We start from the raw sequence: 115,343 nt of genomic DNA, 5'->3' as shown, positions 1-115,343 counted from the left end.
ATGGTGCTTTACTATTTCTCTCTATCACTTGAATACCAACACCCTTTGCACCATTAGTTCCAGCTTCTTCATTTCTTAGTACACCATTAACATCACTAGCCGAAGCGTTTCCACGAAAATCAATATTAAATGTAGTTAAGCCTGAAGAGGTAATTCCACCGTTACACTCCATGGTAATATCAAAATCAATCTCTCCCACAGGTGCTTGATAAGCGGTCAATTGATTACGTTTTATCGGCGCGAGTGTCACATTCTGTTCTCGTCCACCATTGATTAAGCAAGATGGCGATACAATGGTGATTGCATTTCCTTGTAGATACGTCCGAATTAGCGGATCCGTATTATGCTTGTAACCATATTCAGTGTACTGCCCATTGGCAATTGTGCCAGAACCTGTTTTTCGTGCAGTTTTTATCAACGTTAATGTGAACGTTGAGTTTTCAAGGTATACGCTTACACCATTTCGCCCGCCGTAAATCGTATGAGTACCGGGATAGAGAATATTGACTTGGTTTCCACCTCGTTCAAATTTCATTCCTATCCCTGGGATACTGGATTGATAAACGCCATCACCTAAATGACGCAGGCCGCCCATCACCACTTCAGCTTGAAGCGCATTCGTTCCATAGCATGTTAAATACGATTGATAGCCATTAGTACGCATAGGCCATTGTTTTCTCATAATAACCCCTCCAACAGGAAGGTTTGGATCAACAACAACATTGCCTAAAGTCATATTGAGATCTATTGGTCTTACATTCTTGCGATAACAAACATCTGCATATCCGAAAGCTAATGCATACTGAGTAGTAAGGAGAACACCAGCACCAATTAGCCAGCGCCATTTTTTGATCATTGACATAGACTCTCCTGACTGTTTTCCGCCGTTAATGGGAACGAGCACTCGCCGCCTTCCCACTTTACTGTCGCAAGTTTAGATTCATTATTACTGATAAAAACGGTACCACCTTGCCCTACAACACCAATGTAATTCCCTTGTGGGTCCAAAACATTGGCACCAAATGGCAGCGCTTTATTGTTTGGTCGAACGACGCTATACACCGCATTTTTCTCAACTTTCGTATCAAAAACAACTTTTACAACACTACCCTCATACGGTACAACTTGCGCTGTGGTGCTGTTAAACACGATGTCTTCTGGGCTACCTTTCGGGTCAATGTCGACATTATTAATACGATAAGGACGAACATAAGGAGCCAACGCATACCCATGGCTATCAATTTTGGTATTCTGTGACCCCATGATAGAAGCCCCTTCCGCGCCTTTCGCTTCTATTAATGCAATCGTTGAAGAGGTATTTGGCGAGAATGTGACTCCACCAGCATGCACCACCATTGATCCATTAGCTGAAGCACCATATTGGCGATAACCATTACCTTGGCTGTAGTTCGCATTCGTATTCACGACTGAAGTTTGGTATCCCGTGTTCAGTGCAAAGTTACTATTACCGTGTTCTTCAATCGACGTATTTAAACCATAAGTCCAATTATTTTCTGTATCAAATGATCCATTAACACCCACTTGTGAAGAACCAAATTTATCATTATTAAAGATGGTGTTTGAGGTAATGGCAGCGTAATTACGATCCCCGAAATAGAGCGGGAAATTCACATTTAAACTCACACGGTCATCTTGCGTTCTTTGCGTATTATCTGAATAAACTCGCATAAATGAGATGCCATACGAAAAGCGTTCAAATTGATTGTTGTAATTTAATTGATACTGTTTTTCGATACCGCTACGGTTCCAATAACTTGAAATACGCCCAGTGAAATAGAAGCTTCCTAAGTCGTACGGTAAATTTTGGTTAATTGTGTAGCTAAAACCGTTTTTCTCGCGCCCTAATGAGCTATCTATTCCTTTCTTATCTGCATCAATCGTGTAAAGCGCATTAGAAAGACTATAATAATCTTCTGTTGAATAACGGTATGCCGCTAGCACAAGGTTTGTGTCAGTATCAGAAAATAACTTGTTGAAAGTAAACCGGTAGCTTTGCCCCATATCCGTTTTTTGATTGAATACAGTTCTTGATTGAGTAACATCCACGGCAACCGCACCAATGACTGTATTCACTCCCGCACCTAACAAATAAGCCTGATAATCATCAAATGCAGTGACACCACCATACAGTGTAAAAGTGTTATTTAAACCGTGCTGCAAAGTACCTTGCATAATGAACGGCTGGTTACTGATACCTTTAGCATCTGATTTACCGCCGGACAGTTGATAACGGGTATAACCGGGACGTAGTAACTGCGCCATCGACGTATAAGGCACACTAAATGAAGACTCACTTCCATCGGCCTCTTTGATAGTTACGACAAGGTCATTGCCATAACCAGATGGGTATACATCATTGAGGTTAAATGGCCCTGGGGAAACTGAGGTTTGATAAATAACGACATCGTTTTGTTTGACGGTAACAAGGGCATTGCTTTGTGCAACACCACGAATTTCAGGTACAAAAGAACTCATGCTATCAGGATACATCGTATCGTCAGTGGCAATTTTAGCCCCTAATAAACTGATACTGTCAAACATATCCCCATCAGTATAAAACTGACCAGCGGTTGCTTTAGACTTCAATCCAACAATAGGACGTTGTAAATAGGTTTGGTTACTGTGCCAATTAGCACCCTCTTTACGTTGCCAATTTAAATTTCCAATATGCTTTAATAACCAACCGTCATAACTTAACCCTGCATTTAATCCGAGATAAGCACTCGCATTATTGTTACCGTTTGAGTGACTATCATAATAGTTACTCATATAGCCCAAATTCAATGCAGGGATCCCTGTCTCCCAGAATTGTTCAGAGACATAGCCACGAGATGATTTCTGCTCATAAATTTGAGGAACAGAAATATCAACTCGTAACGTTGATGAATGAAATGTGTCGCTAACATCAGGGTCACTATTCCACTGAGTTAAAAAAAGGCACTCTTGACTATCGGGTTTTGCCGTCGGTGCAAATTTTTCGATATTAATACCCAAGTCAGATAACAGAGCTGGGGTATAGCAAGTTCCTAACTGTCCATTTTCTTTTGCGACGAAATCAAGGTCGTATCGCCCTTTCCAACTCCCATTGGTATACACATCAACGGAATATTTTCCTGGGCCGATCCCTGTCGTATTAAATCTGTCAAAATCAACGTTTTCTTGACTACCTATAATGAAACCGCTGTTAAATTCATACGTGGTATCTTCTTCACTCCAAGCATAAAACGAAGGTAAAGCACAGACTGTGACTAAACCTGTCACTGAGAGTAAGTTTGTATATTTATTTTTTAACTCTCTCTGCTTCATTCTAAATCCTATTTAACGGTAGTTTTTACCGCTACATCTGAGCCGTAATCATTGATATTGTTAATAATAATCTTAGTTCCTGACGTCAGTGCACGCTTGAGCGTCACCGTCGACTGGCTTTTAGGCTCTAAAAAAATTGTTTCATTATTCAATCCGTTAGAACCATCAGTAGAAATTTTTGTAATAGTAATAAAGTATGGTGACGGGTTGCCGATATTAAGTTTGCTGCCATCTGCTTTAACAACGAGTTGTTCAGGAGCAAGCTCGCGACTACCTAGGCCTGATGGGCGATAGAAAAATTTAAAACGAGAACGAATAGCCAATTGCAGCACATTTTGATTTTCTTCTGCTTTATTTTTGACCATTGGTGGAATATCTAATAGATTCAGCCACCATAAGGATTCTCTGTCTTGCGGTAAGGCGGATTTATCCATCAGCTTAATGCGGATGGTTTGCCCACCTTTTGCTTCAATTCGGGAAATCGGCGGCGTGAGTTGAAATGGCGTTTTAATGGTATCAGGTGTTTCAGATGCATCACCTGTATCAAGCCATGTTTGAGCCATAGCAGGACGGTCAGCCGTATTATTTAATTGGATAGTGATTTCTTTTTCATCGCTAGGATAAACAAAACGAGTACCGTTAACGATGATGTTATTTGCAAATGCTGTCACACTAGACAGTAAGCAAAGACTAAATAGAATGGCTTTCATGTGGGCCTCAAAACAAAAAGCGGCAGTTAACCCACCGCTTACTAACTCATGCTTTTATCGAAAATGCCGATAAAAACTGACTGAAAAATTAGTTATAAGTAATTTCGTAAGTCGCGTAGCTTTGGATTTCCCCCGCGCTTACAGTGTCAGGAGTTGCTGTAGAGTAACCAACATAGTAAGTGAAACGGGTATTGCTACCGTTTTTCTCACCAATTGCTTTTGGTTGGCTTGCTTGACCTGGGAAAATTTTAGTGGTTTTTTCGCCATCAGTAGACAGTGCTAATTGGATGTTTTTAGCGCCGTTAACAACGGTGTTAGCTAGGCTACCGTTAGTATTAGCGGCTAAGTTACCACCAGTCCAACGCACACCTAAACCTGCAGTATCAGTAACAGGTTTGCCGCTTTGTGCACAATCACTGATTTCGATAGCAAAAGTTTTTGGTTTTAAAATAGTGTTAGCGCCGCCGTTTTTAACTTCTTGTAAAGAAACAGGTGCTAAATACACAGTTGCATCGCTGCCTTGACCATCAACGGAAACGTTACAAGAAACATCCATTACTTTACCGTTAAAGTTAACTTGGCCACCGCCAACGGAAGTTGCTGCATTTGCTGTTGTGAAACCAAGAACTGTTGCTGCGATAGCAGTCAGTAAAACTTTTTTCATTTTCAATTCCTAAGATGAGTTTTTTATTTATTGCTTATACAAATTATTAAGAGGTCTTTTATTCATTCTTGGGTAACAGCAAAAACAGAGTCCGACCGTATTAAAATACAGCCAGAAGTCAGCATATTTAGAGCTTCAACGGATCACCGTAATGCGCACATAAGCAATAGCTCAGTGATATCTGTTTTTGACCAACAAGTTGTATGACCACTAATTCGAAGCAAAGAATACATAAAAACTTATGTGTCATTAAATCGTTTTTACCTTAGCTTCTTAACAATTTGATAGGTGTGACCTATTGCAAATGATCTATCAATCGAAATAGTCAATATATTAATCACACTTAATAAGTCATATTTAGAGGGTGAATTAGATAATTACAAGCCACATACTTAAATGTATAACATTTAAATTTGTTTTTATAAGATATATGAGATTTTTGTGGATATTTTAAATTTGCGATATAAGTTAAATTTTGTATTTTTATTTACATTTAGACACTTTTTCTATTCTTTTAATTACAAAATGAATTCACCCTATACGTGTTAAAAACACGTAATTGATAAATTATTCTTATGTAATTACTCGGTGTTCATATTGAAACATTTGCCAATAAATAAAATTAAATATCGAATTATTATTCTAATACCCAATTAATTCCAAATGAGAGTAAAAGAATTATCTATAACTTTATTGCGCCTTAGGTTGAAGTAAAAATTTATATAACAACAATTTCTTAGTGACTAACACTATCATAGAGGGAATAGAAAAAACGCGGTAAAGAGGCAAGGAAAATATTTATGATAAAAAATCATAAATACCGCAAGATAATGCTCCTGTCATATAATAAGGCTTTGACAATTTAATCTTATTAAGAGTATCAAGGTATGAGGCTATGTAAGCGGAAATAATCATTTCTGATCTAACAATACTAAATAAGTGGTACTTTTTAGCCAAAAACTTAATCTGCATCAAAATTTGACACATTTGCGTAATTCAATGATATATAAGGTTATTTTTCAAAAATAACAATTCGACCAAATTTATAAAAATTACCTAAAAAATGCATATTAGGAATATTCCTAAAAATGCATTTTATGCGTTATTGATTTACCTTATGTCTTCATTTTGAATAAAAAAGCATTTAAAGCTAAGTGCTGATCGATTTTAGTACTACCTATTCTACTCATCTTTTCAGTGAACTAACGTGATAATAACGTTAATCATAATTCTATTTAGATAACATTGACTCATTAGATTAGTTCTTCAATGACAATAAGATATTTGAGCACAATAAGACAGAAAAAGTATATTATTTCAACATCCTACTGAATATTACTTAAAATCATCACGTGTGTTAATTAGGCTGACCAAATATTATTTAAATATCACTCTACTTTTTTATTAAAAAATATTTAACATTTGAACATTGCTAAATATAAGCCAAATTTGTTCTCGTTTTTGAGTAATTTATTTTAATAAGCTCCTCAAAATACAAATTTCTTATTTATAACAAAAGATTTTGACAGGCGGGCAAAACTGATGGTTCTTTATTCGATTTGTCGTTTTTCATCGAATTGAGGGCTTTGAATCTAGTTAAAGGCGCAGGATAAAAAAAACGCTCCATATAAATGAAGCGGTTTTTTAGAAAAGTCCATTAATGATGCATTATCTGGCGTTTGGTCGGTTCATAATATGATCTTCCCACTCTACCACATCAATTTCTCGTACTGCGATATGGCGAACTGAGATACCTTCATTATGCATTGCAGCTTTTGAACCGGTTTTCAATGGATGCCATGCAGGAAGCGGTTTTCCTTCCATTAACAAGCGGTATGCGCAGGTACTTGGTAACCAAGCAAATGTTTCCAGATTATCCCGAGTCAGTTTTATGCAATCCGCTTCATATTTGAAACGATCTGCATAATGTCTGCACTGACAGGTTTTAATATTTAACTGGTTGCAAGCCACATTAGTGAAATAGATCTCATCGGTGTCCTCATCCATTAATTTATGCAAGCAGCATTGCCCACATCCATCACAGAGAGACTCCCACTCTTCATCGGTCATTTCATCTAAGGTTTTAACCTGCCAGAAAAACTGAGACATAATACTGCAAAATCCTATACTTAAATGACTCTAGTGGTCAGTGAATTATCATTAATCGTTAGCTTTAACATATCCCCAGAAGCCAATGGCCCCACACCTTCCGGTGTTCCAGTTAAAATAACGTCCCCAGGACGCAGGGTAAAGAAACGGGACATATAGCTAATTAGCGGTAAAACTGGAGTGATCATATCACGGGTTGAGCCAGACTGACGAACCTCGCCGTTGATTTCTAAACTCAGTGACATATTTTGCAGGTCACTGGTACCACCGACGGGAATAAATCCAGAAATCGGGCATGAACCATCAAAAGCTTTGCTTTTTTCCCATGGCTGCCCTACTTTCTTAAACTTTGCCTGTAAGTCTCTTAAGGTCAAATCAAGTGCTACCGCATAACCGGCAATTGCACGAGCAACCCTATCTTCATCCGCATTTTTAAGAGGCATACCGATCAAAATCGCCATCTCAACTTCGTGGTGAACCGAGCCTAATTCTTTAGGAATAACAATTGGCTGGTTGACATCACACAGGGCAGTTTCCGGTTTAATAAATAAGACAGGCTCCTCAGGTAATGCTGAACCCATTTCTTTAATATGTTTGGCATAGTTACTGCCCACACAAACTACTTTATTGGCAGGGAAGTCTAATAAAGCGCCTTGCCAGTCGCGATGTTGATACATGTCGGTAACTCCTATTATCGTTATTGTATTTTTGCAGCGATGCCATCCGCCATCATACAAACACTTAATGCGAAATAATATGAACGATTCCAATGCATAATCGTGCGGAAGTTTTGGGTCACTAAGAATGTTCGACCTTCAGGGTCATCAGGAATAACCACCCATGTTTTCACATCGGGCGAAAGTTGAGAAAATGCAGGTAATTTCACCCCTAATTTTTCCCACTCCTGAACGGTTTTCCCTTGTTCCGTTTTAACCCCTTCTAAACTACGGTTAAAATCAGCAGGTAGTGAAACTTGATAGCCCCATGGTAATGCAGATTGCCACCCTTCGGTGGATAAATAATTGGCAACTGAAGCAAAGACATCGGCTTTGTTATTCCAAATGTCCATTTTACCGTCACCATCACCATCTGCGGCATAGGATAAATAAGAAGTTGGCATAAATTGGCTCTGCCCCATCGCTCCAGCCCATGAACCTTTCAGTTGCTGATCTTCTGGGATATAGCCTTTATCCATGATTTCCAGTGCGGCTAATAATTGCTTACTAAACAGTGCTTCACGACGCCCTTCAAAAGAGAGTGTGGCAAGTGCTGAAATCACATCTTCTTTACCTTGTGAACGACCAAAACCACTTTCGAGTCCCCATAAAGAGACAATGTATTGCGGCGGCACGCCATATTTTTGGCTAATTGCGTTTAATACAGCTTGGTTTTCATAGTACTTTTCAACACCCGCATTAATACGAGATTGTGGTAAGACATTTTTTAAATAGCTGGCTAATGTCACTGTTGCGCGTTTTTCAGGTTGCCCTTTATCCGCTTTTACGACACGTTCAAGGAAATAAATGTTAGCAAAGCCACGATCAATCGTAGATTGTTTGATACCTTGAGCCACAGCATGTTGTTTCAGCAATTCCACATAAGCGGGGAATTGTGAAGGTTCACGTTGCTCAATTGGAAAAGCTTTATCTAGCGCGATAACTTCTTTCTCAATCGCAGCTTCTTGTGCCGTTGTCAGAATTCGAGTTTCGTTTGCTTGAGTTGCAGCTTTTTGAGTCTGTGGAGCACTACAACTTGCTAAAAGCACACCAGCGACTAATGTATATAATAACGTTGGCTTCATTTTTATCCTCCTGACGATAATGGCTTTTTAAGGATCATCCTAAATTATCTTAGTCGTTTAATTCGCGATACTCAGAAAGTAAATTTTCAACCGGAGGTGGGAATTGCAAGTAGTAACCAATGTCTTGGAGGTCAGCTCGAACTCGCTCAATGTCCGCATTTGCTAGCTTTTCACGTTTATCCAATGAAATTAACATTGAAAACTGTGGTTTGCCAAATTGCTTGAGGAGTTCTTCTGGAACGCGTGAAAAGTCATCTTTCTTTTCGACATATAAATAAGTTTGATCACGGTTCGGGCTTCTATAAATTGCACAAATCATTATATTTAACTCTTTTTCTTGGTTCGTAAGCTTGCTTGAAGTATGCAGTAACTATAACATGCTATTGTTTTACTGAGTATCTTCACCCGAGGATTGTTTCGGAAATTTTAATTTGCTGAGTCTAGATAGATGCCACAATCGCCAATAGAACTTAAAGGCAGCAGTTTTACTCTTTCAGTCATTCACTTACACAGTGAAGAGCCTAAACTCATCAAAAAAGCGCTGCAAGACAAGGTCAATCAGGCTCCTGATTTTCTTAAAAATGCCCCAGTTGTTATTAATGTTGCAGAATTAACTCACCACGCGGATATGTACAGTATTCACAAAGCGATTGTCTCTGCTGGTCTTCGAATTGTGGGCGTCAGTGGTTGTACTGATCCACTGTTAAGACAAAAGATCAATGAAGCGGGCTTGCCAGTGCTTATTGAAGGTAAAAGCAAAAAAGCGCCAGAACCTTCAACAGATGACGTCTCTTTTGCGAAATCTGATATTGCCCCGCAACCTGCTCCTATCGAATCTGCTTATCGCAAAACCCGTATTATCAATACTCCTGTTCGTTCAGGTCAGCGTATTTATGCGCCAAATAGTGATCTCATCGTCACAAGTAATGTTAGTGCAGGTGCAGAATTATTAGCAGATGGTAATATTCATATCTATGGCGTTATGAGAGGTCGTGCCCTTGCTGGTGCCTCTGGTGATATGGAAAGCCAGATTTATTGTACTCATTTGCAAGCAGAGCTAGTGTCCATTGCAGGCGAGTATTGGTTGAGTGATCAGATACCTACTGAATTTCTAGCCAAAGCAGCTAAACTTTGTTTAGTTGATAACAAACTTAATATTGAATACTTAAATTAGACCTTATTTACAAGGAATTATTCATGGCACGCATAATTGTTGTTACTTCTGGTAAAGGTGGCGTTGGTAAAACCACTTCAAGCGCGGCCATAGCTACCGGCCTAGCTCAAAAAGGGAAGAAAACCGTAGTTATCGATTTCGATATCGGTCTGCGTAACCTTGACCTAATCATGGGGTGTGAACGTCGAGTAGTCTATGACTTCGTTAACGTTATCCAAGGTGATGCAACTCTTAATCAGGCGTTAATCAAAGATAAACGCACTGAAAACCTTTATATTCTTCCTGCATCACAAACTCGTGATAAAGATGCGCTGACTCGTGAAGGTGTTGAAAAAATTCTGGATGAACTCAGCAACGAAATGGCGTTTGACTTTATTATCTGTGACTCTCCTGCCGGTATTGAGAGTGGCGCATTAATGGCGCTGTATTTTGCTGATGAAGCCATTATCACAACTAACCCAGAAGTCTCTTCTGTTCGTGACTCAGACCGTATTTTAGGGATTTTATCCTCTAAATCACGCCGCGCAGAACAAGGTCAAGACCCAATTAAAGAGCGTTTATTGTTAACTCGCTACAACCCAGGTCGTGTGACTCGTGGTGATATGCTAAGTATGGAAGACGTTTTAGAAATTCTGTGCATTCCATTAGTGGGTGTGATCCCAGAAGATCAGTCTGTTTTACGTTCATCAAACCAAGGTGAACCTGTCATTCTGGACTCTGACTCTGAAGCAGGACAAGCATATAGCGACTGTGTAGAACGTATTTTAGGTGAAGATCGCCCTATGCGTTTCATTGAAGAAGAGAAAAAAGGCTTCTTAAAGCGTCTATTTGGGGGATAAATAATGGCTTTATTGGATTTCTTTCTGTCGAGAAAAAAGACGACAGCAAATATCGCAAAAGAGCGACTGCAGATCATCGTTGCTGAACGTCGCCGCGGTGATAGTGAGCCAGCTTATCTTGCTGATATGAAGCGAGATATTTTGCAAGTTATTTGCAAGTATGTTCAAGTTGACCCAGAAATGTTATCCGTACAATTTGAACAAAAAGATGATGATATTTCTGTTCTCGAATTAAACGTCACCCTTCCTGAAGCGGAAGAAGGTAAAGACGTTAAAGAAGCAAAACCAGCAGAACAGTAATATTGTACAATGCCGCTATATCGCTATATTTATATAACGCCATAGCGGCTTGATTTTGTTATCGATTTCAGTATCAGTCTAATTTGAAATTGATTTTTAATATCATTTTACTGTTCATATTTTCAGGTGGCTTACCGAGTGGCTTGCAACGCTTAATCGCATCCAATATCGCCTGTTCGAAAAATTGGCTTTTTTCTGAATCCACCACTTTCACATTGACCAACTCGCCTTTCTCTGTGACATCAAACTGAACTTGAATATCCCCTTGCATACGCATTTTGCGTGCTCGTCGCGGGTACTGTTTATGGCTATCAATTTCCCGTTTGATTTGGTCTAAATAACGCTGTTTGGCATTAGTGTTATTTTCACCATCAGAAAAATGTGATAGATCACCTTGCTGCCCTGCTGCTAAAGAATTTGCTGTGTTTTCGCCTTCTTTTGCTTTTTGGGTTTGCAAATCATCCCGAGAACTTTCTTTCTTGGTTTTTTCTTCCGGTTTAGCCTTATTTTTTACAAGATTACGTTTTTCAGATTTCACCTCTTTGGGTATTTTATCAGCGGCGGTATTTGAGGCATTATCTTGATGGCTACGCTGCTTGCTGACCTTGATATTCGCGTGCTCAAACTCCTCAATGGCATTGAGTTCACCGCCAGTTACCGATTGGCTTTCTTGGGGGATACTCACTTGTTGCTCAACTAAAAACTGGGTTAACGCGACGGTCACCACTGGAGAAATCAACGGCGCAGTCATTTTGAATGACAATGAATTGAATGCAAAAAAACAGAAATAAATAATGGTGCCGTGTAATAAGCCAGAAAGCGGTAATCCATAATAAATTCGAAAATAATTCATGGCGATATTCCTAATCAGCCCCCAGCAAATATGCTTTGCTGGGGGCTGAGCCTTAGAAGTGACTGGTCACACTTAAACGAAGGGATCTCCCCGGCGCAGGCATCATGCTACGCGTCAATGGGTCAATGTAATATTCGTTTAATACGTTAGAAGCTAACAACTCCACTAACAGGTTCTTATTCACTTGGTAGGTAACATAAGCATCCGTGACAAATACCGCATTCCAACTCATCGGGTTATTGTTTAAAGGAGCATAGAAAGGTCCAAATCGATGAATCATGCTAGCTTCATCTTTATTTTCTGTTTTCGCGTGATACCGCACACGCCCACCCACCTCTAAACTTTCATTAAAGAAGCGCATCCCCAAATTAGTGTGAATACTGTATTTAGGTTGCAACTGAGTGCGAAGGTAACCTAATGGAAAGCCACCTTCCGTGCATAATGAAGCGTTAAATTTATTAAGTGGATCTAGTTGAGCCATAGAGGCGTTATCGCAAACTTCATTTTTTAATCGGTAATCAATTCCTAAATCCCCAAAGAAACGCCCATTATCATAGCGAGCTAGCACTTCTAATCCTGCAGTTCGATGCTGGTCCATTTGTGCAAAAACCAAATTACCATCACGGTCAAACGCGTTGTCGATAATATTATGGTAATAGTTGATTCTAAAATCAGCGGCATTTTCTGCTTTTACCCAACTTTGCAAGTTACGTACATAACCGATTTCAAAAGTATGGCTGCGTTCTGGCTTAAATGGACGTGCTCTTATGACGCCATCACCAGCCCCTGAAAACCCAATCGTATCTTCAAAAATACTCGGCATTCTGACAGTTTCAGCGTAGCGCGCAAACACGCGGTCATTATCAGAGAGGTAGGCAGATCCCCCTATTGATGGGCTCCATGCAGAATTAATGCGCTTACCCGGTTTTTTATACTTTTCGTTCTCGTTGACTGAAATAGACTCCCATTTCTTATGTGGAGCATGGTAAGCAATGATTGCTTTTACCTTTTTCTGGCTAATTGGGTCAATCACTTCTTCTGAGAGGTCAATTTCCCCGTTATAAAATGGGTTATTTTCCGTAGTGAGTTTCCCGTCTTCATCCACTCGCCATTTAATATATTCGGAAGCTATGATTCGAAATCCCTCATATTCCTCTTGGATCGTATAATAGTGTTCCGCCCTTTTTAGTGAATGTTTGGGAAGTGATAGCGCTTCGGCAATAAACCACTCAATTCTAGAAACGCCAATGCTACTATCGGGCCAAATACCAACCTTATCGTAACCATCAAAAGTACGCCCTTTGCTGTCCACATACTCTCTAACTTTACGCGCTTCCTCTTCAGTAAATGGTCGAGAATATTCAAAATTCATCGCTTGCGGAATTTGATGAACGGCGAAGTTATGGTCTTTTGCTTTTAGTCGGCGTTCTCTTAATAAGTCTCGTGACCAATAGTTTTGGTACTGTAGACCAGCATTTACATTTAGCCAGTTTGTTGGTCGCCAATCTAATTTTATTGCTCCACTAAATTCTTGGCGTTTACCTTCTCGTGGAATAGCTCTAAATGTATTTTGTTTAGATACTGTTGCATCTAGTGCATATATATCGTCATTACTGTTAATCTCTTCTCTAATAAAATTCCCTATTAGAGTCATATCAAAGTTCGCAGTAAACTGTGATTTGTTAGATAAAATTAACCCTTGCCTATTATTAATTTGATTCAATTTGATTCCATCCACTAGCGTACCATCTATATTGGGATTTCTTCTACTTAAACTATTAACTGACCAATCTAACTCAATAGCTTCCCTAGGTAATCCACCAGCAGTATTTGAATTTAAATCCGTTTTTGTTAACCAGTACCCCAGCTGAAGATCAACCAACGACTGCTTTTCAGATTTAAAACCATAGTTAGCATAAAATGATCCTAAACTTATATTAGCTAAGGGCCATTGGGGAATTTCACCCGCTAAATCATGAAAACGAATTTGTGAAGGCATAATTTCCCCGTAATGGCTTTTTGTATGCACATAGCCAAGGGATATTTTTTGTGATTCAGAAAGTTGCAAATTCATTTTTTGCAGAAAAGTTTCGCTATTACTGGAGGTATTTCCCACTTCTTTGGTTGGTAAGTACACATTCGCAACAAATGGAATATTGGGATCCACCATTTTTTTGGAGTTATCAATATCGGTAGTAATAATAGGTTCTCGGAAATAGTCTGCACCATGACGACCAGCAAAGTAATTGCCTTGATTTCGGTGACTATAGGCAAACAGCAGATCAAATTTTTCTTGGCGTAATCCTAGTGCCACTCGTACTGCACTGTCTTTTAAATTAAAAAAATTTGAACTTCCCGGTTGATCTGGCTCGACTGAAGCTTTTGAATCTCTATAATAAATCCGAGTTCGATAATTTTCTTTGCTTCCTAAGCTATCCATGATCGCTGAATCATCACGATAATCTGTACCAAGGGTAAATTCGTTAATTCTTGGTTTGGTTGAGTTAGTCCGTGTTTCTAATTTAAGGTCTATTGCGAAGCGTTCATCAAATGGCACAACATCATCAATATTGAGAGTTTTAACCGCAACACCTCCACCAACTGAAGTGCGAATATCACGGTCTAACATCGGGCTTTTTACTACGGTAATACTGCTAATCATATTAGGGTCTACATAATTTCGGTTATTGGCTCCGTTGTAGCCGCGCCACACTGTGATGGCTTGCTCCGTACCATCCACCGTAACAGGGACGCGTCCTTGACCTTGAATGCCTCGCACATTTGGGTCTAACGCCCCACTATTACGTGCATCTCCGCTATAAACACCGACACCGTGGTTCAATATATCGGCGGGGTTAGTGCCTTTATAACGCTCGGCTGCTTCTTTGCTGATATAGATATTTGATTCATCTTTATCATATTGGTCATCCGCACCCTTTTGATCCCGCATTTTAATCGTATCAGTCTGGTCTTTTACCTGTATATTGCCCACTTGTTCCCTTGAGCCGGCATAAGACGAAAGTGAAATGACACCCATTGTTAACCCTGTGGCAATTTGCATTGCCACCACTGCTGTTACTTTCATATTAAATCTCAATACGAACTAAAACGTTTTACTTAAATTTAAACCCACTTCGCTTTTATTATAGGAATAGCTTATTTTTGCACTGCTATCATTAAATTTATAATTAACATACAGTGTTGGTGTTAATGATAAAAATGTGTGACCTAATAGCGTTATTTGGCTATTTAGCTCCCAAGATTCATCGCTACGTTTTGTATTAAGCGCACTGTCGAAATCAAAAAAATCATGGTTACTGCTTGTTAGTTTATTAATTAACTTATTCGTACCAAATATATTAATTGACCCTACTGTTAGTCCTGATACTTGATAGCTATCACTTTTATATTTTTCAATATTTTTACCACCATATAAATTTGAGAATACACTCCATTGTGGATTAACCGAATAAATGGCTGTCATACTGTAATTAATATCATAGCCTGAACGTGATGTTCGTTTACCAAAGAAAGTTTGATTTTTATACATTATGTTAGACAGTAAATAAAGCTTATTGCTGGGAGAATATGCCCCAGTAAGGCTCGCCCCTACACTGTAATGATCAAACAAATGCCCTCGCCAATTGATATCTATAATCGGTGAAAACGTGATCTTTTTATTCCCATAAAGATACTGATAGCTTACTGATGAATAACTTGAAAAACGCCTTTTTACTGAGCGATGAGGGTATTCCCAGACATTTCCACCGATACCCGTTAACAGCGAGTGCCCTCGATATTGCCAAAGGATTTTATTGGCATTTCCTGAAAATCCGTACACCAAACCGGATTTGATTTCGCTACCTTGCATGCACCACACTGTGCCACATTGCTGTTCCTTGTTACCGTGAGCCTCAGTATAGTTTGTGTCATACTTTAAATCCGCATTGAAACTCCCCTGCCAATTAGCGCGATTTTCTAATGCTATAATTTCACTGTCTATCTGTTTTATTCGCTCTTCAGGTAAACCTACTCGATATTTGTTTTTTATTTTCTTGTATAACGTTAATGCTTCACGATGATAACTGTTTTTTATATACACATGCGCTAATTTCATTTCAGCAAACACTGAATTAGGGCTTCCATTAACTATTTTTAAATAAAATTTTAGTGCTAATGGGTAATCGCCATTAAAATAAGCTCTCTCCGCTGAAATATAATCCACCATACCTTTATCGTGATTTTTATCATTTAGATAATCAGGTAATAACTCATCGATTTGCTCAAATTGCTGACGATTGGTTAAATCATAAAGAATAAAACCAAGGTCGTCGACAGTTTTATTTATTTTAAGTGGGATTATAATGGGTGATTTATTTCTTATGTTATTTATTTCAGTTAAAATTTCAATTATCTGTTCATATTGTTGATACCCATAGTTCTGTTCAGAAAATGAATTTACAGAAAACAATAATAGAGTTAATACTTCAATCTTGTTAATTATTTTTTTCATCTCTATTTCCTTTTCTTTTCCCATAAAAATACAGGTAGGCAAAATAATTTTTGCCTACCTGATAACCACGATATTGCTAAACAAGGATGTTAAATAAAGAGATTACTCTTCGGTTTGGCTACCAGCAAATGCGGTGTCATATTGATGGTCACTATTAAACACTGTGATACCACCAACATGTTCCGCATTCTCGCCAAAGAAGCGCCCATAACTTAGACCTGATACTGTGTCATTAGCAATTGCTGAACCTGAGAATGAGCCGGCATCATGTATTTTCCCCTCAAGAGCAATTTTTAGATCTTCGCCTTGTAATGAACCTGTGTAATCTTTATCACCAAAGTCAGCTTCAAATACACCGGAAAGCTTTTTCTCGCCATCATATTGGTTGATGCCAGCAATGGTGTAAGTGGCTTTACCTTCGGTAGGGACTACCGTTGTGGCGTCTTTACCAGAGAAGAAGGCTGTATGTTTAGCATCGTCTGAATCACCTGTTTGTGACCAATCCCCATAATAAACCTCGGCATCTGCTACCTTAGAAAACTGAAATTTTCCCATCCCTGAGTGATTTGATGGTCCGCCACTATTGACTATTGTTACACCTTCGTCTGTTTTTTCTCCCATATTAGTCAGACCTAATAATGAGATTGTTTTTCCTCCTGCAATACTACGATGACCAATGCCAGGATCACCCAGTTGACCGCCATGTGGGCCTCTCACGACTTCCGTTCCAGCAACACGAATATTCGATCTTTCTGTCTCATACGTTTGGCTCTGTGCAGATTCTGTTACCGCACTCGCACAAGTAGAAACCCCCACCAACATAGCAATTAATGTAACTTTAGTGCTTTTATTCATATTCAATTTCCTTATTTTGAAAATAACAAATTAAAAGGAGATGATGCTTTTTGCTCTGTACTCTTGGACGTATTTGCGGGCCCACAAACTGGAAATGATTTTATGAGAATGAGTTTTATTTACAAATAGAGGAATTATAATTCAATTAAGAATCATTGTGTTGGAATGATATTTTTTCTTTTTATTTTTCAATGAACTATAAAACAACCCTCCCCCTACAAATGTTAATCATCGCTGTAATGGGTTATTTTAAGTTCTATTTTTATTTATATTGGCTATTTTTTAAGAGTGATTACAGAATTGAAATGCATTAAATAGTGTCATTAAGATTAATTAGCGGTGTTATTTTTAGATTGGTGCTAAATAATAATCTTCATTATTTGAAGAAGAATAAATATTGAGTATTGACGGGATGAGAATAAAACTTATTGAAATGAGTGACAAAATGCCCAAGAAAAAAAGTACTTTTAAAATGACATAAAGGCGCAAATTTATCGCTATTTTGCGCCTTTATTATGATTACGCTTGGCTAAGTAATTGGGTTAATGGCGCTTCCAGTAACCGGCCTCGCCAACCAGCAAGCAGTTCAGGCTGACAGGATTTCTCTTTTAGCCCCCAATGCACCGCTAATAACTGGTTAATTTGTCTCCGAGAGGCTAATAACTCTGGGTTGAATTTTTCATTCTCGGCGATCTCTTTCACCACCCCTTTGATCTCTTTAAAAATGCTTTTGTATTGGCTCTGCTCAGTAATATTAGCAACGGGTGCTGGATACTGGCTGGCGTCCAGTTTCTTCGCTTCTTCGACAATACTTAACAAGCGGCGACCATGGCAGCGAATTTCTTGTCCCGATAAGCCGAGTGCATCCAATTCACCTAAAGAGCTCGGTAAATAACGCGCGACTTTCCACAAATTTTCTTCTTTAATCACGAAATTGATCGCCATATCCCGCGCTTTTGCTTGATCCAAACGCCATGCCGCCAGCAGCTGTAAGCAAGCAAGTTGTTCATCGCGTAATTGCCACGCATTCGTAATATTTAAGTAGGCTTTTTCAGGCTTGACTGTTTTTTGGCGACGAGCAACCACACGCTGGCACTCATCTTGGGCATCAGCTAAATAGCCTGCTTCCGTCACTTTTTCCATCAAGATTTTAGCCAGTGGCAGTAAATAAAGCACATCCGCCATCGCATAATCACACTGCTTCGAACTTAATGGGCGGGCAAGCCAGTCTGTTCGAGATTCGCTTTTATCTAACTCGACACCCAGATGTTCCGCCACCAGCGTAGCAAAGCCACAGGAAATGGGATAACCCAAAAATGCCGCGACGATTTGGGTATCTATCATCGGTTCTGGCACACAACCAAAATCATGCATAAACACTTCTAAGTCTTCGCTGCCTGCATGTAAGAATTTCAATTGGTTTGGATTGATTAACAGCGCCTTAAATGGGCTAAAATCCGTCATTAATAGCGGATCAATCAGTGAAACCTGTTTTCCATCATACAACTGCAATAAACCCAGCTGTGGGTAATAGGTTCGGGTGCGAACAAACTCAGTATCTAATGCTAACCATGGCGCATCACTGGCCTCTTGGCAGACTTGGGCTAATTCGCTATCTGTGGTGACTAAACGGTAATTCAAAACAAGTTTCTCTTTATTATAATTTGGTTAAGTGTATCTGACTGACACAGTAACGCCGGTAAAAACCGGCGTTACACACATTGCTTTTGTTAATTCATCGCCTAATTAGCTATTCATCGCTTACTCGCTATGACGGTGATTTTTCTCGTGCTTGCTGCTCTTCGGCTCGTAGTTCTTTTCGTAGAATTTTTCCTACGTTAGATTTCGGCAGCTCATCACGAAACTCAAAAATTTTCGGGACTTTATAAGCCGTTAGTGAACGACGGCAAAATGTTTTTAGATCTGCAGCGGTCAGAGCTGAATTTTTGGTGACCACAAAAACCTTCACCGCTTCCCCAGTACTTTCGCTTGGCACCCCAATTGCTGCACATTCGATAACATCAGGATGCATGGAAATAACATCTTCGATTTCATTCGGGTAGACATTAAATCCAGAGACAATAATCATATCTTTTTTGCGGTCAACAATACGAATATAGCCTTCGTCATCTATTTCGGCGATATCACCAGTGGCTAACCAACCATCAACGATAGCTTCACTGGTCGCATCAGGGCGATTCCAATACCCTTTCATCACCTGCGGGCCTTTTACCCACATTTCCCCGGCAGTACCGTGAGGAACTTCATTCCCATCATCATCTAAAAACTTCACATCCGTTGATGGAACAGGTAACCCGATACTACCACTATAAGCTGTTAAATTATATGGGTTACCAGAAACTAATGGGGAACATTCCGTTAAGCCATAACCTTCAAGTAAATGCCGTCCTGTCAGCTCTTGCCACTTCTGAGCAACCGCTTTATGGACCGGCATTCCGCCTCCAACTGACAATCTTAAACGAGAAAAATCAAGCTTTTGGAAGTCTGGGTTTTGCAACCATGCATTAAAGAGCGTGTTAACACCCGTGATTGCTGTAAATGGATAACGGGATAATTGTTTCACCGTATCTGGCACATCTCGCGGGTTAGTGATAAGCAAATTCACCCCCCCCACACTGATAAACAATAAACAGTTTACGGTAAGCGCAAAGACGTGATAAAGCGGCAGTGCCGTTACCACATATTCATGACCAAAATGTAATACAGGGCCATAAGCGGCTTTGGCTTGGGCTATATTCGCTAACATATTGCGATGTGTTAACATTGCACCTTTAGCTACCCCTGTCGTGCCACCGGTATATTGTAAGAATGCTAAATCTTCGCCAATAATATTCGGCTTGATATATTGCATTCGATAACCTTGATGCATGGCGCGACGAAATGAAATGGCATCCGGCAAATTGTATTTTGGAACTAACCGTTTTACATATTTCACCACAAAATCCACAATTGTGGCTTTCGGACGCGGTAGCTGATCCCCTAAGCGGGTTAAAATAACGTGTTTAACTTTGGTATTAAAAACGATTTTTTCTAACGTATGCGCAAAGTTAGAAACGATAACGATCGCTGTCGCCCCGCTATCATTTAACTGATGCTCTAACTCTCGTGGAGTATACAGCGGGTTAACATTAACCGCTACCATACCTGCACGTAAAATCCCAAACAGCGCAATAGGATACTGCAGCAAGTTTGGCATCATTAAAGCAACTCGGTCGCCCTTTTTAAGACCCAATCCATTTTGTAGGTATGCGGCAAATGCGCGGCTTCTCTCTTCAAGTTTACGATAGGTCATTACGGCGCCCATATTAATGAACGCCGGCTGATCCGCATATTGAGAAACGGCATTTTCAAGTAACTCTGCTAATGACGCGAAGTCATCAGGACTTATTTCTTCAGGTACATCAGCAGGATAGTTTTTTAGCCAGATTTTTTCCAAAATGTTACTCCTGAATTTAGTGAGTTATTATTTTACACAACCCTTTAACAAATTATTAACTCATTGTACCAGTTTGAAAATTAGACAATGTTAAGGTTGAGAGCTATATCACTAAATAAATTTCATTCCTTCGAGATAAAAATAAGGCGGTCAATGCCGCCCTATTCAACTTATGATTAATTCACCAGAATTTTAGTCTGCTTATAACTCGTAATTATACACCGTTGTCAGGAATTTTGGGAGAATTAAGCAGTTAATAGTCCACTCCCGCTCAGTTTCTTTATAAAAAAAATCCTAGCTTAACTAGGATTTTTAGCAGAATAATACTATTGCTTAATCTTCCGTTAAATACGTCTGCACTTGGGCAGGCCCCACAGGGTATCCATAGCCCCATCCCCAAGGATGATTATAGTAATATGGGGAACCATAATACCCGTAACCCCATGGACCTGCCGGCGGTGGCATCATTACACTTTGTGCAATACTCCAACGCTGGAAGCCAGTGACATTCATTGTCACATACTGATAAGGTACCTCTCCGATTTTCCCTGCTTGTTCTCCAGTTATGTTACCCACAACAGTGACATAGCGGTTTTTAAAATCGTTTGGCTCAACAAACCCATTGATATACGCGTAAATACGACCAAGCGACGGAGAGTTTAATTCAGGTGCAGCGTCATATTTATTTAATGTCATCACGGCTAGCTCAATCCGCGTTCTTTTCGGCTCATTAAAGACAGACAGTACTTTACCACCGAAACGTGCTTCTTGACCGATATACATCTCCGGTGCATTTTGTACCGACTTAAGATTATCTGCAGGATTAGGTACCGACCCCTTAATAGACTGAGGGATTGATACACAACCTGCTAGCGCTAATATGCCCGCAAGTAATAGCGTTTTCATTGCTGAGCGGTAGCTAAATTGAATTTTCATTTACCACCTCCAATTAGCCGTCATTATAAAGTGAGAGAGTTCGTATTAAAACTGCTGGTATTCCTTATCACATTATATGTGCAATCCAATTTTTATTAACGCTTATTTATTCAATAATAGCTCAATTAAACACCGATTCTATATCTTAGATTAAAAAAATAGCTATCGGTTTTACCCTGATAGCTATTTTTTTCATTTTATTTCATTCGACAAAAATCATGCTGCTTCTATTTATTCGCGACCCGGTAATTTTTTCCAAGTCACTTCATTACGCAAGTAAGTCGGTTCGACATTCTCGACCGCAGTCACTTTTCCTGCCTGCCACAGCTGCTCTGCAATTGGCAGCATATCTTGCGCTGCGGGTAATGTGATTAGGCTGTCGGTCAACAATGGGCCTTCTAATAATTCAGGATAAGCCGCCCAGCCCGTTCCTGCATGACTCCATTGCCCTTCTAATTCCGTAAATTTTAATTTGAAATCAGCGGGTAGCATCACAGCTTCCGTTTCTTCACCTAACCAGAAACCGCGTTCATCGCGTTGATATTGCGCACAATAGATTTCAGACATTCGCGCATCAATCGCCACCAGCACACGGGAACTATTCGTTGTGCGGTATACCCCTTGTGCCAGCGCCATCAACGAGGAAACACCGATCATGGGTAAATCGGCACCCAGCGCTAGTCCTTGAGCAATGCCCACTCCAATTCGAACCCCAGTAAAGCTACCCGGGCCACGCCCAAATGCTAGTGCATCTAATTGATTTAGTTTAATGCCAGCTTGCGCCAGTACTTCTTCTACCATCGGCAATACTTTTTGAGTATGTTCGCGAGGAGAGATAGCAAAACGCGAAATAATTTCACCGTCGCACAGTAATGCGACAGAACAAGCTTCAGTGGCTGTATCAACAGCTAGAATACGACTCGACATGCCTAAACTCCGGCAAATATTAGGTTTTTTGTTGTCGCCTTATGACGGCAACCTGAAAGATGGGCAGTATCTTAGCATAAACCGCCCACGGGATTGCATAAAATTAGTGTTTCTCAGTCGCTTCCGCGCGCTTTGTTGCCAAAAATTCAATCGCTTTATTCAGATCCCGCGTACGTGGCGAAGGGGGTAAGCTTCGCAAAAACACCTCTCCGTAAGGGCGTGTCACGAGCCGATTGTCACAAATCACAATAACACCGTAATCTTTTGTGTCGCGGATCAACCGCCCAACCCCTTGCTTTAATGTGATGACGGCATCGGGTAATTGAACGTCGGCAAATGGGTCTCCGCCTCGGAGTTCACAATCTTCAATCCTAGCACGTAATAGCGGGTCATCCGGTGCAGTAAACGGGAGTTTATCGATGATCACGCAGGTCAATTCATCCCCTCGGACATCCACCCCTTCCCAAAAACTACTCGTCGCCACTAAAACCGCATTCCCCGCGGCAATAAATTGAGCTAACAGTTTATTTTTGCTGCTTTCGCCTTGCATAAGGACAGGCAGCGTAAGCGATGCTTTAAATTCTTCTGCAAGTTCTCGCATCATCAAATGTGAAGTGCATAAGAAGAAACAACGACCTTGGTTTTTTTCGATCAGTGGACGCAGCATATTCGCCAATTTCTGTGCACTTCCCCGTTGATTAGGTTCAGGTAAAAATCGCGGGACACACAGTAAGGTTTGGCTTTCATAATCAAAGGGGCTAGCAAGCAACAATGTTTTCGCGTCACTAAGACCGAGTCTGTCTGTAAAATGGCTTAACTTTTCGTTTACGGAAAGCGTCGCCGAGGTGAACACCCAACTAGCCGGCGTACTCGCGATCATTTCACTGAATTTATCAGCGACAGTGAGTGGTGTTAAGGCTAATAAAAAGTGACGTCCGTAGCTCTCAAACCAGTAACTATAACCCGGAATGGTGACATCCTTTAAGCGGTTAAGACGGTTGCGATAAATCGTCACGCGCTCGAAAATAGAATCCAAACTTTGGGAGCGTCCTAATGACGTTTTGATAACTTCATAACAGAGCTCAAGCGCATCATCGAGTAGCGTTAACGCCCGCTGAACTTCCGACAATTTCAGTAATTCCCGTAAATTACCTCGGAAGCTGTTTTCCCCTAAATTAAGGCGAAAATCCAGTGTGCTTTGCGTCAGTCGATCAGCACTTTTTTGCAATTGGGCTTGGTCTTTTAGCTCTGTACGATACGTCATGATCATATCGCGAGCTAAATCTAACAATTGCCGGCTACTGAGTTGCTGACCAAAATATTGGCTTGCAATATCAGGGATTTGATGGGCTTCATCGAAGATCATCACATCTGCTTGGGGGATCAACTCCCCAAAACCGGTATCTTTCACCACTCTGTCTGCCATAAAAAGATGGTGGTTAACGACCACAACATCAGCATCAAGAGCTTTACGACGTGCTTTGAGTACAAAACACTCTTGGTAGCGGGGGCAATCGCTGCCTAAGCAGTTATCGTTGGTGCTAGTGACTAAAGGCCAAACGGGGCTATCTTCAGCAATATCATGGCAGGTACTGGTATCCCCCAGTTCTGATTCAATGGACCAACTGCGTAATCTCACAACCGCAGCGAGGATCTCCGGTTCGAGGCTACCTCCACCTAGGGATTGCTGGTCTAACCGTTCAAGACACAGATAATTTGAGCGCCCTTTTAATAGCGCCGTTTTACCTGTGTAGCTCATCGCATCGATAATCGTAGGGAGGTCGCGGTGATAGAGCTGGTCTTGTAGTGCTTTCGACCCCGTAGAGACAATCACTTTTTTGCCGCTACGTAATGCAGGGACGAGGTACGCATAGGTTTTTCCTGTTCCTGTCCCCGCTTCAGCCACCAGCACATGCTGCTGCTCAATAGATTGAGTAACCGCGTCAGACATGGTGACCTGCGCAGCTCGAGGTTGGAAACCGGGAATTGTTTTTGCTAGAAAGCCATCTGCTGAAAAGTCGTTAGACACTACGAACCTATATTGCTTACCGTTGATGGACACACTTTACCATGAGTTCAAGATGGCTGCTGAGCTAATTATCGTTTCATCAATGAACTGATTTTCATCATAGTAGCAAACTGATATCCTTGTTCAGCATTGATAATAAGGAACAATTATGACTATTGAACGCATTGACCCAGATACCCGTTGGTCTGAAGCTGTTATCCACAACAACGTGGTCTACTACACTAGCGTCCCAGAAAAACTGGATGGCGACATTATTATTCAAACCGCAGATACCTTAGCCGCTATTGATGTCATGTTAAGCCGTGTGGGTTCCGATAAAAGCAAAATTTTAGATGCGACTATCTTCCTTGCAGATAAAGCAGATTTTGCTGGCATGAACCAAGCGTGGGATGCATGGGTTGTTGCGGGCAGTGCACCTGTTCGTTGCACTGTTCAAGCGGCACTGATGAAGCCAGAATATAAAGTTGAGATCAAAATCGTTGCGGCAATTGATTAGTCTTAATTGATACTTGAAAAAGAATCATCAGCCAAATGGCGCTCACCTTAAGTGAGCGCCATTATTTTTTTAACGGGATAACTTGACCTTTCATTTTCTCACTTCACTTATTTTTTCAGTTTCATTGCGTATCGCCATATGACGGCAGTAACGAGCTTTGGCCTTTATTTTACCTATCCATTTGATTTATTATTAAAAGTAAAAATGTATTATTTAGAGTCTTTACTGTTTCTCATATTCTTTTTTCATCTCAAATGAAATGTGTATTTCTCTACACAGTAGGAAGTAATAAATCTTTACATGACAATAGAAATGAATATTATTATCACCATCATGTGAAGTAGGAATTCTAAAATGTCTTTCAAGATCAATTCAAGCTTAGTTTTTATTATTACCATTTTGCTGGGGGCTATTCCTCTTTCTGCTATATGGTTACACATGATACCCAACATAGTAATAATAAACATTAGTAATTGGATAGGTGAGATACCTGTAATTTACTCAGATTATTATCGAAATGAAAGCTATCTATCCGCTTTATACTGTAAAATGGCACCTTTTTTTTCCATTCCATACTATTTGATTGTATGGAATTCTATAGAAATAAAAAAAGAACATTTTAAATTATATAATAAAGGGATAGTTACAACCATATTTGGTTATTTTAGTATAATTTCAATCACTTTTATTATTACATATATTAATTACTTCTTAAACTATAATATGTCAAATGGAAATGTAAATTTACGCTCAATTTCTGCTTTTGAATTTACTTCATTCCTTTATTATTACGCTATCTTTATATCAGTCTTCACCATTACTTGCGCTACAGTAAATGCATTTCTATTTCTACCTATTAAATATAAAAAATTAAATACAGAATAATTCATAATTATGACTTTAAAAATACCTTTATGGAATAATTTCTTTATTTATTGCAGCAGCAAAATCAGCATCAATATAAGATGTAATCACAGCGGTTAATATGATGGCAGATACAGATAAAAGTGTTACTGAAATAGTAACCGGTAATAATAAGCTTAGGCTTGCTGATGTAAATGCTAATACAATAGGTGATGCAACTCCTGCTAATGCCATAGCTTCAATTTCCAAAACTAGAGGTCTCCAGTTTCCCGTTTCAACCCCCTCTTCAACCTTAGTTTTTATTTTTTCAAATTTCAAAAATTTATCCGCAAGCTTAAAAGAGCCACCTAGTTTATATAAATTCTCCGATAACTTCTTTCCATCTATAAATTTTATAGCCTGAGAAATGGCGGGAAGATCTTTCTTATGAACTTTAAGATATGGATTATTTATTGTTTTTTCTAAGATTTTTAGCGCATCACTTGAATTTTTAATTTTTTTACCTTTAAAATCATTTAATTCATTAATTATTTTATCAGATGCAACCTTGTATTTATCCCCAACGAATGAATAACCATATATTATTCTATGGACATTAGATCAATATTTTAAAATTTTCATTTCACTAAAATTATTAACTTTAGATGTAATTATATATTGAAAAGCTATTAATACTATATTGTAGAATAAGCACTAATAGCTTTAAGAATTGTATTATCCGTTACGACATTTTAATCAATACCATACCGATAAGTAGGAATACTAACCCACCCCAGCCTTTATAGTTTAGGCGTTGATTAAACAGGATCCAGCCGGCAGCAACTGTGGCGATTAAACCGAATGCTCCCCATAAGGCATAAGCGACTGACAGTTCGATTCCCTTCACTGCCTGCGCCAGTGCACTAAATGCCCCTAATACGGCAATGAGAGACAAAATTCCTAACCAATAACGTCTAAAACCATCCGACATTTTTAAAAATACGTTGGCAAGAATTTCCAGTACCACTGCGAGGATCAAAAATGCCGCATGCCACCACTCAAATTGACTGACCATATTACACCTCCGATTTAGCGGTCTTTGTCACTAAAGCTCGGGCTTTGGCGGAATCAACCGCATTTTTAGCAGCTTGTTTTACCTTCTGAGCTGACTGGCTAACAGTCGCTTTTTTGGTGCCTGATTTGATCAATGCAATACCCGTGATCAGGAAAACTAATCCACCGACTTTCATCGGTGACAGTGATTCTCCAAACCACAGCACACTGAAGGTAGTGATCAACAGAACGCCAACCCCTTCCCACATCGCATAAGCGACACCCAGTGCCACTTTTTTTACCGCAACCGCCAGTAAAATATAGGAAGTCGCAATCATCACATACATCACTGCCATACCAGTGAAATCACCGCTTACACTGGCATGTTTCATTGATAACGTACCAATGACCTCAGTCACGATAGCTAATGCTAAAAATATCCAATAAATCATTATAGTACCCCTCTAGATACAGCTTCGCCATAGCCTGTTTTTTGAACAAGATAGAAAGGCAATGAGCTTGATGCTTAAGCTTTAAGCTGTTTAAAATTCAAATAAAAACAAAAGAATGCTGATTTTATTCAGCGAATTGAATAATCTAGAAGGACGCTATAATGCGCCACACCAGTGATGCTCACTGGAAAGAATAGCGGAAAGGAAAAGCTTGTGTGTTGATCTTCTTTGGGACTTACTGATCTTTATGCTAGTCACGCTAAGCATGATATCTCATTCATTTCATCGGATGGACATCCATCCAAGTTACTCCGAACCCTCATATAATTGTTAATTTCAAGCTATTTCTACCACGCCAAAATTATTAAGTCAATGAATGTAAACGCTTTTTTAATTCTTCATGTTTATGCATAAATATTCATTAATATGCTAAGCAATACAGTGGCAGCGTCTATTTTGCGAATAATTCCGTTATTTTTCTCGCATTTATTTTTAGAGGATCTAAGCAAAAAAATTTTTTATCACCCTTTTTTATGCTGTAACCATCCCATTCAATATGAATTTTTTCGGTTACCATTGACAATCAACGCCAACACGCTTCTTATCGTGTTATCCGTTAGAAAATAGCAATAATGAACACCAATAAGAGAGAGTCATGGATACCTTTACGCTAACGTCAAATAGCTTTCAAAACGCCGCCGATGCCACCCCACTTCCTTATGATGTCGTCTCCATTCAATCACAAGTTGTGTATGGCAGTGTCGGTAATAGCATCGCTGTCCCTGCATTGACCAAACAGGGATTACGCGTTGCTGCGGTTCCCACCGTTATTCTAAGCAACACCCCCCACTATGCTACTTGTTATGGTGGAGAATTACCCGGTGAATGGTTTCGCGGTTATTTACAAGGCTTCGTTGAACGCGGCAGCTTAAACAGCGTTAAAGCCATTTTAACGGGTTATTTAGGTTCACCAGATAAAGCTCACGACCTTGCAAATTGGCTCGCCTCTGTGCGTGAGCAACACCCTAAAATGCCCGTCATTGTCGACCCTGTCATGGGAGATGAAGATAGTGGCTTTTATATTCCTCCAGCGATTGCCGATGTTTATCGTCATGAAGTCATCCCACTCGCGACGGGAATTATCCCGAACAAATTTGAGCTTTCCACACTCAGTGGGCAAGAGATCAATAATCTAGACGATGCCACCCGTGCGGCTCGCTCGTTGCTTAAAGGTCACACTCAGTGGGTCATTATTACAAGCGCTTTCCAACCTGATGATGAAAGTATTGAAGTGGTTTGCGTAACTAAACAGGATGTCGCCGTTATTCGCCATAAACGTTACCCTGTCACTCCAAAAGGCACTGGCGACCTATTCGGCGCTGAGCTTACGGCTCAATTATTAGCCGGTTTATCGGTTCCTGATGCGGCTAAAATGGCGTGTTTACGTATCGAGCAAGGCATCATTCATATGGCTGCGACAGGTCGAAGTGAATTAGTACTGTAATCACGTAATTTTAGGGTTATCTGGATAAATAATATCGGGATAACCCTCTTATTATGAAAGATAAGTTGAATCACAAACGGCATACTTCTATTCCGATTCATGAGTGACTATAAAGGATTAGAAAATGCTATTGAAGTCTATTACCCATCGCCCCATTCCTAAGAATCAGCAAGCTAAAATTTCTCATTTAAAAACAACTTTAGAATTAGATAAATACTGTATGGTTGACATGAAAAACACAACAAACTCATTTACTTTGAATACTGGTGAGAAGCAGTTAAATCTTCGACGAAGTGAAGTTCAATGGCTAGCGATGATTGCTAACATGGAAGGCAAAATATAAACCATGTAGTGATAAAATAATGGCGGGAATTATTCCGCCATTTCTTCAAGATACTTTATATGAGCAAAATATTACTCAAACTCATTCCACGAACGACCATCACGAGCAATCATTGCTACTGAAGCAATTGGCCCCCAAGTTCCCGCTTGGTACGGCTTAGGCGCGTCGTTATCCATTGCCCACGCTTCCATAATGGAATCGACCCACTTCCATGCTTCTTCCACTTCATCACGGCGAACGAACAATGCTTGAATACCGCGCATAGCTTCTAATAATAAACGCTCGTAAGCATCCGCAAGATGCGTTTGGTTGAAGGTTTCAGAGAAGCTCAAGTCCAGTTTAGTGGTCTGTAAACGGTGTTTATGATCCAAGCCTGGCGCCTTGTTCATAATTTCAATATCAATCCCTTCATCTGGCTGTAGACGAATGGTCAATTTGTTTTGTGGTAAATCTTGGTAGCTTTCAGAGAAAATATTCAGTGCCGGCTTTTTAAAATAGACCACAACTTCTGAACATTTTGCAGGTAAGCGCTTACCCGTACGCAGGTAGAATGGGACGCCTGCCCAGCGCCAGTCATCAATATCCACACGTAAAGCCACAAAGGACTCTGTCTGGCTTTGCGTGTTGGCGCCTTCTTCTTCTAAGTAGCCTGGTACTTTCTTACCTTGCACAAAGCCCGCAGTATATTGACCGCGTACCGCTTTCTCACGTACGTTTGTGTGGTCAATGCGACGTAAAGAACGCAGCACTTTCACTTTTTCATCACGAATACGGTCAGTGGTTAAGTCTGCAGGCGGTGACATGGCAATCATCGTTAAAATCTGCAGCAAATGGTTTTGCACCATATCGCGCATCTGACCAGCTTGGTCAAAGTAACCCCAACGACCTTCGATACCGACTTCTTCCGCAACAGTGATCTGCACATGGTCAATGGTGCGATTATCCCAGTTATTAATAAACAGTGAGTTCGCAAAACGCAGTGCCAGTAAGTTTAAAACCGTTTCTTTACCTAGATAGTGGTCAATTCGGTAAACTTGGCTTTCATCGAAATATTTAGCCACTTCGTTGTTAATCTGCTGAGATGAAGCTAAGTCTGTTCCTAATGGTTTTTCCATTACCACGCGATTCGGTTGCTTGTTCAGCCCTGCATGACCCAGTCCCTGACACATTTCACCAAATGTACTTGGTGGCATCGCGAAGTAGTGGATGGCAGGTTGTTCGTCTTGTTTGAGCATATCCGCTAAACGAACGAAGTTATCGGTTTCACTGACATCTAAATTGCAGAAATCTAAGCGGGCGCTTAAACGCTCCCACAGAGCAGGGTCTAGCTCTTCTTTCAAAAAGTCATTTAAGGCTTTTTGCACAAATTCTACATAATCGTTTCGTTCCCATTGGGCACGACCAACGCCGATAATACGAGTATCTGGATGGATATAACCTGCTTTTTCCAGTTGATACAGTGATGGAAGTAACTTGCGACGCGCTAGGTCACCTTTAGTGCCGAAAATAATCAGGTCACAAGCTTGAGCAGCATTATGTACCGCCATGTTGGTTCTCCTCAATCTGCGGAATTTAGAAACTATCTGATTAGAGCCCAGAGAAAACAAGGGAGTAATTCACTCTAATGAGATAGGTTCTGAGTATCGTTTTTATAAAAATACAATCGGTTGCCTGTTAATGTACCCGTTTGCTCCTGCTCAGTAAATATTGATGACGCTGGTCACAGTTTTTATGCTGAAAAATACAGCATACCCAGACATCAATAAAATTTTTTATCACTGAATGCTTCCAGCTTTGTTGGAAAATCACGGTTTATGTAGTGAGTTTACTCAGTTGAAAATTAGATACGGGTCATATTTTCGTAAAAAAGCCTTTAGTTACGCTCAGTGCATAGATAGCTTACAGCCAACACGTAGTATATTTTCAGTCATATCCGGATGTTAATGCCACCATACGCTGATGGCAGAAATATTTCTCCTTTTGCTGAAATAGGCACTTTTGCTATATGAATATTTTAGAACAAATGAAAACTAGCCTCGATTTTTTGAGTAAATCAGAAAAAAAAGTGGCGGAAGTCATTTTAAGTATGCCCCAAAGTGCTATTCATTTAAGTATCGCTGCATTGGCCCAATTGGCGGATGTCAGCGAGCCTACCGTCAACCGATTTTGCCGCAAAATGGAAACCAAAGGGTTTCCTGACTTTAAATTAAAATTAGCGCAAAATCTCGCCAATGGCACGCCTTACGTTAATCGCCATATCGAAGAGACAGACACCGTCAATACCTATACTCACAAGATTTTCGAATCCGCAATGGCCGGGTTAGACAATGTCAAACATACCCTCGATACTCATGCCATTAATCGCGCCGTTGATTTACTGACTCAAGCGCGAAAAATCAGCTTTTTTGGGTTTGGGGCTTCTGCGGCGGTTGCCCACGATGCGATGAATAAATTTTTCCGTTTTAATATTCCAGTCATATACTTTGATGATATTGTCATGCAACGCATGAGCTGCATCAATAGTAGTGAGGGGGATGTGATTGTGTTGATTTCTCACACTGGACGCACAAAAGCCTTAGTCGATATGGCGCAACTCGCGCGCCAGAATGATGCGACGGTCATCGCAATTACCTCTGAAGGTTCTCCTCTCGCCAAAGAAGCCAACTTATCGATTATTATTGATGTCCCTGAAGATACGGATATGTACATGCCAATGGTCTCTAGAATGGCACAGCTTGCCGTCATTGATGTATTAACCACTGGATTTACTTTGCGTAGAGGCGAAAAATTTAGAGATAACTTGAAACGGGTCAAAGAAGCGTTACGCGATTCGCGGTTTGATAATGTCTGAAAGATGGAAATGACAATGTTAAAAGCGGTTTCTTAATTCTACCGGGCTCAAAGAGTTTTTATTCTCCCGATGGCTTTAAGAAATTTGCTGTATATAATAGCTGTGCTCGTGTCAGCACCCCTATTTGCAGTAAATAGGTTTCGAAATGGAGTGAAATGGTTTCACTTATATTTGTACCATTACAGGTCACGGAGTAATACATGTCTAGACGGCTTAGAAGAACTAAAATTGTTACAACCCTTGGTCCAGCAACCGATCGTGATAATAATCTAGAAAAAATTATCAATGCTGGGGCTAACGTTGTTCGCCTTAACTTCTCTCACGGAACTCCTGAAGACCACATGGCGCGCGCAAATAAAGTGCGTGAGATAGCGGCTCGATTAGGGCGTCACGTCGCTATTCTTGGGGATCTACAAGGTCCGAAAATTCGTGTTTCTACTTTTAAAGACGGTAAAGTTTTCCTCAATGTTGGTGATAAATTCACACTGGATGCCTCATTAGGTAAAGGTGAAGGCGACCAGCATAAAGTGGGTATCGACTATAAAGGTCTGCCTGCTGACGTTGTACCTGGCGATATTCTCCTACTGGATGATGGCCGCGTGCAGTTAAAAGTTCGCGAAGTTCAAGGTTTACAAGTTTTCACCGAAGTCACTGTTGGTGGACAACTTTCCAATAACAAAGGCATCAATAAACTCGGTGGTGGCTTATCCGCAGAAGCGCTGACAGAGAAAGACAAAGCCGACATTATTACCGCCGCTAAAATCAATGTGGATTTTTTAGCTGTCTCTTTCCCACGCTCAGGTGAAGATCTGGATTATGCTCGCCGTTTAGCGCGTGATGCAGGCTGCGAATGCCAAATTGTCGCCAAAGTTGAACGTGCTGAAGCAGTTGCGACTGACGACATTATGGACGAAGTGATCCTTGCATCTGACGTTGTGATGGTTGCCCGTGGTGACTTAGGGGTTGAGATTGGTGACCCTGAACTGGTTGCCGTACAGAAGAAATTAATTCGTCGTTCCCGTCAGTTGAACCGCGTGGTGATCACTGCAACTCAAATGATGGAATCGATGATCACCAACCCAATGCCAACTCGTGCAGAAGTGATGGACGTGGCAAACGCCGTCTTAGACGGGACCGATGCAGTGATGCTATCTGCGGAAACTGCCGCAGGACAATACCCAGCGGAAACAGTCGCCGCCATGGCGCAAGTCTGTTTTGGCGCGGAAAAAATGCCAGGTCTAAATATTTCAAAACACCGTTTAGACGCTGAATTCGAAAGTTCAGAAGATGCGATAGCAATGTCAACCATGTACGCCGCCAATCACCTAAAAGGTGTTAAAGCGATCATTGCGATGACTGAATCAGGTCGTACCGCACGTATTATGTCGCGTATTAGCTCTGGCTTGCCAATTTTTGCGATGTCTCGCCATGAAAAAACATTGAACCAATGTTCACTGTATCGTGGTGTCACCCCTGTATTTTGCAGCACGCATACTGATGGTATTGCGGCAGCAAGTGAAGCCATCGCACGCTTACGTGATAATGGCTACTTGATGGTTGGTGATACGGTTATCGTAACTCAAGGTGACCAAATGGGCACCATCGGCAGTACCAATACCTGCCGTATTTTAGTGGTTGAATGATAATCTAGTCGTTCAATTTATCGTTATAGAGGGAGCTTAGGCTCCCTTTTATTTTGTCATCTCAATGATATTGCAGATTGAATTGTAACGTCCCATCTGCCTTTCCCCCACGTGTTTTCTCTGCAGTTTGAATATAGGCCGCTTCTAACGGAATAACGTAGTGTTGCGCTTGATTTAAGCGGGAAACTTGCACCATTTGATTCAGTTTAATGGGTTTTCCTTTGTGTTTAATTTGAATGCCAAAGCCTTTCGCCGTTTCTTGATGATTCGGATTATTGAGTGCAATCGTTCCACCTAGCCCACTCGCGTCAGCCATTCCCATAAAACGGATCTTTATTGGTGAAGATTCATCGCACTCAAGCTCAATTTTAAATCGTTTACGGCTATTCGAAACTGTCATACCCACCCCATTGGCGCCTGACTTTTCCACTTGACCAAAGGCGACATTGATCACTCGATTTTTAACTTCACAGCCATTAGCAATCACATTAATCGGTGACAACCAAATTTTTGGTTCAACATTTCCAAACGTATCTTGAGTAATAAACTTATCATTAAATACAATCAACATCGCGGCACTGGTGGACTGTAATAATTGAGAATTCACTTGAGGGCGGATTTTATAGAATGCGGCCTTCAAAGTAACACTGTAATTGCCCCTTGATTCGCTACTTGGGCACAGTAAACGATTCGCCGGATTTCCATCGCGATTATTTTTACCATTCACATATCCCCTCGCTGAACACGGGCTATTAACTGAACCGTGCAATGCAAAGCCGATACCTGATAGACCAATTTCCTTAATGGCACCGACCCCAGCTATCTGATAATGATCATCAAATATACCCGGTAAATTAATCCCCACTCGCGTTGTCCCTGATTCATTCCACCACACCCATGGCGTATAGGTTCCCAGCTCTATCGTTGCAATATGCGTGTTGACGGGCGCACTTTTAGGGACATACAGCGTTTGAGATATCGGTACCGTGTAAGATGAAAATTCTGCTCGGTAGTCTGCGAGAAGTCTTGGTGAGAACAGCAACATAATGGCGTAGATAGCGCTGGAGATAGCAAACTGTTTCATAAGCCCCCTTATTGGCAAACTCCATCAATAAATTGAATATTTTGATTGCTCAAATCAATCTGAAGAGGCAATTGACACTGCTGTGTATGCGCATCTCCCCATTTAACTTGAACAACACTCTGTGCAGGAACACCACTCAAATAGACTTCTCCGTCATTCGCTACAATGCCCGTTGAAACAATATGCTGCTGTTCGAGAATATTAACTTGAGTACCAAATCCGAGTAACTGGCTATTTTTCTTCAGTTTTAATACCACTCGCCCACCACGCTTCGCTTTGAGATCCACCAAAACAATTGCACCGCTTGTGGGAACAACAGTTGCTGAATTCAATTCCACATCATCATTACCCTTTAACGTCGAGGTATCTACGCTCACTTTATTGCGCTCATAGCGCGTTAACATCGGGATCACCGCATACCCTTGCCCATTGGTATGCAGTGAAGGCACGTTATTCACTTTCAAATTATCAATATCTTGCGCTTTAACCAGTCCAATGGCATCGGAAAACGCCCGTGAAGCAGTCACTCCATCTTGATGAAATAACAGCGATCCAGTCGCCGCAGCATGAATAGTTTGATATTCGGGGGCATAATCCCAACCAGCGCCAAATTCACCGTGAGAGGTTAAATAATTACCACGAATACCATGGCTGAATTGTCGATTTTTATGATGATATTGTTGAGTGATATCGTATTGTAATTGATTGGCATTGAAGGCTGAGCCATTCAAGCTAACTGTACTTATTCCGCCGGCATTGCGGCTCGTGTTGTGGCTATAAACACCCCAGTACGCATTTTCTTTCCAACGAAATGGCATACTGCAATTAAAGGAAAACAACCTATCCACCCTATGGGGATTATTTTGTTCAGAATGGGAATAGGAAAAACTGTAATTAATAGATTTATACTGAGAGCTAAAACTGACTGTAAGGTTATTATCTGAGCCTGACTGCCCCCAGTACTTTTGCTGATATCCATTAATGTTTAAAGATCCCCATTTCCCTAACGCTTGGCTCAAAGCAATCTGTAACCGTTGTTTTTTTGATATTCGGTCAATGCTTATGGCTTGAAAAAAGGCATGGTTTATATCTGGCTCTAAAGCGTATTGAGCTGATAAATTCAGTCCCGTCGCTGTATTTTGAATATATTTGGTATATTGAAAACGGTAGGTTTGATCCGTCATTTTTGCATATTGCTGCCATTGTGCTTGCGAGTATTTCATATCCAGTGAAATCCCCCCGAAATAACCTAAACTCACTCCAGTTCCTAAAACATAAACTTGTTCATCTTCTGAGATAAGCGCACCACCTAATAACGACACATTGCCATAATTTGCTAAATTGATTGGCAGACCATAGATCCCAGAGAATTGAATAAAATAAGGTTTTTGCGTCCCTTTATCTTCTCGATATTTTCCAAGTTCAATGCTGTATTTTAATGAACCTTCCCTTTGCATGATGGGAGCATTAGAAAAAGGTTGGGTAAATGTTCTTATTGAACCATTTGCTTCGGCGACCATAACCTGTAAATCGCCACTGAACGACGTTGGATAAAGGTCATTCAATATAAATTCCCCAGCAGGTACCGACGTTTGATAAATAATCTGGCTATTTTGGCGAACAGTGACCACCGCATTAGTATTTGCAACACCATTAACGACAGGAGCAAATCCACGGCGACTTTGCGGTAACATGCTTTCTTCCGACATTAGCTTGATACCGCGATATTGAAAAGCATCCATGATCCCGTTATCAGACGCTGTTTCTCCAATAATTAAATGACTTTTAAAATCACGAATATCCCGCTCTAAGAAGGTTTGCAAACTATGCAAAATAATCTTTTCATTCGTGTCATTGTAATAACTATGATTACGTAGCCGCCAAGCTCCCCAATTGATTCCATTTCGTAAACCTACATAAATATTTTGTTGATTGTTCGAGCTTCCCCAAGCTCGGTTAAACCGCGCTGAATAGTTAATAAACATCCCGTTGATCCCATCGTCCCATTCGGCAGCATCAATATAGCCTCGGCTCGTCATTTCCATTGCAATTTGAGGAATACTAATATCCAATCGGCTTGAAAAAAAATCATGATGAATGTCACTACCATCAATTGAGTGTTTAATATCTAAAATTTCATCGGCTGAGGAAATTTTGTTTTCTGGTAATAACATTGAAGGTTTGACACCCCAACTTATTAACTGTTCTTTATTTATCTTGGGTTTTAGTTTTTTTTCTTCATCATCATAAATAAACTCAATCAACTCATCCGCAACTTTACTTCCATTAACATAAATATTGACCTGATAACGACCAGGAAGTTGCCCTTCCATTTTAGATAGGTAATTTAATAATGAAGGGTCAGATAACTGATTTCCAATCCCTGTATTAACTGCATTGATATCAAATAGTTCACTTGCGCAGAGGATTGATGGAAACCCAATTGATGAAAGAAATGTAATCTTAATAAAAATGATTTTCTTACTGTACAACCAGTTTTTGATTAAATGGTGTGTTTCCATACACTAGCTCTTGGTTATTTTCTTTTCCACAATAGCACCATAGTCATTGATAAATTCGACAGTAACTACATGCCCCTTATCCATTCTTCTTTTTAAAATATAATTATCTACCCATGGGTAGACCATTTTCGTTCCTTTGATACTCTCACCATTAATTAAAATATTTTTAATTGATAAATGATATGGTGTTTTATTATTAATTTTTATTCCATCATTCTCTTTTGTTAAAATTATATTTTCAAAATTCAATGGTTCAATATCGTTTGAACGTAGAAAAAGCTTAAACTGAGAATTAATAATAATCTGCAGCTCATTTTCAATACTCTCATCCTTAGGAGGGATTGATTTTATATTTAATAAAAATATTTTCTCTTGATTAGATGAAAGTGACTGACCTAAATACGCAATTCTTGCTGCTCCATAACTGTTTGGCTCAACACGAAATAAAGCTGGTGTTGCAATAAATGGCGCTTTAATATCTTCATTAAATCCTGTTACCCAACTTTGGATTAGAAAAGGCTTTTTTTCATTACTATTAAAGATTGGAATTGAAATTTCTCGTTTATTATCCATATAAACAAAACGAGTTCCTCCTACGCTGATCCCAGAAGCAGATGCTAAAGAAATAAAACAGAAAAAAAATAAAACAGCTGAATAAATTATTTTCATATGAGAGCCAACATAAAATAAGTATGGGTGACAAACGTCACCCAGCATATTATTGATATTGAATACTATAAATTGCGCTGCTATTCGCTTGCCCCGCCGTTGCTGCACCTGTAGCTTTAAATGCTGCAACATACTCCAACTCTGCCGAATTTCCTGCTAAAGCAACCTCTTTGCTATCTTCGTACAATTTAATCTGAGAAGTTGCATTTTTTTCATACAGGGCGATACCCACGTTTTTTGCTGTTCCAGCACCATGATGTAACGCCAGAATATCTTGGTCAACCGCATCACGGTTTCCAGCGAAATTAACCGTGACTTTGGTATCTTCAGGGCAATCCACAAGTTTAATTGTGAAATTCGTTAACCCAGCCATTTCTCCAGCGGAAGATAAACTTTTGGTGGATACTCGACCAAGATCAACATTTAAGTTACGTGATTGGCTATCTACGGTACAAGCTTGCTCCGTTATTTCTCCCGTAAAATTAATCACACCAGAAGCAAGCACTGTCGGTGCCATCGTGATAGCCAAACTCACTCCCAATAAATTTAGAGCTTTATTTAGAATATGCATAATATTTCCTATAAATAGAATGTATGTTTTTAAATTTATCTTTCGAAAACGAAATATAATCTATATTTTTTGTTCGACAGAAATATAGCATCACCATTCAATTAAGTTAATGAATGGTTATATTGAATTTTTTTAATCTAAATCAAAAATACTTATATGCTTTATAGAATAAATTTAAAACTAAAATCAATTAGTTTCATAACCATTAAATAGGTAATTTATGATTATATCATTTATTATGGGGCTCTTATTTCTATACATATAGAATTGGTATCTAAAATTAAAAATATCATTCTCAACTTCTTTTAGGATATTCTCCTCTATCAATTCATGAATAATATCCCTTGGAAAACAAGAGTAACCGACTGAATTCCTAGTTAATTTAATCGCTGTTTCAGTATTTGTGACCTTAACGGTTTGGTGACTTCGTATCTTATCTTGAAAAGTAGTAGACAACACAATATGCGGTGTTTTTTCCAGTTTATGTCTGATCTTATCTTTGGTACATCGCTGCAAATAATGATTAGGTTCTGTAACAAGAACCGCATCAACTTCTCCCAAAAAGATGGGATTTAATGAACTTACATAATGATGAGATATCAATAAATCAAAATCTTTAGATGACAAGATATCTTCCCGATTGAGTAGTGTTTTAGTTAATTCAACATCATAATCTTTTCTACTTTTTATTAGACTTCCAATTTTATTTAATAGGTCATCACTGTTATATAAAGAATCTATTATTATCTTTATTTTATTGTTTATTTTTTTATTTATTAATTTCGCGGCTATTTCTAATGCAATCGCTTTATTGGTCACTTCCCGCGATAATGCTAACAGCGATTCACCTTGTTCTGTTAATACTGCTCGACGTTTTTCCACTACAAAAATTTCAATATCTAATATTTGTTCTAGTTTACTAATGGTATAACTAATCGAAGATTGTGTTTTATGTAATACTTCAGCCGCTTGCGCGAACCCACCATAATCGACCACAGCTTGCAAAGTTATCCACTGGTCTAATGTTGTTTTCGTTTTATCCATAATGTCTCCAGCCCATTATCTTCCCTTACTTTTATCTCGAGAAAAATATAACAATGTATTTAGAATATCACTCCTCAGCCTTGGACTTTTAGCATTATTTTAAAGTCACCTTTTAAATTAAATTTATTCTCGAATGATATATATCATAAATATTTAGCCCCTAAAAAAACAAAAGCCACGGAGATTATTACCGTGGCTTTTATGATACTGGAAAAGATATCTAGCGATATAAATCCTTTCGTTGATAGGGTTCTATTTCGCCTTCCTTGCGCGTTTTCAAGAGCTTAAGGATCCACGTATATTGCTCTGGATTAGGTTCAACTAAAAACTCTAACTCCTCATTCATTCGACGCGCAATATAGTTATCATCTTGCCCATCAATATCATCCATTGGTTCACGAATATAGATATGTAATTGATGATTAACGTGATCGTACACCGGAAATAAAGGAACAATTTTCGCTTTACACACTTTCATCAATCGACCGATAGCGGGTAAGGTCGCTTTATATGTGCCAAAGAAATCAACAAACTCACTGTGCTCTTCCCCATGATCTTGATCTGGTAGATAAAAGCCCCAGTAACCTTGTCTGACCGATGCAATAAAAGGTTTAATTCCTGCTTCACGAGAATGAAGTCGCCCACCAAAATGGTAACGCGCCTTGTTCCACAAATAATCTGCGACGGGATTTTTCTGGTGATGGAACATAGCAGCCATATTCTGCCCCATCGCAGCTAATAGCATGGCTGGCGCATCTACTGCCCAGCCGTGAGGAACCATAAAAATCACATTGCTTTGCTGTTCCTGCAGTTGCTCAATAATCTGTTTGTTATGCCACTGCGTACGCGCTAATGTACGCTCTGCGCCACGAACACACAACTCCGCCAACATAACAAAAGATTGCGGCGCGGTTTCAAACATGCGATCAACCAATACCTCTCTTTGCTGTTCAGTCATGTCAGGAAAACAATAGAGCAAGTTAATTTTTGCACGACGACGAGCGCTTTTTGCCAAACGACCAACCCACTTTCCTATTTTAGCTAACATGGGATCACGGACTTTGACAGGAATGTACGCAAGCGCAACAAACACAGCCGCTCCCATCCAAACGCCCCAATATTTAGGTAATAAATAGGATTTATGAAACGTTGGCACATAGCCCTTTTTGCTGTCGGTATCTTGTTCTTTATTCATGTTATACCCAAGAAATCACGGCTATTTTGATAACCAAAAATGAATGTGTAAGAGCATTACAAAAATAACTGGCAGACACAAGTATCTGCCAGTTATTGGATGAATAAACTGAAATGGTTATTTCAATTTAAGCTGAGGTTTAGTCTCTTTGACCAGCTCTAAGTACTCTTTACGTTCTTTACCTGTTAAACCACCTGAGCTTGGTAATTTCGCAGTCAGTGGGTTAACGGCTTGCTGGTTAACCCACATTTCGAAATGGAGATGTGGTCCTGTAGAACGTCCAGTATTACCTGATAATGCAATGCGGTCACCACGCTTCACTTTCTGCCCTGGTTTCACCAGCAATTGACGTAAATGCATATAACGCGTGGTGTATTGGCGACCATGGCGAATAGCAATAAAGTTTCCTGCTGCGCCGCTGTATTTCGCTACAATCACTTCGCCATCACCAACCGCTAATACTGGCGTGCCCACTGGCATTGAGAAGTCGACCCCTTTATGTGGTGCTACACGGCCAGTTACAGGATTAACGCGACGTGGGTTGAAGTGCGATGAAACTCTGAACTGCTTAACCGTTGGGAAACGCAAGAAACCGCGTTCTAAACCATTACCTTCACTGTCATAATAGCGACCATCTTCAGCACGGAAAGCGTAGTAATTTTTACCGCCAGACTGTAAACGCACACCAACTAGTTGACTCTGTTCATGAGTCCCATTGAGCATCTCGCGGCCCATTAAAACGGTAAACTTATCGCCTTTTTTCAGCTTGCTAAAGTCCACCTGCCACTGTAATGCTTTGGTAACTTCACGGCCTTCTGTACGAGTCAAACCCGCTTTCTTTGTGCTTTGAGCAAACGTTCCGTCGATAGAACCGCTCATCACGCTGTTTGTCCAATCGCCTTTACGGATCTCTTTCACTTCTTCAAATTTGTTGGTTGCCCCAACACGTTTGAAGATACGCGTTTCACGGCGAGAAACATCCCATGTTAAGGACTCTAATTCGCCGTCCGTATTCAATGTCCAGCTAAGGGTTTGACCGATTTTTAAATTACGTAATGATTTATGTTGGTTTGAAAGTGTCGCAACATCACCAGCTTCAATACCAAACTGGGTCAAAATAGACGATAAATTATCGCCACTTGAGACAACATATTCATGTGCGAGCGGTGTACCATCCGCATCTGACGCATCGGTGTCGCTATCTGCAACACCTTCATCGGGTAACTGTTCGCTACTATCTTGAATTAAATCATCACCTTCTGCCTCAATCGCAGATTGAGAAAAAGGAATGACGGTATCAGGAGAACTGTCACTTTCATACGTGGTAGGGATATGTACAGGCCGCCAAATCGCGACGGCCATGGTAGCGACAGTGAGCGTGCTCAACACAATTTTATGGGTCTTGGACAAGCCGTTAAATGCTTGCACAATACCACTTGCCATTTGCTGCACTTTAAACTATTCCTCTATGCTTAATTCAGGCAGCTTGCGTATTGTTCTGATAATTGAGTCAGAAACTTCATGTAGCTATCTGGTCCAATTGCCAGCCCACTACCGAGTGGGTCGAGAGTACCCATCTTGACTCCCGTATTTTTCGCTACGCTTTCAATAACCGCAGGTCTGAATTGTGGCTCAGCAAAAACGCATTGCGCTTTATGCTCAACCAGTTGTGTTCGTATTTGATGCAATTTTTGGGCACCGGGCTGAATCTCAGGGTTTATCGTAAAATGCCCTAATGGAGCGAGCTGATAGTGTTTTTCAAAGTAGCCATAAGCATCGTGAAAAACAAAATACCCTTTATTTTGAGCCGGCTTTAAAATACTAGCAATTTTCTTATTGTTTTGCGCCATGTTTTCTTTGAATTTACGAAGGTTTACGTCTAGCTTATCTTTCTGAGCAGGATAAAGCTCTACTAAACGCGCGTAAATATCATCGGCTGCCAAATTTGCAATATCTGGAGACAACCAGATATGCATATTATACTCACCATGGTGATGATGTTCGTGATCCGCATCATGATTAGGTTCATCGGCATGTTGATGGCTATCTTCCTCCTCGTGGTTTTCGGCCATTAATAAGTTATGAATATTTTTCTGTTCTGCCAATGCCAGACGTTTATTCTGGTCTAACACGTTGATTGGCTTCTCTAAAAACATTTCTAATTCAGGTCCAACCCAAACAAATAAATCAGCCTGTTTTATCTTTTTTAAATCCGATGGTTTCAGTGCATAATCATGTGGCGAAGCACCATCTGGAAGTAAAACTTGTGTATCAGTGACACCATCAGCGATCCCCGCAGCAATGAAGGCTAAAGGTCTAATCGATGTAACGACATCGGCGTTGGCTATTGGCAACATCGATGCGGTTAAAACTGAGGTTAACGTAGCTTTGCAGATGAATTTACGGGTAATAAGTTTCGATTTGTGTATCATGAACATTTTCCGTGATCTTAAAATTGAAATGTTATAATATAACACAACTTGATTTCTGCAAGATGTTTTCATATGCAACCACTACTATCTTTAAATAAAATCTCGGTCTCATTTGGCGATAAACCCGTATTAAAGGATGTCACTTTTGCACTTAACAAAGGTGATATCGTGACGTTATTGGGACCTAATGGTGCTGGTAAATCTACGATTGTTCGCGTGGTATTAGGGCTATTAGCGCCCACATCAGGCACTATCAGCAGAGCCTCGTCACTCTCTATTGGCTATGTTCCACAAAAACTGCATTTAGATACCACCCTACCTCTAACCGTGAAGCGGTTTATGATGTTAAAGCAAGGTGTCCGCACGGAACATTTATTACCCGCTCTCGAACGGGTTAAAGCCACGCATCTTATTGATCTGCCAATGCAGAAACTCTCGGGCGGTGAAACCCAGCGCGTTCTGCTTGCGCGTGCTTTGCTCAATAAACCTGACTTGTTGGTTCTTGATGAACCCGCCCAAGGCGTCGATATTAATGGTCAAGTTGCGTTGTATGACTTAATCAATCAATTGAGAACTGAACTCGGTTGCGCGGTTCTCATGGTCTCTCACGACCTGCATTTAGTGATGGCAAAAACGGACCAAGTTTTATGTATCAACGGGCACATTTGTTGCTCAGGTACCCCGGATGTCGTCTCTAACCACCCAGAGTTCGTCGCTATGTTTGGCTATCGAGGCGCACAGCAACTGGGTGTTTACCGTCATCAACACAATCACCAACATGACTTAGAAGGTAATGTGATCTCATCCCACCAACATAGCAAGGATTGCCACCATGATTGAGTTACTGCTACCTGGGTGGATTGCAGGTATGTTACTCGCGATTGCTGCCGGCCCTTTAGGTTCCTTTGTGGTTTGGCGCCGTATGTCCTATTTTGGGGACACCCTCGCCCACGCATCTTTGCTAGGTGTTGCCTTCGGTTTGCTACTAAACATTAATCCCTTTTACGCCGTGATCGCAGTGACTTTATTATTGGCCCTGATCCTCGTATGGCTGGAAAAACGTCCTCAACTCGCCGTGGATACGTTACTCGGCATTATGGCTCACAGCTCCCTCTCTTTAGGGCTGGTTGTTGTCAGCCTAATGGCAAATGTCCGCGTTGACCTAATGGCTTACTTATTTGGCGATTTGTTATCAGTAACATACGAAGATATTATAACGATTTTAATTGGCGTGGTTGTCGTTTGTGGGTTGCTTTTTTATCGATGGCGGGCGCTTTTATCAATGACAGTTAGCTCAGAGCTGGCTTTTGTGGATGGAATTAATCTCCAGCGTTCTCGCTTATTATTGATGATGGTGACTGCATTAACTATCGGGATTGCGATGAAATTCGTGGGTGCACTGATTATTACCTCTTTGCTGATCATTCCCGCTGCCACCGCCCGACGTTTTGCCAAAACGCCTGAGCAAATGGCACTCACTGCGATTGGTATTGGCATGATTTCCGTTACTGGCGGATTAACCCTATCAGCATTTTACGATACTCCCGCAGGGCCATCTGTTGTACTCACCTCCGCTATTTTGTTTATCTTAAGTTTGTGCGTAAAAACGAAAAACTAATCTCGACTGCAAATAACAGAGTCACCAATACAAGTTAGCCTCAAATAAAAAGCCCTTGAGTCATTTTTCATGCTCAAGGGCTTTTTCGTGATACCACATTTAATTATCTTTGTATTAAAGACGCTTTTTTGGGTTAAACCTCTTTCGGCGTTAATCCAAAATGAGAATAAGCGTGGGCTGTTGCCATACGCCCTCTTGGCGTTCGCTGGATAAAACCTTGCTGAATAAGATAAGGTTCAAGCACATCTTCGATGGTCTCACGCTCCTCGCCAATCGCAGCGGCAAGGTTATCAACACCCACTGGCCCCCCCATAAACTTATCAATGATGGCCACCAGCAGTTTACGGTCAAGATAATCAAAGCCTGCCGCATCCACATTCAACATATCCAGCGCTTGGCTCGCAATCAACTCATCAATACTGCCATTGCCTTTCACTTGAGCAAAATCACGCACACGACGTAATAAACGATTGGTGATCCGTGGTGTACCTCGAGAACGCATCGCGACCTGCAATGCCCCTTCTTCGGTGATATCCAGCCCCATATACTGAGCGCTACGTTTTACAATGTGCTGCAAATCATCAACTTGGTAAAACTCTAATCGTTGTACAATTCCAAAGCGATCACGTAGTGGCGAAGTTAATGAGCCAGCCCGCGTAGTAGCGCCAATTAACGTGAATGGCGGTAAATCGATTTTAATGGAACGTGCCGCAGGGCCTTCACCAATCATAATATCCAATTGGTAATCTTCCATGGCAGGATACAAAATTTCTTCAACTACTGGCGAAAGGCGATGAATTTCATCAATAAACAGAACATCGTGAGGTTCAAGGTTAGTCAGCATGGCTGCCAAATCCCCTGCTTTTTCTAATACAGGCCCTGACGTTGTTCGCAAATTAACGCCAAGCTCATTGGCGACAATACCCGCTAATGTGGTTTTTCCTAACCCTGGAGGCCCAAAAATTAATAGATGATCAAGCGCATCACCCCGCATTTTGGCTGCCTGAATAAATATTTCCATTTGATGCTTAACTTGCGGTTGCCCAATATACTCATCCAGTAATTTAGGGCGGATCGCGCGATCAATGGCTTCTTCTTCAGAATGCAGCACTTCAGCAGTAATTAGGCGATCAGCTTCAATCATCGTATTAATCTCTCAATTAAAGTGCTGCGCGTAAGGCATCACGGATCAGGGTTTCAGAATCGCTATCAGGTTTCGCGACTTTACTCACCATACGGCTAGCTTCTTGCGGTTTATATCCCAGCGCAATCAAGGCAGCAGCCGCTTCGGCTTCAATATCTGCTTGGCTTGGCCCTTGGCTCTTCACGCTTGGTAAATCAATATCGCTCACTGAGTTGAAAAGATCCCCATTCAAGCCTTTGAAGCGGTCTTTCATTTCGACCACTAAACGCTCGGCAGTTTTCTTGCCAATACCTGGTAGTTTCACCAGAGAGGAAATCGCTTCTTGCTCAATGGCAGACACAAATTGCTGAGCGGACATACCCGATAAAATCGCGAGTGCCAGTTTAGGGCCTACACCATTAACTTTAATCAGCTCTTTAAATAGTGCGCGTTCTTGCTTGTCATTGAAGCCATACAGCAATTGTGCGTCTTCTCGCACGACAAAGTGGGTAAAAACTATGGCTTCTTGGCCAATTTCAGGTAATTCATAGAAACAGGTCATTGGCATATGAACTTCATAGCCAACACCTTGTAGCTCAAGTAACACAATGGGTGGTTGCTTTTCTAACACGATGCCACGTAAACGACCTATCACACTGAACCCCTTTAATTTGATTAGCGTCTTAAATTTTGACTCTGGTGTTTATACCACAAAAAATGCTGGATGCATATCCAGTCTTCATCTTAATCTTCCGCGAGTTAGCACTAAACGCGGATCCCCCACTTTCAGTAGGTTTTGATTAAAATGACAATGCGTGATAGCAATTGCCAGCGCATCTGCGGCATCCGCTTGGGGGCTAGCCGATAATTTTAGAATTGATTTGACCATATGTTGAACTTGGCTTTTTTCTGCCGCGCCCGTTCCCACAACGGTTTGTTTGACTTGGCGAGCCGCATATTCAAAAACGGGAATATTTTGGTTTGCTGCCGCGACAATCGCCACACCACGTGCCTGCCCCAACTTTAGTGCTGAGTCCGCATTCTTCGCCATAAAGACTTGTTCAATGGATAAAACATCAGGTTGGTACTGGGTGATAATTTCCGAGACTCCCGCATAAATACGCTGCAGACGGCTTGGCAAATCATCAACTTGAGTACGAATACACCCACTTCCGAGATAGAGTAATTGCCTACCTTGTTGGCGAATAACACCGTATCCTGTGATCCGTGAACCAGGGTCGATACCCAGAATAATCGCCATATAAAACCTATAGTTGCCCTTTATTAATTTTCATATCATCTTATCCCCATCTAATGGCTGCCACAATGGCAACGAGGGAATATCACCATTTCCACCGAGATTTCAGTGTAAATAGCATTCCTGCCATCATAAATATAGCAAATAAAAGAGAAGGTGAAGATGGGTGAGGCGTTAGAGAAAGCAGGCTGGACACAGCCCGCTTTCTCTACGCAGACATCGTCTTAATTACAGTTGCTCAGCAACCTCATCAGAGATATCACCGTTATGATAAACTTCCTGTACGTCGTCTGAATCTTCTAGCATGTCGATCAGGCGCATTAATTTTGGTGCTGTTTCAACATCAAGTTCTGCCTTAATCGATGGGATCATAGAAACTTCAGCGGCTTCGCTAGTGAAACCAGCAGCATCTAGTGCGTCTTTAACAGCACCAAACGTTTCAAAGGTGGTGTAAACATCTATTGCACCATCATCGTAAGTTTCAACGTCGTCAGCACCCGCTTCCAGTGCTGCTTCCATCAGTGCATCTTCGTCCACGCCCGGTGCGTAAGTGATCACGCCACGTTTGGTGAACAGGTAAGATACAGAACCATCAGTCCCTAAGTTACCGCCCGTTTTAGTAAACGCGTGACGAACTTCGGATACGGTACGGTTACGGTTGTCACTTAAACATTCAACCATAACCGCTGTGCCGCCAGGACCGTAACCTTCATAAATGATGGTTTCCATATTATCGTTTTCATCATTACCCACACCACGCGCAATCGCACGGTTTAATGTGTCGCGGGTCATGTTGTTTGATAATGCTTTGTCCACAGCAGCACGCAAACGTGGGTTAGTTGCGACATCGCCGCCGCCTAAACGCGCTGCAGTGACCAGCTCACGAATAATTTTAGTGAAAATCTTACCGCGTTTTGCGTCTTGCGCCGCTTTACGGTGTTTGGTGTTGGCCCATTTACTATGACCTGCCATGAAATATCTCCAAAAACGTCAATAAAATAATTAAACAGCAAATTCTAAAATAGCCTGGCTGTTGCTCCACGATTTTGTCAGCTTTGCCGCCTTTTGCGGTTCAAGCCAACAAAACTCTGTGTGTTCAGTCAGTAATGGCGTTTGTTCATCACTCAGCACCAATTTAAACCAATGTTCTTTACAGTGGGTTACATCCGGTGCGTAACGATGCCTGAAATGCGAGAAAATTTCAAAGATGATACTTTTCGACAAATCATGTAACTGACTTGGTTGCGGGTTAAACCCCGTCTCTTCTTTGATTTCGCGAAGCGCTGCATCCGCAGCACTGTTTTCATGAAGTTCCAAACTTCCGGTCACTGATTGCCAGAAGTCTGGATCATCTTTACGCCGCATCATAAGCACCCGCCCCGTGTTTTCAGCCACCATAATGACTAATACCGACTCTGGGCGCTTATAACTTTTCATTACTCTTCTTCTTTCGCTACAATTGCAATCGCTAACTCAGTCAACGAATCTGGGTTTGCATAGCTTGGCGCATTGGTCATTAAACATGCCGCTGCAGTCGTTTTCGGGAAGGCAATAACATCACGGATGTTATCAGTTCCAGTTAACAGCATTACTAAGCGGTCTAAACCAAATGCCAAACCTGCATGTGGTGGCGTACCATATTTCAGTGCATCTAACAGGAAGCCGAACTTCTCACGCTGTTCTTCTTCATTGATACCTAAAATACCGAATACAGTTTGTTGCATTTCACTACGGTGAATACGGACAGAACCGCCACCCACTTCGTAACCATTGATAACCATATCGTAGGCATTCGCAACAGCATCTTCAGGATTCTTCGCCAGATCTTCCGGTGTGAAATCTTTCGGTGAAGTAAATGGGTGGTGCATTGCGGTTAAGCCGCCTTCACCATTTTCTTCAAACATTGGGAAGTCGATAACCCACAGTGGTTGCCAGCTATTTAGGTTGGTCAATTCGAAGTCACGACCTACTTTTAGGCGTAATGCGCCCATGGAGTCAGTCACCACATTTTTCGCACCCGCACCAAACAGGATGATATCGCCATCCGCTGCGCCAGTACGTTCGATAATTTGCTCGATAATTTCTAAGCTTAGGAACTTCGCAACTGGGCTCTGAACGCCTTCTAAGCCTTTCGCGCGTTCATTGATTTTCATCCACGCTAAGCCTTTTGCACCATAAATGCCCACGAAATTGCCGTATTCGTCAATTTGTTTACGGGTCATTGCTGCGCCACCTGGCACTTTCAGGGCTGCAACACGACCTTTAGGATCATTTGCTGGACCTGCAAATACGGCAAATTCAACATCTTTAACGATATCCGCAACATCAACCAGTTCCATTGGGTTACGCAGGTCTGGTTTATCTGAACCGTAACGACGCATCGCTTCTGCGAAAGTCATGATCGGGAAATCGCCTAAATCAATGCCTTTCACGTCAAGCCACAGATTGCGGATCATACGCTCCATCACTTCGCGAACTTGTTCCGCGCTCATGAATGAGGTTTCCACATCGATTTGGGTAAATTCAGGTTGACGATCAGCACGTAAATCTTCGTCACGGAAGCATTTTACGATTTGATAGTAACGGTCAAAACCAGACATCATCAGCAACTGTTTGAACAGCTGAGGGGATTGTGGCAATGCGTAGAATTTGCCTTTATGAACACGGCTTGGTACTAAGTAGTCACGCGCCCCTTCTGGCGTCGCTTTAGTTAGCATTGGCGTTTCAACGTCCATAAAGCCTTCTTTGTCCATAAAGTTACGAACAAAGCTGGTGATTTTCGCGCGAGTACGCAGACGGTCTGACATCTCCGGACGGCGTAAATCTAAATAGCGGTATTTTAAACGTCGCTCTTCCGTGTTGGTTTGATTGCTGTCTAACGGCAGAGGTTCAGATTTGTTAAAGACTTCCAGTCCTTCAGCAAAGATTTCAATTTCACCCGTAGCCATATCTTTGTTTTTCTGGCTATCTGGGCGCGCACGTACTGTACCTGTGATTTGGATGCAGAACTCGTTACGCAGTTCTGACGCTTTCTCAAATATGTCTTTACGCTCTGGATCGAAGAAAACTTGAACGATACCTTCACGGTCACGCATATCGATAAAAATCAAACCACCTAAGTCACGACGGCGGTTTACCCATCCACAAAGAGTGACCTTCTGGCCTTCATGAGCGATATTTAATTGCCCACAATAATTAGTACGCATACTCTATCCTTTTACTCAGCTTGTTGTGCTTTTGCTTGCTGCGGGAATTTGGCATTTAGCTGAAAATTCAGAATGTCAAAAAAGGCAGACATTATATAGGAAATTCTGTTAGACAAACAGTTTGCTATACAGCTTAACTGCGAAATTGATACAAAAAAACCATCTCCAATCAATAAAAATGGCTCTTACCTATCAAAACGATCGTAACTAATCTAAGAAAAGTTGCTCATCTAATTGATGATTAAAATCTGATTGTTTGTTAGAACACAATTTTTTTGGGAATAATTACCCGTTTCATTTTGCTATAATTACTCATATTCAGACACTTTTGCCTGAAACTAGAGGAACCTTTATGAAAAAAATTCTACTCGCATCATCTCTTCTTGTTCTGCTTGCAGGATGCCAAAATGGAAATAATACCAATACAATGAAGCCCACCAACAACAACAATAAAATCTTTTATATCGACTCCTCTCTGGCTGACTGTGTCGGCGTTGCACCGATGAAATGCATGAAAGTGAAAGAAAAACCAACAGATGATTGGCAATATTTTTACTCATCCATTCAAGGATTCAGCTATGAACCGGGCTATAACTACGTGCTAGAGGTTCAACAGTTTGATGTGCCTAACCCACCCGCTGATGCCCCAAGCATCCGTTATGAGTTAGTCAAAGTTATCGAGAAAAAATAATGTCGACGCAGGTGTAAAACCACCTGCCCTTTTCTGTGAGTCACGACAAACGACGACGCGTTAAGGCTAAAAATGAGCACTAAAATCATTGATAAATTAGGTTTAATTACCATTCAGAATGGCAAAGTTGCCATGGTACGTTCCCATAATAAAACCCTATTTTATATTCCTGGCGGGAAACGTGAGCAAGGTGAAACGGACCAACAGGCACTTTCTCGCGAAATCGATGAGGAACTCACATTAACCTTGCACCCTGAATCCATCCGTTTCTACGGAGAATTCACCGGACTGGCTGATGGCAAACAAGATGGCACACAGGTTTGTATCCGTTGCTACCAAGCCGATTATGACGGCATCCCTCAACCCGCGGCTGAAATTGCTGAATTAGCGTGGCTAGATTCCAATGATGTAGATCGCTGCTCTATCACTGCAATTGCTGTCTTAGCGCAACTCAAAGCGAATAATCTCATTAAATAATTCAAAAATGAATTATCAATAGCGATATATTTCTATTTGTAGATTTACTGATTAGGTTTTAAAATTTAGAAAATTTAATTTATCTCCATAGAGGTAGAGTGAAAAATGGTCAGTTCTTTATACGCTGTACTAGGAGCCTTACTGATACTGAGATTATCATTCCATGTCGTAAAGCTAAGAAATCAGTACCGTGTGTCTGTTGGCGATGGTGGGTTTTCTGAATTACAAACCGCTATCCGTGTGCATGGCAATGCCATCGAATACATTCCAATTTCATTAATTTTATTACTGTTAATGGAAATGAATGGCGCCAAAGTTTGGATGATCCATGTTTGTGGCATTCTGCTAATTGCAAGCCGCATGCTCCACTCTTACGGTTTAAAAAACCATGACTATTCACAACGTCGGATGGGAATGATGGGGACTTATCTGGCTCTCGCCTTGATGGTCATGGCCAATGCCTATTATCTACCTTGGGTACAAATGGTGTCGTTCTCCTTTTAATTTCCTTAGCTTCTGTGCGGATTGTTTTTCAGGTTCTATTGTTTTCAGGTTAGATAGCTTTCTGCTACAATCCGCCACTACTTTTGTTCTGCTAATTAATACAAGTCTATGTCAAGTCAGGATCCAAACCATAAAGATAGCCTTTTCTCCGCGCCGATCGCCAATTTAGGTGACTGGAAGTTTGATGAAAAAGTGGCTGAAGTTTTCCCCGATATGATCCAACGTTCTGTACCGGGTTACTCCAATATCATCACCATGATTGGGATGCTAGCGGGTCGTTTTGTGACGCCAAATAGCCAAGTCTATGATCTGGGTTGTTCCCTTGGTGCCGCAACCTTGTCTGTTCGTCGAAATATTTCAGTGGAAAACTGCAAAATCATTTCTGTCGATAATTCACCCGCTATGGTCGAACGCTGCCGCCGTCATATTGATGCGTATAAAGCACAAACCCCTGTCGAGGTTATCGAAGGCGATATTCGCGATATTCATATTGAAAACGCTTCTATGGTTATCCTTAACTTCACATTGCAGTTTTTAAATCCCGATGACCGTGAAAAATTGCTCACTAAAATTTACCAAGGGTTATTACCCGGTGGCATTTTAGTGTTATCTGAGAAATTTAATTTTGAAGATAAGCAAATTGGTGAGTTGTTATTTAACATGCACCATGATTTCAAACGCGCCAACGGGTATAGCGAACTCGAAATCAGCCAAAAACGCAGTATGCTCGAAAATGTCATGCTCACCGACTCTGTCGAAGCGCATAAAGCTCGCTTAAAACGCGTCGGATTCACACATTGTGAAGTCTGGTTCCAGTGTTTTAACTTCGGTTCATTATTAGCATTAAAAGAGGGGCAGTAATGATCGATTTCGGTCGTTTTTATCAACAAATTGCCGTTGGCCCTCTTAGCCATTGGTTAGAAACCCTGCCCGCTCAACTGGCGGCATGGAAGAAAGAAGGTCTACACGGTGGGTTTTCTTCATGGGAGAAAATGTTAGATAACCTGCCTGTAATGACGCCGACCCAGTTAGATATTAAAAATAGCGTTACTGCGACGCGCGACCCAGAATTAACCGAAGGCGAAACTCGCCGTTTAAACAATATCTTAGGGCAGTTGAAACCATGGCGCAAAGGGCCATTTTCCCTATATGGCGTCAATATCGATACCGAATGGCGTTCAGATTGGAAATGGGATCGCGTTTTGCCACATATTTCCCCATTGAAAGGCCGCCATGTGTTAGATGTGGGCTGCGGAAGTGGCTACCACATGTGGCGTATGCTGGGCGAAGAAGCGGAGTTTGTCGTCGGTATCGATCCTACCGAACTGTTTTTATGCCAATTTGAAGCTGTTAGAAAACTGTTAGGTGATGACCAACGCGCACATTTACTGCCGCTCGGTATCGAACAACTGCCTGCATTAAAAGCCTTTGATACCGTATTCTCTATGGGCGTTCTGTATCATCGTCGCTCCCCACTCGACCATTTATGGCAGTTAAAAGACCAACTCGTCAGTGAAGGTGAGTTAGTGTTGGAAAGTTTGGTCATTGAAGGTGATGAATTCCAATGCCTGATCCCCGGCGATCGCTATGCACAAATGCGCAACGTTTACTTTATTCCTTCCGCCAAAATGCTCAAAGTGTGGTTAGAAAAATGTGGTTTTGTCGACGTACGCATTGTTGACCAAGCCGTGACTTCGTTAGACGAACAGCGCCGTACAGAGTGGATGCCAACGGATTCGTTAGCAGAATTTTTAGACCCTAATGATCAAACCAAAACCATTGAAGGGTATCCAGCCCCTCTACGTGCGATTTTAGTGGCGAAAAAACCATAATATTGTCAGGCGGCAATTCTCACTGACCGTACATAACAAAACCCCCAAAAGTTTATCGACAACTCACGGGGGTTTTTATTTTTGTGCCACAAAAATAACGACTACAAATTATTCATTAAATACTCTTCAACCGCTTTTGCGTCATTAGCCGAATCAAAGTCCATGCCTAATGATAGCGTGCCATCTTTTAACTCAATCGCTCTAGGCTTGGTATAGGAATAGGTAATGTTTTTGATTTTCTCACCGACTGACTGTTTTGCGAGTTCAGAGTGTTCACAGACATTGGCTATTCCCTTGAGCATCTCTTTGCTATAACCATCGATACCAATGGTTTCGAGTTGCTCTTTTGAAAAGGTTACCCAATCAAAGTTCGCTTTAATGTCTGACCCACAGGTATTATTTAATGCAGAGATTTGAGAGGAAACTTCCGTTTCATACTTTTGGTGCTTCTCTTTTTCAGCTAATGAAAAAGCAAACGAGGAAGTTGTGATGAGCAAAAGTGATGAAGTTAAGACAATTTTTTTCAGCATGATTTTTTCCTTAAAATTCATTCCGCGGTTTTTAGTTTTTACTCAGTTCAAAAATCTAAAAACAAAGGGCGGTATTTAACCTCCCTATCTTAACTCTCCCTATCGTAAATTCAGTCAGTCCTATTCCGAATTTATGATTTATGCAGGCACTTTTTCCGTTATAGAAATAAAGTCCATCATCGCTTCCACCGTTGGCCCATCCACACAGTAGTGTGTGAACTCATCGGTTTCACTGTTTGAAGCCATGGTTACACCCGCTTTGCGGTAATTCATACTGGAAGGAACTGTTTTCCCTGCGGAGCTGTGCACTTCCGTTAGACCAATTTCCATAAACTTGGTCATATTCGCCAACCGAACTCCCGCGCCAGCCATAATGATTGGACCATTCATTTCACGGCTTTTTTCGTGCAACTCTTTCAGTAGTGGTAAACCTAATTCAGCACTTTGTTGCTGACCGGATGTTAAAATACGTGCTACCCCAAGGTTTTTAAGTTGCTCTAATGCCAGTAACGGATTGATACACATATCAAAAGCACGATGGAAAGTAATCTCCATTCCATTCGCAACTTCCATTAAGGTCTGCATCCGTTCGATATCAATGCGCCCTTCTGTATCTAAGATCCCCACCACTGCGCCAGGAAACCCCATCTCCTTGATCATCTGTAAATCCTCACGGATCACATCAAATTCACTCACGTTATAGCAAAAATCACCACCACGAGGACGAATAATGGGATGAACAGGAATGTGAAGTTTCTCTCTTGCCAGTTTTAAATAGCCGTAACTTGGTGTTAGCCCCCCATCTGCAGCCCCCGAACAGAGCTCAATGCGATTTGCACCATATTCTTGCGCGACTTCAGCGCACTCTATACCAAAACAGCAAATTTCCAGTTTCGCCATGAAGATCTCCAAAATGGTCATAAGCTCAGTAGAATATGAGCTGAAAATTGAGGGTCAAAACGTACTTTTTATTAGGCATTCAACTAACTATGCCACTTTTTGTTAAATGTTATCTGCGTGATATCACACCATTTAGAGTTGGCTCTAAATAATGATCAATAACGTTAATTGCATCACTTATTTTTCGCTTTCAACGATGTTTCTAAGGGAAAACGGGTGATATTTGAGGGTAATTAAGCCGTTTGTCACGGCCAAAGTCGGATTTGGCAGTCTTTCTTGCTGACCTTTAGGTTGACTCACTTTATAGGAGTATCCTTCCGGTAGCGTGTCCGGTAATAAACGACGCGCTGTCTCTTCCAATAATTCTGGCGCGACCTCAATGACCATTTCAATATGTTCCCAGCTCTCTTGAGGATAGGTTTTATCTTTTGGAAAAGGGAGCTCAATAATATAGACATCCTGCCCAGCGATTTGAATCGGCTTTTTCAGATCATAAAGGCGAATTGGGCGACCGTTAATCAGGTTATCAGAAAGTAATTCAGCGCATTGTAATAGCCCGTCATGCCAACGCTCAGCGGTTTCCTGATGGTGGCAACGCACGGAAATGTGGTCAATCACATAATCGGTCAAGGAAAGATTGAGAGAGTGCGCCATCGCCGCAACCTTTTGATCAAAATCAGGCAGGTCGCACCATAGATCATTTAACTGAGGAATTTTATCGAAATCTAGCATTAACATGACTCTATAAATAGAAAACAAAGATAATAAAAAGTGAAACAAGCGCCAGACTGTAGCACGACTCCCCCAAAATATGGTATAAAACCTGCCGTTTTTTCTCTTCCACCTTTTAGTTACGCCCATGAAATGGCACAATGCGGTAACTATGTTCGTTATTTAAGGTAATCCGGTGAATATTCAGGCTATTCTTTCAGATAAAATCAGTGCTGCAATGCTAGCAGCGGGAGCTCCAGAAGGCTGTGACGCCCTTGTTCGTCAATCAGCTAAAGCGCAATTTGGTGACTATCAGGCTAACGGCGTGATGGGAGCTGCGAAAAAAATGGGTCTGCCTCCCCGACAACTGGCCGAGCAAATTGTTAGCCAATTAGATCTCGAAGGTATCGCATCAAAAATTGAAATCGCCGGTCCCGGTTTCATCAACATTTTTATCGACCCAACATGGATTGCGACTCACGCAGAAAACGCGCTGACCAGTGACCGTTTAGGCCTAGCACCTGTTAAAGCCGAAACCATAGTGATTGATTACTCCGCGCCTAACGTCGCGAAACAGATGCACGTTGGTCATTTACGCTCCACCATTATTGGTGATGCTGCGGCTCGTACCCAAGAATTTATCGGTCACAAAGTGATCCGCGCTAACCACGTGGGCGACTGGGGCACACAATTCGGGATGCTCATTGCTTACTTAGAAAAAGTGCAAAATGAAGATGCCAGCGACATGGCACTTTCAGATCTCGAAGAATTCTACCGCGAAGCGAAAAAACATTACGACGAAGATGAAGACTTTGCCGTTCGTGCTCGTGGTTACGTGGTGAAATTACAATCTGGTGATGAATACTGCCGCAAAATGTGGCGTAAACTGGTTGATATTACCATGCAACAAAACCAAGAAACCTATCGCCGTTTAAACGTCACGTTGACAGAAGACGATGTGATGGGTGAAAGCCTGTATAACAGCATGTTACCGGGTATCGTTGCTGACCTAAAAGCCAAAGGTTTAGCCGTAGAAAGTGAAGGTGCAACCGTAGTTTTCCTTGATGAATTCAAGAACAAAGAAGGCGAACCGATGGGCGTTATCGTCCAGAAGAAAGATGGCGGTTTCCTGTACACCACCACCGACATCGCCTGTGCAAAATACCGTTATGAAACCTTGCATGCGGATCGCTCCTTGTATTACATCGACTCCCGCCAGCATCAACATTTAATGCAAGCTTGGACTATTGTCCGTAAAGCGGGTTATATCCCAGAATCCATGGCGCTTGAGCACCATATGTTCGGCATGATGTTAGGAAAAGATGGTAAGCCATTCAAAACCCGTTCAGGCGGTACTGTTCGTCTATCTGACCTGTTAGATGAAGCCGTTGAACGTGCTCAAACGCTGATCCGTGAGAAAAACCCGGATATGGCAGAAGAGGAATTGCTGAATCTTGCTAATGTCGTGGGTATCGGCGCGGTTAAATATGCAGATCTGTCTAAAAACCGTACCACTGACTACATTTTCGATTGGGACAATATGCTAGCCTTTGAAGGTAATACCGCGCCATATATGCAATATGCCTATACCCGCGTTGCCTCTATCTTCAAAAAAGCAGACATTACCGAAGCGGATTTAACGCTCCCAATCGTATTAGAAGCGCCACACGAAATGGCATTGGCAACGCGCTTAATGCAATTTGAAGAGACAATCTTAACGGTTGCGCGTGAAGGTACGCCACACGTTATGTGTGCGTATCTGTATGACTTAGCCGGCCTGTTCTCTAGCTTCTACGAACATTGCCCTATTTTGTCCGCAGACACCGATGCCCAGCGTCAAAGCCGTTTAAAACTGGCCTTATTAACGCAAAAAACCTTAAAAGCGGGTCTGGATACATTAGGTATCGAAACCGTCGAAAGAATGTAAGTTTTATTCTTTTGTTTAAAGCCCACTTCGGTGGGCTTTAAGGTTGATGACAAAGCAGGATAAAAGCGTCGTTTTTCCAGCTTTGTGTTATCAGCCGAAAATCAATAAATTGATTTTCCTTGTTAATTTTACAACCCAAAAGAGCCATTTCCAAACCTGATGGGTTTGTCAATGGTCTGAAAGCCCACTTCGGTGGGCTTTTTGCTTTTTACTATCCAGCTTCCATTCTCTATTTTTCATCTTCTTGCCTGCACTATTTTTGAGCAACTTTTTGTATCCGATAGTCAGTTTGCACTTATTTGGTGAGCGAGCTCTCATTATTTCCCTTCATTTCAATTTATTACGCCCTAAAAACAAAAATTTAACATTTGGCACGATGCTTGCTTTATCTCTTTTGCCTTTTCAAAAAGACAGGGGGATTTATGAAGTACATCATCGCAATTATTAAACCGTTCAAATTAGAAGATGTTCGTGAAGCACTCACTGAATTAGGAATACAAGGGATGACCATCTGTGAAGTCAAAGGATATGGCAGACAGAAAGGTCACGCGGAACTTTACCGTGGTGCGGAATATGAAGTGAGTTTTCTACCTAAAACCAAAATGGAAATCGCTATTAGTGATGACCTACTGGAGCCCGCCCTCGATGCGATTATCCGTACCGCAGATACGGGGAAAGTGGGCGATGGAAAGCTATTTGTTTTTGAACTTCTACAGGCCGTTCGCATTCGTACCAGCGAATCCGGCGATGACGCACTCTAAGGGAGATAAACAATGAGACGACTATGGTTACCTGCCGCACTCTTCGCCTTAAGTTATTTCGCACTTCCCGCCCATGCGTCGGAAGTGAATGCCGTTGATAAAGCGGATAACGCCTTTATGTTGATCTGCACGGCGTTGGTATTTTTTATGACCATCCCCGGTATTGCGCTGTTTTATGGCGGATTATTACGCAGCAAAAACGTGTTATCGCTGATCACCCAAGTAATGCTGATTTTTAGTGTGGTGATTATTCTTTGGTTTATCTTTGGTTACAGCCTCGCCTTCACTGCAGGAAATAAAATCTTTGGGGACGGCTCTTTAACGTTTCTAAGCGCGATGTCCATCGACGATTTATCAGGTTCCATTAATCGGTATATCCATGTTGCCTTCCAAGGCTCATTTGCGGTTATTACCCTCGCATTAATTGTCGGAGCACTAGGGGAGCGCGTACGTTTCTCTGCACTCCTGATTTTTACCGTGATTTGGTTTACTTTCTCCTATGTGCCTATCGCGCATATGGTATGGGCAGAAGGCGGATGGCTGGCCGATGATGGCGCTCTCGATTTTGCAGGCGGCACCGTGGTGCACATTAATGCCGCTGTCGCTGCACTGGTCGGTGCTTATTTGCTAGGTAAACGCAGTGATTACAGCCAAGTGGTACTAAAGCCCCATAACTTACCGATGGTCTTTATGGGTACCGCAGTCCTGTACATTGGGTGGTTTGGCTTTAACGCAGGTTCCGCTGGCAGTGCCAATAATATTGCCGCATTGGCGTTTATCAACACGGTGATTGCAACGGCTGGCGCTATCCTTTCATGGACATTCACAGAATGGTTATTGCGAGGAAAACCTTCAATGCTCGGAAGCTGCTCCGGTTGTATCTCTGGATTAGTCGCTATCACGCCAGCAGCAGGCACTGTTGGTCCTATTGGTGCGCTTGTTATTGGTATTGTCGGGGGAATTATTGGGCTTTGGGGTGTTGTCGTCTTAAAACGTTGGTTAAAAGCCGATGATGTGTGCGATGTTTTTGGTATCCATGGTACCTGCGGTATTGTTGGTTGCATACTCACAGGCGTATTTACCTCGACGCTATTTGGAGGGCTCGGTTATCGTGACGACGTCACTTTACTCCACCAAGTCTTTGTTCAGCTTGAAAGTATTGTGGTCACCATAGTATGGTCCGGTGTTGTAGCATTTATCGCCTTTAAACTGGCGGATAAGCTAGTTGGTCTGCGGGTTTCCCCGGAAGAAGAGTGCGATGGGTTGGATCTTACCACTCATGGCGAGCGCGCTTATCATCCGTAATAGTCTACTCCCCCTCGATTGAGGGGGGAGTTTGTTCGATATCAGACTAATACACTAAGTTCAGATGCAAAAACTAAAAATTACGCAATACTCCGTTTCATAAAGTCACGCGGGCGGAAGCCTAACACATACAGCGCCACAAAGTAGCTCCCAGCACCAACAATTACCACACCCATCAAACGTAACATACGCATCAGCATATTGCCGTCTTGCCACGGTGGCATAAAGTGCAGCACACCAAATAGCACCACCACCATCACCGCCAAGGCAACAAACAATTTAACCAAGAAACCGCGCCAGCCTGCTAGCGGCTGGAAAATATCTTGCTTGCGTAATTGCCAATACAGAACACCGGCGTTAAAACATGCCGCCAGCCCAATAGACAGGGCTAAGCCTGCATGTTGCAGAGGTCCAATAAAAGCTAAGTTCATTAACTGAGTCAGGATCAAAGTGACTATCGCAATTCTGACCGGAGTACGAATATCTTGGCGAGAATAGAAACCTGGCGCCAAGATTTTTACTAAGATCATCCCCGTTAAGCCCACGCAATACGCCATTAATGCATACTGAGTCATCAAGGAGTCATGAGCCGTAAATTTGTCATATTGGAAAAGAGAAACCGTTAACGCTTCGGATAGTATCGCTAGCCCTACCGCACATGGCAGTGCCAGTAATAAACATAAACGTAATCCCCAATCCATTAAATGGCGATATTCTTGGTGATTTCCGCTGGTAAAACTTTTAGAGAGCGATGGCAATAGGATGGTACCCAGCGCAACGCCAAGCACCCCTGAAGGTAACTCCATTAAGCGGTCTGCATAATACATCCATGATACCGAACCTGATTGCAAGAACGAGGCGAAAATCGTGTTAATAATTAATGAAATTTGCGCGACAGAAACCCCGATAATCGCCGGTCCCATCATCTTCATTACTCGCCAAACGCCACTATCATGGAACGATAAACGCGGTAACACCAACATACCGATTTTCTTTAAATGCGGTAATTGGTAACCCAATTGCAGCACACCACCAACCAGAACCGCCCAAGCCAGAGACATAATCGGCGGATCAAAATACGGCGCAGCAAATGCTGCAAAGAAAATCATACTGACGTTTAATAACGTCGGCGCAAACGCCGGTACCGAAAAGCGGTTCCAGGTATTAAGGATCGCCCCCGCTAACGATGCCAATGAGATCAAGAAAATATACGGGAACGTCACACGCAATAAATCTGTCGTTAGCGAAAATTTATCAGCATCCGTGGTAAAACCCGGCGCCGTCACATAAATGACCCACGGCGCAGCAAACATGCCGACAACTGTCACAATCGCTAATGCTAACGTAAGCATCCCCGATATATAGGCCACAAACGTTCGCGTGGCTTCTTCGCCTTGCTGGTTTTTATATTCGGCAAGAATGGGAACAAACGCTTGAGAAAATGCCCCTTCTGCGAAAATTCGTCGTAGTAAGTTAGGGAGTTTGAAGGCCACAAAGAAGGCATCGGAAGCCGCCCCCGCACCGAATACGCGGGCAATAATGGCGTCACGAATGAAGCCTAAAACCCGTGACATCATCGTCATCGAGCTGACTGCCGCTAAAGATTTTAATAAATTCATGATTGCTAGACTAAAAGAAGACAATCGCAGCAGTTTAACAGCGGATGGCAAGACTGACTACGATTGTAGAGTAAATGTTTAGGCTTTAGTCGACTTCCATTCATTGTCGGTTAATGCCGTTAAGACGTGGTCGCGCCATTCTCCATTAATTTCGAGATACTGCTTCGCATAACCTTCACGTTCAAAACCAAGGCGAGTGAGCAAACTGCCGCTACGCATATTATGAGGCATATAGTTTGCCATGATGCGATGCATGCCTTGGTGTTTTTGCATATAACGAATAATTTGGGTTAAGGCTTCATACATCAGCCCTTGCCCCTGCCATTTTTCACCCAGCGAGTAGCCCAGATAGCACGCGTGGAATGAGCCACGTAAAATGTTGCTAAAATTCGCGACGCCAATCACTTCGTTTTCATCTTTATCCAATAAAAGGAAATGAAACGCGCTGCCTTGGCGATGCATTTCGCTCATGGCATGTAGGCGATTATTCCAGCCTGAAGGATTAAAATGGGAGCTATCACGGGTGGGTTCCCATGGCGTCAGGAATTCTTTGTTTAAACTGTAATAGTCTGCAAGTCGGTAATTATCTCGCTCATAGGCTAAACGGATAATCATTCTGTCAGTCATTAGACGCACTTTGGGTTCATTTGAACGATAACCAAACATCGTTAGCCCTTAATTAGTAGTGTTACCAGTCTTACTTTCGATGCTTGAATTATAACTTAAATTTATCACTTAACTAATTCAATTCTCTCTGTAATTAAGTCATTTTTTGAGCAATTAGTTTTGTTTTATTTCATGTGTCCGTAAAAACACACGATTGATGTTTACAGGTAAACCCTAGATATGCCTATTTCGTGCTTTTCATCTTAAGCTAGAGCATTAGAAATACATCGACTAACAATACTTCAGGAGCCTCCGATGTCCCGATTGTGTTTCGCTTTAATCTTGACTCTATTCTCTCATTCCGTCATTGCACAGATTTCATCATCCGTTGGATTCAAAAATATCACTATCGATAAAGACAGTGAAAGACCGCTAAATGTTGCTATCTGGTACCCCACTCCGCCCAATAACAACTCAATAAAAGTCAGTGATAATGCTGCTTTTTACGGAACCGATGTCGTAAATGATGGAGCACCCTCTGATACTAAATCTCCATTAATTATTCTTTCTCATGGCTATGCGGGAAGTTGGAATAACTTAAGTTGGCTAGCGAGCGAGCTTGTTAATAAAGGATATATTGTTGCCGCCCCTAACCATCCGGGTACAACAACATTTAATCTAGACAGCCAGCAAGCCAAACAATTGTGGGAACGTCCCAGAGATCTAAGCCGAGTTATCGATTACTTAACGTTAGACCCTTTATTTAAGAAGCACATCGATAACAACAATATTATTGCTATCGGGCATTCTTTAGGTGGTTGGACAGTCATTGCTTTAGCGGGTGGAAGGTTTGATACCCAGCTATTTCAAGAAGATTGTATTGAACACACCATCCTAGCAGCTTGTAAATTATCATCTACTTTAGACCTGAATAATCCCGAATTAAATAACAACATGGCAGACCCTAGAGTGACTACCGTTATATCCTTAGATGCTGGTGTATTAAGAGGAACATGTTCTGGTTTTAATGGAACATCTGGAGAATACGAATAGGTTTGTCCTGATACAGTGCTCTCGAATAAACTCGGTTCTCTATAGCTATCAGAATATTTTGTATAAATATCAAATTCGTTAGTTACATGAAAACGCAGTTCACCCATTAAATCATTTTTCGGACCGTAGCTAATACTTTTACCTAAAACATGGTCATCAACATCGAAAGTGTGAATACGCCACCCGACTAAAGTACTCACCCATTCCCCTTGATATGCCATATTGGTAAAGACGGATTTATTCGTTCCTTTAGCATTACGCGTTACAGGATCTAATTCCTCGCTGGGTATTGTTCCTTCTGGAGTCCAAATCGGTTGATAGGTTTTAGTCAATGGCTTTGATTTTTGTTGCATGTATTCCACACCGTAAGTGATATCGATAGGATAATCTGCAAACTCAGACGTATTTTCTAAATTAAAGCCCACTCGCTCATCAGTGTAACGGTGCTGATATTGATTACCATAGTGAGCGGTAACATCATCCGTTGTGCCATTGCGCTGTTTAAATTTCCCTTTTGTCCACCATAGGCCTAAGTTCATATCTACCCATAATGAATCTGGTTTATAAGAGTAATTTAAAGAGGCAGTATCAATATCTGCGGTACCTAAAGACCACTGTGGCATTTTCCCATCGTATTGATACCAATACGCCGCTAGAACCTCACCCGCTTTTTGTTCATGATGGCGGTAATTTAATTCAATACTTGAGTATGGGTTAAAATAAATATTGGTTTTTAATAATGTTGACTGGCTTTCATAACTAGTATTAACCACCTCTTGCCCTGGCTTAATAGGCGTATCTGTATTTTCGTATTTATGATAACCATTTTTACCCGCGAAGAAGTTTCCTTGTTTTCTATCACTATGTGCCAGTAATATATCAAATTTATCATTTCGATATGCAACCCCTGTCGTGATAGAGCCATTATTAAAATGTGAATTTTTAACGCCATTTGAAACACGATACCCAGATTCTCCTTTTTCATCTGAAGCGATAGTTGGGCGTCGGTTATTATTGTAAATATTCCCCTTAAATAAGAAAGCAAATTGGTCACCTTCAGGAATAATGCTGTTTGCTGATAATGTTTTTAATTTAACCGTACCTCCGATGGCTCCTCCTGAGAATTTACTCATAGAAGCCCCTTTTTCGATTTCAATGGTATCGATTAAATCCATATCCACATACGTTCTATCTGTACTTCCTTGGTAACCACGCCATGTGTTGGTTGATTGCAAACTGCCATCAATGATAATTGGCACTCGTCCATTTCCTTGCAATCCTCTAATACCAATATCTAATGCACCCGCTTCATTTCGTGCATTATTAACTTGCAATGAAGTTTTATTAGCAAATATGTCTGAATTGGTTGTTCCTCTTACGGTAGAAATATCATTGGCGTCTATTTGCTTGCTATTTGACTTTATTTTGCTGGCTGTGACGAGAAGTTTATCTTTTTGAGTCGAGGTATTGGCTTGATTTGCTAAGGCTGTGTTTGTAGAACATATAATAATTAAACTAATTATGTTTTTATTTTGAAATATCATTTAAGTAATGCCTTCATTAATTAATGATGATTAAATAGACGCGAAGAAATAGCGTATAAAAAATATGAGGGTATGTTTTTTATACTTTTCAATTTATGCATTTAAAGTAAATTTAAGTGCAATGCCATGGATATAACTCGTTCGAAAAACCTTATTTATTGGATGGTTACGTACTCATTTCCCTTACAAATATTAACAAGCCTTGAAATATACATTAGTGATAATAATCATCAAAATCATAATGATTATCATTATCATTATCATATCGTAGCCTTCTAGCGAACGCAGCCCCCCCTATAATGGGAAATATGACGGATTTATCGATAAAAAAATATCATGGTCACCACCCCATCATTCCCGCCAAACTCCTGATACTATTAATAAGAATCATTCCTTCCGTTACGACTTTTTTATGGTGTTTCATGGCACAGGTATCACGGGCAAGAAGCCTCGGCAAATATTTCCTTTTACTCGATAATATGCTGGTTGTTCTTGGCTTTTTCGTGGTTTTCCCTTTAATTTCAATTCGCTTTGTTGAGCAGCTTGGCTGGGCAGCTGTGGTGGTTGGGTTTGCCCTTGGACTTCGCCAATTTGTACAGCAAGGATTTGGGATTTTTGGGGGTGCGATTGCCGACCGATTTGGTGCAAAACCGTTAATTATTATTGGGATGCTATTGCGTGCCGCGGGTTTTGTGTTGATGGCTTTGGCTTATGACCCTTGGGTGTTATGGCTTTCTTGTGTGTTGTCTGCCCTTGGCGGCACCTTGTTTGACCCCCCTCGTACTGCATTAGTGATTAAATTGACCCGTCCTTATGAGCGTGGGCGTTTTTACTCATTATTATTTATGCAGGACAGCGCCGGAGCAGTGATTGGTGCCCTCATTGGTAGCTGGCTTTTACAATATGACTTCCACTATGTTTGCTGGGCTGGCGCGGCAGTGTTTGTGATTGCGGCTCTACTTAATGCTTGGCTACTCCCGGCTTATCGCATTTCTACTATCAAAGCCCCTATTCGTGATGGAATGCATCGCGTCTTGAAAGACACCCGCTTTGTGACCTATGTGATCACACTTTCTGGTTACTTTATGTTGTCGGTACAAGTGATGCTGATGTTCCCTATCGCCGTTAACGAATTGGCAGGAACACCCACCGCGGTGAAATGGATGTACGCCATTGAAGCGGCAATTTCACTGACGTTGCTTTATCCGATTGCCCGTTGGAGCGAAAAACATTTCCGTTTAGAACAACGTTTGATGGCCGGGCTATTTTTAATGAGCCTAAGCATGTTCCCTATCGGTATGACCACATCGGTCAATATTCTGTTTGTGTTGATTGGCATTTTCTATTTAGGCACTATCACCGCCGATCCTGCTCGTGAAACCCTGAGCGCCTCCCTTGCCGACCCTCGCGCCCGTGGCAGCTATATGGGCTTTAGCCGACTCGGTCTTGCGCTAGGCGGGGCTGTTGGCTATACCGGTGGCGGTTGGATGTACGATATTGGGCACCAATGGAATATCCCTCAGCTTCCTTGGTTCTTACTCGGCACTATTGGTTTTATTACCTTATGGGCGCTTCATCGCCAATTTAACCGTAAAAAAATTGAAACAGTCATGTTGAGCGGGCAGTAATACGTTACACTTGGGTTATTACTGTATAAAGGAGTGATTATGAAAAACATTTTCTTGGCATCTATCTTTGGATTGCTATTTATTCTCACGGGTTGTGACAAATTAACCGAATTTACTATCAGTGAATCACAAATTAACAGTTACCTTGCGACCAAGGTTAAATACGAGAATAACATTGGTATTACTGGGTTTGCAGATGCGGATATCACCTTACATAACTTGCAATCAGAAATTGGTCGTAGCGAACCGGGTATTATTGCATTAAAAGGCGAAGCCACTGTCACAATGAATTCACTGCTTGGTGCAGCGGCGGCCGATATTGCACTGACCTTAACTGCACGCCCTGTTTTTGATGCACAAACAGGTTCTATCTATTTGAAAGAGCTGAAAATTACCCAATATAAAATTACACCCGAAAATATGGAGACCGCCATTTCCGTGGTGATCCCGTATCTGAACAGCTCCCTTGATACCTTCTTCGCGACTCAGCCTGTGTATGTGCTCAACCCTGATAACAGCGCCGCAGAAGCGACCGCGAAAAAACTCGCTAAAGGTTTAGAAATCAAACCGGGTAAATTAGTTATTCCCATGGTTGATTAATTGACCATAAATATTTTTGATTGATAAATTGATAATCGAAGAATGAAAAAAGCAACCTTTCCGATAGGTTGCTTTTTTATTGAAATGTCATTTATCTTTAACGCTAAATAGTCACTCGTAATAACTCGTTTTGTATTCATAATCGTATTTTTCAACTCGTCCATCACTGTATGTCACTTCACTGGTGCAGGCAGTTGGGTTTTTATGGTCATCATAATGAGTACATTTTTGAGTAATTTCGACCAACGGTTGCTGATTTTTCGTCGTATGAAACAGAATTTTAGTGACTAAGCCATTAGTGAAAAAGTATTCATTTTTTGTATTAATAACTTCATTTTCATCGAAATATGTTGTTTCTATCGGTAAAAAATGTTCACCATAAACAAACGTCGCTATCTCTTTCTTCCCTTGAGTGATCTTATTAACAAGACCATCACGGTAATAATATTTCCAATCTTGCAGCTCTCCAGTTTGTAAATTGCACATCTTATCGATGCCATAACCTTTGAATTTTTGTTTATCTACTAAGTAATAAAGTTGCTTAAATTTTCTGACAATCACAAACGCTGTTTCACTGTCTCTATTGTAATAACTTAAATTGTTGAGACAGCCATGGAGATTAAAAGACACTGTCACTCTTTTGCTGAGCCCTTTTTCATCGTTCATGACTTGCGTTAATTCTTTTACTTTTCCGTAAAGCGGGTCAAATTGAAATTCCGTACTGTAATTAACCATGCGTTTACTATAGCTAGGCAAATCATTATCCACTTGTGCCAGTGCTAACGGTGAAATAAAGAGTAACATCAAGCCGTGAAGTTTTGTCGAGGTCATCGTGTTTATCCTTTTAACCTATGATAAGAGAAGACAGTTCCGTGCCTATCTTCTCTCAATCATCAGCCTTTAAGTGACAGCGTCACTTATTCATCGTCATTTTCTGAGTCAGATTCTAACTCATCACGCAGTGCAATCACGGCATCGCGGGTTATTTGCGCTAATGTACGGTAAAACGGCGTTGTCGCATGAGCTTCCACTTTTCCCAGAAATGCGCCATACCAGCTCAGAATATAGCTGTCGAATAGCTCTTCCTGCGCGGCGGTTTCGTCTTCAGCAGCTTGATCCTCTAGCCATGATGCGGCTAACAGTAGCGCACCAAACGCATCCGTTGGGGCATCGGTTAAGCTCATTCCACGGGTCACAAGGAATTCGCGAATTTCCGCTTCGGTAATTTCTTCATCATAACGGTGAGCAAAAGGTGGAACCGTGGGTTCACTACCAAACATCGACTGATAATCAGCAGTAATAGCCTTGTGGTCAACTGCCTTCGCCATTCTTGCCCACAGTTCATCTTGCTCCAACGGCCATGAAGCTTTGAGCTTATCTTGCGCAATCATATCGATAAGTGGCTTTACAAGCGCATCGTCCGGAGAGCGTTGAAATAAGGTACCTAAAATACGGCAGACGATTGAGAATTCATTCATGGGTTTCTTCCTGTTGACGATTTTCCTGCAATCACTTTTTCGTGATCATGATGCGATGCAGTATACCTGAAAAAACAGAAAACCCACGCTTTGAGCAATACCATTTATGGCACAGTCCTATATATGGCACTGTCCTATGTATGCCGCTGATAGTCGCTAATGATGATTTCTCAGATAGAAAATCAGATAACTGAAGTATCCTCAAAATAATTCGCGCTGGCGCATAAATATAGCGAACATTTCCCTAACGAATTTTTGTTGTCACTAGGCGGCAAGAAAGCACATCCCTAGGAGCATACACAAGTATGTGACTAGGGTGTGCTGACGCAGCCAACAACGTGACGGCGAAAACTAGGACGGGAAATTAGTAGCCGCGGGCAGTATTAACTATTCCCTCTGGCTGCTCGCCCTTCTCAATCCGCTGAATATTACTCGCAATCATATCCATCGCCTCATTCGGCAACGTAAACGCCGCAACGTGTGGCGTAATGGCAATACGTGGGTGTGTCCAGAATGGGTGCATGTGTGGCAGTGGCTCAGTGGCAAAAACATCGAGAGACGCCCCTGCAACTTGCCCTTTTTCTAAAGCCACCAGCAAGTCTTGCTCAATTAAGTGCGCACCTCGGGCGAGGTTAATAATATAGGCGTTCTGTTCAAGCTGGCTGAATAATTGATGATTCAAAATACCCACCGTTTCTGGCGTGCTTGGTAGCAAGTTCACAATCACGCGGGTTCCTGACAAGAAATCCGCTAACTGGTCTTGCCCATAGTAACTTTTCACATTTGGAATTTGCTTTTCAGAGCGGCTCCATGTTCTGACTTTAAGGCCAAAACTGGCTAAGCGTTTTGCCACTGCTTGTCCTAACGCCCCTGCGCCCATCACACCCACTACAAACTGGTCATGGGTGTAGGCTGGCAGTTGTTTCCATTGACGTTGGGATTGCAATTGACGGTATTCATCCATGCGGCGGAAGTAATACAGCACTTTTGCGGCGGCATACTCTTCCATTTGGATGGCCATACCGGTGTCTTCTAAACGCATCAAAGGGACACCTGCAGGCAATGTTCCTGGGTTATCTTGCTCTTGCTTTAGGATGGCATCCACTCCCGCGCCTAACGCAAAAATCCCTTTTAGATCGTCGCGACCCGCAAGGCACTCATAAGGAGGAAGCCATACCATGGCATAATCTGCCTGTTGGGTATCTCCCGGCTTCCATTGGCGAATATTGGCTTGAGGCAATCGAGCACGCATGCCATCAATCCACTGATTGGCATCAAAAAATGGATGGTAAAATAAAATATTCATGGCAACTCCTTATAGGTTTCCACCAGAGTGTGCGTAATGGTGTTTATTTTCAAGTCAATACCCCATATTTATATCCATAAGATGAGGATTTTGTTAAGGAGTTAACGGAATCTGGATTAATTGCTTGAAGTTTAAATAAACAATTTATTGTCAATTTTTCATCAAGAATAATTGCTTAAGATTAGAGATTAACCAAATTGGTTTTTATTTAGCTAAACGATAGAAAAAAGTGGATTTTTATTTAATTGGGAGTTGACGGAAGGCGCTCTTTTCCCTATAGTAGCGCCCCGTTGAAGGACAAGTTATTTATAACAAATTCTACAACCACAATTTAGAAAAACGGTGAGGTGTCCGAGAGGCTGAAGGAGCACGCCTGGAAAGTGTGTATACGGCAACGTATCGAGGGTTCGAATCCCTCCCTCACCGCCATTTCTAATCTAAGTTATTCTTCCTTAAGTAATTTTTCGTTTATCTTCCCAGAACCATCGATTTTATTAATTCCAACGCCTTGCGCATGATATTCACGACTGATTTCTTCCCATAACTCTGCGTTTTCTACACCTGCAGCTTTCGGATCAAACACTGGATCAACCCCTAGTTTAGTTTGTCTTTCAAAATCACGTAACGCTCTTAAAGCGGGTTTCGATAAGAAGACAATCGCAATCAAGTTTAAGTAGCTCATACTGCCGAAGCCGATATCACCCAGTCCCCACATAATACTGACTGATTGCACGCTGCCCATAAAGACAATCACTAGGAAGACAAATTTCAAAATCAGCTTCAATACAGGGTATTTAAGCTTACGGTCAAGATAAACAATGGTGGTTTCCGCAATATAGTAGTAAGCCATAAGCGTTGTGAAGGCAAACAAGAATACCGCGATAGAGACAAACCCCGCACCCGCCGATGTAAATACCGTAGAAACGGCCATTTGAGTCCATGCTGTTCCTGCTGCCACACCTGGCACATACTCCACAAGAGCAGTCGCTGAACCATCAGGGAAAACGTTGTACATATTGGTAACTAAGATCATCAATCCTGAGGCCGTACACACAACCACGGTGTCGATATAGATAGAGAATGCTTGGATAAGCCCCTGTTTGACCGGATGGCTCACTTCTGCGGCTGCAGAACTGAACGTCGCTTCACCGGCTCCTGCCACGTTTGAAAACACGGCACGACGCACGCCCCAAGACACCGCAGTTCCCACGATCCCACCGAATACCGCATCCATTCCCATCGCACTGCGGAAAATTAAGCTGAACATGCCAGGTACGCTATCCCAATGGCTGCCCAGAATAATCACCATCATCACGATATAAGCTAATGCCATGATAGGAACAATTTTATCGGCTGCGCTCGCAATACGTTTCACGCCACCAAAAATTAACCACGCCATTAATACCGTCACTAATGCACCTGTTGCCATTGGTGGAATATTAAATGCCGTTTGGAACGAATCCGCGATGGTATTGGCTTGAATACCCGGTACCAACACACCGTAAGATAAACAGATCACTGCCGCAACAAAGATAGCAAAAGGCTTTAATTTCAATCCTTTTTCAATATAGTACGGCGAACCACCACGATATTGATCATCTGAGCGCTGCTTATAAATCTGCGCCAGTGTAGACTCAATAAAGGCGCTCGCGCCTCCAAGTAAGCCCATGACCACCATCCAGAAAATTGCGCCGGGACCACCTGCCGCAATCGCGGTTGCTACCCCTGCAATGTTACCGACCCCAACACGCCCCGATAATGCTAAACAGAAGGCTTGGAATGAGGAAATCCCGTCTTTTGATGCTTTATTTTCTTTTAATAAACAGACCATTTTTACGATGTAACGAAACTGAACACCGCGTGTTGCTAATGTGAAATAGAGACCGACACCCAGAGATAAGAATACGAGAGCATTACCCCAGATGTAACCAACGATGGTATTAACGATGGCTTCCATATGTACTCCTCGACGATTGTAATTGTATTTGTGTATTTGCAAGGGTCGAAACCTGAACCCCGCAAGGTTCAGATCAATGTCATTTTACTGATTGATAAACCAGATAACTTTCGTTTGGGTGTATTGCTCAAAGGCTTCTAAGCCGTTGTCTTTTCCACCAAAACCTGACTGACGGAAACCACCAAATGGCGTGGTGATATTACCTTCGCTAAATCCGTTGACGGACACTGTCCCCGCATTGATACGACGTGCAATATTCATCACTCGATGGATATTTTGGCTATAAAACGATGCAGCCAATCCGTAGTGAGTGTCATTGGCTAAATTGACCGCCTCGTCATCGGTTTTAAACGATGTGACGGCTAAAATGGGACCAAAAACTTCATGTCGAAAGAGAGACATTTCTGGCGTAACGGCATCAAAGATAGTTGGTTCGATATACCATCCTGAGCCGAGATCACTGCGTATTTTTCCTCCTGTTACCAATTTGCCACCGTCTTTAACGGTGGTATCCAAAAACGATTTTACTTTCTCAAAATGCGCCTGTTCAATCATTGGGCCAATAGAAACCCCTGCCTCGCGAGGGTCTCCCACTTGCCATGTTGATGCCGCAGCGGTTAACTTTTCGAGTAAGTTTTTTTTGACATTTTCATGCACAATTAAGCGAGAGCCACAGCTACAGTTTTCGCTCATATTCCAGAACGCGGCCGCCATAATATGTGGAATAGCCGCATCTAAGTCCGCATCCTCAAACACCACTTGCGGGCTTTTCCCGCCACATTCCAAGACAATCTCTTTTAGGTTACTTTCCGCGGAGTATTTCAGGAATAAACGCCCCACTTCGGTTGAACCCGTAAACGACACCACATCCACATCAGGATGGCGTCCTAAGGCTTCCCCAACTTTCTCACCTAGTCCGCACACTAAACTTAACGCGCCTTTAGGGACGCCAGCTTCATAAGCTAGTTCCACCATGCGGTAGGCACTCAAGGAAGTTAACTCTGCGGGCTTCACAATCACCGAGTTTCCGACAGCCAATGCAGGCGCCACTTTCCATGCAAACATTTGAGCAGGGAAATTCCAAGGTAAAACTGCCCCCACAACGCCAATTGGCTCATGAACAATCAGCCCCATTTCTTGGCGACCTGTTGGAGCAATTTTGCCGAATAATTTATCGATGGCTTCCGCATACCAATAAAAAGTTTCGACGGTGGCGGGCAAGTCAGTATTCAAACATTCTGTAATCGGTTTTCCTGCATCCACACAATCTAATGCCGCTAGCTCTTCACTGTGTTTTTCAATGAGTTGTGCCCAGCGTAGCATCACTTGCTTACGCTCTTGAGGGGATAATCCACTCCAGCTACCTTCTTCAAAGGTTTCACGAGCTATATTCACGGCTGCATGGACATCTTGCGCGCTGCCATCGGCAATATAACCAATCGTACTATTATCGATAGGCGTATAATTTTTAAGTTTGGCGCTACCACTTTGGTAGCCCGCAATGAGATTACCCGCCCACAGTTGGCTCTGTTTCGCTCGTTCAAATATTTGCTCTTTGGTGATCAACATAGTCAACCTCCCTACGGCTTGATCAACGCAAGAAACTCATGACGTTCTTGCTGGCTAATATTTGACAGAGGCAAACGAACTGGCCCCACGTTAAAAGTACCTTTTAAGCAACCCGCTTTGGCTTTTTGGTTATAATTACCTGACTCCATTGAGTAAATAGCAGGGTAAATCTCTTGCATGATCTGCTTAGCCTTCGCCCAATCTCCTTTTTGTGCGGCATTAAAAATCGCCACTTGCTCCGCAGGGAAAACGTTGCCCGCACCCGCGATCCAACTTTTCGAGCCCCAGAAGAAAAAGTCCACTGGCTGGTCATCACAACCGCAAATGACTTCGAAGTTTTTAAATGGCGTTTGTAGCAAATGCAGAGCACGGCTAAAGCTCCCACTGCTCTCTTTGATAGCGACGATATTGTCAATTTCAGCTAATTTCACCACGGTATCTAATTCAATTTCGATACCGATACGAGCTGGGAAGTTATACATAATGATTGGTAGCGAGGTGGATTTCGCCACTTTTTCGTAGTGGGCATAAACGCCGTTTTGATCTGGCAGGCTGTACGGTGGCGGCGACAACATGAGCCCTTCGTAGCCCAGTTCTTTCGCTTGTGCTGCGCGTTTAATTGCGCCCTCGGTAGATAAGTCATTAATCCCAGCGATCAGCGTCACACGCCCTTTGGCGATTTTACTGACTGTGGTTAATACGGTTTTGCGTTCATCTTCATTTAACGCGTAATATTCACCCGTGGTGCCACAGACAACTAACCCTGTCACACCACTGGCAATCAGTTTTTCGGTTAACTCGGCTAACGCCGTGATATTCAATGAAAGATCATCATGAAACGGTGTGACTAACGGAACAAGGATGCCATGAAAATTCATTATAATTCTCCTGAATTAAAGAAAGCGCTTAATCGAAAAAGGCGAGCAATCGAGCGGTGTCGGTTGCCCGTGGATCATGTTGTTGACGATATCTGCGGTAATTGCCGCTTGTGTTAGCCCTAAATGCTGATGCCCAAAAGCAAAAACATACGGGCCTTTTTGGTCTATGACCGGTAAGGAATCGGAAATAGTGGGACGGAACCCCATCCACTCACTGGTATTCTGGCTATCCAATGGTGTTTTCAACATTGGATTAGCTAACGGTAAAAAGTGACGAGCGCGCTGCATATTCGGTGGACGTTTTAGCCCTGCATATTCCACCGTACCCGCAAGACGTAACCCACCGTTCATTGGCGTCATAATAAAACGGCGATCCATACTGGAGATCGGGATTGATAAACGCCCTTTTTCATTCGGTAGCATCAAGTGATAACCGCGCTCCGTTTCTAACGGCACATTAATGCGGCTCACCATCTTCACTAAGGATTTCGAGAATGCCCCTCCAGCAATCACCACTTTATCGGCAATAAATGCGCCTTGTGATGTGGACAAGCGTGCTTGACTCGCTGATGACGAATCAATCGCCGTGACTTCACACTCAGTCAGGACTTTCCCCCCTAACTGAATGAATGCTTGGGTTAAGCGCTCATGCATTAAGGCGAGATCCACCACATGCCCAGTCTCTGGGTAGAACAATCCACCAATTTGGTTATTGGCAAGTTCAGGTTGCTGTGCCAACAGTTGGGATTGATCCAACAGCTGGTTATGCACCCCTGTGCTATTTAAATACTCTCCGTGGCGACGCAATTTTTCGAAGGTTGGCTGTTTTTCAGCCACCAGCAGCGAACCTTGGATTTTGACTAAATCCTCTAACTGCCACTGCTTCGAAAATGCCTGCCAAGCGTCTAATGACGCGCCATTGAGCATGGAGAGAACATGGTGAATATGCATAAACGGCTTGTGGCGCATATTGCCCAACAATTTCAGTAGCCATGGTGTCAGCGGCAATATATAGCGCCAATCAATACGCAGTGCGCCTAACGGGTCGAGCAACATGCTAGGAATTGATTTCAAAACAGATGGGTCCGCCACAGGAAACACCTGCTCAGTGGCGATATGCCCCGCATTCCCGAACGAAGCGCCTGAGCCAATTTGGTTTTTGTCGACCAATAAAACGTCCGTGCCTTGATTCTGGACAGATAACGCAATACTGAGCCCAACAATGCCACCACCCACCACAATCACAGAATATTTGTTATCCATTCGCTTACCTCACTCCACCGTGATCCCAAAGCGGAACGGGTCGTTTTCATCGATCAACAAGGTATTTTCGCCGCTGATATAGGCATTTCCGCGAATAGTCGGGATGATGCCATTAGCATCCGCAATCTGATAGCTAGCTTGGAATTGGCTACCGATGACACTTGCCTGATACCAAATTTTGCCTTCTGCGAGTTTGTTCTCTGCCGCAAGACACGCCAGCTTGGCACTTGTGCCCGTGCCACAAGGAGAACGGTCATAGGCACCGCCTGGACATAACACAAAACTTTGACTATCCGCGTCTTTGCAATGACCAAACAGCTCAATGTGGTCAATTTCTTGGTTATCTTTACCAAAAATACCTTGGTCAACCAGAGCTTGTTTGATTTTCAAGCAAACCTCGGTCAGTGCTTTGGCGTTCCCATATTGGATAGCGAGTGGTGAATTTTCGACGAGGAAAAACCAGTTTCCACCCCATGCAATATCCCCAGTCACTAGCCCAACCTCCGGTACGTTGACTTGAACTGCTTTGCGATAGCGGTACGCGTAGACGTTTTGAATACTCACGCTACCATCTTCATGTAATTTAGCGGTCACATCCCCGACAGGGGTTTCAATCAAATGCTCCCCGTAGCCAATGCGCCCTAAGTAATGCAATGATGCAACTAAACCAATGGTGCCGTGACCACACATACCTAAGTAGCCTTCGTTATTAAAGAAAATCACTCCGGCGGCCGCTTTTGGATTCACTGGTTTGCAAAGTAATGCGCCCACTAAAATGTCATTTCCACGCGGTTCTAAAATCGTCGTGCAGCGCCAATGGTCATATTCTGTACGTAATTTTTGCAGGCGCGACGCCATGTCTGAATTCCCTAAATCAGGAAAACCCTCAATCACTAAACGTGTCGGTTCCCCTGCGGTATGAGAGTCAATGACTTCAATTTTCTTATATTTACTCTGCATCAGTTCATCCTTATCAATATCATTTGTTAATAGAATGCTTGATTTATGTAAACAACTCTTGATATCTTTCGAATCAACCCATGCGTATTTCTGCACAATTTAAAAACATTTCAGATAACTATTAAAATTAGTTGAATGCATTGGAGCGCAATATGATTGATTTAAATAAACTGTTGTTGATTAGTCAGGAAAATATGCTTTTCCCCGTAGATAATATTAATAATTTGTTAAATCATCTTGGGTTGGTGATGCCACTGATTAACACGCTTCCTAATGTGACTTTTTTCGTTAAAGACCGTAATGCCAAATACTTACTTGCCAATGAAAACTTGGCTAAACGGTGTAAAGTTGACCAACCGAATGGCGTAATAGGAAAAACTGCAGAAGATATCTTCCATGCAGATTTAGGTCAGAGTTATAGTTCCCAAGATTATTTGGTGATGCAGAAAAAAATAAGTGTTATCAATAAATTGGAATTGCATCTCTATAAAGCGGGATTATTAGGCTGGTGTTTAACAACCAAGGTGCCGATTTTTGATACTAAAAATCAGGTTATCGGTGTTGCGGGAATTTCGGTGGATTTGCAGGATGAGAAGTCAGTGAGTCCCAAATTAAATGGTCAATTGGGGCGCGTTGAACACTATATTAGCCAGCATTTTGATACCGCTATAAAAATAACAACATTGGCTGAAATTTCAGGGTTGTCATTATCACAACTCAATCGTCAATTTAAAACAGTCTTTCATATTACTCCCCAGCAATATATTCAGAAGAAACGCCTTGAACACGCAATTGAGTTATTAGAAGAAGATTATTCGATTACGGATATTTCAATTAAATGTGCCTATGCCGATCACAGTGCATTCTGCCGTAAATTTAAAGAACTCACGAATATGACCCCAAGCCAATTTAAACGTATGCGTTCTACTATTGATAATAACAAACACAGTGATAATAAAAACATAGATAATAAAGCCGTTAATAAATGGGATATGGCTTATTCTATTTAACCCTCATAAAACGCACATTTTCTTTAAAAAATGTGCGTCTTTTCTTTTTTGAAACACGCGAACTTTTTTCCATTCATTCCCTCTAAATTCTCAGTTGTTCTTTTGGAAAGAAACCGTTGAGCCTCTTTTTGTTGTCACTATGAATCGCTTTCACGATGAATTGCTATCATGATGAATTACTATCATGATGAATAGTTGTAACGATAAATTGTTGCAATAATGAACTTAGGACAGCTCTTATTGCAGCTAAAACATAATCGCGTATTGATATAGCATTAAACTGCACGCTATGCGGTATATTTTAAGGATGAGTGAATGACCATTTATGATCTGAAGCCGAAGTTTCAGAATCTGTTACGCCCTATCGTTCGTCAGCTCTTTGAGGCGGGAATTACAGCCAACCAAGTCACCCTCGCAGCATTAGGGTTGTCCATTATCGTTGGCGCTCTATTAGCCATTTTCCCTAGCCCTTATTTGTTTATCCTGCTGCCGTTTGTCCTCTTTATTCGTATGGCGCTCAACGCTATTGATGGCATGCTAGCTCGTGAGCATAACCAAAAAAGTCACCTTGGTGCCATGCTAAATGAGCTAGGAGACGTCATCTCTGATGTTGCCTTATACCTACCTTTCGTGCTGATTTTCCCGCATGCATTTTGGTGGATTTTATTGATCCTATTCCTCAGTGTTTTGACTGAATTTATCGGCGTCATTGCTCAAGCGATTGGAGCATCTCGCCGTTATGATGGCCCCGTAGGCAAAAGTGATCGTGCTTTTGTTTTTGGCGCGCTAGGGTTGTTTGTCTGTATTTTTCCGCAACTGATGACCACTAGTTGGATCAATATCCTGTTCGTCATCCTTGCCTTGCTGTTGTTCTATACCTGCTATAACCGTATTCGCCGCGCACTGACTGAATTAAGTGCAGTATCGGAAAATAATTAAGGAAGAATTATGAACGCTCAAACTGACTATTCGACTCAACGTCCCGTTGTCGAATCTCAATTTACCACCAGTGATCATACCAATTTGTTTTATCGTTATTGGCCAACTGAACAAATCACCGATAAAGCCATTATTTTGTTTCACCGTGGTCATGAGCACTCTGGTCGTGTTGCGCATTTAGTGGATGAATTGAATCTCCCTGATTTTGCTATGTTTGCGTGGGATGCTCGTGGACACGGCCGAAATGAAGGCCCTCGTGGCTACAGCCCATCTCTAGGCACGTCCATCCGTGATGTGGATGAATTTGTCCATTACGTATCAGAGCAATATCAGATCCCACTCGAAAATATTATTGTTATTGGGCAAAGTGTTGGGGCAGTCTTGGTCTCTACATGGGTGCATGACTATGCGCCTAAAATTCGTGGTATGGTGCTAGCCTCCCCAGCATTTAAGGTCAAACTGTACGTCCCATTTGCCCGTACAGGCTTAGGGCTAATGCAAAAAATTCGCGGATTGTTCTATGTGAACTCTTATGTAAAAGCCAAGTTTTTAACCCACGATGAGCAGCGTATTCAATCGTTTAACAATGACCCGCTGATCACACGCCCAATTGCCGTAAACATTCTTCTGGAGCTGTATACAACTGCAGAACGTGTGGTCGCGGATGCCGCTGCCATCACTTTGCCAACCCAGTTGTTTATTTCTGGTAGTGACCATGTGGTTCACCATAAACCACAGCATCAGTTTTATGATAGCCTAAATACCTCAATTAAAGAGAAGCATATTCTTCCCGGTTTTTATCACGACACATTAGGTGAAAAAGACCGCCATATTCCTATCGAAATGATCCGTCAGTTTGTTGATAAATTATTTGCACTTCCGCTGTATCAACATAATTACCAATTCGAAGATACCTGGAGCACCAGTGCCGATGCATTCCGCTCATTGAGTGTACCGCTGCCACAATACTGCCCGAAAAACCTTGCTTATAAGATCATGAGCAAGTCCATGAGCACGTTGGGTAAAGCATCTGAAGGCGTGCGTATTGGCTACGATAAAGGCTTTGATTCCGGCTCTACCCTCGACTATGTCTATCGCAACGAGGCGCAAGGTTCCGGTCTGTTTGGTCGCATTATCGATAGGCAGTACCTCAACAGTATTGGCTGGCAAGGGATCCGCCAGCGCAAAGTCAACATTGAAAACATTATTCGCCAAGCTATTCGTGAACTGACTAATACAGGAAAACCCGTTCGTATTATGGATATTGCCGCGGGTCAAGGTCGTTATATTTTTGATGCCATTAATGACTACGGAAAAGTCGATTCCGTTCTACTGCGTGACTACAGCCCAATTAACGTTGAACAAGGCCGTTTACATATCAAAGAACGTTACTTAGAAGACAAAGTTCGCTTTGAAGAAGGTAACGCATTTGATGCCGACGACCTCGCGGCAGTTTCTCCAGCGCCAACGTTGGGAATCGTCAGCGGTCTATATGAGCTTTTCCCAAGCAATGAGCTGGTCCGAGCTTCCCTTGATGGGCTTTCTCGTGCCATTCCATCCGGTGGTCTACTCGTCTACACCTGCCAACCTTGGCACCCACAGGTTGAAATGATTGCCCGAGTACTGCCAAGTCACCAAGGTGGACAAGCATGGGTAATGCGCTGCCGTAGCCAAGGCGAAATGGATGCTTTAGTCGAAGAAGCTGGCTTCGAAAAAATCACGCAGTCCATCGATAACTGGGGCATTTTTAGCGTTTCCCTTGCTCGACGCCGTTAATTACTTTTCTTTTTAACTATCAGGTTATTGGTATCATCACCAATAACCTGTATTTTTATCTACCCAGCACTCATTCAGCCTGCAAATAGCTCACTTACTTGGCAAATGACTTATTGGTGCATTTTCTATGCATCCAAATTCGATTAATAAGGATAGGAACCGAACCCATGCTTCATTTAGCCCAGGACACGCGCCCGACATCACGACGCCAAATTTGGCTCTATGGGCTATTTTGGTTGCTATTCTTAGCCCCTTTTTTCTTTTTAACCTATGGGCAAGTCAATAATTACACCGCGACACTGTCCAATGTGCCTTCTTATGTATACGGATGGGAAACACACATTCCATTTTTGCCATGGACCATCATCCCCTATTGGAGCATCGACCTGTTCTATGGACTTTCCTTGTTTATCTGTGTCACCCGCCGTGAACAGTACATCCATGGTTTGCGCTTAGTTGCCGCCTCGCTGATCGCCTGTGCTGGTTTTTTACTTTTTCCACTTAAATTCAGCTTTCCGCGCCCAGAAACCAATGGGGCATTCGGCTGGATGTTCGATAGCCTAGAGCTGTTTGACTTACCCTATAACCAAGCCCCCTCTCTGCATATTATTTTACTGTGGTTATTGTGGCTACGTTTCAGGGCTCATACTCCAACCCAATGGCGCTGGTTGCTACACAGTTGGTCAATCCTTATTTTGATCTCCGTTCTTACCACATGGCAGCATCATTTTATCGATGTGATCACCGGCTTCGCCGTTGGTGTCATCATCAGTTACTTGTTACCCATCAATACTCGCTGGCAATGGCGCTATACTGGTAGCCCTCGTAGCCTGAAAATAGCGAAAAACTATGGGCTTGGTGCTATTGCCTGCTATGCTCTCGCCTTTCTCGTGCAAGGTGCAGCATGGTGCCTCCTATGGCCCGCAATCGCCTTAACTTTCGTCACATTGGGCTATTTAGGTGCTGGCGCTTCTGTATTCCAAAAAACCGCGACTGGCCACGTTTCTCCTTCTGCCACATTAATTTTACTTCCCTATCGCCTGATCGCTTGGGGTACCTATCATTACTATGCCAAGCGCTGTCAGCAACCCAGTATTGTGAACGAAAAAATTGTTTTGGGAGGACGCCCGTTATATCCACTGCAAACTCAAGCTGTTCTCGATATGACTTGCGAGTGGCCTCGCAATAACTACAGCCAAGGTAAAAATTATTGTAGTCAGCCGCAAATTGATTTGTTACCTCTAAGCCCCGAGGATATTGAGAAAGCTGTTACAACTATGGACAGACTCGCCCAAAGTGGTTCGGTGTATGTTCATTGCAAGTTAGGTTATTCTCGTAGTGCGACGGTAGTGGTAGCTTGGATGGTGCATCAAAATATGGCGAGAAATATCGATGAGGCCATCGCCCATGTGGAACAAGTTCGCCCTCAGGTGATTTTAAATTCAGCGACTGTTGAGCAGTTACATCACTGGTATCAGCAATTTCATGTACGGAGAACACACCAATGAGTTCACTGATGGATAAAAACCAAGGAGATGTGATTTTAGTATTCACTGCCAGTTGGCGCTATTTTGCCGTAGGTGCCATCCTCGCGTTATTGGGACAATTTGCTTTACTGCTTCATGATTCGATATCGCGCTTTAGCCTCGCAGTGAGTGTCGGGCTGTTTTTTGCTAGCCAATACTTTATTTTCCGCCTATGGCTCGACCACCATTTCTTCACGCTAATTTACCGTCAGGGAGATACCCAAGCCTTTGATAATGCTCTCGGGCTGCTATTTCCTCAATCCTTAGAAAATCAAAATAAGGAAAACCGAAACATGGAAAGTCGCTGGGAAGGTACTCGTAAATTATTTCAGCGTGCCAGTTATTGCGTAGTTCTCTTGTGGGGATGGTTATTATTTTCGCTTATTCTTTAGTTCGTTTTGGGATATTTAAATAAGCGGTGAATTTACTATTAATTAATTATCACACCTTTTAAATTGCTGTTTAAAATAGCAAATCGATAGTTAATAATTATTTTAAATACGTTTAATGATATTTAACGGAGTAAATAACGCTTTTTTACTTTTGATACTGAAAACGTTATGATAATTGTAGTTTCATTGATAAATAACACATTTTTTTGATTCAGTTAGGCGTATCCTCATATCTTTATTTCGTTTATTTTTCACCCTGTTATTTTGGTAGGGTTTTAATGAGTACAAAAAATATTAATAGATTGCGCCCTTTTAGCGCATTGATTGATTCCTGTTGGAAAGAGAAATACACCGCAGCCCGCTTTATGAAGGATTTAATTGCGGGTATTACCGTTGGGATTATTGCAATTCCACTGGCTATGGCACTCGCTATAGCCAGTGGTGTTCCACCTCAATATGGTCTTTACACCGCCGCCATTGCGGGGATTGTCATTGCAATTTCGGGTGGTTCTCGTTACAGCGTTTCTGGGCCAACTGCGGCCTTTGTGGTTATCTTATACCCCGTATCTCAACAATACGGGCTTAGTGGCTTATTAGTCGCGACATTAATGTCAGGGATTATCTTGCTGGCGATGGGTTTTGCTCGCTTCGGTAAGTTTATCGAATATATTCCTGTGTCCGTCACGCTTGGTTTCACATCGGGGATTGCGATTACGATTGCGACCATGCAAATCAAAGATTTTTTTGGCCTGCATATGGAGCATGTCCCTGAAAACTATGTCGATAAAGTGATTGCATTGACTAAGGCATTTCCAACCTTGCAATACAGTGACACCTTGATTGGGCTTGCAACTTTATTAGTGCTGATTTTCTGGCCTAAACTCAAAGTTCGCCTACCGGGACACTTGCCTGCAATTATTGTCGGCACCCTGATCATGTGGGCGCTAACCCTATTTGATATTCAGGTGGAAACTATCGGTTCTAAATTTAGCTATTTACTACCGGATGGAACTCAAGGTAACGGTATTCCACCTATTCTGCCTCAGTTTATGTTGCCTTGGGAGTTACCGGGTAGTGCGCCCATCAGTTGGTCGATGATCACCGCATTGATGCCTGCCGCTCTGTCAATGGCTGTTCTTGGTGCAATTGAATCCCTATTGTGTGCCGTCGTGCTCGACAACATGACGGGGAAAAAGCACCATTCCAATAGTGAGCTTATTGGTCAAGGGTTAGGGAATATTGCCGCCCCATTCTTTGGTGGGATCACCGCAACCGCAGCGATTGCCCGTTCGGCTGCAAACGTCCGTGCAGGTGCAACATCCCCTATTTCTGCCATTGTGCACTCTATTTTAGTGTTGCTGACCCTGCTTATTCTGGCGCCATTGCTCTCCTATTTACCGCTCGCTGCTATGTCCTCACTACTGCTGATTGTGGCGTGGAATATGAGTGCTGCTGGCAAAGTGTTTACATTGATCCGCCGTGCGCCAAAAGATGACATTATTGTTTTACTGCTGTGTATGTCACTGACTGTCCTATTCGACATGGTTATTGCTATCACTGTCGGGATTGTTATCGCATCACTGCTGTTTATGCGCCGAATTGCCAACATGACACGCGTGACTCAGTTACCTGAGACTCAAGAAGATAAAAGCCTGCTGGTTGTGCGCGTTAATGGGCCGCTGTTCTTTGCTGCTGCGGAGCGTATTTTTGACGAGCTACGGGTAAAAAGTCACGGGTATGAAACAATTGTGATGCAGTGGGATGCCGTACCGGTATTTGATGCAGGGGGGCTGGAAGCCTTCCATAAATTTATTGATATCGTTCGTAAAGACACCCACATTATTGTGTGTGATATTCCATTCCAACCACTGAAAACATTAGCCCGTGCCAATGTTCGTCCGATTGATGGCGTGCTCAGCTTCCAAAATTCACTGAAAAGTGCATTAGAAGAGGTTAAGCGGATCCAAGAGAATAAAAAGCAGCTTAAGTCATAACAACGCTACCGTATTATTAGCTTAACACTGACAATAAAAATGCCGCACTTGCTGAACAAGAGCGGCATTTTCTATTCAATCCTGTATGCTAAAAATCAGTAGCAATACATTTCGTTACCTTCGGTTTTACCTAATTCACAAGCCATCGCACGGAGTTTTGTCGCTTTCTGCTCGTCATCTCTGACGGCACCATTATTACCATCATTAAATTGAAATGAAGCCATACCTTCTGCAAAGCCAGCGAAGGTTAATGCATCCGCTTTTGCAAACCATTCCAACGCTTTTTTCTCATCTTGCGGCACTCCATTACCATCGTAATAAATAATACCTAACCATAAAGGCGCATTAAAATAATCTTTGTCATTTAACGCACTGACCTCCTCAAGTAGTGTAATAGCGCGCGGGTAATCAACGCCACCTGACTCAGGAGTAATCAGCGTTTCAGCTAAACTTATCTTCCCGCGAATACTCCCACCAGCAACGGCTTTAGTCGCATATTCACGGGCTTTGACAAATTCCTCAGTAAACGTTCTATCCCCACTAATTAACGTGATATCCGCCAATAGCGAATACGCATCGGCATTGCCTGCTTGTGCTGATTTCTCTGCCCATAACTTGGCATTGTTTTGGTTTTGTAATACACCAATTCCCGACAAATACATTCCAGCTAATTCATATTGCGCTTTAGCGTCATTGTTTTGAGCCGCCGTTTTGGTCTGTTCAAATATTTTCTTATCTTCAGGCGTAATATCGTATTGCGCCATTGCATGTAGTGAGAACATTAAGCCCATCGCACCTAAGCAAAATTGGCGGCTGGTATTTTTAATAGCAGAGAGGATTGGGTACATAGGTGCCTTATTATTTATAAACGTTAATACGGATGATAAACGATGCGTTAAAACGGTTCTTAAGGCGCTATAACGCAGAGCCTTGCCCACCATTAGCAAGCAAGTATTGGTACAAACTGTTCATACCTACCCAGCGATTTTCACACCATTGTGGCGCTAATAATGTCGGTTTTCTCGCACTGGCACTGATACGATGGTACAGAATACCCGTTGGCGTATGGCGGATAATCTCCCCTGCGGTTGCGGTATATTCATCTAAAGATAGGGTTTCTAAGCGACCTGCTCGCCAGCTTTTTGCCATAATACTACCCTCAACGATATGCAACGGATGCAGTTTTATGCCATCTGTGCCACACGCCAATACCGCCTCTAACGTCTGCATATTCATGACAGCATTTTCATTTGGCAGACCGCAAATCAAATGGGTGCAAACCTTAAGTCCCAGTGCTCGAGCTTTTTGGGTGGTCGCTTGATAAGTGGCAAAATCATGACCACGATTAATACGGTGCAATGTTTTGTCATGGGCGGTTTGTAAACCGAGCTCTAGCCAAATTTCATAGCCTTGTTGGCGATAATCCGCCAGTAACGATAACACCGCTTCAGGCACACAGTCAGGGCGAGTTCCTACGCATAAGCCAACCATATCCGCCTGTTGTAGCGCTTCTTCATACAGCTGTTTTAAACGATGTACTTCGTCGTAAGTACTGGTATAAGCTTGAAAATACGCTAAATAGCGATTGGCGCGGGAAATTCGAGAGACTTGTTGCCGGATTTGAAGGGTGATGGGTTGTTCGGACTGTTTCTCATCACTGAAGGATGACACATTACAAAATGTGCAGCCACCTCGCCCCAACGTACCATCACGGTTTGGGCAGCTAAAACCACCATGTAAGGTGACTTTATGGATTTTTTCACCATATCGGCGCTGGAGATCAGCGCCGAACATGGAAACAACATCATTTAATTGCATTTGAAACGATGATTAGCTGTTGGTGTCCAACGCAGGAAAGCTTTTCACAACTTCGTCAATGGCTTTAACTTGCTGTAAGAATGGCTCTAATTTGTTTAATGGTAATGCAGAAGGACCATCACAACGCGCGTTATCTGGATCTGGGTGAGCTTCAAGGAATAGACCGGCTAAGCCAACCGCCATCCCTGCTCTTGCCAGTTCAGCAACTTGACCACGACGACCGCCTGATGCTGCGCCAAATGGGTCACGGCATTGCAGTGAGTGTGTTACGTCAAAAATGACTGGGCAACCATTAGAGGCTTGCATCATGACATTAAAACCAAGCATATCAACTACTAAGTTGTCATAACCAAAGTTTGCACCACGGTCACACAGGATAATGTTATCGTTGCCACCTTCGATGAATTTCTCAACGATGTTGCCGATTTGTCCCGGGCTGATGAACTGAGGTTTCTTGATGTTAATTACCGCATCGGTTTTCGCCATCGCTGCAACTAAGTCAGTTTGACGAGCCAAGAATGCAGGTAATTGGATAACATCAACCACTTCAGCAGCTGGCTGAGCTTGCTCTGGAGTATGAACATCGGTAATGATTTTCACGCCAAAAGTCTGTTTGATTTCTTGGAAGATTTTCAGACCTTCTTCCAGACCCGGTCCACGATAAGAGTGAATAGATGATCGGTTAGCTTTATCAAAAGAGGCTTTAAATACATACGGAATACCTAATTTTTGTGTCACAGTGACATAATGCTCACACACTTTCATCGCCATATCGCGAGATTCAAGTACGTTCATGCCACCAAACAGAACAAATGGCAGATCGTTTGCGACCTTAATATCACCGATACTGACTACTTTCTGTTGCATACTCTTACCCTTTATAGGAAGACAAAAACTGTCTATACGTTAATCAATGCAGTACAACTGGAAGGTTATCCAGCGAATAAATTTGGATCTTAATCATTTCCGACACGGGGTCTTCTGGGCAGTGCTCAACAAAATAGTTAAGGTCGCTCAGCGCCACATGGTTACAATCTAAGTGCGCGAGGATAAGCCCTCGATCGCGAATTTCATAAGGGTCTTCAGGATCGAGGATCAGCAATGTCTCACAGACTTTTAATGCCATCTCCATTTTTTTCTCTTCCATCAGCGCCGCTTTTAATGTGTCGAAAATTTTGCGAACAATAATGCTATGTTCAGCCACATCCAATTCATCAAAAATAAATTCGGAGTATGGATCAACCGTGCCTTTTAACCACATCGTTAATGTATGCTGTGACAAGGTTTCACCGCTAACAGGGTTAATAAACCACTGGGAGCCATCGCGTTTTGTCGAGACAAAGAGTAATTGAGTCGGGAAAATCGCAGCTTCAATCTCTAAATCGAGCTGCTCCGCAATAAATAAGAAAATTGAGCCAAGAGAGACCGGAGTACCTTGCTTAGAAACTAAAACTTTATCTAACCACAGCATATCAGATAGCGCATAAACACCGTGCGCCGCACCAAATTTCCACTCACCATAAAACAGTGCAATCAGCCGCTCTATCTTTGACTGATTATCAGCAGTCAAATCCATTGCTTCACGCGCTTTAGCGACTAAATCATCTAATTGCGTTTGTACCTGCATAAAGGGGAAATCGGCACGAATGATTTGTGAAACCATCATAATGCCTTCGCTTAACGGTAACTGATTAAACTCAATATTTGCTATTGTTTTCATTACAATTCCACTGCAATTGCCCGCTTAACCATTCCATTGGCCAAGGGAAATTCGCTCTTTACCACCATAATCCAGACAGGTCTCGACATTGGTGTACCCATTTTCATTAAACAGCTCTCGCACTGTTAAACCTTGCTGCCAACCATGCTCAAGCAGCAGCCACCCTTGTTGTTTTAGGTATTGTTTTGATGTGGCAATAATATGTGCTAAATCTGAAAAACCCTGATTATCCGCAATCAGCGCGGTTGATGGCTCGAAACGCACATCACCTTGACTTAAGTGAATATCACCCTCATCAATATAAGGAGGATTACTCACAATCATATCAAATAGTTCATTGGGGAGTGAAGTAAACCAATCACTTTGTGAGAACTGAATATTTGAAATGGCTAAACGTTGTTGATTTCGTTGCGCTAACGCCACCGCATCGGGATTAAAATCCACGCCCGTCACACGACTATTAGGTAACTCTGACGCTAAGGCTAACCCAATAGCCCCCGTTCCTGTGCCAAGATCCAAAATACGACAGGCATCTTGAGGAAGGCGCGCTAACGCTTGCTCGACAAGGCATTCGGTATCTGGACGTGGGATCAAGGTTGCAGGGGAAACATACAGCGGTAGTGACCAGAATTCTCGTTCACCCACAATGTAGGCAATCGGTTCTCCTTGTTCACGGCGAGCTAATAGCGCCTCTAATTGCTGTTGTTCATGGGAAGTGAGTTCGGTTTCATCAAAAGCGAGGATGTAGGTACGACTGCGCCCTGTTGTGTGTTGCAACAGGATCTGCGCATCTCGTTTAGCGCTATCACTGGCAGACAGTCTGACGACTGCCTGCTGTAACCATTCGCTATAACGCATTAGTCCTGCTCTGATAAAGCAGAAAGCTGATCAGCTTGGTATTCGTTGATGATAGGCTGAATTAATGTATCCAGCTTTCCTTCCATCACTTCATCCAAACGGTACAGCGTTAGGTTAATACGGTGATCCGTGACTCGACCTTGTGGGAAATTATAGGTACGAATGCGGTCAGAACGGTCGCCGGAACCTAATAAGTTACGGCGTTCTGAAGCTTCTGCTGCATGGCGTTTATCCATTTCAGCTTGGCGAATACGCGCACCCAACACAGACATCGCTTTCGCTTTGTTTTTGTGTTGTGAACGTTCATCCTGGCATTCAACCACAATACCCGTTGGTAAGTGGGTAATACGAATTGCAGAGTCGGTGGTGTTAACGTGCTGACCACCCGCACCCGATGAACGGAACGTATCGATACGTAAATCCGCTGGGCTAATTTCCGGTAATTCCGCTTCTGGCAGTTCAGGTAAAATAGCGATAGTACAAGCGGAGGTATGAATACGGCCTTGTGATTCCGTTTCAGGAACACGTTGTACGCGGTGACCGCCGGATTCAAACTTCAAACGACCATACACGCTATCACCCGAAATTTTTGCGATAACTTCTTTGTATCCGCCGTGCTCACCATCGCTGGTGCTCATCAGCTCAACGCGCCAGCGGTTGCTTTCCGCATAACGGCTGTACATACGGAATAAATCACCCGCAAAAATTGCCGCTTCATCGCCACCCGCGCCCGCGCGGATTTCCACAAAGCAGTTATATTCATCATCAGGATCTTTTGGAAGTAACAACAATTGCAATTGTTGCTCTAGCTCTTCATTGCGCTCTTTTGCTTCTTTTAGCTCTTCTTGAGCCATCTCTTTCATTTCAGGATCGTCTAACAGCATTTGGGCTGTTTCAATATCATCCTGAACGGTGCGCCACGCAGTAAAACACTTCGCGACATCCGTTAATTGAGCATATTCTTTTGATAAAGCACGAAAACGGTCTTGATCAGCAATCACACCCGCATCAGCAAGGTGCGCTTCAATTTCTTCGTAGCGTTCTTGTAATGCTTCTAGTTTTGCGACAATAGAAGGCTTCATTCGTTATATCAGACCTATGATTAAAAAGTGGTTATTGATGGTCCAGCCCTAGGCTGTCCCTAAGTAGATTTAGACGCTCAACATCCCCATTTCCCGCAGCTTGCTGCAAAGATTTAGTCGGAGCGTGGATCAGGCGGTTGGTTAACTGTTGTGATAGCTGCATAATTACTTGCTCAGGGTTGGCACCTTGGGCAATGGCTGCAAGTGCTTTTTCGGTCATGCTTGCCCGAATTGCTTCCGCCTGCTCTCTGTATTCGCGAATTGTAGAGACTCCGGCTTGTGAGCGCAACCAATCCATAAAATGACCGCTTTCTTGCTCAACAATAAATTCCGCTTCAACCGCGGCAGCTTTACGTTGCGCCAAGTTTTGGGCAATGATGGATTCCAGATCATCAACAGTGTAGAGATAAACATCTCTGAGTTTTTCTACATCCTGCTCGATATCACGAGGAACTGCGATATCAATCAATAACATAGGTTTACTACGGCGTGCTTTCATCGCACGTTCGACCATCCCTTTACCAATAATTGGTAGCGGGCTAGCCGTTGAACTAATCACAATATCCGCTTCTGCTAAACGGTTATCGATATCAGCTAATGAGATAACTTGCGCGTTCACTTCTTTGGCGAGAAGTTCGGCTCGTTCTAGCGTTCGGTTAGCGATCATCATCTTTTGTACGCCATGCTCACGCAAATGACGTGCGACTAATTCGATGGTTTCCCCTGCCCCGACTAACAAGATATTCAAATGTTTGAGTGATTCGAAAATTTGTCTTGCTAGTGTACAAGCTGCAAAAGCGACAGAGACCGCATTAGCACCGATATCAGTTTCGGTTCGCACACGTTTAGCCACAGAAAACGATTTTTGGAATAAGCGCTCTAATTCGCTAGATAGAGAATGATTATCTTGCGAAAGCGCAAACGCCTTTTTCACTTGACCGAGAATTTGAGGCTCACCAAGAACCAGCGAATCTAACCCGCTTGCTACACGCATAAGGTGGCTAACTGCGCGCGCATCTTGATGCCAATAGAGGCTAGGTTGGAGATCTTTGGCGGTGATCCCATGAAAATCACATAACCATTTAGTTAACTGTTCCTGCGCTTTTTCTTGGGACTCAAGGCTGAGATACAGTTCAGTTCGGTTACAGGTAGACAGCACAACGCCGCCACTCACTTGAGGCTGTTTCAGTAACTCCTCAAGTGCGTGGTCGATTTTTTCAGGACCAAAAGCGACTTGCTCACGCAAAGCCACTGGTGCTGTTTTATGATTAATGCCTAGGGCTAATAGGGTCATTGTGCTTACGACTTACTCACATTGCTCACATTGCTAATTTATTTGTCAGTATGATACTAGTGACCTAGTTCATTACTGCGATTTATATTTATATATTGTAGATGATTAACGCGTCTGTTTCTACGGGTAGGCGATGATCAACAATCAGAAAGATGATGCATACCAAAATTTACGTTGATTATCGGACTGTCTGATATCAATATCAATAAGATGCATCAAGGATGCCGTCATTTGGCACAGAAAGCAAATTCCCTACTTTTTGGTATGTTTTCATTGATAACCACTACAGATTAGCGCAATATTCCTGAAAATTACCTTTTGAGAACCGATATGCAACTTTCTTCAGCTCTGTCGTTTACGCGCCCAGCCAAAAATTTTTGGCGATTAATGCCCCTTTCCTGCTTGCTGCTGACTGCCTGTGTGACTACCTCTCAAGACACCACGAAAGGCACTTCATCCTCAACGGATGCGCAGTGGAAAGCCCACCAATCGCAAGTGGTTGAACTGCGTGACTACCAAACTCGCGGCTCCTTTGTGTACATTGGCGGTCAAGGTACCGGAACAGAAACCAAAACTTACGCGAAGTTTTTCTGGCAGCAATATACCCCAGAAAAATACCGTTTATTACTGACTAACCCATTAGGCACGCGTGAACTGGAACTCAGTGTAGAGCCTGATTTAACCAAATTAACGACTAAAGATGGGCAAACTCACATGAGTGATGTGCCGAGTGAGTTAATTTATCAGTTAACAGGCATGGATATCCCTATTGACGATCTCACCGCTTGGTTGGTCGGCTCACCGGGACGCGCCACTGAATACACCCTCGATAGTAACCATTTGCTCAAATCCGTGACGTTTAAAATCAATGGCGAAACATGGAAATTGGATTATCTCTCTTACGATACCAAAACCTCGCCAATGCTGCCGAACCACATGGAGCTCAAGCAAGGGGATAAAGTCATCAAGTTAAAAATGGATAGTTGGACACTGAAAAAATGACGTTAACGTGGCCATCACCGGCAAAATTGAATCTTTTTTTATACATTACCGGGCAGCGAGCTGATGGTTATCATGAGCTACAGACTCTGTTTCAATTTTTAGATTATGGTGATGAAATCACCTTTACCACGCGTTCGGATGATCAGATTAATTTACTCACCCCGATGCCGGGCGTAGATGTCGAAAAAAACTTAATCATTCGAGCCGCCAAAAGCCTGCAAACCTATTGTCGCGAAACCCTCAATCATCAAGGTCCATTAGGTGCAGATATTCGCATCAATAAAGTGCTGCCGATGGGTGGTGGAATTGGCGGCGGATCGTCAAATGCGGCGACAACACTGATTGCGCTTAACGAGCATTGGGGAACACACATTGCTGACGAGGTTTTAGCCGAATTAGGTAAACACCTCGGTGCCGATGTGCCCGTTTTTGTTCGCGGTCATGCCGCCTTTGCCGAAGGTATTGGCGAAATTTTAACACCCGCCGAGCCAAAAGAGTGTTGGTATTTAGTCGCACACCCCGGAATTGAAATCTCAACTCCGATGATCTTCACAGATCCAGAATTAAATAGAAATTCTCCAAAACGCTCTTTAGCCGCATTATTACTGGCTCCGTATGCAAATGACTGTGAACCGATCGCAAGAAAACGTTTTCGTAAGGTTGAACAGCTCGTTTCTTGGCTGTTAGAATATGCTCCGTCTCGCCTAACAGGAACAGGCGCTTGTGTGTTTTCTGAATTTGAAACCCAAGCGGATGCCCTGAAGGTGTTAAATAAATCCCCATCGTGGGTGCAAGGATTCGTCGCTCAAGGAGCGAATGTTTCTCCTGTGCACAAATTCCGCGCTGGGATAACCCGTGTATTGCACCGATAGTAATGACTTATCCATCATTGCTGTTGGTCAACAATATCTCTCTGGACGCAAGCCTGAGGTTTTTCTCGTGCCCGATATGAAGCTTTTTGCTGGTAACGCTACACCGGAACTAGCACAACGTGTTGCTAACCGCCTTTACACTAATCTTGGAGACGCGGCTGTTGGTCGTTTTAGCGACGGCGAAGTCAGTGTTCAAATTAATGAAAATGTTCGCGGTGGTGATATTTTTATCATCCAGTCAACTTGCGCACCAACCAATGACAACCTGATGGAACTCGTTGTTATGGTCGATGCCCTGCGCCGTGCATCTGCTGGTCGTATTACCGCTGTTATCCCTTACTTCGGTTATGCAAGACAGGATCGTCGCGTACGTTCTGCCCGTGTACCAATCACCGCTAAAGTTGTTGCCGATTTTCTGTCAAGTGTGGGTGTTGACCGTGTTCTTACTGTTGACTTACACGCAGAGCAGATCCAGGGCTTCTTTGATGTTCCTGTAGATAACGTATTTGGTAGCCCAATCCTTCTGGAAGATATGTTGCAGAAAGATTTAGAAAATCCAATCGTTGTTTCTCCAGACATCGGCGGCGTCGTTCGTGCTAGAGCAATCGCGAAATTACTGAACGATACTGATATGGCAATCATTGACAAACGTCGCCCACGCGCAAACGTTTCTCAAGTCATGCACATCATCGGTGACGTTTCTGGTCGTGACTGTATCTTAGTTGACGATATGATTGATACTGGTGGCACACTGTGTAAAGCAGCTGAAGCGCTGAAAGAACGTGGTGCTAAGCGTGTATTCGCTTACGCAACTCACCCAATCTTCTCAGGTAATGCTGTAGACAACATCAAAAACTCTGTGATTGATGAAGTCATTGTTTGTGACACAATTCCTCTTTCTCCTGAAATCAAGGCGCTGAACAAAGTTCGTACCCTGACCCTTTCAGGCATGCTGGCCGAAGCTATTCGCCGTATCAGCAATGAAGAGTCAATTTCTGCGATGTTCGAGCACTAATTCTAAAGCGGGGTCTTAATGACCCCGTTTTAACATCCTAGTTTCAGTCGTTTTTCATGAAATTATTGAGACGGGGAATGTGCTTTATCGCACCACATTTATTGTGGTCACGATACAAAATTTATAAGTAGCGCCCCTACTGTTGTTCATCAACCGTAGGGGCTTTATTTTTAGCTTTTCAAAAAGCCGTTTTTTTAAAGCCTACTTTTTCAGGCAAAAAAATAAGAGTGAAATCATACATAGTGAATTTCACTCTTATTTAGATTTCATCTATTTTTCAATAATATGCTTCTGTTCATCTCTATTGATAAGCTTCAAATGAACTTCAGCTAACTCGTTATGGGTAGCGGTGGTTATCGTTACGAGAATGAAATTGACGTTTCACCAAACAGTAACGGTCTTCCACTTTCTCTTTACCGCCCATTCTTGCGCCCACTAACCAAACCAACGCACCGATAAAGATCCCAAACAGTGAGCTATTGATGATGTCATCGGACAACCCTAAATCAACAATATGAGAAAACAGGTTTAAACCGATGCTTCCCCCCATCACCACCATACCCAAACCCATCAAGCCATTACCAATGAGAGTAACCATTTTCCGTTTCATATCTACCTCCAATATCAGTAAACTGATACGCAAGCATTGAAGAAAAGTTCGATAAAACTTTATATTTATGTAAAGAGTATAGCTCTTTAAGTAAAATTATTTGCGATAAGCTTCACATGTATAGAAGAGTTTAAGGATATCTACTCAAAAAGTGCTTTTTATCAATTTACCAACTGATGATGGTATTAACGAATAATTCATAAGCTAATTATCACTAACGCAATCTTATCAATGACAATTTTGTACATCCACCCCGACACGAGGTAAACTAGTCGCCAATTTCTATACATTGACAGTGAAAAAGTCCCCGTGAGTAAAATAAAATTAATTGTTGGATTAGCCAATCCGGGCGCTGAATATGCGCAAACCCGCCATAACGCTGGTGCGTGGTATGTTGATTTACTGGCACAACGCCATAACCAATCGTTAAAAGAAGAGCCTAAATTTTTTGGTTATACGGCTCGCATCAATCTTAATGGCAATGATATTCGCTTGCTGGTCCCGACCACCTTTATGAATTTGAGCGGTAAATCCGTCGCAGCAGTGGCCAATTTCTATCGCATTAATCCAGATGAAATTTTAGTCGCCCATGATGAGCTCGATTTACCACCAGGTGTGGCCAAAATGAAGCTCGGTGGCAGTAACGGCGGGCATAACGGCTTAAAAGATATTCAAAGTAAATTTGCCAATAACCCGAACTTTTACCGCTTACGCATTGGTATTGGGCACCCTGGCGATAAAAACAAAGTTGTTGGTTTCGTGTTAGGCAAGCCACCGCTGTCAGAACAGAAGCTTATTGATGATGCGATTGATGAATCTGTGCGCTGCACGGACATCCTGTTATCTGACGGAATGGATAAAGCTATCAATCGTTTACATGGTTTTAAAGCCACAGCCTAAGAGTTGATTTCATCAAACACGAGTTTTTGTGTATAATCAGCGCCAATTTTCTAAACATTAGGGGCAGCACTCGCCTGCCCCCGCTATTAAGGTGAGAAACATATGGGTTTTAAATGCGGTATCGTTGGTCTGCCTAACGTGGGTAAATCCACTCTGTTTAATGCATTGACCAAAGCCGGCATCGAAGCAGCCAACTTCCCTTTCTGTACAATTGAACCAAACACGGGTGTTGTGCCAATGCCAGACCCACGTCTTGATCAATTAGCTGAAATTGTGAAGCCTCAGCGCATCCTGCCAACCACGATGGAATTCGTTGATATCGCGGGGCTGGTAAAAGGCGCATCGAAAGGTGAAGGTCTTGGTAACCAATTCCTGACTAACATCCGTGAAACAGAAGCGATTGGTCACGTTGTTCGTTGTTTTGAAAATGACAATATCATCCACGTTGCTGGCCAAGTTGACCCAGCAGCCGATATCGAAGTGATCAACACTGAATTAGCATTATCTGACTTAGATACTTGTGAGCGTGCTATTCACCGCGTACAAAAACGCGCAAAAGGCGGCGATAAAGATGCAAAAGCGGAATTAGAAGCGCTGGAAAAATGCCTGCCACACTTAGAACAAGCTGGCATGCTGCGTTCATTAGATTTAACGGCTGAAGATAAAGCCGCAATCCGTTATTTAAGCTTCTTAACCCTGAAGCCAACTATGTACATTGCTAACGTCAATGAAGATGGTTTTGAAAATAACCCATACTTAGACAAAGTCTACGAAATTGCTAAAGCCGAAGGTTCTGTTGTTGTGCCTGTGTGTGCCGCTATCGAGTCTGATATCGCCGAACTGGACGATGAAGAGCGCGATGAGTTTATGGCTGATTTGGGCATTGAAGAGCCAGGTCTGAACCGTGTGATCCGCGCAGGTTACGAATTATTAAACCTGCAAACTTATTTCACCGCTGGCGTGAAAGAAGTGCGCGCATGGACTATCCCTGTTGGCGCAACTGCTCCACAAGCGGCAGGTAAAATCCACACTGACTTCGAGAAAGGCTTTATCCGCGCACAAACTATCGCATTCGAAGATTTCATCAAATTCCGTGGTGAACAAGGCGCGAAAGAAGCGGGTAAAATGCGTGCTGAAGGTAAAGATTACATCGTTAAAGATGGCGATGTGTTGAACTTCTTGTTTAACGTGTAAACTTACACTCCAGTCTCATACTGTTTCACAAAGTATCATTTCATAAGAAAATAGCATAAAATTCATGACATTAACTGGGTTTTATGCTTTTTTATGTCTCATTAAGTTTCATAAAAGCTCGTGACTAAATGAGTATGTAACTGAGTACAACTTATTTATCTTCCTTTTTTAAGTGAGTATAATAATATCAACTTACATAACTAGTTGAACTTATTATGCTTACTGATACAAAATGCCGAACTGCTAAACCTAAAGAAAAACTTTATCGTATCAATGATTTCAATGGGTTGTACCTTGAAGTGAAACCTAATGGTAAGAAAGCATGGCGATTCCGTTTTCAAATAAATGGAAAATCGAGCATGCTCGCATTGGGTAACTACCCATTGGTAACACTAGCTGAAGCCAGATCTAAATGCGATGATGCCAGAAAACTCGTATCAGAAGGAATTAATCCAACACAAGCTAAGCAACTAGACAAGATTAGAAAAGCGAACGAATCTGCAAATACATTTCAAATCATCGCAAAAGAATGGTTGCAAATGAAAGATTGGGCTGATGTGACCAAATACCGTCGCCTTGATATGTTGGAGCGCATTGTATTTCCTTCTATCGGCACATTACCAATAAGAGAAATTACATCTCACCATATTCTCAAAATATTGCAACGTGAGGTTCAAAGAGGTGCTCCAACAGTTGCTGCTGAAGCTAAACGGACTATATCCTCGATTTTTGAATTTGCTGTTGCCACATTAAGAGCTGATAGTGATCCAGTATGGGCAATAAGAAAAGCTCTCCCAGCAAACAAAACACAACATAAAAAAGCCCTCACTACGGGTCAAATAGGTCAACTACTCAATAACTTTGATAATAGCCGTGGCACCTTTCAACTGAACTATTGTATGTGGTTAATGTGGTGGACGCTTTCTCGTCCATCTGAAGTCGCTGAGGCTGAATGGTCTGAATTCGATCTTGATAATGCACTTTGGACTATCCCAGCTGAGCGTATGAAAGCACGAAGAGAACATATTGTTCCTCTGCCTACACAAGCTATTACGATTCTAAGATCTCTTTATGGTTTTACTGGTAACCGCAAACATTTATTTCCCGGTCGTGATTCTTGCCATAAACCAATGTCTACTAACTCGCTAAGGCAATTTCTTAAAACGAGAGGTTGGAGTGGTATATATAGCCCTCATGCGACACGTACAACAGGCAGCACACGATTAAATGAGTTAGGATATCGACCTGATGCTATCGAAGCACAATTAGCCCATATGGACTCAAATAGCGTTAGACGTTCATATAATCATGCAACTTATCTTGAAGAGCGCAAAATCATGATGCAAGATTGGGCTGATAAACTTGATATTTGGGTAAAACAGGCCAACCTAGAATCAAAATCATGATGCATGGGTGTGTTAGCTTTGAAATATAACGATATTTATTGATTTTTTAGAAAAACCTATAATTTAACCTACACTTAATTAATCCTTTGATTTATAGGTAGTTATTATTTATTTGATGTTTTTAGCATTATAACGTACAAAATTCATACCCACACCATAAGAACACGCTTATATGAATAAATACGATGTGTTTAGCAGCGAAGGAAAATTTGCTGACGGATCTGATGAAGAGGTACTGGCTAACAAGCTGGGGCTTTCAAACGTTGATGATATCAATGATGCTGAGCTTGTCCTGTTAGAAAAACTGTATCAAGTCATTTTTGAAGAACAATTTCCCACTGAGCAAATTACCGTATCACTTATTCAGCGTTGGCATCGCCAATGGTTAGGGAATGTTTACGAGTGGGCTGGTCAGTTACGCACAGTGAATATTAGCAAGGGTGGCTTTATGTTTGCCCCTGCGGGACGTGTTGCAAAGTTACTTGCTCAATTCGAGAAAGAGTATCTAGCGAAATACACACCTTGTACCAATATGAGCCGAGAACAAGCCATAGAAGCTATTGCCACAGTGCATGTGGAGTTAATTCTGATACATCCATTTAGGGAGGGAAATGGGCGCTTATCGCGCTTACTTGCTGATGTGATGGCGGTACAAGCAGGCTTCCAGCCGTTAGACTATGAAAGTTGGACTCAACACCCCGAGCAGTACATTGCAGCAATCCACGCAGGGTTAAACCTTAACTATGAACCCATGAAATATTGGGTTAATGAAGCCTTGAAAGCGAACTAAATCGCCAGTTTCAAATGCCCAAACTTCTCACGCTTCACTTTCATTTCTTCTTCAAGGCGACGGGACTCCTGCCCTGTTTCAATCGCTGTAGAGGTTACTACCGAGCGAATGAGTTGAGTGCGAGTTGGTCTTGTTGCTTGAATTAATTCATTCTTTTTCATAGTAGTCTCACATCAAACGGGCGATAGTGCATTTTATCATCATTGTTTTATATGGCAATATAGATCACTTTTCTAGTTAAAAATTTTATAGTGCAATGTCTCTTTATTTTCGTCTGCTTTGAGCGAGGAGCGGACATTAACGTCTCAAATATCCTCACAGTTAGCGGTGTCTAATAAGTTTGACTTATCAGACGGAACTATCAAACTTGTCAAATCATCTTCAATGAAGTTTTCAAAATTTTTCTCATAGAAAAAAGGTGCAGCTACTAAACTCTTATAGTTTGATCTTATGGTGTCATTTAGACTCGGGTTAACAACATGAACTTCAGTATTTTTTCTCATATTCTTTCGGAATAGAGCTTTAATGTGTACATCAGCCTCAGGGAAAGAATACCCAATAAACACTATCTTTCTAGCCTTTCTTATTTCAATCGCTGCTTCATCAAACAATTTGTTTATCGCAGGGTGCGATAATTCTTTTATATGTGATGGGGGGACAATAAATGTATCAAACCTATTGCCATCTAATGGACAAGTCAGATCATACTCAACTGTATCAGGATTATCACAACTTGCATATATATACCCTTTGAATCTCATTGAAACTAGGTCAATTTTAGTATCCCAAGCAGTTAAAAGCACTTGGTTACAACAGTTGCAATATTTCCAATTAAGAGACCCATGAATTTTAATAATCTTTATAGGCTTAGGATCTCCTCCTTCCCACACATAAATTGGCTCACGAGGGTTTATCCACCAATCAAAGGCATTAATTTCATCATAATGGTGGTAATTCATTAGCTCGATGCAATAGTCAATATAGGCTCTGTCAGGGTAGAGAAAGTCAAAAGACTCTTCAATGAAAGTGTCATAATTCATTGTAACAACCGAAATATTTCTATTTTTTTCAGACACTAGATTCCAAAATTTGCGATATGCGCCATATTTTTCTCCAGAAGGTATTGAAATTATGTAATGAATAAGTCTAATCAAGTACTCTTTAATCTCAGTAATTCGGGAAGTCGTGTACTCACATCCTAGTCCTTCACGCTTACTTATAAAGTAATCTAAATAGCCAAAGATAGATTCGAGTGTAGGATATACACCTTCAGAAATATCGAAATTCTCATTGATAAAAGTGCGGACTTGAAGAGCCGCTTCGGATTTGTTTATCTGTTCATCTTTTGATTCATAAATCAACTTAAGAATATCTCGCTGAAGGGGGACACCTTCAGCAATAGAAGCTCCTGCACCAAACACAAAGAGAACATCGCGTTTTTCATTGTATTTTATGTATGTTTCTTTACCCGATCTCAAAACTACTCCTTTCGGCACGGTCGAAGTCAACCAAGGTGAGCAATCATTTGAAAGCTTTTCCAATATCTATTTGACGCTCACCTATGAATATAATCCTACCTTATGGGGATCCAATATTATTTTTGCATCAGGGGTTGTTCTTCAAGGTACTAGAAAATTTCTTTCACGTATTTTTCCAAATCTAGCACTCACTCTAGCTCCTGAAAGCTGACACTTTTCAGGGAAAATTTCCTTATGTTAACCTAAAAGTGTCAATTTTAGTAAATGTGATTTTAATAATCGGTACAAATACAAAAAATTCAATATAACAATGCGTGACTACTTGCTGGTAATGTATGCCCACAATCACGGTTAAAAAATAGCATAAATGTTAAGGCGAATGTCCGCTCATGGCACAGAACTGCCACTTAATTAAGCATGATTCTGCGCCTCGGAGAAAGTACAAACTAATCCAAAAAAGTTAATTTTAATTCACTACTAACAACCATGTTTCAGCATTATATCCAAATATGGGTGCTTCCAATCGCCATCAGACAGCTTATGCAAGCTCACAAATCCATCATGTTCTAATGCACAAACACCGCTGTGTGAACTCACATAATCATAGACTGCACGGCTTTCTAGTCCTTGAATCATGTGGGCAAGCAACTTTCGCTTCATCTTTTTACTATCTTTAGTCCATTTTTTCCACTCACCGCTATGTGACTTCCTCCACGTTGTGTTAAATGGATGTCCTACAGCATTTGTAACACATAACCCATATCCATTCTTCTTTCCTGTCTTTAGATACTCGTCAAGAAGCAGGTTTAAACTGTCACAAAGTTCTTTTGTTTCTAATTCCCAATGTTTCAGCATTTCTGATACATAATCGTCGGAATAAAGCTTTTTTAGCTTTTTCACCATATTCCCCTTAGGCGAAAAATTAACTATTCCAGCATTAAATATAGTACCGTAGCGGATAGTTTTAACGAGATTCTCATCGACCCCTAGCGTATCTTTGATAAAGTCAGTTTCTAATACAGATAGTGAATCGGTGCTAATTCCATATTTATTGAATTCTTGCTCTAGAATAGCCAACTGGCACCCTTTAATATCATAATTATACCCGTTGGCTAAACATGCCCATTTCATCTTGCTGGGTAAATATTGAAATCCTGTACCTATTTCAAAAGAACGGCTACCCAGTTTGGCGGTTTTATACGCTTGTCGATACTCAACGATTAGTGGCGTTTTGCTAATTATTTTGACGCCTACATTCATCAAATGAGAGATAAAATTAAAATAAAAGCTCTTATTCTTTGCGGTAGGGTGGTCATTACAATATGCCTGTAGCTTATCAAGGTTAATCGGTAATGCTTCGAGTTGTTGATACACACCGATAATACGCTGTCTAAAATTGGCATTTTCGATGGCTCGTTTCGATGTTTTATGCTTAGGAGGCTTTACATTATAAGAGCTTTTTAACATCAATTCATACAGTGTTTCGGGTTTCTTACGCTTATCAAAAATATTCGTCAAATAGGTATAGCGATCTGTACGTTTAAGATAATCCTTTCGTTTACCGGGAAATAAAGCTTTAAGGACACTTTTAGATAAAGCAAATTCTCGGCACTTATGGGTTCCATAGCTATGTTGGATAATTTTAATGATTTTAGCTTGTTCCAAACACTCTAAACCGCGTTCTAAGCCTAAATCGCGACTTTGCTTAAAAATCATAGGAAATTTCTCTTTTCCCAATTCAGCAGGAAATGGTACTGAATACGTCCAGTCTTTATCTCCTTTAAACCTCGCTTTTTTCTTCGTATTTTTGCTAACCGTCGCACTACAGATAATATGCTGTAAGAACAAGCCAATTTCACCGTAATATTGAGGTTTATGACGTTGATCGACGGTATTATCAAAGGGAACGCTCAGAACAATCGCTTTATAGACTTTAACTGTAGCTTCTGTGACAAGAATGTTATCTTTGGTGATATATGCTGCTTTCATTTCAATTTACCATGTTGTTAATAGTAAATTGAATTACGCAAATACCTTTTTTAGTGGGGTTAACCCCTAACCCCATTTTTTAGTGGGTAATTAGAAAAACCGAGAAAGCGTCAAATACCCGTGCCAGCTACTCAAAGCGATCAGTTAAGACCAACAACTCGCGGTCTAGACGAAAATAGCTAATCCCAATATCCCCACACTATAGGCATTATATATATACGTTATTATTCACAGCCATTATGCTTATGATGCTTGCTAAGCTATTGTTATGCTGGTAACCAGCATTGATATATACATGATATTGTTATGTTGAGTCGCCACACTATACCGCCGCAGCGACCCAACACCATTACCCGTGATACAGGCTACTAATAACCGTGTTTGCGAGCCCATTCTTCACGCAAACTCTTCTGCCAAAGAGCTGGAACGCCAAGAATGCCGAGCTTATCAATCAGCAAATAAAGCTTACCCCATAGCTTCTTATTATTAATTAGACTCACATTGTGTTTTTTTAATAAACGCTCAAACTTTTTCAATACCTTATTCGGGTATTTCTCTTTAATGTATGCCTTTATTTCTGGCAACGTCAGCTCTTTATAGTCAGGAACTAACGCGGATAGTTCAGATATCACCTTAGTGTCAATGAAGATCACTTTTTCGAGTAAATTAGTCATACTATTAATCTTACTTAATAACAGTTTTTGTTTTTTTGGCTGGTAACGTAACTCAATGCGTAAAAATTTCGGATACTGTTCTACATCAACCAAGACATTACCGAGTTCATCAACTTCCTCTGCAATATCTGATATATCGTCACCCACATCACATTTAGTGTAGACAGATGCATAAACTTCAGAGTTACGGCTGCCCAAATTAATACCATACCCACCATCTGGATTTTCACTAATCTTACCTTTACTCGCACTTTTTAGGTGAATAAAGTAATCATCGATGTTAAGTCCATAAGTATCTAGCGCATAATCTATACGTGTCACCCACGCTGATTTTAAGAGCTTAAATAAATATTCGCCTAATAACGGTTCACTACCTAACCACATAAAGAGAGCATTAAGCTCTTTTTTACGAAAGTGTTGAGGACTGAATTCAACGCGAAATTCCCCCCTCTTCCCCTTTCCTGTTGGGTGATAATGAATAACGACATATTGATGAGGTTTTTTCTTGTTCTTGATGTAAATAGCCGAATGATACAACTCTCCCATATCACCAATAGGAATATAGGTTTTTACTTGAAAAACATCATTAGTAATCACCCTCTCCAGAGATTTATAAATACGCTCCAAATATTTAGGTTCACAAGTCGTGACAAAAGCCAATTTGTCGAACCGAGCGACCATCTTCTGCCCTACTCGATTTTTACCTAATTTGACCGAACGAATGAGATTATCAATCTGTTCAATAGATACCTTACGCATGATGCACCTCCTCAGAGGCACTAATCATGTATTCAACTAGATACTGGTATAATGAATATATTGATATCAATTGGGTATATAACTGGCTTATAGAGGAATACATTAGCATCCCCCTTTTTTTACGCATTTTTCACACCATTGAACTATTTCGCTACTTTTCCAACGAGCAGTACGCCCTGATACGGTCAATGAATATTGAGCTGGAAAATCGCCTGCCTTTATCCAACGATATAGTGTCGCGCGTGAAACCTTCGTGATTGCTAAAACGTCTTTAATAGTTAAAAAGTGTTCGTGTTTCATAGGACATAACTCCAAATAGTTAAGGAGCTGTTCCTTTACAAGTTGACCAATCAGCTTAACGTCGAAATACTAAAAAAAAAACCACAAAACCGTGTAACAAATTGATATTAAATGAGAAAAATATTTTATTTTTTCATGATAAATTGAGGCTCAACTACATTAAATGGATTGAGTCTCAATAAGAATAAAACTTAAATATCACGTAACCATTTGTTAATATTGAATATTAATATTGAGACTCAATAAAAATAGTTGAGACTCAACTATTCGGTTATAATGACCATCAAAATAGTAATCACATATTTAAAGGCTACCGATGGCAAAAATGAAAAAAGAAGCATTAACTCAAAAGGTTAACCAGAACGATACTAATAGCCCAAGCGCTAAATCCCATTTAGATCGAAATACATTTATGGCAAGCGTTGGACTTCCACTAAAAAAAGTATATCTAAGTCATGATAGTCTAAAAAAACTCGCAGAAATTAGTGAAAGTAGATTCGGTAAGGAGTTCGATGAAGAGGAGTTAGTTACGGAATATTTGAGTGAGTTAATAGATTTTTGCATTAACAAATGCTATAGAACAGAAGAGAATATCCCCAAAAAAGAACACTCACTACCAAGTTTAACGGTACCAAAAACAATTGAGGGGCTGACACTATCCAAATATCACCAAATGGCAACTTACTTTAAAAATACCCCTCCTATAGGGTCTGATGGTGATCATGAATGTATTGCAAAAGTATTTAACAATGCTAAACGTAGAGTTCCATATACTGAATCAATAGCCGACTACGTATCCGACTATTACAAGAATAAAACTCCACTTCAAGCAGGTAAAGACTGGGAACCTAAGGATATTCAAGCCATTCTTAACAAAAAAAGAATCAATAAATACATTAATTCTTTAAATGAAGACAGCGAATGGGAAAAAGAGTGGGAATAAACACATACGTTAACTATTAATTTCAATCCAATATATTGATTCACTATACAACCGCCGTACCTTGTTACCTCGTAATCCATAACGGGTGCGGCTCACTTTCTCTTGCTGGTGGCTATCAAAGAAATAGAGATAGTCACTGTCCATACGATCCACCAGCGACCAATGCCACTGATCACCCAGAAGAATAAGCCGACGTGACGTTGTATGAGCGTCTAAGAACGCCTGACAAGTAGACAGTATTTTTTGTGTAGTAAGCCCATCTTTGTAACGAAATGGCGTGGTGATGCGTAGAGGGGCTTGTGATGGGTATTTTGAGGTTAGACGCTTAATCAAGTAATCCATTTCAGGAATATCAATACCTTGACTTAAACACTTGTACAGTGACCAGTATTCGCTGTATTCACGCAGAAGATAGTTAAATAATGGGCGGGACTTAATGCGGTCTCCATAGAACCATGTACTCATATTCACCAGACTGTAAATCCCACAGAGGCAATCTAAATCCCCTTGCTTGGACGGTATCAACATCAACTCAAACCTTCTATTGATTGTACTGTACTTAATGGAATCACCAGCGCTGGTATCATTTTTACTTAATTAGTGGGTTTCCCACTGAATACTGACTTCATAACATTTCATTTTGTGGTATTGAATAAAATTGCGTTGCCACAGTTCAAACAGTGCTCCGCCTTCTTCTTCATCAATATCCCCCATCAAAAAATGATAAACATAACCCTGCGACCAACAAATATCGAGTTCCTTTTCAAGCTCAGGATAATAGCTCCCCATGAATGAAAAATCTGTCACATAATCAAACTGCCATTGCTCATGCAGCCGAAACAAGCGTATTTCAACAGGATGGAAGCCGCCTGTTTCAGCACTATACAATGGGTCTCGAAAATTCATTGTGACCGCCCGAACAGTGGTTAAATCAATCGCTGAGTTAATCACTGAATTATCCAGTTCATGTAATAACAATTGGCTAAATACTTGTGCGATAGGCAAGCGTAGCCCTGACTGATAAATAGTCATATAAAGTTGCCTTTAAATAAAAAAGTGGAAATAAACTGTTAAGCACAACCCAATCATATATTGGTATAGTGCCATGCATATATTTTACCATAATCACTAGTAAAAACAAGTTATTTATTGTTTATAATCAGGTAGTTACATGCATTTAGCCATCATTGCTATTTTGATATACCTACCGTGATTTTTATTTATAGCGGGGAATATTGATGTGGAAAGTGAATGAAAGAATAGAAACGTCAAAGGGAAAAATGCCAACCTAATAATAGGCTGGCATAGCGATTAACCGTTGAGTAACGTAACTACAAAACTTTTTTTATCATCCGTGAGCTGCACGGAATAAATTACCGTGACAGAACCCGCTTTTCCTGTTGCTTCGGCAGCACAGAGATAAACGCCTCGTTGTGTATTTTGACGTTGCGTTCGCACATTCACAAGCTGCTCATACATCGCCCAACCGACATGTTGATTGACCACTTGTAACGCTAATGCTTTTGCACCATCACTGTTACAATTAACGGTACTCTCATTACATCCCGTTAAACCAACCATCACCGTTAATATGCTTAATTTCATCCACTGGTTAAGTTTCATGTTCGCATTGTCACCTTACAGCAGAAAATTTACGGTTATTCCTGCTAATATATCGAGTGCAATCACAACCAACGCCACGTAAGACCAAGCACGACGATCCGGTATTTTAACGATAAAGTAAAAACAGCAAACATCCCAAATGAGAATCAATGCTTCCACTTTATTTAATGTCACCTTTTTAGTAATAAAAAATTCAACGATATTTAAGAATAAAATCGGTAAAAACCAAAATAGCCAAAAGGTTTTTGCTAATCCAAAGCCACCGTTGAGCAAACGCTGTTTAAATAAAGCTGGATCATTTAATCCTTTCGCTTCGTTTTCTTCTCGAATTTTTTGCAATTTATTTTTGATAGACATGACTGTTCCTTCAATTAAATGAATTAAGGTTTTTTTTTCCCTGATGTTGACGCCAGAATGGGTGCAATGCCTTACCGATAGGCAAGGGTAAATATTTAGGCTATTTCAATGACCGCCCATGATTATTAGAGGGTGGCTTATTGATATAACGACTCGGCCATATTGTTTCGGGAGCCGTGCCAATCACATCCGCAATGATCTGTTCAGCTCTTGGGTACGCTCGCTCTAGCGCATTATTTAACGTCCGAGAAGAAAGCCCATGCTCACGAGACAATTGCGCTAGTGTGACCCCTTTTTTATGCAAAGCCGCCACAATATCCGCACGGTGCCAATCCGCAGCGCTTCCTTTTCGGGGCTTTTTTTGAGATGCTACAGGGTTAGACATAGTAATAACTCCACTGTTTAATTCCTCGTCTATTAAAAACCAATTAAAGGGAATTATCAATAGATATCTTTATGATTTTAACGTCTTTCTAGTGCGGTTATTTTATCCTTTTGATATGTATGGAATTTATAAAAATCATGACTGATAAAAAACAACTAACTGAAATGGATAATGCACCCAAACTCTGGTTTACCAGTGGGGAGCTAGCTGCTATAGGAAAAGAAAAAACTGACGATCCAACACGTTATCCCGAATATAAAGAGATGGATATCCCTACCACTGCGAAAGGCGTTAGAGTCCGTCTAGAGTCAATCACTGCACTTCATCCCCATTTTCGCAAGAAGAACCCTAATAAGCGTGGTGATCTCTATCATATTGATGCCTTTAAGGTGATCCTAAACACGGATGAAAAAGAGCTCATCAAGCAAAACACGCTATCTTCTGAAAGTGCAGATCTTAACCTTTTACTTGAAATCTACAAATCACTGTCAGTTGAGAAAAGAAAAGCGTTATTAAAAAATGCACTCACAATGAAACAGGAAGAATTAGATTAGTATCTTTTAATATCCTTTGTTATTTTAATAACTGTATTTTCGTCACTGACTCAGAGGCACTATGCAGTCATCTCATCACAACACGCTAGACAGCAGCTATGACCCATTGACAGCTAAAGCCATTGATTATGTCATTCTCATTAACAGAGCGTCACCGAGACGTTTACAGCGCCATTTTCGGATAGGTTTTCATCGTGCTGAGCGCATTATTTATCAACTTGAGTATTTGGGTGTGATTACGCCGTTAAATCAATACGATTATCGTGAAGTACTGGGATACCCAACTCACTACAGCTCTTTTGATGCATCAGCCTTTGCTGGGCCTATTGAGACAGCACAACCACCGTTATACGCTGAATTACCACTAGATACACAATCCTTAGAATACCGTTGTTTGATTCAGGCTATCGTCTGGCAGCGTATTGTAGTCTGGGTTGAAGAAATCGAAATTGAAGGCGGAACAGCCAATATCTTGAAATCTGCCTCACCGTTTGAATACCTGATTGATACCCACAGCGATGACATTTATCAGGATACGCTCCGCAACAACGCCAGTTCTTACCGTTTTCTAGCCACCCTGCACCCTGAAACCCCATTGGACGTGTTACGACAACATGGGCGAATTAGTTATCAGCCCTGTTGGAAACTTCCTCGTATAGCACAAGAAGAATGGCAAGGTTTATGGGTGCCAAATGAAGCAGGATGGGAAAGCCTAAGTGAAGAAAATATTCATCAGCCAAGGGAGATTGGTGAGTGGCCTGATTTATCCCATAGAAGCATGAAACCGTTGGTGCATGGGCTGCAAGAGGACGGTGGGGACTATTTACGGTATTTGATTTATTGGAAAAGTCAGTGTTAATAATTTTAAGTCTAATGTATTAATAATCATAATCTGCAAGGCATAAATCACCTTGTATAACCGCATTAATATTTAGAGGAATAATATGAAATATTCATCACTAGTCATTGCCACTGTAACCACCTTCTTATCAACAGCACAGGCAGCAAATTCACCTTTCCAAAATCCCGTAGAATATAAAAGCAAACATGGAATACTAGAAATAACACCAAGCCAAAATGATGCGCCAAAGTTCGATTTCCAGATTAATGCCAATGTTGATATGTATGTCTGCGAAGCTGAAGGCACAGCCTATATTACAGACAGAGACTTATCGTCAAATACTTGGAATGCTACAGCACTAGTCAGCACAGATAGTGACTATGGAAACCAATATTGTAAAATGGAATTTTCTATGGATAAAGCTGGAAAGATAGCAATCAAAACAAATTTTGGTTGCTCGGCTCAATGCGGTATAGGGGCTGTAGGGGCAATGGATGGTACATACAAAAAATAGCCTTCTTGAGATAACACTAAGTAAACAATGTATGAATACATTACGATAAATAAGCGATTTATGATGGGAGCATTTTGCTCCCTATATTCAACATTAGCTATGGTAAGTCCATATTTTCTCTAAGCGATTAACTTGACTCTTACTGATAAAAATGGACTTCTTAACCTAAAATTCTGATTGCTAAATTAATCAGATAACGCAGGTAAAAAGACTTTCCTCAATGGCACAAGCAATTTAGTCTCAATATCAACCTGCTCATAATATTCAATCAAAGTACGAACTAAATCATCAAGAGTCCAAAGTGATAATGGAATTTTTGATCGTTCAGCTTCATAACGAGCATCCTTTGTGAAGCCGCCAGTACTGACATATAAGCCACGATCATCGTGATGACGCCCACCGATAAATCCTCTTAAATCTTGGCTACCTATTTGCCCTTTACGATGCTTAACTTCAACCACAATTCTTGGGTTTTCAAACCCAAAACCGTCAGGAGATGCAATAATATCTTTGCCTCTATCTGAACCACTATTTGGCGAAACTTGGGTTTTATATCCCATCCCACGTAGAATACCGGCAACTAATAATTCCATTTCATCTGCATCAAGGGTAATTATTTTATCTTTAATACGTTCTAACGCTTGAATTTCCATATCCTTTAATGGATCAGATATCATTTCTTCATCTTCTGCATGTGAAATATCCGCGACTTTACTACTCAAAGATGATGGTTTATTTTGCAATAGTTCCTTCACAGCAAAATCAGGAAGTTTAAAAACGGTCAATGTAGAACCTAGGGTGTTTTTGGTTTTAATTGATAAGGTATCCCGATCAATCTCATCAGTATTCCATTTGATCTGACGTGCAATTCCCATCCCCATAGAACAAAGATCAGCACGATATTGAAACTCAGAAACAACCTGCCCTAATAAATAGGTACGGTTAGCAGGTGAATAAGTGATTACCCAATCGCTAACTTTAATTTCATTAATAAAACGCCATACTTGAGATGCGCCTGAACGCGCTGTACCGAGTTTCGTTGCTGGGTCTACTTGACGGTATAATTTCAGTATCTCTTTTCTTGATTGTCCAATTTTCAATAATGGAGCTAAGCCAGACCAGCCTAAACCAACCAGTTCTTTTTCTCGAAAATCATCATATAACTTCCCTGAATCACCACGAACCATCCACATTTTTTGACTCATCAATTTGTTCCTACTTAAAGATCAATCGGTTAAAGTAAACCCACTAATTTGATTTCAACAATTCATTCGATAGCAACTCCGCTTGCGCCAAGACGGTTTCTGTTGCCAGTGCAGACATATCAGGCGGATAGCCATAACGATTAAGTAGCCGCTTAACGATAACGCGTATTTTTGCTCTTGCAGACTCTTTGATAGTCCAATCTAATGTGACGTTATTACGGATCATTTCAGTCAGTACAACCGCTAATTCCCTTAGCTTTGCTTTTCCGATTAATTCTTGAGCACTATCATTTTCAGCCACAGCCGTATAGAAAGCATATTCATAAGGTGATAAATTCAGGTCATTCGCTTCACTATCAACCTTATTGATATCTTTCGCTAATTTAATTAGCTCATCAATGACTTCAGCTGCCGTCAATATTTTATTTTGGTAGCTTTTAATCGCCCCTGTGAGCATATCCATCAGCTTTTTACCTTGAATAACGCTCATTTTTGTTCGCACATTGATTTCATCTGCTAACAATTTTTTTAAGGTTTCCAACGCGATATTTTTATGTTGGTAATCCTGCATCTCCATTAAAAAGTCATCAGAAAGGATCGATATATCAGGCTTTTTAATCCCCGCAGCATCAAATACATCGACTACCGTATCAGTCACTAAGGCTTGAACAATGGTCTGTTTAACGCGAACTTCCATGCTGTCATCACCGATAATGCCACTTCCTCCAGTTGAATCAAACTTATTCAGTCTGGCTTTTACCGCTTGGAAAAAGGCTATTTCAGGTGCTGCCTCCATCGCTTCAGGGTGTGGTGTTGCTAACGCAAAGGCTTGAGATAAAGCGGTGACCGCAGTTAAAAAACGCACTTTCCCCTGACCTTCATCAATCCCTAAAATAAAATCTTCTGCTTCTAAAATTATGGCTAATTTACGGGATGTGGATGCGGTGAAATATTCACGATAATCAAAACTAAAGAGCATTCCGTCAAGGACGTCTAATTTTTCTTTCATGACCTCAACGGCTTTTTCTTGGGTAAGTGCAGGATCACCTTTACCACCCGCATCTGAGTAAAAAGACAGTGCCGATTTTAAATCCGCCGCAATTCCCAAATAATCGACAACCAAACCACCTGATTTATCTTTATAGACTCGGTTAACACGGGCGATAGCCTGCATTAGGTTGTGCCCTTTCATCGGTTTATCGATGTATAACGTGTGCATACTCGGTGCATCGAATCCCGTTAACCACATATCACGCACAATGACTAATTTCAGCTTATCATCTTCATCTTTCATGCGATTAGCGAGTACTTGCCTGTCTTTCTTCGTCGTATGATGTTTAGCGATATCAGGGCCATCAGATGCGGAAGACGTCATCACGACCTTAATCACACCATCATTGAGATCATCACTGTGCCACTCAGGTTTGAGTGCCACGATTTCCTCATACAATGCCGCAGCAATACGCCGAGACATAGCAACGACCATGCCTTTACCGTGATTAGCATTCGCCACTAACCGTTCATCAAAGTGAGTGACTAAATCTTTGGCGATCGCTTTGATTCGCTCTTTACTGCCAATAATACTTTCAACTCGCGCCCATTTAGCCCGTTGTTGCTGAGTCTGTGTTAAGTCTTCATCTGTGAAGCTTTCATCAAATTCCTCGATCAGCTCTCGTCCTTCATCGCTAATTTTGACTTTTGCTAAACGACTTTCATAGTAGATAGGCACTGTCGCCCCATCTTCTACAGCCTGAGCGATATCATAGATATCAACATAATTACCAAATACCGCGGGAGTATTGACATCTGTTTTTTCAATGGGTGTTCCCGTAAAGCCTAAATAAGTGGCATTTGGTAAAGCATCACGCATATATTTTGCGAATCCATAAACGGTGCGCTTACCGATGACATTACCTTGCTCATCTTTCACATCGACTTCTTTTGCGGAAAAACCATATTGGGAACGATGCGCCTCGTCAGCAATGACAATGATATTACTGCGATCAGACAGTAGTTCATAAACACTACTGCCATCATCAGGCTGGAATTTTTGAATAGTGGTAAATATCACTCCACCCGAGCCAACTTTCAGTAATTCTTTTAATTCTTCTCTATTTTCAGCTTGTTTCGGGGTTTGACGTAACAGTTGTACCGCAGAAGAGAAAGTACCAAATAATTGGTCGTCTAAATCATTACGGTCAGTGATCACCACAACCGTTGGGTTATCGAGGGCTAAAACAATCTTACCTGTATAAAACACCATTGAGAGGGATTTACCCGAACCTTGGGTATGCCATACCACCCCCGCTTTTCTATCGCCTGCTTTTTGTTCTAAAACAAGGTGCTGTTGGTTCCTACCTTGTTGCCGTAACGCTACTTCCGCAGACGGTGAATTCGCATTGACATTCGAGGCACGAATGGTCGAAAGTACCGCCGCATTCACCGCATAGTATTGGTGATAGGCTGCCATTTTTTTGACAGTTTTAATCGAAATGATACCGTTGCTATCTTCCTGTTTACTAGATTCAAACACGATAAAATAGCGGATCATATCTAATAGTGTAACGGGATTAAGCAAGCCTTGAATTAACACTTCTAACTGTGGCTGAGTATTTTTTGCCTCCGTCATGCCATTATGGGTTTTCCATGCCATAAAACGGCTAAAATCAGCAGAAATAGTGCCTGATTTAGCTTCTAATCCATCAGAAATTACGCTAAAGGCATTGTAGGTAAATAATGAAGGAATTTGCTGTTGATAGGTTTTAATTTGATTATATGCCCCTTCAATGGTGGCATTTTCATCAATGGCATTTTTTAGTTCAATCACCACCAGCGGTAAACCATTAATATAGATAATCACATCAGGGCGACGCTCTTTGCGATCTTCCCGAATAGTGACCTGATTGACTACTAGAAATTCATTATTATCAGGCTGATTAAAATCCACCAGCCACACATATTCGCCTTGAGTATTGCCATCTTTACTGACTTCAATGTTAATACCTTCCGTCAGTAAACGGTGAAAACTCAGGTTATTTGCCATTAAATCTGGCGAGTTAATTTGTGTGACTTGTTTTAAGGCTTCCTCACATTTATCTTGTGTTAAATGCGGGTTTAAGCGTTGTATCGCTTCTAATACTTTTTGCTGAAGAATGACTTGCTGATAAGTACGCAGGGGATTTATACCCGACGGCTCAATGTCTGGGCCATACATATATTCATAGCCTAGGGCTTGTAGCTGCTCAATGGTCATGGTTTCAATATCGGATTCTGTCATTTTTGACATTATTTTGTCATCCTTTAGCAAAAGGGTATAAAAAAGCAGCGCCAAGATACGCTGCCTAATTCGATTATTGTTTTATTTCTTCTGGTGTATAGCTAACGCGCACTTCTCCACTCATTAATTTAGGGAGTAACGTGTCGCGAAGTTTTTCTAGTTTTTCAATTTGGAAACAATTAGTGATAACTCTATCATTTAATGGTTTTACCATTATTTCATAATTATAAATTATGCTTGCTGGTGGAATAACCACGTCTATCTTTTCAAAATCTGATTTGCTGATGGAGCCAAATACAGTACCTTCATCATTAAATTTTTTTATTTCATCCATTAAATATCTTAATTTAAAGTATGTATAAGTGTACCAATCAGGATTATTTATATGTCTAAATGCTGCAACTCCGCGACCAATACAACACTTGCTTCGTGCCATATTTTGAGCCCCCACAGGAGCTCGTACACTGATTAATGTATCTAGTTTTTGGGCAAACCGTGTCGGTTCCGTTGTATATACTCTTTCTTTAGGAAATCTAAAACCAAAGTCAGCGTTACCTTGAAACATAGGCGTACCAATCTGCTCCTCATTAAATGAAGAGCCTTTAGGCGATTGCCCCATAGTAAAAGCAAACTCATCTTTTAATGTTCCATGTACCCAATCATCCTGAGCTTCTTCAACAAAGCACTGACGAAAAAGTGTTTCTGCCATTGATTCTAAGGTTTTATTTTGACGATGGAGTAAGTCGATTTTGTTATCTAATGAGGAAAGAACGGAAACAATGGCTTTTTGTTCTGTCAATAATGGAACTGGAACATTCATTTCTTTCAACGATGTTAACGGGTTACTAATTGATGGGACTCCAACTTGAGCTTCATATTTAAGTATTTGATACTGACCATAATCAGACTTAGAGCCTATCCCAAAAGGAATTATCGTATAATATAATGAATTACGATAATTTCTGAGGGCAACGTATGGCAGGTAACAAGTGGCAAATCAGTGATGAACTCTGGGAGAAAATGGCTCCTCTCATCCCGGAGCATAGAACTCAACACCCGCTGGGTACGCACCGCAAGCGGGTTGATAATCGCGCTGCAATGAACGCCATTTTCTTCGTACTCAGGACGGGTTGCCAGTGGAATGCGCTAAATGCCACCGGTATATGCTCGTCAAGCTCTGCTCATCGCCGATTTCAGGAGTGGCGGGATGCTGGCGTATTTGAACGCTTCTGGCAAAACGGGTTGCTTGCTTGCGAACAGTTGGACGCTATTGACTGGTCGTGGCTGTCGATGGATGGTTGTATGACTAAATCACCGCTGGCAGGCTCAAAAAAACAGGCAGGAACCCAACAGACCGAGGGAAACGGAGCGTAAAGCGCAGTCTGATGACCGATGCGAACGGATTGCCCCTCTCTGTGGTGGTAGCGGGAGCAAATACACACGACATAAAGCTGGTTGCGGATACGCTCGATGCCCTCCTGACGGGCAGACCGGGCAAGAGGCTCCGGTTGTGCATGGACAAAGGGTATGAAGCGGAATGGTTGGGATCGTATCTGAAAAGTCGTCGCTATGAGCCTCATATCCAGTCACGGAAGGATGAATCAGAAGCCATCAAAAACACGGATTTTAAAGCCCACCGCTGGGTTGTAGAGAGAACATACAGTTGGATGAATCGCTACCGTCGTGTCCTGACTCGTTGGGAGAAGAAGGTCGAAAATTACGAGGCAATGCTGCATCTTGCCTGTG

107 protein-coding genes, 1 tRNA gene and 3 pseudogenes (1 of these 111 running past the window's edge) are annotated in these 115,343 nt (G+C 41.7%); 41 read left to right on the top strand and 70 right to left on the bottom strand.

The features are described from left to right. The 8 genes from GKR48_RS02650 to GKR48_RS02615 all read right to left on the bottom strand — a co-directional run. Nucleotides 1-862, bottom strand: the 5' portion of a protein-coding gene (locus tag GKR48_RS02650; protein WP_154626792.1) for a fimbrial protein. It extends 155 nt beyond the left edge of the window; only the first 862 of its 1,017 coding nucleotides appear in the window; the start codon lies at nt 860-862; its stop codon lies off the left edge, out of view. Then, nucleotides 853-3,327 carry a fimbria/pilus outer membrane usher protein gene (locus GKR48_RS02645; protein ID WP_154626789.1) on the bottom strand — a complete coding sequence of 825 codons (2,475 nt, stop codon included), beginning with the start codon at nt 3,325-3,327 and terminating at the stop codon, nt 853-855. Before GKR48_RS02645 ends, GKR48_RS02650 begins: the two co-directional genes overlap by 10 nt. A gap of 8 nt (nt 3,328-3,335) precedes the next feature. Further along, a complete protein-coding gene (locus GKR48_RS02640; protein ID WP_132495887.1) occupies nt 3,336-4,037 on the bottom strand; it encodes a fimbrial biogenesis chaperone in 702 nt (233 codons plus the stop codon). 88 nt (nt 4,038-4,125) lie between these two features. After that, nucleotides 4,126-4,701 (bottom strand): fimbrial protein, encoded by a 576-nt coding sequence (locus GKR48_RS02635; protein ID WP_154626787.1) that lies wholly within the window; start codon nt 4,699-4,701, stop codon nt 4,126-4,128. Between the two features lie 1,668 nt (nt 4,702-6,369). Continuing rightward, complete coding sequence (locus GKR48_RS02630) at nt 6,370-6,813, bottom strand: YcgN family cysteine cluster protein (protein ID WP_224061158.1); 444 nt, start codon at nt 6,811-6,813, stop codon at nt 6,370-6,372. A 17-nt stretch (nt 6,814-6,830) separates the two neighbouring features. Next, nucleotides 6,831-7,487, bottom strand: a complete 657-nt coding sequence (locus GKR48_RS02625) for a fumarylacetoacetate hydrolase family protein (protein ID WP_154626782.1) — start codon at nt 7,485-7,487, stop codon at nt 6,831-6,833. A 20-nt stretch (nt 7,488-7,507) separates the two neighbouring features. Continuing rightward, on the bottom strand, nt 7,508-8,611 hold the full coding sequence (locus tag GKR48_RS02620) for a lytic murein transglycosylase (RefSeq protein WP_154626779.1): 1,104 nt from the start codon (nt 8,609-8,611) through the stop codon (nt 7,508-7,510). 49 nt (nt 8,612-8,660) lie between these two features. Next, nucleotides 8,661-8,930: a YcgL domain-containing protein gene (locus tag GKR48_RS02615; protein ID WP_154626776.1), complete on the bottom strand. Its 270-nt coding sequence runs from the start codon at nt 8,928-8,930 to the stop codon at nt 8,661-8,663. 129 nt (nt 8,931-9,059) lie between these two features. On the opposite strand from GKR48_RS02615, the gene minC reads away from it, so the two are divergent. Genes minC through minE form a run of 3 tightly spaced genes read left to right on the top strand, consistent with a single transcriptional unit; the run spans nt 9,060 to nt 10,924 of the window. After that, a complete protein-coding gene (minC, locus tag GKR48_RS02610; protein ID WP_154626774.1) occupies nt 9,060-9,785 on the top strand; it encodes a septum site-determining protein MinC in 726 nt (241 codons plus the stop codon). Nucleotides 9,786-9,808: 23 nt separating this feature from the next. Further along, the gene (minD, locus tag GKR48_RS02605) at nt 9,809-10,624 is read left to right on the top strand and encodes a septum site-determining protein MinD (protein WP_036948201.1); all 816 of its coding nucleotides are present in this window, start codon (nt 9,809-9,811) and stop codon (nt 10,622-10,624) included. 3 nt (nt 10,625-10,627) lie between these two features. After that, complete coding sequence (gene minE, locus GKR48_RS02600; RefSeq protein WP_036948203.1) at nt 10,628-10,924, top strand: cell division topological specificity factor MinE; 297 nt, start codon at nt 10,628-10,630, stop codon at nt 10,922-10,924. Between the two features lie 73 nt (nt 10,925-10,997). On the opposite strand, the gene GKR48_RS02595 is transcribed toward minE, so the two are convergent. The 9 genes from GKR48_RS02595 to GKR48_RS02555 all read right to left on the bottom strand — a co-directional run bounded on the left by GKR48_RS02595 (nt 10,998) and on the right by GKR48_RS02555 (nt 24,494). Beyond that, a complete protein-coding gene (locus GKR48_RS02595; protein WP_230088571.1) occupies nt 10,998-11,777 on the bottom strand; it encodes an energy transducer TonB in 780 nt (259 codons plus the stop codon). 52 nt (nt 11,778-11,829) lie between these two features. Continuing rightward, the gene (locus GKR48_RS02590) at nt 11,830-14,862 is read right to left on the bottom strand and encodes a TonB-dependent receptor domain-containing protein (protein ID WP_154626772.1); all 3,033 of its coding nucleotides are present in this window, start codon (nt 14,860-14,862) and stop codon (nt 11,830-11,832) included. An 18-nt stretch (nt 14,863-14,880) separates the two neighbouring features. Continuing rightward, nucleotides 14,881-16,290 (bottom strand): surface lipoprotein assembly modifier, encoded by a 1,410-nt coding sequence (locus GKR48_RS02585; RefSeq protein ID WP_230088570.1) that lies wholly within the window; start codon nt 16,288-16,290, stop codon nt 14,881-14,883. A 102-nt stretch (nt 16,291-16,392) separates the two neighbouring features. Next, nucleotides 16,393-17,145 carry a Slam-dependent surface lipoprotein gene (locus GKR48_RS02580; RefSeq protein ID WP_154626766.1) on the bottom strand — a complete coding sequence of 251 codons (753 nt, stop codon included), beginning with the start codon at nt 17,143-17,145 and terminating at the stop codon, nt 16,393-16,395. A gap of 519 nt (nt 17,146-17,664) precedes the next feature. Next, on the bottom strand, nt 17,665-18,786 hold the full coding sequence (gene rnd, locus GKR48_RS02575; protein WP_154626763.1) for a ribonuclease D: 1,122 nt from the start codon (nt 18,784-18,786) through the stop codon (nt 17,665-17,667). Nucleotides 18,787-18,913: 127 nt separating this feature from the next. Next, nucleotides 18,914-20,602 carry a long-chain-fatty-acid--CoA ligase FadD gene (fadD, locus tag GKR48_RS02570; protein ID WP_154626761.1) on the bottom strand — a complete coding sequence of 563 codons (1,689 nt, stop codon included), beginning with the start codon at nt 20,600-20,602 and terminating at the stop codon, nt 18,914-18,916. A 333-nt stretch (nt 20,603-20,935) separates the two neighbouring features. Next, entirely contained in the window at nt 20,936-21,538 is a 603-nt protein-coding gene (locus GKR48_RS02565; RefSeq protein WP_154603886.1) for a Slp family lipoprotein, read from the bottom strand. A 231-nt stretch (nt 21,539-21,769) separates the two neighbouring features. After that, the gene (gene tsaB, locus GKR48_RS02560) at nt 21,770-22,465 is read right to left on the bottom strand and encodes a tRNA (adenosine(37)-N6)-threonylcarbamoyltransferase complex dimerization subunit type 1 TsaB (protein ID WP_154626758.1); all 696 of its coding nucleotides are present in this window, start codon (nt 22,463-22,465) and stop codon (nt 21,770-21,772) included. Nucleotides 22,466-22,568: 103 nt separating this feature from the next. Continuing rightward, complete coding sequence (locus GKR48_RS02555; protein WP_272521022.1) at nt 22,569-24,494, bottom strand: ATP-dependent DNA helicase; 1,926 nt, start codon at nt 24,492-24,494, stop codon at nt 22,569-22,571. Nucleotides 24,495-24,642: 148 nt separating this feature from the next. Here GKR48_RS02555 and GKR48_RS02550 point away from each other — a divergent pair, with 148 nt between their 5' ends. Next, the gene (locus GKR48_RS02550; RefSeq protein WP_036963562.1) at nt 24,643-24,990 is read left to right on the top strand and encodes a RidA family protein; all 348 of its coding nucleotides are present in this window, start codon (nt 24,643-24,645) and stop codon (nt 24,988-24,990) included. A gap of 354 nt (nt 24,991-25,344) precedes the next feature. Next, nucleotides 25,345-25,875, top strand: coding sequence for a colicin immunity protein Cui (gene cui / locus GKR48_RS02545; RefSeq protein ID WP_154626756.1), 531 nt, complete (start codon nt 25,345-25,347; stop codon nt 25,873-25,875). 27 nt (nt 25,876-25,902) lie between these two features. Here cui and GKR48_RS17740 read toward each other — a convergent pair whose 3' ends face one another. The 3 genes from GKR48_RS17740 to mdtJ form a co-directional block, all read right to left on the bottom strand. After that, on the bottom strand, nt 25,903-26,436 hold the full coding sequence (locus GKR48_RS17740; RefSeq protein ID WP_336431114.1) for a colicin-like pore-forming protein: 534 nt from the start codon (nt 26,434-26,436) through the stop codon (nt 25,903-25,905). Between the two features lie 139 nt (nt 26,437-26,575). After that, a complete protein-coding gene (gene mdtI / locus GKR48_RS02535; protein ID WP_154626752.1) occupies nt 26,576-26,908 on the bottom strand; it encodes a multidrug/spermidine efflux SMR transporter subunit MdtI in 333 nt (110 codons plus the stop codon). A gap of 1 nt (nt 26,909) precedes the next feature. Then, nucleotides 26,910-27,338, bottom strand: a complete 429-nt coding sequence (gene mdtJ, locus GKR48_RS02530; RefSeq protein WP_036948234.1) for a multidrug/spermidine efflux SMR transporter subunit MdtJ — start codon at nt 27,336-27,338, stop codon at nt 26,910-26,912. Nucleotides 27,339-27,993: 655 nt separating this feature from the next. Between mdtJ and pdxK the strand changes: the two genes are divergently transcribed. Together pdxK and GKR48_RS02520 are read left to right on the top strand one after the other, a co-directional pair. Next, nucleotides 27,994-28,842, top strand: a complete 849-nt coding sequence (pdxK, locus tag GKR48_RS02525; protein ID WP_036979355.1) for a pyridoxine/pyridoxal/pyridoxamine kinase — start codon at nt 27,994-27,996, stop codon at nt 28,840-28,842. A gap of 124 nt (nt 28,843-28,966) precedes the next feature. Next, nucleotides 28,967-29,185 carry a hypothetical protein gene (locus GKR48_RS02520; protein ID WP_154626750.1) on the top strand — a complete coding sequence of 73 codons (219 nt, stop codon included), beginning with the start codon at nt 28,967-28,969 and terminating at the stop codon, nt 29,183-29,185. 71 nt (nt 29,186-29,256) lie between these two features. On the opposite strand, the gene zwf is transcribed toward GKR48_RS02520, so the two are convergent. After that, nucleotides 29,257-30,732 carry a glucose-6-phosphate dehydrogenase gene (zwf, locus tag GKR48_RS02515; protein WP_154626746.1) on the bottom strand — a complete coding sequence of 492 codons (1,476 nt, stop codon included), beginning with the start codon at nt 30,730-30,732 and terminating at the stop codon, nt 29,257-29,259. Nucleotides 30,733-31,190: 458 nt separating this feature from the next. Between zwf and GKR48_RS02510 the strand changes: the two genes are divergently transcribed. Together GKR48_RS02510 and pyk are read left to right on the top strand one after the other, a co-directional pair. Continuing rightward, nucleotides 31,191-32,036 (top strand): MurR/RpiR family transcriptional regulator, encoded by an 846-nt coding sequence (locus GKR48_RS02510; protein ID WP_154626743.1) that lies wholly within the window; start codon nt 31,191-31,193, stop codon nt 32,034-32,036. Between the two features lie 200 nt (nt 32,037-32,236). Then, nucleotides 32,237-33,679: a pyruvate kinase gene (pyk, locus tag GKR48_RS02505; RefSeq protein WP_036948247.1), complete on the top strand. Its 1,443-nt coding sequence runs from the start codon at nt 32,237-32,239 to the stop codon at nt 33,677-33,679. A 61-nt stretch (nt 33,680-33,740) separates the two neighbouring features. Here the strand turns inward: pyk and GKR48_RS18120 are convergent, their stop codons facing one another. The 8 genes from GKR48_RS18120 to znuA form a co-directional block, all read right to left on the bottom strand. Continuing rightward, complete coding sequence (locus GKR48_RS18120) at nt 33,741-34,763, bottom strand: fimbrial protein (RefSeq protein WP_154626741.1); 1,023 nt, start codon at nt 34,761-34,763, stop codon at nt 33,741-33,743. An 8-nt stretch (nt 34,764-34,771) separates the two neighbouring features. After that, nucleotides 34,772-37,285, bottom strand: a complete 2,514-nt coding sequence (locus GKR48_RS02495) for a fimbria/pilus outer membrane usher protein (RefSeq protein WP_154626738.1) — start codon at nt 37,283-37,285, stop codon at nt 34,772-34,774. 3 nt (nt 37,286-37,288) lie between these two features. Further along, nucleotides 37,289-38,086: a fimbrial biogenesis chaperone gene (locus tag GKR48_RS02490; protein ID WP_154626736.1), complete on the bottom strand. Its 798-nt coding sequence runs from the start codon at nt 38,084-38,086 to the stop codon at nt 37,289-37,291. Continuing rightward, entirely contained in the window at nt 38,004-38,525 is a 522-nt protein-coding gene (locus GKR48_RS02485; RefSeq protein WP_154626733.1) for a fimbrial protein, read from the bottom strand. Before GKR48_RS02485 ends, GKR48_RS02490 begins: the two co-directional genes overlap by 83 nt. Nucleotides 38,526-38,711: 186 nt before the next feature. Further along, complete coding sequence (locus GKR48_RS02480) at nt 38,712-39,569, bottom strand: LysR family transcriptional regulator (protein ID WP_154626730.1); 858 nt, start codon at nt 39,567-39,569, stop codon at nt 38,712-38,714. Between the two features lie 220 nt (nt 39,570-39,789). Beyond that, on the bottom strand, nt 39,790-40,764 hold the full coding sequence (gene lpxM, locus GKR48_RS02475; protein WP_154626728.1) for a lauroyl-Kdo(2)-lipid IV(A) myristoyltransferase: 975 nt from the start codon (nt 40,762-40,764) through the stop codon (nt 39,790-39,792). A gap of 117 nt (nt 40,765-40,881) precedes the next feature. Further along, nucleotides 40,882-42,207, bottom strand: a complete 1,326-nt coding sequence (gene mepM / locus GKR48_RS02470; protein ID WP_154626725.1) for a murein DD-endopeptidase MepM — start codon at nt 42,205-42,207, stop codon at nt 40,882-40,884. Nucleotides 42,208-42,236: 29 nt separating this feature from the next. After that, entirely contained in the window at nt 42,237-43,196 is a 960-nt protein-coding gene (gene znuA, locus GKR48_RS02465) for a zinc ABC transporter substrate-binding protein ZnuA (RefSeq protein ID WP_154626723.1), read from the bottom strand. A 72-nt stretch (nt 43,197-43,268) separates the two neighbouring features. Here znuA and znuC point away from each other — a divergent pair, with 72 nt between their 5' ends. Both znuC and znuB read left to right on the top strand, forming a co-directional pair. Next, nucleotides 43,269-44,036 carry a zinc ABC transporter ATP-binding protein ZnuC gene (znuC, locus tag GKR48_RS02460; protein ID WP_154626721.1) on the top strand — a complete coding sequence of 256 codons (768 nt, stop codon included), beginning with the start codon at nt 43,269-43,271 and terminating at the stop codon, nt 44,034-44,036. After that, a complete protein-coding gene (gene znuB / locus GKR48_RS02455) occupies nt 44,029-44,814 on the top strand; it encodes a zinc ABC transporter permease subunit ZnuB (RefSeq protein WP_006659943.1) in 786 nt (261 codons plus the stop codon). The genes znuC and znuB overlap by 8 nt, the downstream gene beginning before the upstream one ends. Before the next feature lie 133 nt (nt 44,815-44,947). Here znuB and ruvB read toward each other — a convergent pair whose 3' ends face one another. The 6 genes from ruvB to aspS form a co-directional block, all read right to left on the bottom strand. Beyond that, on the bottom strand, nt 44,948-45,958 hold the full coding sequence (gene ruvB / locus GKR48_RS02450; protein ID WP_036948275.1) for a Holliday junction branch migration DNA helicase RuvB: 1,011 nt from the start codon (nt 45,956-45,958) through the stop codon (nt 44,948-44,950). A 16-nt stretch (nt 45,959-45,974) separates the two neighbouring features. Continuing rightward, nucleotides 45,975-46,592 carry a Holliday junction branch migration protein RuvA gene (ruvA, locus tag GKR48_RS02445; RefSeq protein WP_006659946.1) on the bottom strand — a complete coding sequence of 206 codons (618 nt, stop codon included), beginning with the start codon at nt 46,590-46,592 and terminating at the stop codon, nt 45,975-45,977. 84 nt (nt 46,593-46,676) lie between these two features. Further along, nucleotides 46,677-47,198, bottom strand: coding sequence for a crossover junction endodeoxyribonuclease RuvC (gene ruvC, locus GKR48_RS02440; RefSeq protein WP_036948281.1), 522 nt, complete (start codon nt 47,196-47,198; stop codon nt 46,677-46,679). A gap of 225 nt (nt 47,199-47,423) precedes the next feature. Beyond that, nucleotides 47,424-48,167 carry a YebC/PmpR family DNA-binding transcriptional regulator gene (locus tag GKR48_RS02435; RefSeq protein WP_154626719.1) on the bottom strand — a complete coding sequence of 248 codons (744 nt, stop codon included), beginning with the start codon at nt 48,165-48,167 and terminating at the stop codon, nt 47,424-47,426. A gap of 30 nt (nt 48,168-48,197) precedes the next feature. Continuing rightward, a complete protein-coding gene (gene nudB, locus GKR48_RS02430) occupies nt 48,198-48,632 on the bottom strand; it encodes a dihydroneopterin triphosphate diphosphatase (protein ID WP_154626717.1) in 435 nt (144 codons plus the stop codon). Then, entirely contained in the window at nt 48,632-50,401 is a 1,770-nt protein-coding gene (gene aspS / locus GKR48_RS02425; protein ID WP_154626714.1) for an aspartate--tRNA ligase, read from the bottom strand. The genes nudB and aspS overlap by 1 nt, the downstream gene beginning before the upstream one ends. 352 nt (nt 50,402-50,753) lie before the next feature. On the opposite strand from aspS, the gene GKR48_RS02420 reads away from it, so the two are divergent. The 5 genes from GKR48_RS02420 (at nt 50,754) to cmoB (ending at nt 53,905) form a co-directional block, all read left to right on the top strand. Continuing rightward, nucleotides 50,754-51,092 (top strand): DUF4377 domain-containing protein, encoded by a 339-nt coding sequence (locus GKR48_RS02420; RefSeq protein WP_154626711.1) that lies wholly within the window; start codon nt 50,754-50,756, stop codon nt 51,090-51,092. A gap of 72 nt (nt 51,093-51,164) precedes the next feature. Then, complete coding sequence (locus GKR48_RS02415; RefSeq protein WP_154626708.1) at nt 51,165-51,569, top strand: NUDIX hydrolase; 405 nt, start codon at nt 51,165-51,167, stop codon at nt 51,567-51,569. Nucleotides 51,570-51,674: 105 nt separating this feature from the next. Beyond that, on the top strand, nt 51,675-52,073 hold the full coding sequence (locus GKR48_RS02410; RefSeq protein ID WP_154626705.1) for an MAPEG family protein: 399 nt from the start codon (nt 51,675-51,677) through the stop codon (nt 52,071-52,073). A gap of 108 nt (nt 52,074-52,181) precedes the next feature. Next, nucleotides 52,182-52,934 carry a carboxy-S-adenosyl-L-methionine synthase CmoA gene (cmoA, locus tag GKR48_RS02405; RefSeq protein ID WP_036948300.1) on the top strand — a complete coding sequence of 251 codons (753 nt, stop codon included), beginning with the start codon at nt 52,182-52,184 and terminating at the stop codon, nt 52,932-52,934. Then, a complete protein-coding gene (gene cmoB / locus GKR48_RS02400; RefSeq protein ID WP_154603909.1) occupies nt 52,934-53,905 on the top strand; it encodes a tRNA 5-methoxyuridine(34)/uridine 5-oxyacetic acid(34) synthase CmoB in 972 nt (323 codons plus the stop codon). Before cmoA ends, cmoB begins: the two co-directional genes overlap by 1 nt. A gap of 101 nt (nt 53,906-54,006) precedes the next feature. On the opposite strand, the gene GKR48_RS02395 is transcribed toward cmoB, so the two are convergent. The 3 genes from GKR48_RS02395 to GKR48_RS02385 form a co-directional block, all read right to left on the bottom strand. Beyond that, complete coding sequence (locus GKR48_RS02395) at nt 54,007-54,435, bottom strand: hypothetical protein (RefSeq protein WP_154626702.1); 429 nt, start codon at nt 54,433-54,435, stop codon at nt 54,007-54,009. 138 nt (nt 54,436-54,573) lie between these two features. Further along, the gene (cutC, locus tag GKR48_RS02390; RefSeq protein WP_154626699.1) at nt 54,574-55,335 is read right to left on the bottom strand and encodes a copper homeostasis protein CutC; all 762 of its coding nucleotides are present in this window, start codon (nt 55,333-55,335) and stop codon (nt 54,574-54,576) included. 177 nt (nt 55,336-55,512) lie between these two features. Continuing rightward, entirely contained in the window at nt 55,513-56,067 is a 555-nt protein-coding gene (locus GKR48_RS02385) for a VOC family protein (protein WP_154603912.1), read from the bottom strand. A gap of 175 nt (nt 56,068-56,242) precedes the next feature. On the opposite strand from GKR48_RS02385, the gene argS reads away from it, so the two are divergent. The 3 genes from argS (at nt 56,243) to amtB (ending at nt 60,039) form a co-directional block, all read left to right on the top strand. Beyond that, the gene (argS, locus tag GKR48_RS02380) at nt 56,243-57,973 is read left to right on the top strand and encodes an arginine--tRNA ligase (protein WP_036954545.1); all 1,731 of its coding nucleotides are present in this window, start codon (nt 56,243-56,245) and stop codon (nt 57,971-57,973) included. A 422-nt stretch (nt 57,974-58,395) separates the two neighbouring features. Beyond that, the gene (locus GKR48_RS02375) at nt 58,396-58,734 is read left to right on the top strand and encodes a P-II family nitrogen regulator (RefSeq protein ID WP_036954549.1); all 339 of its coding nucleotides are present in this window, start codon (nt 58,396-58,398) and stop codon (nt 58,732-58,734) included. Between the two features lie 12 nt (nt 58,735-58,746). After that, on the top strand, nt 58,747-60,039 hold the full coding sequence (gene amtB / locus GKR48_RS02370) for an ammonium transporter AmtB (RefSeq protein ID WP_154626697.1): 1,293 nt from the start codon (nt 58,747-58,749) through the stop codon (nt 60,037-60,039). Between the two features lie 80 nt (nt 60,040-60,119). Here amtB and murJ read toward each other — a convergent pair whose 3' ends face one another. Continuing rightward, nucleotides 60,120-61,658 carry a murein biosynthesis integral membrane protein MurJ gene (gene murJ / locus GKR48_RS02365; protein WP_154626694.1) on the bottom strand — a complete coding sequence of 513 codons (1,539 nt, stop codon included), beginning with the start codon at nt 61,656-61,658 and terminating at the stop codon, nt 60,120-60,122. A gap of 78 nt (nt 61,659-61,736) precedes the next feature. Further along, nucleotides 61,737-62,324 carry a ribosomal protein S5-alanine N-acetyltransferase gene (rimJ, locus tag GKR48_RS02360; protein ID WP_154626691.1) on the bottom strand — a complete coding sequence of 196 codons (588 nt, stop codon included), beginning with the start codon at nt 62,322-62,324 and terminating at the stop codon, nt 61,737-61,739. A gap of 255 nt (nt 62,325-62,579) precedes the next feature. Between rimJ and GKR48_RS18300 the strand changes: the two are divergent. Continuing rightward, a pseudogene (locus GKR48_RS18300) lies at nt 62,580-63,119 on the top strand (alpha/beta hydrolase family protein); the annotation flags it as partial. Nucleotides 63,120-63,130: 11 nt separating this feature from the next. On the opposite strand, the gene GKR48_RS02350 reads toward GKR48_RS18300, so the two are convergent. Then, complete coding sequence (locus tag GKR48_RS02350) at nt 63,131-64,861, bottom strand: TonB-dependent receptor plug domain-containing protein (RefSeq protein WP_154626686.1); 1,731 nt, start codon at nt 64,859-64,861, stop codon at nt 63,131-63,133. Nucleotides 64,862-65,283: 422 nt separating this feature from the next. Between GKR48_RS02350 and mdtH the strand changes: the two genes are divergently transcribed. Beyond that, the gene (gene mdtH / locus GKR48_RS02345) at nt 65,284-66,489 is read left to right on the top strand and encodes a multidrug efflux MFS transporter MdtH (RefSeq protein WP_154626683.1); all 1,206 of its coding nucleotides are present in this window, start codon (nt 65,284-65,286) and stop codon (nt 66,487-66,489) included. A 39-nt stretch (nt 66,490-66,528) separates the two neighbouring features. Beyond that, nucleotides 66,529-67,089, top strand: coding sequence for a lipoprotein (locus GKR48_RS02340; protein WP_036954568.1), 561 nt, complete (start codon nt 66,529-66,531; stop codon nt 67,087-67,089). A gap of 111 nt (nt 67,090-67,200) precedes the next feature. Here the strand turns inward: GKR48_RS02340 and GKR48_RS02335 are convergent, their stop codons facing one another. From GKR48_RS02335 to ghrA, 3 genes are all read right to left on the bottom strand, one after another. Beyond that, complete coding sequence (locus GKR48_RS02335; protein WP_154626680.1) at nt 67,201-67,920, bottom strand: YnfC family lipoprotein; 720 nt, start codon at nt 67,918-67,920, stop codon at nt 67,201-67,203. 86 nt (nt 67,921-68,006) lie between these two features. Next, nucleotides 68,007-68,567 carry a TorD/DmsD family molecular chaperone gene (locus tag GKR48_RS02330; RefSeq protein WP_154626677.1) on the bottom strand — a complete coding sequence of 187 codons (561 nt, stop codon included), beginning with the start codon at nt 68,565-68,567 and terminating at the stop codon, nt 68,007-68,009. 364 nt (nt 68,568-68,931) lie between these two features. Beyond that, nucleotides 68,932-69,873: a glyoxylate/hydroxypyruvate reductase GhrA gene (gene ghrA / locus GKR48_RS02325; protein ID WP_154626675.1), complete on the bottom strand. Its 942-nt coding sequence runs from the start codon at nt 69,871-69,873 to the stop codon at nt 68,932-68,934. Nucleotides 69,874-70,214: 341 nt separating this feature from the next. Between ghrA and GKR48_RS02320 the strand changes: the two genes are divergently transcribed. Further along, a tRNA-Ser gene (locus GKR48_RS02320) sits at nt 70,215-70,302 on the top strand. A 13-nt stretch (nt 70,303-70,315) separates the two neighbouring features. Here the strand turns inward: GKR48_RS02320 and GKR48_RS02315 are convergent. The 5 genes from GKR48_RS02315 to GKR48_RS02295 all read right to left on the bottom strand — a co-directional run bounded on the left by GKR48_RS02315 (nt 70,316) and on the right by GKR48_RS02295 (nt 76,500). Then, nucleotides 70,316-71,830 carry an alanine/glycine:cation symporter family protein gene (locus GKR48_RS02315; RefSeq protein ID WP_154626673.1) on the bottom strand — a complete coding sequence of 505 codons (1,515 nt, stop codon included), beginning with the start codon at nt 71,828-71,830 and terminating at the stop codon, nt 70,316-70,318. 84 nt (nt 71,831-71,914) lie between these two features. Beyond that, complete coding sequence (locus GKR48_RS02310; RefSeq protein ID WP_154626670.1) at nt 71,915-73,399, bottom strand: aldehyde dehydrogenase; 1,485 nt, start codon at nt 73,397-73,399, stop codon at nt 71,915-71,917. 11 nt (nt 73,400-73,410) lie between these two features. After that, nucleotides 73,411-74,277, bottom strand: a complete 867-nt coding sequence (gene dapA, locus GKR48_RS02305; RefSeq protein WP_132495848.1) for a 4-hydroxy-tetrahydrodipicolinate synthase — start codon at nt 74,275-74,277, stop codon at nt 73,411-73,413. A 15-nt stretch (nt 74,278-74,292) separates the two neighbouring features. Further along, nucleotides 74,293-75,540 carry an NAD(P)/FAD-dependent oxidoreductase gene (locus GKR48_RS02300; protein ID WP_154626667.1) on the bottom strand — a complete coding sequence of 416 codons (1,248 nt, stop codon included), beginning with the start codon at nt 75,538-75,540 and terminating at the stop codon, nt 74,293-74,295. 9 nt (nt 75,541-75,549) lie between these two features. Beyond that, on the bottom strand, nt 75,550-76,500 hold the full coding sequence (locus GKR48_RS02295) for a 4-hydroxyproline epimerase (protein ID WP_154626663.1): 951 nt from the start codon (nt 76,498-76,500) through the stop codon (nt 75,550-75,552). Between the two features lie 152 nt (nt 76,501-76,652). On the opposite strand from GKR48_RS02295, the gene GKR48_RS02290 reads away from it, so the two are divergent. From GKR48_RS02290 to dauA, 6 genes are all read left to right on the top strand, one after another. Then, nucleotides 76,653-77,510 (top strand): AraC family transcriptional regulator, encoded by an 858-nt coding sequence (locus GKR48_RS02290; protein WP_154626660.1) that lies wholly within the window; start codon nt 76,653-76,655, stop codon nt 77,508-77,510. 315 nt (nt 77,511-77,825) lie between these two features. After that, a complete protein-coding gene (locus GKR48_RS02285; RefSeq protein ID WP_154626658.1) occupies nt 77,826-78,449 on the top strand; it encodes a CDP-alcohol phosphatidyltransferase family protein in 624 nt (207 codons plus the stop codon). A 9-nt stretch (nt 78,450-78,458) separates the two neighbouring features. Further along, nucleotides 78,459-80,225 (top strand): bifunctional alpha/beta hydrolase/class I SAM-dependent methyltransferase, encoded by a 1,767-nt coding sequence (locus tag GKR48_RS02280; protein WP_154626656.1) that lies wholly within the window; start codon nt 78,459-78,461, stop codon nt 80,223-80,225. 167 nt (nt 80,226-80,392) lie between these two features. Continuing rightward, entirely contained in the window at nt 80,393-81,733 is a 1,341-nt protein-coding gene (locus tag GKR48_RS02275) for a phosphatase PAP2/dual specificity phosphatase family protein (RefSeq protein WP_154626654.1), read from the top strand. Continuing rightward, on the top strand, nt 81,730-82,143 hold the full coding sequence (locus GKR48_RS02270) for a hypothetical protein (RefSeq protein ID WP_154626652.1): 414 nt from the start codon (nt 81,730-81,732) through the stop codon (nt 82,141-82,143). The genes GKR48_RS02275 and GKR48_RS02270 overlap by 4 nt, the downstream gene beginning before the upstream one ends. 278 nt (nt 82,144-82,421) lie before the next feature. Beyond that, nucleotides 82,422-84,137 carry a C4-dicarboxylic acid transporter DauA gene (dauA, locus tag GKR48_RS02265; protein ID WP_154626650.1) on the top strand — a complete coding sequence of 572 codons (1,716 nt, stop codon included), beginning with the start codon at nt 82,422-82,424 and terminating at the stop codon, nt 84,135-84,137. A 95-nt stretch (nt 84,138-84,232) separates the two neighbouring features. Here dauA and GKR48_RS02260 read toward each other — a convergent pair whose 3' ends face one another. The 7 genes from GKR48_RS02260 to hemA all read right to left on the bottom strand — a co-directional run bounded on the left by GKR48_RS02260 (nt 84,233) and on the right by hemA (nt 90,909). Then, nucleotides 84,233-84,985, bottom strand: coding sequence for a tetratricopeptide repeat protein (locus GKR48_RS02260; RefSeq protein WP_154626648.1), 753 nt, complete (start codon nt 84,983-84,985; stop codon nt 84,233-84,235). A 67-nt stretch (nt 84,986-85,052) separates the two neighbouring features. Next, complete coding sequence (locus tag GKR48_RS02255) at nt 85,053-85,955, bottom strand: TIGR01212 family radical SAM protein (protein ID WP_154626645.1); 903 nt, start codon at nt 85,953-85,955, stop codon at nt 85,053-85,055. Between the two features lie 12 nt (nt 85,956-85,967). Then, complete coding sequence (kdsA, locus tag GKR48_RS02250; RefSeq protein ID WP_154603938.1) at nt 85,968-86,822, bottom strand: 3-deoxy-8-phosphooctulonate synthase; 855 nt, start codon at nt 86,820-86,822, stop codon at nt 85,968-85,970. 43 nt (nt 86,823-86,865) lie between these two features. After that, nucleotides 86,866-87,675 (bottom strand): transglutaminase family protein, encoded by an 810-nt coding sequence (locus GKR48_RS02245; RefSeq protein ID WP_154626643.1) that lies wholly within the window; start codon nt 87,673-87,675, stop codon nt 86,866-86,868. 24 nt (nt 87,676-87,699) lie between these two features. Next, nucleotides 87,700-88,533: a peptide chain release factor N(5)-glutamine methyltransferase gene (gene prmC, locus GKR48_RS02240; RefSeq protein ID WP_154626641.1), complete on the bottom strand. Its 834-nt coding sequence runs from the start codon at nt 88,531-88,533 to the stop codon at nt 87,700-87,702. Further along, nucleotides 88,533-89,615 (bottom strand): peptide chain release factor 1, encoded by a 1,083-nt coding sequence (prfA, locus tag GKR48_RS02235; RefSeq protein WP_006659989.1) that lies wholly within the window; start codon nt 89,613-89,615, stop codon nt 88,533-88,535. The genes prmC and prfA overlap by 1 nt, the downstream gene beginning before the upstream one ends. Before the next feature lie 31 nt (nt 89,616-89,646). Beyond that, nucleotides 89,647-90,909: a glutamyl-tRNA reductase gene (gene hemA / locus GKR48_RS02230; RefSeq protein WP_036954652.1), complete on the bottom strand. Its 1,263-nt coding sequence runs from the start codon at nt 90,907-90,909 to the stop codon at nt 89,647-89,649. A 330-nt stretch (nt 90,910-91,239) separates the two neighbouring features. Between hemA and lolB the strand changes: the two genes are divergently transcribed. From lolB to prs, 3 genes are all read left to right on the top strand, one after another. After that, nucleotides 91,240-91,911, top strand: coding sequence for a lipoprotein insertase outer membrane protein LolB (gene lolB, locus GKR48_RS02225; RefSeq protein WP_154626639.1), 672 nt, complete (start codon nt 91,240-91,242; stop codon nt 91,909-91,911). Beyond that, complete coding sequence (ispE, locus tag GKR48_RS02220; RefSeq protein ID WP_154626637.1) at nt 91,908-92,783, top strand: 4-(cytidine 5'-diphospho)-2-C-methyl-D-erythritol kinase; 876 nt, start codon at nt 91,908-91,910, stop codon at nt 92,781-92,783. The genes lolB and ispE overlap by 4 nt, the downstream gene beginning before the upstream one ends. Before the next feature lie 67 nt (nt 92,784-92,850). After that, nucleotides 92,851-93,798, top strand: a complete 948-nt coding sequence (prs, locus tag GKR48_RS02215) for a ribose-phosphate diphosphokinase (protein ID WP_006661866.1) — start codon at nt 92,851-92,853, stop codon at nt 93,796-93,798. A 337-nt stretch (nt 93,799-94,135) separates the two neighbouring features. On the opposite strand, the gene GKR48_RS02210 is transcribed toward prs, so the two are convergent. Further along, on the bottom strand, nt 94,136-94,408 hold the full coding sequence (locus GKR48_RS02210; protein ID WP_154626635.1) for a DUF2583 family protein: 273 nt from the start codon (nt 94,406-94,408) through the stop codon (nt 94,136-94,138). A 309-nt stretch (nt 94,409-94,717) separates the two neighbouring features. On the opposite strand from GKR48_RS02210, the gene pth reads away from it, so the two are divergent. From pth to GKR48_RS02190, 4 genes are all read left to right on the top strand, one after another. Further along, a complete protein-coding gene (gene pth / locus GKR48_RS02205; protein WP_036954667.1) occupies nt 94,718-95,308 on the top strand; it encodes an aminoacyl-tRNA hydrolase in 591 nt (196 codons plus the stop codon). A 102-nt stretch (nt 95,309-95,410) separates the two neighbouring features. Next, on the top strand, nt 95,411-96,502 hold the full coding sequence (gene ychF, locus GKR48_RS02200) for a redox-regulated ATPase YchF (RefSeq protein WP_036954672.1): 1,092 nt from the start codon (nt 95,411-95,413) through the stop codon (nt 96,500-96,502). Between the two features lie 215 nt (nt 96,503-96,717). Further along, nucleotides 96,718-97,908: a tyrosine-type recombinase/integrase gene (locus tag GKR48_RS02195; protein ID WP_154626633.1), complete on the top strand. Its 1,191-nt coding sequence runs from the start codon at nt 96,718-96,720 to the stop codon at nt 97,906-97,908. A gap of 172 nt (nt 97,909-98,080) precedes the next feature. Then, the gene (locus GKR48_RS02190) at nt 98,081-98,698 is read left to right on the top strand and encodes a Fic/DOC family protein (protein WP_154626631.1); all 618 of its coding nucleotides are present in this window, start codon (nt 98,081-98,083) and stop codon (nt 98,696-98,698) included. Here GKR48_RS02190 and GKR48_RS17735 read toward each other — a convergent pair. The 5 genes from GKR48_RS17735 to GKR48_RS02170 all read right to left on the bottom strand — a co-directional run bounded on the left by GKR48_RS17735 (nt 98,695) and on the right by GKR48_RS02170 (nt 103,898). Then, nucleotides 98,695-98,859, bottom strand: a complete 165-nt coding sequence (locus GKR48_RS17735) for a hypothetical protein (protein WP_165329551.1) — start codon at nt 98,857-98,859, stop codon at nt 98,695-98,697. The genes GKR48_RS02190 and GKR48_RS17735 overlap by 4 nt on opposite strands. A gap of 144 nt (nt 98,860-99,003) precedes the next feature. Continuing rightward, nucleotides 99,004-100,176, bottom strand: a complete 1,173-nt coding sequence (locus tag GKR48_RS18115) for an SIR2 family protein (RefSeq protein WP_154626629.1) — start codon at nt 100,174-100,176, stop codon at nt 99,004-99,006. Nucleotides 100,177-100,653: 477 nt separating this feature from the next. Beyond that, complete coding sequence (locus tag GKR48_RS17835; RefSeq protein ID WP_230088569.1) at nt 100,654-102,165, bottom strand: hypothetical protein; 1,512 nt, start codon at nt 102,163-102,165, stop codon at nt 100,654-100,656. 368 nt (nt 102,166-102,533) lie between these two features. Beyond that, on the bottom strand, nt 102,534-103,598 hold the full coding sequence (locus tag GKR48_RS02175; protein ID WP_154626627.1) for a hypothetical protein: 1,065 nt from the start codon (nt 103,596-103,598) through the stop codon (nt 102,534-102,536). A 102-nt stretch (nt 103,599-103,700) separates the two neighbouring features. Continuing rightward, nucleotides 103,701-103,898, bottom strand: coding sequence for a helix-turn-helix transcriptional regulator (locus GKR48_RS02170; protein ID WP_154626625.1), 198 nt, complete (start codon nt 103,896-103,898; stop codon nt 103,701-103,703). A 316-nt stretch (nt 103,899-104,214) separates the two neighbouring features. On the opposite strand from GKR48_RS02170, the gene GKR48_RS02165 reads away from it, so the two are divergent. Continuing rightward, nucleotides 104,215-104,841, top strand: coding sequence for a hypothetical protein (locus tag GKR48_RS02165; protein ID WP_154626623.1), 627 nt, complete (start codon nt 104,215-104,217; stop codon nt 104,839-104,841). Between the two features lie 9 nt (nt 104,842-104,850). On the opposite strand, the gene GKR48_RS02160 is transcribed toward GKR48_RS02165, so the two are convergent. The 5 genes from GKR48_RS02160 to GKR48_RS02140 all read right to left on the bottom strand — a co-directional run bounded on the left by GKR48_RS02160 (nt 104,851) and on the right by GKR48_RS02140 (nt 107,206). Then, on the bottom strand, nt 104,851-105,369 hold the full coding sequence (locus GKR48_RS02160) for a hypothetical protein (RefSeq protein ID WP_154626621.1): 519 nt from the start codon (nt 105,367-105,369) through the stop codon (nt 104,851-104,853). Nucleotides 105,370-105,438: 69 nt separating this feature from the next. Further along, nucleotides 105,439-105,873, bottom strand: coding sequence for a DUF2787 family protein (locus GKR48_RS02155; RefSeq protein WP_154626619.1), 435 nt, complete (start codon nt 105,871-105,873; stop codon nt 105,439-105,441). A gap of 279 nt (nt 105,874-106,152) precedes the next feature. Then, nucleotides 106,153-106,464, bottom strand: a complete 312-nt coding sequence (locus GKR48_RS02150) for a hypothetical protein (protein WP_115166747.1) — start codon at nt 106,462-106,464, stop codon at nt 106,153-106,155. A gap of 15 nt (nt 106,465-106,479) precedes the next feature. Further along, a complete protein-coding gene (locus tag GKR48_RS02145; RefSeq protein WP_048607088.1) occupies nt 106,480-106,821 on the bottom strand; it encodes a hypothetical protein in 342 nt (113 codons plus the stop codon). Nucleotides 106,822-106,921: 100 nt separating this feature from the next. Next, nucleotides 106,922-107,206 carry a helix-turn-helix domain-containing protein gene (locus tag GKR48_RS02140; RefSeq protein ID WP_126437366.1) on the bottom strand — a complete coding sequence of 95 codons (285 nt, stop codon included), beginning with the start codon at nt 107,204-107,206 and terminating at the stop codon, nt 106,922-106,924. Between the two features lie 137 nt (nt 107,207-107,343). Here GKR48_RS02140 and GKR48_RS02135 point away from each other — a divergent pair, with 137 nt between their 5' ends. The 3 genes from GKR48_RS02135 to GKR48_RS02125 all read left to right on the top strand — a co-directional run bounded on the left by GKR48_RS02135 (nt 107,344) and on the right by GKR48_RS02125 (nt 109,115). After that, the gene (locus GKR48_RS02135) at nt 107,344-107,760 is read left to right on the top strand and encodes a hypothetical protein (RefSeq protein ID WP_154626617.1); all 417 of its coding nucleotides are present in this window, start codon (nt 107,344-107,346) and stop codon (nt 107,758-107,760) included. A 61-nt stretch (nt 107,761-107,821) separates the two neighbouring features. Further along, on the top strand, nt 107,822-108,619 hold the full coding sequence (locus tag GKR48_RS02130) for a DNA translocase FtsK (protein WP_154626615.1): 798 nt from the start codon (nt 107,822-107,824) through the stop codon (nt 108,617-108,619). Nucleotides 108,620-108,704: 85 nt separating this feature from the next. After that, nucleotides 108,705-109,115: a hypothetical protein gene (locus tag GKR48_RS02125; RefSeq protein ID WP_154626613.1), complete on the top strand. Its 411-nt coding sequence runs from the start codon at nt 108,705-108,707 to the stop codon at nt 109,113-109,115. A gap of 185 nt (nt 109,116-109,300) precedes the next feature. Here the strand turns inward: GKR48_RS02125 and GKR48_RS02120 are convergent, their stop codons facing one another. The 3 genes and pseudogenes from GKR48_RS02120 to GKR48_RS02110 all read right to left on the bottom strand — a co-directional run. Continuing rightward, complete coding sequence (locus GKR48_RS02120; RefSeq protein WP_154626611.1) at nt 109,301-110,320, bottom strand: restriction endonuclease; 1,020 nt, start codon at nt 110,318-110,320, stop codon at nt 109,301-109,303. A 43-nt stretch (nt 110,321-110,363) separates the two neighbouring features. Next, nucleotides 110,364-113,606 carry a type I restriction endonuclease subunit R gene (locus GKR48_RS02115; protein WP_154626609.1) on the bottom strand — a complete coding sequence of 1,081 codons (3,243 nt, stop codon included), beginning with the start codon at nt 113,604-113,606 and terminating at the stop codon, nt 110,364-110,366. Nucleotides 113,607-113,670: 64 nt separating this feature from the next. Beyond that, nucleotides 113,671-114,396 (bottom strand): annotated as a pseudogene (locus tag GKR48_RS02110) (restriction endonuclease subunit S); the annotation flags it as partial. Nucleotides 114,397-114,572: 176 nt separating this feature from the next. On the opposite strand from GKR48_RS02110, the pseudogene GKR48_RS02105 reads away from it, so the two are divergent. Beyond that, nucleotides 114,573-115,343, top strand: a pseudogene (locus tag GKR48_RS02105) (IS5 family transposase); the annotation flags it as partial.

Origin of the sequence: Providencia sp. wls1943 (assembly GCF_009706275.1) — a bacterium.
In the GTDB taxonomy this organism is placed as follows: domain Bacteria; phylum Pseudomonadota; class Gammaproteobacteria; order Enterobacterales; family Enterobacteriaceae; genus Providencia; species Providencia zhijiangensis.
The sequence above is the reverse complement of the archived record's forward strand: the minus strand, read 5'-3'. Positions and strand labels throughout refer to the sequence as shown.

Bases quoted from the DNA above. Each gene is read 5' to 3' on its own strand.
- mdtH (WP_154626683.1), top strand. From the start codon at position 65,284: ATGGCACAGGTATCACGGGCAAGAAGCCTCGGCAAATATTTCCTTTTA.
- GKR48_RS02140 (WP_126437366.1), bottom strand. From the start codon at position 107,206: ATGTCTAACCCTGTAGCATCTCAAAAAAAGCCCCGAAAAGGAAGCGCT.
- pdxK (WP_036979355.1), top strand. From the start codon at position 27,994: ATGGATACCTTTACGCTAACGTCAAATAGCTTTCAAAACGCCGCCGAT.
- cmoA (WP_036948300.1), top strand. From the start codon at position 52,182: ATGTCAAGTCAGGATCCAAACCATAAAGATAGCCTTTTCTCCGCGCCG.
- cmoB (WP_154603909.1), top strand. From the start codon at position 52,934: ATGATCGATTTCGGTCGTTTTTATCAACAAATTGCCGTTGGCCCTCTT.
- GKR48_RS02120 (WP_154626611.1), bottom strand. From the start codon at position 110,320: ATGAGTCAAAAAATGTGGATGGTTCGTGGTGATTCAGGGAAGTTATAT.
- GKR48_RS02435 (WP_154626719.1), bottom strand. From the start codon at position 48,167: ATGGCAGGTCATAGTAAATGGGCCAACACCAAACACCGTAAAGCGGCG.
- lpxM (WP_154626728.1), bottom strand. From the start codon at position 40,764: ATGAATAAAGAACAAGATACCGACAGCAAAAAGGGCTATGTGCCAACG.
- kdsA (WP_154603938.1), bottom strand. From the start codon at position 86,822: ATGCAACAGAAAGTAGTCAGTATCGGTGATATTAAGGTCGCAAACGAT.
- GKR48_RS17835 (WP_230088569.1), bottom strand. From the start codon at position 102,165: ATGAAAGCAGCATATATCACCAAAGATAACATTCTTGTCACAGAAGCT.
- minD (WP_036948201.1), top strand. From the start codon at position 9,809: ATGGCACGCATAATTGTTGTTACTTCTGGTAAAGGTGGCGTTGGTAAA.
- GKR48_RS02160 (WP_154626621.1), bottom strand. From the start codon at position 105,369: ATGTTGATACCGTCCAAGCAAGGGGATTTAGATTGCCTCTGTGGGATT.
- cui (WP_154626756.1), top strand. From the start codon at position 25,345: ATGTCTTTCAAGATCAATTCAAGCTTAGTTTTTATTATTACCATTTTG.
- GKR48_RS02640 (WP_132495887.1), bottom strand. From the start codon at position 4,037: ATGAAAGCCATTCTATTTAGTCTTTGCTTACTGTCTAGTGTGACAGCA.
- GKR48_RS02335 (WP_154626680.1), bottom strand. From the start codon at position 67,920: ATGACCTCGACAAAACTTCACGGCTTGATGTTACTCTTTATTTCACCG.
- GKR48_RS02330 (WP_154626677.1), bottom strand. From the start codon at position 68,567: ATGAATGAATTCTCAATCGTCTGCCGTATTTTAGGTACCTTATTTCAA.
- dauA (WP_154626650.1), top strand. From the start codon at position 82,422: ATGAGTACAAAAAATATTAATAGATTGCGCCCTTTTAGCGCATTGATT.
- GKR48_RS02295 (WP_154626663.1), bottom strand. From the start codon at position 76,500: ATGCAGAGTAAATATAAGAAAATTGAAGTCATTGACTCTCATACCGCA.
- GKR48_RS02315 (WP_154626673.1), bottom strand. From the start codon at position 71,830: ATGGAAGCCATCGTTAATACCATCGTTGGTTACATCTGGGGTAATGCT.
- GKR48_RS02135 (WP_154626617.1), top strand. From the start codon at position 107,344: ATGACTGATAAAAAACAACTAACTGAAATGGATAATGCACCCAAACTC.
- GKR48_RS02635 (WP_154626787.1), bottom strand. From the start codon at position 4,701: ATGAAAAAAGTTTTACTGACTGCTATCGCAGCAACAGTTCTTGGTTTC.
- GKR48_RS02415 (WP_154626708.1), top strand. From the start codon at position 51,165: ATGAGCACTAAAATCATTGATAAATTAGGTTTAATTACCATTCAGAAT.
- GKR48_RS02495 (WP_154626738.1), bottom strand. From the start codon at position 37,285: ATGGAAACACACCATTTAATCAAAAACTGGTTGTACAGTAAGAAAATC.
- GKR48_RS02485 (WP_154626733.1), bottom strand. From the start codon at position 38,525: ATGCATATTCTAAATAAAGCTCTAAATTTATTGGGAGTGAGTTTGGCT.
- GKR48_RS02395 (WP_154626702.1), bottom strand. From the start codon at position 54,435: ATGCTGAAAAAAATTGTCTTAACTTCATCACTTTTGCTCATCACAACT.
- aspS (WP_154626714.1), bottom strand. From the start codon at position 50,401: ATGCGTACTAATTATTGTGGGCAATTAAATATCGCTCATGAAGGCCAG.
- dapA (WP_132495848.1), bottom strand. From the start codon at position 74,277: ATGAATTTTCATGGCATCCTTGTTCCGTTAGTCACACCGTTTCATGAT.
- mepM (WP_154626725.1), bottom strand. From the start codon at position 42,207: ATGGCAAGTGGTATTGTGCAAGCATTTAACGGCTTGTCCAAGACCCAT.
- nudB (WP_154626717.1), bottom strand. From the start codon at position 48,632: ATGAAAAGTTATAAGCGCCCAGAGTCGGTATTAGTCATTATGGTGGCT.
- GKR48_RS02595 (WP_230088571.1), bottom strand. From the start codon at position 11,777: ATGAATTATTTTCGAATTTATTATGGATTACCGCTTTCTGGCTTATTA.
- prmC (WP_154626641.1), bottom strand. From the start codon at position 88,533: ATGCGTTATAGCGAATGGTTACAGCAGGCAGTCGTCAGACTGTCTGCC.
- GKR48_RS02410 (WP_154626705.1), top strand. From the start codon at position 51,675: ATGGTCAGTTCTTTATACGCTGTACTAGGAGCCTTACTGATACTGAGA.
- GKR48_RS02620 (WP_154626779.1), bottom strand. From the start codon at position 8,611: ATGAAGCCAACGTTATTATATACATTAGTCGCTGGTGTGCTTTTAGCA.
- cutC (WP_154626699.1), bottom strand. From the start codon at position 55,335: ATGGCGAAACTGGAAATTTGCTGTTTTGGTATAGAGTGCGCTGAAGTC.
- GKR48_RS02645 (WP_154626789.1), bottom strand. From the start codon at position 3,327: ATGAAGCAGAGAGAGTTAAAAAATAAATATACAAACTTACTCTCAGTG.
- GKR48_RS02210 (WP_154626635.1), bottom strand. From the start codon at position 94,408: ATGAAACGGAAAATGGTTACTCTCATTGGTAATGGCTTGATGGGTTTG.
- GKR48_RS02280 (WP_154626656.1), top strand. From the start codon at position 78,459: ATGAACGCTCAAACTGACTATTCGACTCAACGTCCCGTTGTCGAATCT.
- GKR48_RS02615 (WP_154626776.1), bottom strand. From the start codon at position 8,930: ATGATTTGTGCAATTTATAGAAGCCCGAACCGTGATCAAACTTATTTA.
- GKR48_RS17735 (WP_165329551.1), bottom strand. From the start codon at position 98,859: ATGAAAAAGAATGAATTAATTCAAGCAACAAGACCAACTCGCACTCAA.
- pyk (WP_036948247.1), top strand. From the start codon at position 32,237: ATGTCTAGACGGCTTAGAAGAACTAAAATTGTTACAACCCTTGGTCCA.
- rimJ (WP_154626691.1), bottom strand. From the start codon at position 62,324: ATGTTTGGTTATCGTTCAAATGAACCCAAAGTGCGTCTAATGACTGAC.
- GKR48_RS02340 (WP_036954568.1), top strand. From the start codon at position 66,529: ATGAAAAACATTTTCTTGGCATCTATCTTTGGATTGCTATTTATTCTC.
- minE (WP_036948203.1), top strand. From the start codon at position 10,628: ATGGCTTTATTGGATTTCTTTCTGTCGAGAAAAAAGACGACAGCAAAT.
- GKR48_RS02480 (WP_154626730.1), bottom strand. From the start codon at position 39,569: ATGGATAAAACGAAAACAACATTAGACCAGTGGATAACTTTGCAAGCT.
- GKR48_RS18120 (WP_154626741.1), bottom strand. From the start codon at position 34,763: ATGAAACAGTTTGCTATCTCCAGCGCTATCTACGCCATTATGTTGCTG.
- ychF (WP_036954672.1), top strand. From the start codon at position 95,411: ATGGGTTTTAAATGCGGTATCGTTGGTCTGCCTAACGTGGGTAAATCC.
- GKR48_RS02165 (WP_154626623.1), top strand. From the start codon at position 104,215: ATGGCAAAAATGAAAAAAGAAGCATTAACTCAAAAGGTTAACCAGAAC.
- GKR48_RS02510 (WP_154626743.1), top strand. From the start codon at position 31,191: ATGAATATTTTAGAACAAATGAAAACTAGCCTCGATTTTTTGAGTAAA.
- ruvB (WP_036948275.1), bottom strand. From the start codon at position 45,958: ATGATTGAAGCTGATCGCCTAATTACTGCTGAAGTGCTGCATTCTGAA.
- murJ (WP_154626694.1), bottom strand. From the start codon at position 61,658: ATGAATTTATTAAAATCTTTAGCGGCAGTCAGCTCGATGACGATGATG.
- GKR48_RS02260 (WP_154626648.1), bottom strand. From the start codon at position 84,985: ATGTACCCAATCCTCTCTGCTATTAAAAATACCAGCCGCCAATTTTGC.
- GKR48_RS02300 (WP_154626667.1), bottom strand. From the start codon at position 75,540: ATGGATAACAAATATTCTGTGATTGTGGTGGGTGGTGGCATTGTTGGG.
- GKR48_RS02585 (WP_230088570.1), bottom strand. From the start codon at position 16,290: ATGAAAAAAATAATTAACAAGATTGAAGTATTAACTCTATTATTGTTT.
- GKR48_RS02195 (WP_154626633.1), top strand. From the start codon at position 96,718: ATGCTTACTGATACAAAATGCCGAACTGCTAAACCTAAAGAAAAACTT.
- GKR48_RS02115 (WP_154626609.1), bottom strand. From the start codon at position 113,606: ATGTCAAAAATGACAGAATCCGATATTGAAACCATGACCATTGAGCAG.
- GKR48_RS02310 (WP_154626670.1), bottom strand. From the start codon at position 73,399: ATGTTGATCACCAAAGAGCAAATATTTGAACGAGCGAAACAGAGCCAA.
- GKR48_RS02625 (WP_154626782.1), bottom strand. From the start codon at position 7,487: ATGTATCAACATCGCGACTGGCAAGGCGCTTTATTAGACTTCCCTGCC.
- GKR48_RS02420 (WP_154626711.1), top strand. From the start codon at position 50,754: ATGAAAAAAATTCTACTCGCATCATCTCTTCTTGTTCTGCTTGCAGGA.
- GKR48_RS02255 (WP_154626645.1), bottom strand. From the start codon at position 85,955: ATGCAATTAAATGATGTTGTTTCCATGTTCGGCGCTGATCTCCAGCGC.
- GKR48_RS02290 (WP_154626660.1), top strand. From the start codon at position 76,653: ATGATTGATTTAAATAAACTGTTGTTGATTAGTCAGGAAAATATGCTT.
- GKR48_RS02130 (WP_154626615.1), top strand. From the start codon at position 107,822: ATGCAGTCATCTCATCACAACACGCTAGACAGCAGCTATGACCCATTG.
- GKR48_RS02155 (WP_154626619.1), bottom strand. From the start codon at position 105,873: ATGACTATTTATCAGTCAGGGCTACGCTTGCCTATCGCACAAGTATTT.
- tsaB (WP_154626758.1), bottom strand. From the start codon at position 22,465: ATGTCGAGTCGTATTCTAGCTGTTGATACAGCCACTGAAGCTTGTTCT.
- GKR48_RS02590 (WP_154626772.1), bottom strand. From the start codon at position 14,862: ATGAAAGTAACAGCAGTGGTGGCAATGCAAATTGCCACAGGGTTAACA.
- GKR48_RS02385 (WP_154603912.1), bottom strand. From the start codon at position 56,067: ATGCTAGATTTCGATAAAATTCCTCAGTTAAATGATCTATGGTGCGAC.
- mdtJ (WP_036948234.1), bottom strand. From the start codon at position 27,338: ATGATTTATTGGATATTTTTAGCATTAGCTATCGTGACTGAGGTCATT.
- ruvC (WP_036948281.1), bottom strand. From the start codon at position 47,198: ATGGCGATTATTCTGGGTATCGACCCTGGTTCACGGATCACAGGATAC.
- GKR48_RS02175 (WP_154626627.1), bottom strand. From the start codon at position 103,598: ATGCGTAAGGTATCTATTGAACAGATTGATAATCTCATTCGTTCGGTC.
- GKR48_RS02190 (WP_154626631.1), top strand. From the start codon at position 98,081: ATGAATAAATACGATGTGTTTAGCAGCGAAGGAAAATTTGCTGACGGA.
- lolB (WP_154626639.1), top strand. From the start codon at position 91,240: ATGCAACTTTCTTCAGCTCTGTCGTTTACGCGCCCAGCCAAAAATTTT.
- GKR48_RS02375 (WP_036954549.1), top strand. From the start codon at position 58,396: ATGAAGTACATCATCGCAATTATTAAACCGTTCAAATTAGAAGATGTT.
- GKR48_RS02150 (WP_115166747.1), bottom strand. From the start codon at position 106,464: ATGAAACTTAACCAGTGGATGAAATTAAGCATATTAACGGTGATGGTT.
- GKR48_RS02565 (WP_154603886.1), bottom strand. From the start codon at position 21,538: ATGAAAATTCAATTTAGCTACCGCTCAGCAATGAAAACGCTATTACTT.
- znuA (WP_154626723.1), bottom strand. From the start codon at position 43,196: ATGATACACAAATCGAAACTTATTACCCGTAAATTCATCTGCAAAGCT.
- GKR48_RS02580 (WP_154626766.1), bottom strand. From the start codon at position 17,145: ATGAATAAAAGCACTAAAGTTACATTAATTGCTATGTTGGTGGGGGTT.
- GKR48_RS02520 (WP_154626750.1), top strand. From the start codon at position 28,967: ATGCTATTGAAGTCTATTACCCATCGCCCCATTCCTAAGAATCAGCAA.
- GKR48_RS02285 (WP_154626658.1), top strand. From the start codon at position 77,826: ATGACCATTTATGATCTGAAGCCGAAGTTTCAGAATCTGTTACGCCCT.
- znuB (WP_006659943.1), top strand. From the start codon at position 44,029: ATGATTGAGTTACTGCTACCTGGGTGGATTGCAGGTATGTTACTCGCG.
- amtB (WP_154626697.1), top strand. From the start codon at position 58,747: ATGAGACGACTATGGTTACCTGCCGCACTCTTCGCCTTAAGTTATTTC.
- ispE (WP_154626637.1), top strand. From the start codon at position 91,908: ATGACGTTAACGTGGCCATCACCGGCAAAATTGAATCTTTTTTTATAC.
- GKR48_RS02170 (WP_154626625.1), bottom strand. From the start codon at position 103,898: ATGAAACACGAACACTTTTTAACTATTAAAGACGTTTTAGCAATCACG.
- zwf (WP_154626746.1), bottom strand. From the start codon at position 30,732: ATGGCGGTACATAATGCTGCTCAAGCTTGTGACCTGATTATTTTCGGC.
- GKR48_RS02125 (WP_154626613.1), top strand. From the start codon at position 108,705: ATGAAATATTCATCACTAGTCATTGCCACTGTAACCACCTTCTTATCA.
- GKR48_RS02270 (WP_154626652.1), top strand. From the start codon at position 81,730: ATGAGTTCACTGATGGATAAAAACCAAGGAGATGTGATTTTAGTATTC.
- GKR48_RS02490 (WP_154626736.1), bottom strand. From the start codon at position 38,086: ATGTTGCAGCATTTAAAGCTACAGGTGCAGCAACGGCGGGGCAAGCGA.
- GKR48_RS02350 (WP_154626686.1), bottom strand. From the start codon at position 64,861: ATGATATTTCAAAATAAAAACATAATTAGTTTAATTATTATATGTTCT.
- GKR48_RS02275 (WP_154626654.1), top strand. From the start codon at position 80,393: ATGCTTCATTTAGCCCAGGACACGCGCCCGACATCACGACGCCAAATT.
- GKR48_RS02245 (WP_154626643.1), bottom strand. From the start codon at position 87,675: ATGAAAACAATAGCAAATATTGAGTTTAATCAGTTACCGTTAAGCGAA.
- prfA (WP_006659989.1), bottom strand. From the start codon at position 89,615: ATGAAGCCTTCTATTGTCGCAAAACTAGAAGCATTACAAGAACGCTAC.
- ghrA (WP_154626675.1), bottom strand. From the start codon at position 69,873: ATGAATATTTTATTTTACCATCCATTTTTTGATGCCAATCAGTGGATT.
- mdtI (WP_154626752.1), bottom strand. From the start codon at position 26,908: ATGGTCAGTCAATTTGAGTGGTGGCATGCGGCATTTTTGATCCTCGCA.
- znuC (WP_154626721.1), top strand. From the start codon at position 43,269: ATGCAACCACTACTATCTTTAAATAAAATCTCGGTCTCATTTGGCGAT.
- GKR48_RS02550 (WP_036963562.1), top strand. From the start codon at position 24,643: ATGACTATTGAACGCATTGACCCAGATACCCGTTGGTCTGAAGCTGTT.
- hemA (WP_036954652.1), bottom strand. From the start codon at position 90,909: ATGACCCTATTAGCCCTAGGCATTAATCATAAAACAGCACCAGTGGCT.
- GKR48_RS02145 (WP_048607088.1), bottom strand. From the start codon at position 106,821: ATGTCTATCAAAAATAAATTGCAAAAAATTCGAGAAGAAAACGAAGCG.
- minC (WP_154626774.1), top strand. From the start codon at position 9,060: ATGCCACAATCGCCAATAGAACTTAAAGGCAGCAGTTTTACTCTTTCA.